The 113,329-nt window shown below is 67.4% G+C and carries 108 protein-coding genes and 1 riboswitch (2 of these 109 cut by a window edge); of the genes, 63 read left to right on the plus strand and 45 right to left on the minus strand.

The window, feature by feature from the left end; genetic code table 11:
* The 3 genes in view from OG326_RS07135 to OG326_RS07145 are tightly spaced (at most 33 nt apart) and all read left to right on the plus strand, a layout consistent with a single transcriptional unit that may run on beyond the window.
* Window positions 1–174, plus strand: partial view of a DUF6802 family protein gene (locus OG326_RS07135; RefSeq protein WP_327143811.1) — the 3' portion only. Its footprint begins 135 nt before the window's first position; the window shows 174 of its 309 coding nt (coding positions 136–309); its start codon lies beyond the left edge, outside the window; its stop codon occupies window positions 172–174.
* A gap of 33 nt (window positions 175–207) precedes the next feature.
* Window positions 208–528 (plus strand): hypothetical protein, encoded by a 321-nt coding sequence (locus OG326_RS07140; protein ID WP_327143812.1) that lies wholly within the window; start codon window positions 208–210, stop codon window positions 526–528.
* Window positions 525–2,537: a hypothetical protein gene (locus OG326_RS07145; RefSeq protein WP_327143813.1), complete on the plus strand. Its 2,013-nt coding sequence runs from the start codon at window positions 525–527 to the stop codon at window positions 2,535–2,537. Before OG326_RS07140 ends, OG326_RS07145 begins: the two co-directional genes overlap by 4 nt.
* Window positions 2,538–2,640: 103 nt before the next feature.
* Here the strand turns inward: OG326_RS07145 and OG326_RS07150 are convergent, their stop codons facing one another.
* The gene (locus tag OG326_RS07150; RefSeq protein ID WP_327143814.1) at window positions 2,641–3,504 is read right to left on the minus strand and encodes a dienelactone hydrolase family protein; all 864 of its coding nucleotides are present in this window, start codon (window positions 3,502–3,504) and stop codon (window positions 2,641–2,643) included.
* A gap of 101 nt (window positions 3,505–3,605) precedes the next feature.
* On the opposite strand from OG326_RS07150, the gene glmS reads away from it, so the two are divergent.
* Complete coding sequence (gene glmS, locus OG326_RS07155; RefSeq protein ID WP_327143815.1) at window positions 3,606–5,474, plus strand: glutamine--fructose-6-phosphate transaminase (isomerizing); 1,869 nt, start codon at window positions 3,606–3,608, stop codon at window positions 5,472–5,474.
* A gap of 11 nt (window positions 5,475–5,485) precedes the next feature.
* Here glmS and OG326_RS07160 read toward each other — a convergent pair whose 3' ends face one another.
* On the minus strand, window positions 5,486–5,911 hold the full coding sequence (locus OG326_RS07160; protein WP_327143816.1) for a cupredoxin domain-containing protein: 426 nt from the start codon (window positions 5,909–5,911) through the stop codon (window positions 5,486–5,488).
* A 166-nt stretch (window positions 5,912–6,077) separates the two neighbouring features.
* Here OG326_RS07160 and OG326_RS07165 point away from each other — a divergent pair, with 166 nt between their 5' ends.
* Window positions 6,078–7,526, plus strand: a complete 1,449-nt coding sequence (locus OG326_RS07165; RefSeq protein WP_327143817.1) for an NAD(P)H-hydrate dehydratase — start codon at window positions 6,078–6,080, stop codon at window positions 7,524–7,526.
* A gap of 201 nt (window positions 7,527–7,727) precedes the next feature.
* Here the strand turns inward: OG326_RS07165 and OG326_RS07170 are convergent, their stop codons facing one another.
* Entirely contained in the window at window positions 7,728–8,600 is an 873-nt protein-coding gene (locus OG326_RS07170; protein WP_327143818.1) for a LysR substrate-binding domain-containing protein, read from the minus strand.
* A gap of 70 nt (window positions 8,601–8,670) precedes the next feature.
* On the opposite strand from OG326_RS07170, the gene dapA reads away from it, so the two are divergent.
* The 6 genes from dapA to tsaD all read left to right on the plus strand — a co-directional run bounded on the left by dapA (window position 8,671) and on the right by tsaD (window position 13,817).
* A complete protein-coding gene (gene dapA, locus OG326_RS07175) occupies window positions 8,671–9,561 on the plus strand; it encodes a 4-hydroxy-tetrahydrodipicolinate synthase (RefSeq protein WP_327143819.1) in 891 nt (296 codons plus the stop codon).
* Between the two features lie 326 nt (window positions 9,562–9,887).
* Window positions 9,888–11,018, plus strand: a complete 1,131-nt coding sequence (alr, locus tag OG326_RS07180; protein WP_327143820.1) for an alanine racemase — start codon at window positions 9,888–9,890, stop codon at window positions 11,016–11,018.
* Window positions 11,018–11,470: a tRNA (adenosine(37)-N6)-threonylcarbamoyltransferase complex ATPase subunit type 1 TsaE gene (gene tsaE, locus OG326_RS07185; protein WP_327143821.1), complete on the plus strand. Its 453-nt coding sequence runs from the start codon at window positions 11,018–11,020 to the stop codon at window positions 11,468–11,470. Before alr ends, tsaE begins: the two co-directional genes overlap by 1 nt.
* A gap of 102 nt (window positions 11,471–11,572) precedes the next feature.
* Window positions 11,573–12,265 (plus strand): tRNA (adenosine(37)-N6)-threonylcarbamoyltransferase complex dimerization subunit type 1 TsaB, encoded by a 693-nt coding sequence (tsaB, locus tag OG326_RS07190; protein ID WP_327143822.1) that lies wholly within the window; start codon window positions 11,573–11,575, stop codon window positions 12,263–12,265.
* Window positions 12,262–12,789, plus strand: a complete 528-nt coding sequence (rimI, locus tag OG326_RS07195) for a ribosomal protein S18-alanine N-acetyltransferase (protein ID WP_327143823.1) — start codon at window positions 12,262–12,264, stop codon at window positions 12,787–12,789. The genes tsaB and rimI overlap by 4 nt, the downstream gene beginning before the upstream one ends.
* On the plus strand, window positions 12,786–13,817 hold the full coding sequence (gene tsaD, locus OG326_RS07200; RefSeq protein WP_327143824.1) for a tRNA (adenosine(37)-N6)-threonylcarbamoyltransferase complex transferase subunit TsaD: 1,032 nt from the start codon (window positions 12,786–12,788) through the stop codon (window positions 13,815–13,817). Before rimI ends, tsaD begins: the two co-directional genes overlap by 4 nt.
* Window positions 13,818–13,904: 87 nt before the next feature.
* On the opposite strand, the gene OG326_RS07205 is transcribed toward tsaD, so the two are convergent.
* Window positions 13,905–15,401 carry an Hsp70 family protein gene (locus tag OG326_RS07205; RefSeq protein ID WP_327143825.1) on the minus strand — a complete coding sequence of 499 codons (1,497 nt, stop codon included), beginning with the start codon at window positions 15,399–15,401 and terminating at the stop codon, window positions 13,905–13,907.
* 478 nt (window positions 15,402–15,879) lie between these two features.
* Here OG326_RS07205 and groES point away from each other — a divergent pair, with 478 nt between their 5' ends.
* Window positions 15,880–16,182: a co-chaperone GroES gene (gene groES / locus OG326_RS07210; protein ID WP_327143826.1), complete on the plus strand. Its 303-nt coding sequence runs from the start codon at window positions 15,880–15,882 to the stop codon at window positions 16,180–16,182.
* 143 nt (window positions 16,183–16,325) lie between these two features.
* On the plus strand, window positions 16,326–17,933 hold the full coding sequence (gene groL / locus OG326_RS07215; protein ID WP_327143827.1) for a chaperonin GroEL: 1,608 nt from the start codon (window positions 16,326–16,328) through the stop codon (window positions 17,931–17,933).
* Window positions 17,934–18,019: 86 nt separating this feature from the next.
* Here groL and OG326_RS07220 read toward each other — a convergent pair whose 3' ends face one another.
* The 4 genes from OG326_RS07220 to OG326_RS07235 form a co-directional block, all read right to left on the minus strand.
* Entirely contained in the window at window positions 18,020–18,997 is a 978-nt protein-coding gene (locus OG326_RS07220) for a hypothetical protein (protein WP_327143828.1), read from the minus strand.
* Window positions 18,998–19,280: 283 nt separating this feature from the next.
* Window positions 19,281–19,592: an RskA family anti-sigma factor gene (locus OG326_RS07225; RefSeq protein ID WP_327143829.1), complete on the minus strand. Its 312-nt coding sequence runs from the start codon at window positions 19,590–19,592 to the stop codon at window positions 19,281–19,283.
* A 1-nt stretch (window position 19,593) separates the two neighbouring features.
* Window positions 19,594–20,157 (minus strand): sigma-70 family RNA polymerase sigma factor, encoded by a 564-nt coding sequence (locus OG326_RS07230; protein ID WP_327146400.1) that lies wholly within the window; start codon window positions 20,155–20,157, stop codon window positions 19,594–19,596.
* 428 nt (window positions 20,158–20,585) lie between these two features.
* The gene (locus OG326_RS07235) at window positions 20,586–20,879 is read right to left on the minus strand and encodes a WhiB family transcriptional regulator (protein ID WP_153805677.1); all 294 of its coding nucleotides are present in this window, start codon (window positions 20,877–20,879) and stop codon (window positions 20,586–20,588) included.
* A 612-nt stretch (window positions 20,880–21,491) separates the two neighbouring features.
* Between OG326_RS07235 and OG326_RS07240 the strand changes: the two genes are divergently transcribed.
* From OG326_RS07240 to OG326_RS07250, 3 genes are all read left to right on the plus strand, one after another.
* Entirely contained in the window at window positions 21,492–22,460 is a 969-nt protein-coding gene (locus tag OG326_RS07240; RefSeq protein WP_327143830.1) for a hypothetical protein, read from the plus strand.
* A gap of 158 nt (window positions 22,461–22,618) precedes the next feature.
* Window positions 22,619–23,200, plus strand: coding sequence for a sigma-70 family RNA polymerase sigma factor (locus OG326_RS07245; protein ID WP_327143831.1), 582 nt, complete (start codon window positions 22,619–22,621; stop codon window positions 23,198–23,200).
* Window positions 23,193–24,335 (plus strand): anti-sigma-D factor RsdA, encoded by a 1,143-nt coding sequence (locus OG326_RS07250; protein ID WP_327143832.1) that lies wholly within the window; start codon window positions 23,193–23,195, stop codon window positions 24,333–24,335. Before OG326_RS07245 ends, OG326_RS07250 begins: the two co-directional genes overlap by 8 nt.
* A 100-nt stretch (window positions 24,336–24,435) precedes the next feature.
* Here OG326_RS07250 and OG326_RS07255 read toward each other — a convergent pair whose 3' ends face one another.
* On the minus strand, window positions 24,436–24,849 hold the full coding sequence (locus tag OG326_RS07255; RefSeq protein WP_029923780.1) for a DUF5319 domain-containing protein: 414 nt from the start codon (window positions 24,847–24,849) through the stop codon (window positions 24,436–24,438).
* A gap of 390 nt (window positions 24,850–25,239) precedes the next feature.
* On the opposite strand from OG326_RS07255, the gene guaB reads away from it, so the two are divergent.
* Window positions 25,240–26,784 (plus strand): IMP dehydrogenase, encoded by a 1,545-nt coding sequence (guaB, locus tag OG326_RS07260; protein WP_327143833.1) that lies wholly within the window; start codon window positions 25,240–25,242, stop codon window positions 26,782–26,784.
* 98 nt (window positions 26,785–26,882) lie between these two features.
* Window positions 26,883–28,016 carry a GuaB3 family IMP dehydrogenase-related protein gene (locus OG326_RS07265; RefSeq protein WP_327143834.1) on the plus strand — a complete coding sequence of 378 codons (1,134 nt, stop codon included), beginning with the start codon at window positions 26,883–26,885 and terminating at the stop codon, window positions 28,014–28,016.
* A 203-nt stretch (window positions 28,017–28,219) separates the two neighbouring features.
* On the opposite strand, the gene OG326_RS07270 is transcribed toward OG326_RS07265, so the two are convergent.
* On the minus strand, window positions 28,220–29,095 hold the full coding sequence (locus tag OG326_RS07270) for an alpha/beta fold hydrolase (RefSeq protein ID WP_327143835.1): 876 nt from the start codon (window positions 29,093–29,095) through the stop codon (window positions 28,220–28,222).
* 300 nt (window positions 29,096–29,395) lie between these two features.
* Here OG326_RS07270 and guaA point away from each other — a divergent pair, with 300 nt between their 5' ends.
* Window positions 29,396–30,955: a glutamine-hydrolyzing GMP synthase gene (gene guaA / locus OG326_RS07275; RefSeq protein ID WP_327143836.1), complete on the plus strand. Its 1,560-nt coding sequence runs from the start codon at window positions 29,396–29,398 to the stop codon at window positions 30,953–30,955.
* Between the two features lie 122 nt (window positions 30,956–31,077).
* On the opposite strand, the gene OG326_RS07280 is transcribed toward guaA, so the two are convergent.
* The gene (locus OG326_RS07280; protein WP_297622160.1) at window positions 31,078–31,278 is read right to left on the minus strand and encodes a hypothetical protein; all 201 of its coding nucleotides are present in this window, start codon (window positions 31,276–31,278) and stop codon (window positions 31,078–31,080) included.
* Entirely contained in the window at window positions 31,271–33,040 is a 1,770-nt protein-coding gene (locus tag OG326_RS07285; protein ID WP_327143837.1) for a PspC domain-containing protein, read from the minus strand. The genes OG326_RS07280 and OG326_RS07285 overlap by 8 nt, the downstream gene beginning before the upstream one ends.
* Window positions 33,041–33,300: 260 nt before the next feature.
* Here OG326_RS07285 and OG326_RS07290 point away from each other — a divergent pair, with 260 nt between their 5' ends.
* Together OG326_RS07290 and OG326_RS07295 are read left to right on the plus strand one after the other, a co-directional pair.
* Window positions 33,301–34,515 (plus strand): ATP-binding protein, encoded by a 1,215-nt coding sequence (locus OG326_RS07290; protein WP_327146401.1) that lies wholly within the window; start codon window positions 33,301–33,303, stop codon window positions 34,513–34,515.
* Window positions 34,516–34,537: 22 nt separating this feature from the next.
* Window positions 34,538–35,167, plus strand: coding sequence for a response regulator transcription factor (locus OG326_RS07295; RefSeq protein ID WP_327146402.1), 630 nt, complete (start codon window positions 34,538–34,540; stop codon window positions 35,165–35,167).
* A gap of 1 nt (window position 35,168) precedes the next feature.
* Here OG326_RS07295 and OG326_RS07300 read toward each other — a convergent pair whose 3' ends face one another.
* On the minus strand, window positions 35,169–36,323 hold the full coding sequence (locus OG326_RS07300; protein WP_327143838.1) for a serine/threonine-protein kinase: 1,155 nt from the start codon (window positions 36,321–36,323) through the stop codon (window positions 35,169–35,171).
* Window positions 36,324–36,560: 237 nt separating this feature from the next.
* Between OG326_RS07300 and OG326_RS07305 the strand changes: the two genes are divergently transcribed.
* The 5 genes from OG326_RS07305 to OG326_RS07325 all read left to right on the plus strand — a co-directional run bounded on the left by OG326_RS07305 (window position 36,561) and on the right by OG326_RS07325 (window position 41,993).
* A complete protein-coding gene (locus tag OG326_RS07305; protein ID WP_327143839.1) occupies window positions 36,561–37,397 on the plus strand; it encodes a hypothetical protein in 837 nt (278 codons plus the stop codon).
* Window positions 37,398–37,463: 66 nt separating this feature from the next.
* Window positions 37,464–39,413, plus strand: a complete 1,950-nt coding sequence (locus OG326_RS07310; RefSeq protein ID WP_442791013.1) for a DNA polymerase Y family protein — start codon at window positions 37,464–37,466, stop codon at window positions 39,411–39,413.
* 194 nt (window positions 39,414–39,607) lie between these two features.
* On the plus strand, window positions 39,608–40,366 hold the full coding sequence (locus OG326_RS07315; RefSeq protein ID WP_442790926.1) for an alpha/beta fold hydrolase: 759 nt from the start codon (window positions 39,608–39,610) through the stop codon (window positions 40,364–40,366).
* Between the two features lie 83 nt (window positions 40,367–40,449).
* Entirely contained in the window at window positions 40,450–41,010 is a 561-nt protein-coding gene (locus OG326_RS07320; protein ID WP_327143841.1) for a YdeI/OmpD-associated family protein, read from the plus strand.
* Window positions 41,007–41,993, plus strand: coding sequence for a sucrase ferredoxin (locus tag OG326_RS07325; protein WP_327143842.1), 987 nt, complete (start codon window positions 41,007–41,009; stop codon window positions 41,991–41,993). The genes OG326_RS07320 and OG326_RS07325 overlap by 4 nt, the downstream gene beginning before the upstream one ends.
* Before the next feature lie 255 nt (window positions 41,994–42,248).
* Here OG326_RS07325 and OG326_RS07330 read toward each other — a convergent pair whose 3' ends face one another.
* Window positions 42,249–42,914 (minus strand): TetR/AcrR family transcriptional regulator, encoded by a 666-nt coding sequence (locus OG326_RS07330; protein WP_327143843.1) that lies wholly within the window; start codon window positions 42,912–42,914, stop codon window positions 42,249–42,251.
* Between the two features lie 153 nt (window positions 42,915–43,067).
* Here OG326_RS07330 and OG326_RS07335 point away from each other — a divergent pair, with 153 nt between their 5' ends.
* Together OG326_RS07335 and OG326_RS07340 are read left to right on the plus strand one after the other, a co-directional pair.
* Window positions 43,068–45,107: a CocE/NonD family hydrolase gene (locus tag OG326_RS07335; protein WP_327143845.1), complete on the plus strand. Its 2,040-nt coding sequence runs from the start codon at window positions 43,068–43,070 to the stop codon at window positions 45,105–45,107.
* 149 nt (window positions 45,108–45,256) lie between these two features.
* Window positions 45,257–45,574, plus strand: coding sequence for a hypothetical protein (locus OG326_RS07340; RefSeq protein WP_327143846.1), 318 nt, complete (start codon window positions 45,257–45,259; stop codon window positions 45,572–45,574).
* Between the two features lie 82 nt (window positions 45,575–45,656).
* Here the strand turns inward: OG326_RS07340 and OG326_RS07345 are convergent, their stop codons facing one another.
* Window positions 45,657–46,643, minus strand: coding sequence for an SDR family NAD(P)-dependent oxidoreductase (locus tag OG326_RS07345; RefSeq protein WP_327143847.1), 987 nt, complete (start codon window positions 46,641–46,643; stop codon window positions 45,657–45,659).
* A gap of 216 nt (window positions 46,644–46,859) precedes the next feature.
* On the opposite strand from OG326_RS07345, the gene OG326_RS07350 reads away from it, so the two are divergent.
* Window positions 46,860–50,303: an error-prone DNA polymerase gene (locus OG326_RS07350; RefSeq protein WP_327143848.1), complete on the plus strand. Its 3,444-nt coding sequence runs from the start codon at window positions 46,860–46,862 to the stop codon at window positions 50,301–50,303.
* A 40-nt stretch (window positions 50,304–50,343) separates the two neighbouring features.
* Here OG326_RS07350 and OG326_RS07355 read toward each other — a convergent pair whose 3' ends face one another.
* Window positions 50,344–51,363: a hypothetical protein gene (locus OG326_RS07355; protein WP_327143849.1), complete on the minus strand. Its 1,020-nt coding sequence runs from the start codon at window positions 51,361–51,363 to the stop codon at window positions 50,344–50,346.
* Window positions 51,364–51,438: 75 nt separating this feature from the next.
* Here OG326_RS07355 and OG326_RS07360 point away from each other — a divergent pair, with 75 nt between their 5' ends.
* Window positions 51,439–51,669 (plus strand): DUF167 domain-containing protein, encoded by a 231-nt coding sequence (locus OG326_RS07360; RefSeq protein WP_327143850.1) that lies wholly within the window; start codon window positions 51,439–51,441, stop codon window positions 51,667–51,669.
* Window positions 51,670–51,703: 34 nt separating this feature from the next.
* On the opposite strand, the gene OG326_RS07365 is transcribed toward OG326_RS07360, so the two are convergent.
* Both OG326_RS07365 and OG326_RS07370 read right to left on the minus strand, forming a co-directional pair.
* The gene (locus OG326_RS07365) at window positions 51,704–52,375 is read right to left on the minus strand and encodes a Uma2 family endonuclease (RefSeq protein ID WP_327143851.1); all 672 of its coding nucleotides are present in this window, start codon (window positions 52,373–52,375) and stop codon (window positions 51,704–51,706) included.
* Window positions 52,376–52,471: 96 nt separating this feature from the next.
* Window positions 52,472–52,936: a tRNA (cytidine(34)-2'-O)-methyltransferase gene (locus OG326_RS07370; protein WP_327143852.1), complete on the minus strand. Its 465-nt coding sequence runs from the start codon at window positions 52,934–52,936 to the stop codon at window positions 52,472–52,474.
* 24 nt (window positions 52,937–52,960) lie between these two features.
* Here OG326_RS07370 and OG326_RS07375 point away from each other — a divergent pair, with 24 nt between their 5' ends.
* Window positions 52,961–53,278: a DUF3017 domain-containing protein gene (locus tag OG326_RS07375; protein ID WP_327143853.1), complete on the plus strand. Its 318-nt coding sequence runs from the start codon at window positions 52,961–52,963 to the stop codon at window positions 53,276–53,278.
* 124 nt (window positions 53,279–53,402) lie between these two features.
* Here OG326_RS07375 and OG326_RS07380 read toward each other — a convergent pair whose 3' ends face one another.
* The 4 genes from OG326_RS07380 to OG326_RS07395 form a co-directional block, all read right to left on the minus strand.
* A complete protein-coding gene (locus tag OG326_RS07380) occupies window positions 53,403–53,564 on the minus strand; it encodes a hypothetical protein (RefSeq protein ID WP_297622201.1) in 162 nt (53 codons plus the stop codon).
* A gap of 185 nt (window positions 53,565–53,749) precedes the next feature.
* On the minus strand, window positions 53,750–54,904 hold the full coding sequence (gene metX / locus OG326_RS07385) for a homoserine O-acetyltransferase MetX (protein WP_327143854.1): 1,155 nt from the start codon (window positions 54,902–54,904) through the stop codon (window positions 53,750–53,752).
* Window positions 54,901–56,250, minus strand: coding sequence for a bifunctional o-acetylhomoserine/o-acetylserine sulfhydrylase (locus tag OG326_RS07390; RefSeq protein WP_327143855.1), 1,350 nt, complete (start codon window positions 56,248–56,250; stop codon window positions 54,901–54,903). Before OG326_RS07390 ends, metX begins: the two co-directional genes overlap by 4 nt.
* Before the next feature lie 92 nt (window positions 56,251–56,342).
* A riboswitch (SAM riboswitch) is annotated at window positions 56,343–56,453 on the minus strand.
* Window positions 56,454–56,465: 12 nt separating this feature from the next.
* A complete protein-coding gene (locus OG326_RS07395) occupies window positions 56,466–57,197 on the minus strand; it encodes a TetR/AcrR family transcriptional regulator (protein ID WP_327143856.1) in 732 nt (243 codons plus the stop codon).
* Window positions 57,198–57,334: 137 nt separating this feature from the next.
* Between OG326_RS07395 and OG326_RS07400 the strand changes: the two genes are divergently transcribed.
* The 5 genes from OG326_RS07400 (at window position 57,335) to OG326_RS07420 (ending at window position 62,929) form a co-directional block, all read left to right on the plus strand.
* Window positions 57,335–58,828 carry an MFS transporter gene (locus OG326_RS07400; RefSeq protein WP_327143857.1) on the plus strand — a complete coding sequence of 498 codons (1,494 nt, stop codon included), beginning with the start codon at window positions 57,335–57,337 and terminating at the stop codon, window positions 58,826–58,828.
* Between the two features lie 344 nt (window positions 58,829–59,172).
* A complete protein-coding gene (locus tag OG326_RS07405) occupies window positions 59,173–60,390 on the plus strand; it encodes an NADP-dependent isocitrate dehydrogenase (RefSeq protein ID WP_327143858.1) in 1,218 nt (405 codons plus the stop codon).
* Window positions 60,391–60,621: 231 nt separating this feature from the next.
* On the plus strand, window positions 60,622–61,833 hold the full coding sequence (locus OG326_RS07410) for an MFS transporter (protein WP_327143859.1): 1,212 nt from the start codon (window positions 60,622–60,624) through the stop codon (window positions 61,831–61,833).
* Window positions 61,834–61,965: 132 nt separating this feature from the next.
* Complete coding sequence (locus OG326_RS07415) at window positions 61,966–62,193, plus strand: hypothetical protein (protein ID WP_327143860.1); 228 nt, start codon at window positions 61,966–61,968, stop codon at window positions 62,191–62,193.
* A gap of 91 nt (window positions 62,194–62,284) precedes the next feature.
* Window positions 62,285–62,929 (plus strand): TetR/AcrR family transcriptional regulator, encoded by a 645-nt coding sequence (locus tag OG326_RS07420; protein WP_327143861.1) that lies wholly within the window; start codon window positions 62,285–62,287, stop codon window positions 62,927–62,929.
* Here the strand turns inward: OG326_RS07420 and OG326_RS07425 are convergent, their stop codons facing one another.
* Complete coding sequence (locus OG326_RS07425) at window positions 62,930–64,582, minus strand: purine-cytosine permease family protein (protein WP_327143862.1); 1,653 nt, start codon at window positions 64,580–64,582, stop codon at window positions 62,930–62,932.
* Between the two features lie 363 nt (window positions 64,583–64,945).
* On the opposite strand from OG326_RS07425, the gene OG326_RS07430 reads away from it, so the two are divergent.
* The 5 genes from OG326_RS07430 to OG326_RS07450 are packed head-to-tail and all read left to right on the plus strand — an operon-like array spanning window position 64,946 to window position 69,722.
* On the plus strand, window positions 64,946–66,151 hold the full coding sequence (locus OG326_RS07430) for a lipid-transfer protein (RefSeq protein ID WP_327143863.1): 1,206 nt from the start codon (window positions 64,946–64,948) through the stop codon (window positions 66,149–66,151).
* A gap of 54 nt (window positions 66,152–66,205) precedes the next feature.
* Window positions 66,206–66,643, plus strand: a complete 438-nt coding sequence (locus OG326_RS07435) for a type II toxin-antitoxin system Rv0910 family toxin (RefSeq protein ID WP_327143864.1) — start codon at window positions 66,206–66,208, stop codon at window positions 66,641–66,643.
* Window position 66,644: 1 nt separating this feature from the next.
* On the plus strand, window positions 66,645–67,508 hold the full coding sequence (locus tag OG326_RS07440) for a MaoC/PaaZ C-terminal domain-containing protein (protein ID WP_327143865.1): 864 nt from the start codon (window positions 66,645–66,647) through the stop codon (window positions 67,506–67,508).
* Between the two features lie 31 nt (window positions 67,509–67,539).
* A complete protein-coding gene (locus OG326_RS07445; RefSeq protein WP_327143866.1) occupies window positions 67,540–68,418 on the plus strand; it encodes an SDR family oxidoreductase in 879 nt (292 codons plus the stop codon).
* Window positions 68,419–68,456: 38 nt separating this feature from the next.
* On the plus strand, window positions 68,457–69,722 hold the full coding sequence (locus OG326_RS07450; RefSeq protein ID WP_327143867.1) for an acyl-CoA dehydrogenase family protein: 1,266 nt from the start codon (window positions 68,457–68,459) through the stop codon (window positions 69,720–69,722).
* A gap of 24 nt (window positions 69,723–69,746) precedes the next feature.
* Here OG326_RS07450 and OG326_RS07455 read toward each other — a convergent pair whose 3' ends face one another.
* Window positions 69,747–70,580, minus strand: coding sequence for an SAM-dependent methyltransferase (locus OG326_RS07455; protein ID WP_327143868.1), 834 nt, complete (start codon window positions 70,578–70,580; stop codon window positions 69,747–69,749).
* 23 nt (window positions 70,581–70,603) lie between these two features.
* Window positions 70,604–71,464, minus strand: coding sequence for an alpha/beta fold hydrolase (locus OG326_RS07460; protein WP_327143869.1), 861 nt, complete (start codon window positions 71,462–71,464; stop codon window positions 70,604–70,606).
* A gap of 63 nt (window positions 71,465–71,527) precedes the next feature.
* Here OG326_RS07460 and OG326_RS07465 point away from each other — a divergent pair, with 63 nt between their 5' ends.
* Together OG326_RS07465 and OG326_RS07470 are read left to right on the plus strand one after the other, a co-directional pair.
* Window positions 71,528–72,334 carry an exodeoxyribonuclease III gene (locus OG326_RS07465; protein WP_327143870.1) on the plus strand — a complete coding sequence of 269 codons (807 nt, stop codon included), beginning with the start codon at window positions 71,528–71,530 and terminating at the stop codon, window positions 72,332–72,334.
* A complete protein-coding gene (locus OG326_RS07470; protein WP_327143871.1) occupies window positions 72,331–72,828 on the plus strand; it encodes a ribonuclease domain-containing protein in 498 nt (165 codons plus the stop codon). Before OG326_RS07465 ends, OG326_RS07470 begins: the two co-directional genes overlap by 4 nt.
* 20 nt (window positions 72,829–72,848) lie before the next feature.
* Here OG326_RS07470 and OG326_RS07475 read toward each other — a convergent pair whose 3' ends face one another.
* Entirely contained in the window at window positions 72,849–74,093 is a 1,245-nt protein-coding gene (locus tag OG326_RS07475) for an RNA-guided endonuclease InsQ/TnpB family protein (RefSeq protein WP_327143872.1), read from the minus strand.
* Window positions 74,094–74,188: 95 nt separating this feature from the next.
* Here OG326_RS07475 and OG326_RS07480 point away from each other — a divergent pair, with 95 nt between their 5' ends.
* Together OG326_RS07480 and OG326_RS07485 are read left to right on the plus strand one after the other, a co-directional pair.
* Window positions 74,189–74,704 (plus strand): barstar family protein, encoded by a 516-nt coding sequence (locus OG326_RS07480; protein ID WP_327143873.1) that lies wholly within the window; start codon window positions 74,189–74,191, stop codon window positions 74,702–74,704.
* Between the two features lie 156 nt (window positions 74,705–74,860).
* Window positions 74,861–76,471: a phospholipase C gene (locus tag OG326_RS07485; protein WP_327143874.1), complete on the plus strand. Its 1,611-nt coding sequence runs from the start codon at window positions 74,861–74,863 to the stop codon at window positions 76,469–76,471.
* 69 nt (window positions 76,472–76,540) lie between these two features.
* Here the strand turns inward: OG326_RS07485 and OG326_RS07490 are convergent, their stop codons facing one another.
* Window positions 76,541–77,179 (minus strand): TetR/AcrR family transcriptional regulator, encoded by a 639-nt coding sequence (locus OG326_RS07490; RefSeq protein WP_327143875.1) that lies wholly within the window; start codon window positions 77,177–77,179, stop codon window positions 76,541–76,543.
* A 117-nt stretch (window positions 77,180–77,296) separates the two neighbouring features.
* Between OG326_RS07490 and OG326_RS07495 the strand changes: the two genes are divergently transcribed.
* From OG326_RS07495 to yhjD, 3 genes are all read left to right on the plus strand, one after another.
* A complete protein-coding gene (locus tag OG326_RS07495) occupies window positions 77,297–78,232 on the plus strand; it encodes an oxygenase MpaB family protein (protein ID WP_327143876.1) in 936 nt (311 codons plus the stop codon).
* 21 nt (window positions 78,233–78,253) lie between these two features.
* A complete protein-coding gene (trpS, locus tag OG326_RS07500) occupies window positions 78,254–79,279 on the plus strand; it encodes a tryptophan--tRNA ligase (RefSeq protein ID WP_327143877.1) in 1,026 nt (341 codons plus the stop codon).
* A gap of 131 nt (window positions 79,280–79,410) precedes the next feature.
* Window positions 79,411–80,424 carry an inner membrane protein YhjD gene (gene yhjD / locus OG326_RS07505; protein WP_327143878.1) on the plus strand — a complete coding sequence of 338 codons (1,014 nt, stop codon included), beginning with the start codon at window positions 79,411–79,413 and terminating at the stop codon, window positions 80,422–80,424.
* A 7-nt stretch (window positions 80,425–80,431) separates the two neighbouring features.
* On the opposite strand, the gene OG326_RS07510 is transcribed toward yhjD, so the two are convergent.
* Window positions 80,432–81,769, minus strand: a complete 1,338-nt coding sequence (locus OG326_RS07510) for a D-alanyl-D-alanine carboxypeptidase family protein (protein WP_327143879.1) — start codon at window positions 81,767–81,769, stop codon at window positions 80,432–80,434.
* A gap of 99 nt (window positions 81,770–81,868) precedes the next feature.
* Window positions 81,869–82,513 (minus strand): ester cyclase, encoded by a 645-nt coding sequence (locus OG326_RS07515; RefSeq protein WP_327143880.1) that lies wholly within the window; start codon window positions 82,511–82,513, stop codon window positions 81,869–81,871.
* A gap of 234 nt (window positions 82,514–82,747) precedes the next feature.
* Here OG326_RS07515 and OG326_RS07520 point away from each other — a divergent pair, with 234 nt between their 5' ends.
* The gene (locus tag OG326_RS07520) at window positions 82,748–84,262 is read left to right on the plus strand and encodes an MFS transporter (protein ID WP_327143881.1); all 1,515 of its coding nucleotides are present in this window, start codon (window positions 82,748–82,750) and stop codon (window positions 84,260–84,262) included.
* Window positions 84,252–84,881 (plus strand): acyl-CoA-like ligand-binding transcription factor, encoded by a 630-nt coding sequence (locus OG326_RS07525; protein ID WP_327143882.1) that lies wholly within the window; start codon window positions 84,252–84,254, stop codon window positions 84,879–84,881. Before OG326_RS07520 ends, OG326_RS07525 begins: the two co-directional genes overlap by 11 nt.
* Here the strand turns inward: OG326_RS07525 and OG326_RS07530 are convergent.
* A complete protein-coding gene (locus tag OG326_RS07530; protein ID WP_327143883.1) occupies window positions 84,878–85,765 on the minus strand; it encodes a phenylalanine 4-monooxygenase in 888 nt (295 codons plus the stop codon). The genes OG326_RS07525 and OG326_RS07530 overlap by 4 nt on opposite strands.
* Before the next feature lie 274 nt (window positions 85,766–86,039).
* Window positions 86,040–86,495: a hypothetical protein gene (locus OG326_RS07535; RefSeq protein WP_327143884.1), complete on the minus strand. Its 456-nt coding sequence runs from the start codon at window positions 86,493–86,495 to the stop codon at window positions 86,040–86,042.
* Between the two features lie 126 nt (window positions 86,496–86,621).
* Between OG326_RS07535 and OG326_RS07540 the strand changes: the two genes are divergently transcribed.
* Complete coding sequence (locus tag OG326_RS07540; RefSeq protein WP_327143885.1) at window positions 86,622–87,239, plus strand: PadR family transcriptional regulator; 618 nt, start codon at window positions 86,622–86,624, stop codon at window positions 87,237–87,239.
* A 145-nt stretch (window positions 87,240–87,384) separates the two neighbouring features.
* Here OG326_RS07540 and OG326_RS07545 read toward each other — a convergent pair whose 3' ends face one another.
* The 4 genes from OG326_RS07545 to sdhC are packed head-to-tail and all read right to left on the minus strand — an operon-like array spanning window position 87,385 to window position 90,764.
* On the minus strand, window positions 87,385–88,158 hold the full coding sequence (locus OG326_RS07545; RefSeq protein ID WP_327143886.1) for a succinate dehydrogenase iron-sulfur subunit: 774 nt from the start codon (window positions 88,156–88,158) through the stop codon (window positions 87,385–87,387).
* Window positions 88,158–89,915 (minus strand): succinate dehydrogenase flavoprotein subunit, encoded by a 1,758-nt coding sequence (sdhA, locus tag OG326_RS07550; RefSeq protein ID WP_327143887.1) that lies wholly within the window; start codon window positions 89,913–89,915, stop codon window positions 88,158–88,160. The genes OG326_RS07545 and sdhA overlap by 1 nt, the downstream gene beginning before the upstream one ends.
* Window positions 89,916–89,931: 16 nt before the next feature.
* Window positions 89,932–90,363: a succinate dehydrogenase hydrophobic membrane anchor subunit gene (locus OG326_RS07555; protein WP_297614633.1), complete on the minus strand. Its 432-nt coding sequence runs from the start codon at window positions 90,361–90,363 to the stop codon at window positions 89,932–89,934.
* A gap of 8 nt (window positions 90,364–90,371) precedes the next feature.
* Window positions 90,372–90,764 carry a succinate dehydrogenase, cytochrome b556 subunit gene (gene sdhC, locus OG326_RS07560; RefSeq protein WP_327143888.1) on the minus strand — a complete coding sequence of 131 codons (393 nt, stop codon included), beginning with the start codon at window positions 90,762–90,764 and terminating at the stop codon, window positions 90,372–90,374.
* A 300-nt stretch (window positions 90,765–91,064) separates the two neighbouring features.
* Between sdhC and OG326_RS07565 the strand changes: the two genes are divergently transcribed.
* From OG326_RS07565 to OG326_RS07580, 4 genes are all read left to right on the plus strand, one after another.
* Window positions 91,065–91,466 carry a cytidine deaminase gene (locus OG326_RS07565; protein ID WP_327146404.1) on the plus strand — a complete coding sequence of 134 codons (402 nt, stop codon included), beginning with the start codon at window positions 91,065–91,067 and terminating at the stop codon, window positions 91,464–91,466.
* Between the two features lie 43 nt (window positions 91,467–91,509).
* Window positions 91,510–92,787: a thymidine phosphorylase gene (locus tag OG326_RS07570; protein ID WP_327146405.1), complete on the plus strand. Its 1,278-nt coding sequence runs from the start codon at window positions 91,510–91,512 to the stop codon at window positions 92,785–92,787.
* 91 nt (window positions 92,788–92,878) lie between these two features.
* Complete coding sequence (locus OG326_RS07575; protein ID WP_327143889.1) at window positions 92,879–93,142, plus strand: excalibur calcium-binding domain-containing protein; 264 nt, start codon at window positions 92,879–92,881, stop codon at window positions 93,140–93,142.
* A gap of 141 nt (window positions 93,143–93,283) precedes the next feature.
* Entirely contained in the window at window positions 93,284–94,375 is a 1,092-nt protein-coding gene (locus OG326_RS07580) for an adenosine deaminase (RefSeq protein ID WP_327143890.1), read from the plus strand.
* 97 nt (window positions 94,376–94,472) lie between these two features.
* On the opposite strand, the gene OG326_RS07585 is transcribed toward OG326_RS07580, so the two are convergent.
* The 5 genes from OG326_RS07585 to OG326_RS07605 form a co-directional block, all read right to left on the minus strand.
* On the minus strand, window positions 94,473–95,720 hold the full coding sequence (locus tag OG326_RS07585) for a primosomal protein (RefSeq protein WP_327143891.1): 1,248 nt from the start codon (window positions 95,718–95,720) through the stop codon (window positions 94,473–94,475).
* 26 nt (window positions 95,721–95,746) lie between these two features.
* Window positions 95,747–96,076, minus strand: a complete 330-nt coding sequence (locus OG326_RS07590; protein WP_327143892.1) for a YbaB/EbfC family nucleoid-associated protein — start codon at window positions 96,074–96,076, stop codon at window positions 95,747–95,749.
* The gene (locus OG326_RS07595) at window positions 96,073–96,432 is read right to left on the minus strand and encodes a hypothetical protein (protein WP_327143893.1); all 360 of its coding nucleotides are present in this window, start codon (window positions 96,430–96,432) and stop codon (window positions 96,073–96,075) included. The genes OG326_RS07590 and OG326_RS07595 overlap by 4 nt, the downstream gene beginning before the upstream one ends.
* Window positions 96,433–96,459: 27 nt before the next feature.
* Complete coding sequence (locus tag OG326_RS07600; protein WP_327143894.1) at window positions 96,460–97,635, minus strand: C40 family peptidase; 1,176 nt, start codon at window positions 97,633–97,635, stop codon at window positions 96,460–96,462.
* Between the two features lie 190 nt (window positions 97,636–97,825).
* On the minus strand, window positions 97,826–98,134 hold the full coding sequence (locus OG326_RS07605) for a type VII secretion target (protein ID WP_327143895.1): 309 nt from the start codon (window positions 98,132–98,134) through the stop codon (window positions 97,826–97,828).
* Between the two features lie 139 nt (window positions 98,135–98,273).
* On the opposite strand from OG326_RS07605, the gene upp reads away from it, so the two are divergent.
* Complete coding sequence (gene upp, locus OG326_RS07610; RefSeq protein ID WP_327143896.1) at window positions 98,274–98,897, plus strand: uracil phosphoribosyltransferase; 624 nt, start codon at window positions 98,274–98,276, stop codon at window positions 98,895–98,897.
* Window positions 98,898–98,925: 28 nt separating this feature from the next.
* Here upp and OG326_RS07615 read toward each other — a convergent pair whose 3' ends face one another.
* The 3 genes from OG326_RS07615 to OG326_RS07625 all read right to left on the minus strand — a co-directional run bounded on the left by OG326_RS07615 (window position 98,926) and on the right by OG326_RS07625 (window position 101,911).
* Complete coding sequence (locus OG326_RS07615; protein ID WP_327143897.1) at window positions 98,926–99,285, minus strand: hypothetical protein; 360 nt, start codon at window positions 99,283–99,285, stop codon at window positions 98,926–98,928.
* A gap of 19 nt (window positions 99,286–99,304) precedes the next feature.
* Entirely contained in the window at window positions 99,305–100,990 is a 1,686-nt protein-coding gene (locus OG326_RS07620; RefSeq protein WP_327143898.1) for a phospho-sugar mutase, read from the minus strand.
* A 138-nt stretch (window positions 100,991–101,128) separates the two neighbouring features.
* Window positions 101,129–101,911 carry a purine-nucleoside phosphorylase gene (locus OG326_RS07625; protein ID WP_327143899.1) on the minus strand — a complete coding sequence of 261 codons (783 nt, stop codon included), beginning with the start codon at window positions 101,909–101,911 and terminating at the stop codon, window positions 101,129–101,131.
* 147 nt (window positions 101,912–102,058) lie between these two features.
* On the opposite strand from OG326_RS07625, the gene OG326_RS07630 reads away from it, so the two are divergent.
* The 3 genes from OG326_RS07630 to OG326_RS07640 all read left to right on the plus strand — a co-directional run bounded on the left by OG326_RS07630 (window position 102,059) and on the right by OG326_RS07640 (window position 105,673).
* Window positions 102,059–102,766 carry an enoyl-CoA hydratase/isomerase family protein gene (locus tag OG326_RS07630; protein ID WP_327143900.1) on the plus strand — a complete coding sequence of 236 codons (708 nt, stop codon included), beginning with the start codon at window positions 102,059–102,061 and terminating at the stop codon, window positions 102,764–102,766.
* 295 nt (window positions 102,767–103,061) lie between these two features.
* Window positions 103,062–104,261, plus strand: a complete 1,200-nt coding sequence (locus OG326_RS07635; RefSeq protein WP_327143901.1) for a M20 family metallopeptidase — start codon at window positions 103,062–103,064, stop codon at window positions 104,259–104,261.
* 227 nt (window positions 104,262–104,488) lie between these two features.
* The gene (locus OG326_RS07640) at window positions 104,489–105,673 is read left to right on the plus strand and encodes a M20 family metallopeptidase (RefSeq protein WP_327143902.1); all 1,185 of its coding nucleotides are present in this window, start codon (window positions 104,489–104,491) and stop codon (window positions 105,671–105,673) included.
* Between the two features lie 78 nt (window positions 105,674–105,751).
* Here OG326_RS07640 and OG326_RS07645 read toward each other — a convergent pair whose 3' ends face one another.
* Window positions 105,752–106,231, minus strand: a complete 480-nt coding sequence (locus OG326_RS07645) for a gamma-glutamylcyclotransferase (protein WP_297614602.1) — start codon at window positions 106,229–106,231, stop codon at window positions 105,752–105,754.
* Between the two features lie 226 nt (window positions 106,232–106,457).
* On the opposite strand from OG326_RS07645, the gene OG326_RS07650 reads away from it, so the two are divergent.
* From OG326_RS07650 to OG326_RS07665, 4 genes are all read left to right on the plus strand, one after another.
* Entirely contained in the window at window positions 106,458–107,861 is a 1,404-nt protein-coding gene (locus OG326_RS07650; protein ID WP_327143903.1) for an NAD(P)H-quinone dehydrogenase, read from the plus strand.
* 197 nt (window positions 107,862–108,058) lie between these two features.
* Complete coding sequence (locus OG326_RS07655) at window positions 108,059–109,204, plus strand: hypothetical protein (protein WP_327143904.1); 1,146 nt, start codon at window positions 108,059–108,061, stop codon at window positions 109,202–109,204.
* Window positions 109,205–109,324: 120 nt separating this feature from the next.
* Window positions 109,325–110,617, plus strand: a complete 1,293-nt coding sequence (locus OG326_RS07660; protein WP_327143905.1) for a hypothetical protein — start codon at window positions 109,325–109,327, stop codon at window positions 110,615–110,617.
* A 144-nt stretch (window positions 110,618–110,761) separates the two neighbouring features.
* Complete coding sequence (locus OG326_RS07665) at window positions 110,762–111,955, plus strand: aminotransferase-like domain-containing protein (RefSeq protein ID WP_327143906.1); 1,194 nt, start codon at window positions 110,762–110,764, stop codon at window positions 111,953–111,955.
* 48 nt (window positions 111,956–112,003) lie between these two features.
* Here the strand turns inward: OG326_RS07665 and glpK are convergent, their stop codons facing one another.
* Window positions 112,004–113,329 carry the 3' portion of a glycerol kinase GlpK gene (gene glpK, locus OG326_RS07670; protein WP_327143907.1) on the minus strand. 171 nt of this gene lie beyond the right edge of the window, so only the last 1,326 of its 1,497 coding nucleotides appear in the window; the start codon falls outside the window, past its right edge; the stop codon is at window positions 112,004–112,006.

Genomic DNA, 113,329 nt, shown 5'->3' on the forward strand with positions numbered 1-113,329 from the left:
ACCACCAATAGTGACCACGCCATGCACGTGTGGACCGATATGGATCACGACGGGTACGCCGATCATGTGACCGTTGTGGATACCGGCGGTGACTACTCGGCCTGGGAGTTCCATCATCATCCGGATGGCTCGTCCGAATGGGTGCGCACAGACGAAGGGCGCCTGGGCAAGTAGCCGAACCGGGGGGATTCGAGCGAGGGGGGATCGATGGGTGGATTCGACGTGCTCGGCGTGGATCTCGATGGGCTGCGCGACACGATCACCACACTGCGGGGGTGCGCCGATACGCTGGAACAGCAGTCCCGCCGGGTGGGTGCGCATGTCTTCGGCATCAGCAATGAGGAAGCCGGGCGCAACTATTCAGCGTCGGGCGCGGCAGTGCAGCACGGATTCGAGCACATCGCGGCGTGTCTGCACCGCTGGTCTGCGGTCACTGCCGCTACTGCCGACGTATTCGACCGCGCCGCAGCGGAATACGCGCGCATCGACCACGAGCGCGCGGCCGCGGTATCGGGGGTGCATCCGTGACCTTCGATATGAGCGGCAAATCGGTCGACGACATTCTGGATTACGGCGCGCCGGGACTGGAGTACTGGGAGCGGTTCCTGCCGCTCTACGACAGGGCGTTCACGGCGCCGCACGATATCGAGCTCAGCGCCCTGCAAGCCGCATACGACGAGCAGCGCGGCGCCGATCTCGCGAAACTCGACAGTGCCCGAACGGAATTGGTGCAGGCGCTCGATCAGTCCGAAGCGCAGTGGGCTGCCCAGTGCGGGGTGGCGCAGAGCCTGCCGTCCTGCTGGACCAGCGGCGCCGGCGGTGCGGCGCTGGCGATGGTGGTCACCCAATTGCGCCGAGCCCGCGAGGATATCGACGCCGCGCGCTCCGCCGCCACGGCCATCGGCGCTGCCGTCGAGCCACTGCGGCAGGCCGTGCTCACCAAGGCGGAGAGCGTCCTCGGCCTGCTCGAGGAAACCCCCGGCGGCGTAGGGAAACTCGCGATCGCCGGCAAATCGCCGGACGATATCGAAGCCATGCTCGGCGATCACCCCGACCCCTGGCTCACCACCACATTCAAACCCGATGTGGAACACAAACTCGCCGCATTCCAGGCAGCCTGTACCGCCACCAACCGCTGCTTCGAATCCCACTACGACACCATCGTCGCGGCCATGAACCAGGTCTTGGACCTGCCCTACCCACAGCCCGCCCCGATCCCCGTCATCGCGCCCGCCCCGGAACCGTCTCCGGGCGCGCCCGGGGGTCGGCAGCCGGAACCGGCCCCGAGTGAACGGGGGCCACAGCCGCACGCCGTGCCGGAGTCGGCCGAACGGGGCTCACAGCCGCACGCTGCGCCGGAACAGGCCGAACGGGGGTCACAGCCGCAGGTCGCGCCGGAGACCGGATGGGCGCAGCGACCGGAACCGGTTCCGGTGCAACCGCATCAGAGCTACCCATCGGTCACCTCGGGCGGCCCCCAGGCCGCAGACTTCGCGCCGACCGCCCCGGCTTCAGTGGAATCGCCACCCGCCCAACCACACTCCCCGGCGGACCTGTCCCGACCCTCCCTGCCGGACTCATCTCCGGATTCCGGTTCCGCCGGATGCGCACAGCCCCAGTCGGTTCCGAACACCCCGCCTGCGGACGCGCAGTCGGTCCCCAACGCTCGGCCGAATGGTTCAGCCCAGTCCGCACCCTCCGCTCCACCCGACGGTGCCAACCGATCCCCGTCGGCCCCCGGCGCGCAATCAGAGGGATCCAATCACCCACAGTCCCAGCCCAATTCGGACTCCAACGGCCTCACCAGCCTGGCCGACCTCATTCGATCCCTGCTGTCGGTCCTGGACCCCGGCAAGCTCCCCTCTCTGACAGACCTCCTTCACCCCTCCGACCCTTCCGCCCACCCTGATCCCGCCCCGGACTCGCAGCACCCGGCGGAACATCCACCCCAACCCGATAAAGACGGCGGAGCCCCCGCGGGGCAGTGCCCGCAACCTGACACCAATCACCCTGGGCAGCAACACCATCCGGGGAGCGACTCGGGCACCACCGGCGAGTCGCCGAGCGTCGACGCGAGATCACCATCCGGGCACTGCCCACCTGGCCCGACCACCCCGGCCCCTACCTGCGATGCCCCACTCCCGTCCTGCGATATCCCGCCGCGATCAGCCGAATGTCCAGCGCCGCAGGAAGAAAGCAGAGCCATCCCTCAACCTGACGGACAATCCGCCGAGCACGCTCCGGCGTCCTGCATCATCAAAGGGCCGCCCGCGCCCGAAGGAACCCCACCGTCGCCGGACGATGCTCCGCTCCCCGACACCGGCCGAGTCTCACCCGACCAGGTGCAATTAGCCCCCGACCGTGATCCCGCACCAGTCACACCCCCCGACCGTGCGTCGCCACCGGACCCCTCCATGCCGCTCTCCGAAGTCCCTGCCCCCGAAGGAAATTCGCCCCACGCCAACGCCGATCCGACCGTAGAAATCCCAGAAGGCGGCGTCGAGATCCCCGAACTCTCGGACGCGACGCCGTTATGACTGCGAGATGTCGGCGTTAGCCCGGAATGTGTTTGGCCGGGATCCGCACCCGCTGTATTCCAGCTGGTTTCGGCGGATTCCGGCCATGGGGTGGCGGGTGGGTTTACTTGCGGAGGGCCTGGACGAGTTGGAGGAGGGGGAGTTTTTGGGGGTGTTCGGGCTCTTCTTCCACGGCTTCGGGGTCGACTATTTCGGTGTGGGGCAGGAGGGCTTCGGGGTCGGCGAAGAGTTTGTATTTCTTGTCGCCGAGGAGTTCGAAGTTGAGGAAGCCGACGAGGAGGGCTCGGGTGAGGCGTTCGGTTTTGGGCTCGTGCTTGCCGGCGCCGAGGGCCGACAGGGCGCGGCGGCCCTCGACCATGCCGTTGTGCGTGGCCTTTTCGACCGAACGCAGAATCGTCTTGCCGCCCCAGGCGGTGGCCAGGGGGATGGCATTGGAGCTGACCGAGCCGATATCGGAGGCGCCGGCCAGGATCAGTGCGGCGGTGTCGATTCCGGGGGCGAGGGCCTCGGCGGACGGGGAGGTGGGGGAGGGGAAGAGCGCGGCGACGGCCGCGACCTCACGCTGCGAGGCGGCGATGACGGCCGCGCCCGCACCCATGCCGTGCCCGGCCAGCGCCAGCCGGTCGGGATGCACGCTGATATCGCCGCCGCCCAGCCGCACCCCGGCGCAGATGTCCAGGGTGGTGAGCAGATCGGTCGCGAGGTTCAGATGCGAAGGGATCGGGCCGCGTTCGGTATCGGGCGCGGCGGCGACGTAACCCCAGGAGGCCAGATGCTCCAGCAGTCGCCGATAGTTCACAGCGCCCGTCAGCCAGCCGTGCCCGAAGGCCACCGCCGGCAGATTGAGCCCCTTCTCGGGTGTGTACACCACCCCTGGCTGTCCGGCAATGCCGAGGTTGCCGCGCAGCACCGAATGCGGGCCGCGGGCGGTCAAAGTGCTCAGGAGCGATTTCACAGACGCCGACACGACAGTGAACTTATCCGATCGCCGGGCCATTGGGGTGTTTCGGCCGGTCCCGTCCGCACTGGGATTCAGAAGCCGGTGCTACCCCAGTAGGCTGGTGGCCCATGTGCGGAATCGTGGGGTACGTGGGGTACCGGGACGCCCTCGGTGTGGTGGTGGACGCGTTGCGCCGCATGGAGTATCGCGGCTACGACTCCGCCGGAGTCGCCATTCTCGACGGCGCGGGCGGGCTCGCCGTCGAACGCAAGGCAGGCCGGCTGGCCAATCTGGAGGCCGAACTCGCCGAAACGGCAGCGGGTCGTTTCGCGGGCACCACCGGCATGGGCCACACCCGCTGGGCCACCCACGGCGCACCCACCGACCGCAATGCGCATCCGCATCGTGACGGCGGCGACCGGGTCGCGGTGGTGCACAACGGCATCATCGAGAACTTCGCGCCGCTGCGCCGCGAACTCGAAGACGCCGGAGTCGAACTCGGCAGCGATACCGATACCGAGGTCACCGTGCACCTGGTGGCTCGTGCGTATGCCACCGGTGCGACGGCGGGGGATTTCGTGGCCTCCGCGCTCGCCGTGGTGCGCCGCCTGGAGGGCGCGTTCACCCTGGTCTTCACGCATGCCGACCATCCCGGCACCATCATCGCCGCACGCCGCTCCACCCCGCTGGTGGTGGGTGTCGGCAAGGGTGAGATGTTCCTCGCCTCCGATGTCACCGCCTTCATCGAGCACACCCGGGAAGCGGTGGAGCTCGGCCAGGATCAGGCCGTTGTCATTACCGCGAACTCCTACGAGGTCACCGATTTCGACGGAAATCCCGACGCGGTCCGCACCCGCCCGTTCACCATCGACTGGGATCTGGCCGCCGCCGAGAAGGGCGGCCACGACTACTTCATGCTCAAGGAGATCGAGGAGCAGCCCGCCGGCGTCGCCGACACGCTGATCGGTCACTTCCAAGACGGCCGGATCGTGCTGGACGAGCAGCGGCTCACCGATCAGGAACTGCGCGAGTTCGACAAGGTCTTCGTGGTCGCCTGCGGCAGTTCGTATCACGCGGGGCTGCTGGCCAAATACGCCATCGAACACTGGACCCGGCTGCCCGTCGAGGTGGAGCTGGCCAGCGAATTCCGTTATCGCGACCCGGTTCTGGACCGCTCCACGCTGGTGGTCGCCATCTCGCAGTCCGGCGAGACGGCCGACACGCTGGAGGCGGTCCGGCACGCCAAGAGTCAGAAGGCGCGAGTCCTGGCCATCTGCAATACCAATGGCGCGCAGATTCCCCGCGAGTCCGACGCTGTGCTCTACACCCGCACCGGGCCGGAGATCGGCGTGGCGTCCACCAAGGCGTTTCTCGCGCAGATCACCGCGAACTATCTTGTCGGCCTCGCGCTCGCGCAGGCGCGCGGCACCAAGTACCCCGATGAGGTGGCCCGCGAATTCGCCGAGCTGGAGGCCATGCCGAAACTGGTCGCCCGCGTCCTGGAGTCGGGCGACCAGGTGCGCGCCCTCGCACGCGAGTTCGCCCACGTCTCCACGGTGCTGTTCCTCGGCCGGCATGTCGGTTATCCGGTGGCGCTCGAAGGTGCGCTGAAGCTCAAGGAACTGGCGTACATCCACGCCGAGGGCTTCGCCGCCGGTGAGCTCAAGCACGGCCCGATCGCGCTGATCGAGGAGGGTCTGCCGGTTTTCGTGGTGATGCCCTCGCTGAAGAGCCGCCCCATGCTGCACTCCAAGATGCTCAGCAATATTCGCGAGATCCAGGCGCGCGGGGCCCGCACCATCGTCATTGCCGAGGAAGGCGACGACACGGTCCGCCCGTTCGCCGATCACCTGATCGAAATACCCGCCGCCCCAACGCTTTTCCAGCCGCTGCTGGCCACCGTCCCGCTGCAGATCTTCGCCGCCGAGGTCGCACAGGCCCGCGGCTACGACGTCGACAAGCCCCGCAACCTCGCCAAATCAGTCACGGTCGAATAGGCGCTGCGGCGCTATTCGACGGTGACCGAGCCCTTCATGTCCGGGTGCAGGGGGCACAGGTAGCGGTAGGTGCCGGGGGTGGTGAAGGTGTAGCTCCACTCGCCCTTGTGGATGATCGGGCTGTTGATGCCCAGCGCGACATCGCCGATGCCCTGCACCGCGTGCGGGGCCTTGTCGGAGAACTTCCAGGTCACCATGTCGCCGGCCTTGACGGTGATAGAGGCCGGGGAGAACTTCATATCGTTCACCTCGACGGTCACCGCCGCGGGCTGCCGCGGGCCCGACGTGGCGGCGGCCGAGGTGGCGGCGGAGGCGGCGGTCGTCGCCGGTGCGGCCGACTTCGACGAATCCGAGCCGCAGCCGCTCACGGCCAGCACCCCCGCCACCACGGTCACGAGGAGCAGGGCGCGGGCGGGCGAGTAGCGGCGGATCGACATGTCCGTCAGCGTAACCGTCGCGATCAGCGGGCTATTCGCAGGCTTCGTCCCTGCGGAAACCGCCGGGTCGCTGCGTGGCGGTCGCCGCGGCGGGCGGGGGTAGTCTGCAAACGTCGCAGGCAGGCGGGGTGCGCCCCGCGGAATCCGCTCTCGCAGGAGGCGAACGATGACCGCAGCTGAGCTTCGCGGATATTTCACGGCCGATGAGGTTCGTGCGGCGGAGACGGAGCTGTTCACCCGGGTTCCCGCCGGAATGCCCATGCGGCGCGCGGCTTTCGGATTGGCCGAGGTGGTGCTGCGGGAGCTGCGGGAGCGGACCGGGGGAGTGGCCGGACGTTCGGTGACACTGCTGGTCGGCTCCGGCGACAATGGCGGCGACGCGCTGTGGGCGGGATCGTTCCTGCGGCGGCGGGGTGTGGCCGTGCGGGCGGTGCTGCTGTCGCCGGAGCGGGTGCATGCGGAGGGGCTGGCGGCATTGCGCCGGGCCGGTGGCCGGGTGGGCGCCGAGGTGGGCGCGCCGGATCTGGTCATCGACGGCATCGTCGGTATTTCGGGTCGCGGGCCGCTGCGCCCGCAGGCGGCGGAAATTGTTGCCGGGGTGCGTGTTCCGGTGATCTCCGTCGATCTGCCCAGCGGTGTGGACCCGGATACCGGAGTGGTGAGCGGACCAGTGGTTCGAGCGGCCGTGACCGTGGCCTTCGGTGCGTACAAGCCGGTGCATGCCCTGGCCGCGCCATACTGCGGCCGAATTGAACTGGTGCCCATAGGATTACGTCTACCTGCGCCGAATCTGGCTGCCCTGGAACCGCAATCGATCGGGGCGGGCTGGCCGGTGCCGCAATCGACCGATGACAAGTACACCCAGGGCGTCACCGGCGTCTGCGCGGGCAGCTCCACCTATCCGGGTGCGGCGATCCTGTGCACCGGCGGCGCGGTGGCCGCGACCTCCGGAATGGTCCGCTATGCCGGAACCGGCGCCGCTCAGGTTCTCGCACACTTTCCTGAAGTTGTTGCCGCACCGTCGATTTCGGAGACCGGCCGAGTGCAGTCCTGGGTCTTCGGCCCCGGCGCGGGCACCGACTCCGCCGCGCGCGACCGGCTCGCCGAGATCCTCGCCACCGATCTGCCCGTGGTGGTCGACGCCGACGGCCTGACCCTGCTCGCGGCCGATCCGGGCCTGCTGAACGGCCGCACCGCCCCTACCGTCCTCACTCCGCACGCCGGCGAATTCGCCCGCCTCACCGGGGAGGACCCGGCCCCCGACCGTGTGGCCGCCGTCCGCAAACTCGCCGACTCCTGGCAGGTGACAGTCCTTTTGAAGGGGCGCGCCACCGTGGTCGCCACCCCCGGCGACCCGGTCTTCGTCAACGAGGCAGGCGGCTCCTGGGCTGCCACCGCCGGCTCCGGCGACATCCTCTCCGGCGTCATAGCCGCCCTCCTCGCCGCCGGTCGCGACCCCGCCTGGTCCGCCGCGGCCGCCGCCCGAGTCCACGCCCTCTCCGCCAACCTCGCCGCTCACGCCACCACCGCCGCAGGCGCCCCCATCTCCGCCTCCCCCCTCCTCGCCAATCTCCGCAACGCCATCGGCACCCTCCGCGACCTCGCCGCCGCCTGATCACTGCGGTCCACCGGCGCCGCGAGTCCGCCAGGGCGACCTCCAGCCCGCGACAGCCCACGGCAGATGTGGGCCATCCCGATCGATCACCCGGATCTTCGCGTGACGGGGAACAGCCTGCCGTGCAATGTCACTCGCTGATGCTCGGCCCCGCTGCGTCTCCGACTCGGAGTTCGTCGCCGATGAGTGGCAGGTCGGCGGTCAGGCCGGAGGGGTTATCGCTGCGTGGAGGGCGGCGCGGGCGGCGGCGACTATGGGGTGGTGGGCGGCGCCGCGGCGGTAGGCGAGGTGGGTGCGGCGGCGGGTGGGGAGGGGGGTGAGGGTTACGCCGGGCGGGACCGATTGGGCGCCCAGGTCGGGGACCAGGGCTACGCCCTGGGCTGCGGCCACCAGGGCCAGGACGGCGCCGAAGTCGTCGGCGTGGTGGCGGATGCGGGGGGTGAATCCGGCTGCGCGGCAGGCTCGGACGGTCATGGCGTGGCAGAGGGTGCCGGGGGTGCCTGCGATCCAGGAGGAATCGCGGTGTGCGGCAAGGGGTTCCGCGATGAGAGCGGCGAGGTGGATGGTTTCCTCGAGCAGGGGTTCGGTATCGAGGCCCGGTTCCGGGTCCACGGGGACGTAGTCGTACTCCTGGACCAGCGCTATATCGAGGAGATCGGCGCGCAGGGCGGCGGGGGCGGCGGCCGGATCCAGTTCGGTGACAAGCAGTTCCAGGTGCGGATGATCGCGGCTGAGGGTGACCAGCGCGGGGGACAGGATGGTGCGGACCGCGGTGGGGAAGGCGCCGATGCGCAGGGTTCCGGTGAGTTCGGTTCTGGCGGTGGCGAGTTCGGCGGTGGCCTGCGCCAGGGTCGCGAGGATGGTTTCGGTGTGCTCGACCAGGCGCAGTGCGACGGGGGTGAGGGTGACGCTGCGGCCGGTGCGCTCCAGCAGCGGCACCCCGGCCTCGCGTTCCAGCGCGGTCAGCTGCTGGGAGACCGCGGAGGGCGTGTAGGTCAGCGCCTCCGCGACGGCGGTGATGGTGCCGCGGTGGGCGAGTTCCCGGAGCAGGCGTAATCGGCGCAGATCGAGCATAAGGAGATCTTATGCTCGGAGACGGAAACGTGAAATGGACGTGAAGGCGTGTGGCGGCCACGCTGGGGCCATGACATTCACAGGCCTGTTCGTGCCGCTGATCACGCCTTTCACCGCCACCGGCGAGATCGCCGCAGCAGCGCTCGAAGCCCTCGCGCACGAGGTGCTCGAGGCCGGGGCGACCGGAATCGTCGCGCTCGGCACCACCGCCGAACCCGCGACCCTCACCCCGGACGAGCGGCTGCGGGTGCTCGATATCTGCGCGGGGGTGTGCGCCGAGCACCGGGCACCCCTGATCGCCGCCGCCGGATCGAATGCGACCGCCGCCTCGGTGCAGGAACTCGCAGCCCTCGACCCGCGGGCCGCGGCCGCGCTCACCGTGGTCCCGTACTACACGCGCCCGTCCGAAGACGGTGTTGTCGAACACTTCCGGCACTTGGCCGCGGCCAGCCCGGTTCCCCTGGTGATCTACCACATTCCGTACCGCACGGGCCTTTCGCTCAGTGCCGAAACCCTGTGCCGCCTGGCCGAATTGCCGAATGTCGCCGGATTCAAATACACCACCGGCGGCATCGACGACACCACCATCGGCTTCCTGAGCGCCGCGGCAGGCGATACCGCCGTACTCGCGGGCGACGACCTCTTCGCCGCGCCCCTGCTCGCCCTCGGCGCCTCCGGCGCCATCCTGGCCTGCGCGAATGTCGCACCCGCCGAATACGTCGAACTGATCGCGGCCTGGCGGAACGGCCCGATCGACCAGGCCCGCCGCATCGGCAACCGCCTCGCCGCCCTCGCCGCCACCCTGTTCACCGAACCCAATCCGACTGTCCTGAAGGGTGTTCTGGCCGCACAGGGCCGCATCCCCACCGCCGCGGTCCGACTTCCGCTGCTCCCCGCGAGCGAAGCCTCCGTCGCGGCGGCGCTGTCCGCACTGCAGGGCGTCCACGCGGGCAGTTCCTGACCGTTCGGCGAAACGGCCGCCACGCGAGCGCCGTCACTCTGTTCTCGACTTCAGGCACTGAATGCGTCCAGGCAGGCCGCTCCGACCGGCGTCCGGTGCGCTGCCGTATTCAGGGCAACGCGTCGACTCGGGAAGTGCCGGGCGAAAGCATGATCGGTGGGCTGATCAGGTGAGGTAGCCAGGTTCGTCCCCGTGGCGCTCTGTGCGGGCATGCGTCGCGGGCAGGCGCCGATCATGCGATTGCGGCGTGTCGCTGGGCGGGTCGAGGCGTTGCCGCGGCCGGGTGTGACGGGTGCCGCGCGGGCGGAGATGGCAGGATCGGTGCTGTGAACAAGCCCGATCCGCAGGTGGAGACCCTCGTCGATCTGAATGCCATTGCCCACAATGTGCGGATCCTGGCCGAGCACGCCGGTGCCGCCGCGATCATGGTGGTGGTCAAGGCGGACGGGTACAACCACGGGGCCGTCGAGGTCGGGCGGGCCGCGATCGCCGCCGGGGCCCGCGAGCTCGGGGTGACCACCCTCGAAGAGGCGGTCGCACTGCGGGCGGCGGGCATTACCGCGCCGATTCTGTGCTGGCTCAACACCTCCGATGCCGACTTCGCGAGCGGTATTGCGGCGGATATCGAGATCGCGGTGTCCTCGGTCGCACATCTGGAGGCGGTCGCGGCGGCCGCACGCAGTCTGGGGCGCATCGCGACGGTATCGCTCAAGGTGGATACCGGGCTCAACCGCAATGGCGTATCCGCGACCGAATACCCGCAGGTGCTGACGCTTTTGCGACAGCTGGTGGACGAGCGGGTGGTGCGGTTCCGGGCCGTCTTCTCCCATCTCGCCCATGCGGATTCACCGCACCACCCGACCATCGACCTCCAGCGCGACCGGTTCCTGGAATGCATCGCCACCGCGAAAGAGCACGGCCTGCAACCGGAATTGGTGCATCTGGCCAATTCTGCGGCCGCCCTGACCCGCCCGGATCTGGCGTTCGACATGGTGCGTCCCGGCATCGCCGTGTACGGCCTCTCGCCGATTCCGGAGATCTCCGACTTCGGCCTGCGCCCGGCCATGACCTTCCGCGCCCGCGTCGCCCTGGTGAAACGCGTCGCCGCAGGTGAGGGTGTGTCCTACGGCCACGAGTGGATTGCCGAGCACGACACCACCGTCGCGCTCATCCCCGCCGGATACGCCGACGGCGTGCCGCGCACCCTCGGCGGCCGTTTCGATGTGTGGCTGGGCGGCGAGCGCCGGCCCAATATCGGCCGGGTCTGCATGGACCAGCTGGTGGTGAACCTCGGCGAGAACGAATCCGGTGTCCGCGAGGGCGATACCGCCGTCCTGTTCGGCGGCGAGGGTCTGCCGCACGCCCAGGAATGGGCGGACACGCTCGGCACCATCCACTACGAAATCGTCTGCGCCCCGCGCGGTCGCGTTGTCCGCACCCACATCGGCGGCCGGTGATGAACACCCGCGGCAATCGCACCCTCCCGACAGTCGAGGACACCGAGGCTCTCGGCCGCGAACTGGCGGAGGAACTGCAACCCGGCGATCTGGTCATTCTCGACGGTCCGCTGGGTGCCGGGAAAACCGCGCTCACCCGTGGCATCGCCGCCGGGCTCGGCGTCATAGGCCGGGTCAGCTCACCGACTTTCATCATTGCCCGCCAGCACCGCGCGAGCGCCGACCCGGGCTCGATCGCCCTGGTGCACGTGGACGCCTACCGGCTCGGCGGTGATTTGGACGAGCTCGACGCCCTCGACCTGGACACCGATCTGCACGATGCGGTGGTCGTCGTCGAATGGGGTCTGGGCGTGGCCGAACACCTCGCCGACCGTCACCTGCGCGTCCAACTCCGCCGCGAACCGGACTCCGATATCCGCACGGCGGAATGGGAATGGCTCTCGGCCACCTGACCACCCTCTAATGCGAGAAGCATCACGCTGACCGCACCACCAGCGGTCGCGACCCTGCCGGAGCGAAGCGAAGGCAATCAGACCAGTATTGTTGGGGCAATCATGCTTGTACTGGCTGTCGACACCTCGACCCCTGCCGTGACGGCGGGACTGGTGGAACTGGAACCGGCGGACGAGGGATCAACCGCACCTCGCATCACCACGATCACCTCCAAGGTGACCGTGGATTCCCGTGCGCACAATGAGGTCCTGACGCCGCAGATTCTGGCGTGCCTCGCCGAATCCGGTCGCACCCGTGCGGAGATCGCCGCGGTTGTCGCGGGGATCGGGCCGGGGCCCTTCACCGGACTGCGGGTCGGGATGGCCACCGCGGCCGCCTTCGCCGATGCGCTGGGCGTGCCCGTGCACGGGGTGTGCAGTCTCGATGCCATCGCCGCCGATACCGAAAGCTATCTGCGCACCCCGGCCGAGCCGGTGGAGCTGCTCGTGGTCACCGATGCGCGGCGCCGCGAGGTGTACTGGGCTCGCTACCGCGCCGAGGGCCGTATCGAAGGTCCGGAGGTGAGCAAGCCCGCCGATCTGGATCCGGGCACCGCCACCGTGATCGCCGGATCCGCCTCACATGTCGACTACTTCGATCTGCCCGTGCTGCCGGTGGAGACCCCGTCCCCGTACGGTCTGGTGCGCTGCGCCGCTCGCGATCTGCTGGCGGGCGTGACTCCCGAACCCCTGGTCCCGTTGTATCTGCGCCGTCCCGATGCGGTCGAGCGGAGCTATGCGCAGGTGGGCCGATGACCATCCGCATCCAACCGATGCGGCCGGCCGATGCCGTGCGCTGCGCCGAGTTCGAACAGGTCTTGTTCCCGGAGGACGATCCGTGGCACGAGGTTTCGTTCCTGTCGGAGCTGGCCGCCTCGCACAATCGCTACATCATCGCGCGCGATCAGGACGATCGCATGATCGGATACGCCGGTATCGCCCTGCTGGGTGACGCCGAACATCCCGAGGCCGAAATACACACCATCGGTGTGGATCCGGAGCTGCACCGCGGCGGCGTCGGCACCCTGCTGCTGCAAGCGCTGCTGGCCGAAGCCGGGCAGCGCGGCGGACCGGTATTCCTCGAGGTGCGCACCGACAATGCCGCCGCCATCGCGCTGTACGAGAAGCACGGCTTCCACATCATCGGTTTGCGGAAGAACTACTACCAGCCGAGCGGGGCCGACGCGTACACCATGCGCAAGCCCGCCATGGCCGGGTTCGCGCCGGCGGAGTTCCCGCAGGGCGCCGGGTTCGCCGAAGACACAGAGGTCTCGTCATGATCGTCATGGGTATCGAAAGCTCCTGCGACGAAACCGGAGTCGGCATCGTCCGATACCTGCCCGACGGCACCTGCGAGCTGCTGGCCGATGAGGTCGCCTCCAGTGTCGATCAGCATGCCCGCTTCGGTGGCGTGGTGCCGGAGATCGCCTCGCGCGCACATCTCGAGGCCATCGTCCCGGCCATGCGCCGCGCCCTGGCCGCCGCCGACATCGATCGGCCGGATGCCCTCGCCGTCACCATCGGACCCGGTCTGGCCGGTGCGCTGCTGGTCGGGGTCGCCGCCGCGAAAGCCTATGCGGCGGCGTGGGATATCCCCTTCTACGCGATCAACCATCTCGGCGGGCACGTCGCCGTCGACACCCTCGAGCACGGTCCGCTGCCGCCGGCGGTGGCGCTGCTCGTCTCCGGCGGGCATACGCATCTGCTGCACATCACCGATCTGGCGAAACCGATCATCGAACTCGGCAGCACCGTCGACGATGCGGCGGGTGAGGCCTTCGACAAGGTGGCGCGCCTGCTCGGCCTCGGCTACCCGGGCGGACCGGTGCTGGATGCCATTGCCGCCGAAGGCGATCCGCACGCCATCGCCTTCCCGCGCGGTATGACCGGACCGCGCGACGCCCGCTACGACTTCTCCTTCTCCGGGTTGAAGACGTCGGTGGCGCGGTATGTCGAGGCGGCCGAGCGGGACGGTCGGGAGCTGCCCATCCCCGATATCGCGGCCTCGTTCCAGGAGGCGGTCGCGGACGTCCTCACTATGAAGGCCGTGCGCGCCGCCCAGGATGTCGGCGTCGACACGATCGTGCTCGGCGGCGGCGCGACCGCGAACTCCCGTATTCGCTCCATGGCCGAAGAGCGCTGCGCCGCAGCGGGTCTCACCCTGCGCGTCCCCAAGCCCCGGCTCTGCACCGATAACGGCGTCATGATCGCCACCTTCGGCGCGCACGTAATCGCCGGTGGCGCAAAGCCGTCCGCGCTCACCGTGGCGACGGACCCGGGCCTGCCGGTCTCCACCAGCCAGCTGTAGTCCCCGCTCACCGATCGTGCCGCTCGTAATGCATTCCGCGACCGAGGAATCCTCGGTCGCGGTGGTGTCTTCGGGAGTCGGGCCGGCCTAGTCGGTCGGGCTGGCCATGGTGGTGGTGCCCGCGGAGCCGGAGTTGCTGCGGGGCAGGCCCGAGGTGGTCGGGCCGACGATGTGGGGTTCGGCTGTCTCGCTGCGGGGTTCGGTGGTCACCGGGGGCGGGAGGGTGGTGCCGAGCAGCGGGCCCAGGATGCGGGGAAGGTCTGCCGGGAACGGGATCTGGGGTAGGCCCGGATCGGGTCGCAGCGGCGGTTGGGCGATCGTGGTCAGCGGGGTGGTGAGAGTGCTGCTGGGGGCGCCCTGCGGGGCCGTGGTCGGCACGACCGGGGGTGCGGTGGGATGCGACGGATCGTGATTCGGGCTGTTGGTCGTGGTGCCGGCGCCGGTCGCGCCGCCGGGCGGCGTGGCGGGGACGACCACCGGCTGCTGCGTACCGGAGATGGGCGGTGAGTAATTGGCGCCGTGCGGTTCCGGCACCAGCTCCTTCACGCCGTAGCCGATGATCAGGCCGACCACCACGATGGCGCCGGCCAGCGTGCCCGCCAGCTTGGTGAAGGTGCCGATCGGAGCATCGGAACCGCGGCTGATCACCGGGAAGGTCGTCGGCGTTGCGGAATCGGCCACCAGTGCAGCGCCTTTGGCGATGACGGCCTCGGGCTCGCGGACCGTCAGCACCGGCACATCGAGCTGGCGTTCCAGACTCGACACCACGGCGAGGGTATTGGCGCCGCCGCCGATGACCGCGACCGCCTCCGGGAACTTCGGCGCCCGCGCGAAAACCCCGCGGGCGAAGAGGGCCAGCTCGCGTAGCAGGTCGGAAACCAGCTCATCGAAATCGACGCGGGTGAGCTTGAGCGGCTGCCCGGCCACATGATCGATGGTGACCGCGGGCGCGATGGACAGATGCTCCTTGGCCGCGCGACTGCGATTGAGCAGCATGCCCCGATTCGGGCGGGTGCCGCGGCGGGCCAGATGGCAGTCCAGCAGATGCTGCAGTATCAGTTCGTCGATGGCATTGCCGCTGATGGTGGCGGTGCGCTCGGAGCGGAGCACGGTGTCGTCGGCGTGATCGGCCACGGTGACGGTGGTGCCGGTCGCGCCGATATCGAGTACGGCGACCGTGTGGTAGCGGTCCAGCAGGCCGGTGTGGCGCAGGAAGGCAAGGGCCGCTGTGCTTTCCGGAATGAGCCGCACATCGCGACGTTGCCGACCGATAGCTGAGCGGATGATCTGGGCCTGTTCCCGGTCCCGGTAGGCGACTGCGATATCCCCGGGCGGCCCCGGCGCGTGATCGTTGTGCGCGGCCGCGAGGGCGGCGGGGTGGGTGCCGAAGGCGTGCACGTTCTCGCGGGGAATCTGAGTGGTCATCAACTCGATGGAGGAGGCCACGAGATCGCCGAGGTCGGAGTGGGCCGTATCCGCGGTGACGACCCGGTAGTCGAAGTACTGGGCGCCGTTGGGCGCTGTGGCAACCGTCGCCGAGCACACCACCTCACTCCCGGCGGAGATGCCGAGGGATGTTCGCATGTTCACCTCCCTTCGAGCGGATGGTCCCGCGTGTAGACGACCATCTCGAACGGACCTGGGTGCAGCAACAACTATGGAAATGAAGCAACTGGGTGACACTCGGCGAAGCAGTGACGGGCTTGATGCGGCCTTGCCGCGCGGCCGTCGTCAATGTTGTCACAATCCGTTATCCGAACGTTACAGATTTTCGTATTTCTATGGAAGCCCTCAGATTCCCCGGCCGTTCCCGTCGGCGAGTCGCGTTGCCTGGTGGGGCGGCATCATGAATGACGAAGCCCGACCTTGAGCGCTGGCACTCCCGTGTATAGAGTGCTAGGTGGCACTGGTTGATTGCTTCAGATGCCAGCTCTGACTACTGGGCAGTGGTCCCGGCTCCCGCGACGACGGGGCTTGTGCGCAGGGTCAGACCATGACCGAACACCGTGAGCCCGGGGAACCGCCCCGGGCGCGAAGACCCCTGAAAAGTGGAGGGCTCAACGTGGCGAGCGTGAACATCAAGCCGCTCGAGGACAAGATCCTCGTCCAGGCCAACGAGGCCGAGACGACGACCGCCTCCGGCCTGGTCATCCCCGACACGGCGAAGGAGAAGCCCCAGGAGGGCACCGTCATCGCCGTCGGCCCCGGCCGCTGGGATGAGAACGGCGCCAAGCGGATTCCGCTGGACGTCAACGAGGGCGATGTCGTCATCTACAGCAAGTACGGCGGCACCGAGATCAAGTACAACGGTGGCGAGTACCTGATTCTGTCGGCGCGCGATCTGCTGGCCGTCGTCACCAAGTAGGGACGCACCAACTCTCCGGGGCCTTTCAAGGGGCTTCGCTCCCGAAACCCCGGACTCTCCGCCTCGGCGTCGCCGCTTAACAGCCTCGACCCGGGGCGGAGTGCGTTCGCCCTCCCCAAACTCACTTCAGGAGTAGGTAATACATGCCAAAGCAGATCGAGTTCGACGAGAAGGCTCGTCGCGCACTGGAGCGTGGCGTCGACAAGCTCGCCGACGCCGTCAAGGTCACCCTGGGCCCGCGCGGCCGGCACGTGGTGCTGGCCAAGTCGTTCGGCGGCCCGACCGTCACCAATGACGGTGTGACCATCGCCCGCGAGATCGATCTCGAGGACCCGTTCGAGAACCTCGGCGCACAGCTCGTCAAGAGCGTCGCCACCAAGACCAACGATGTCGCTGGTGACGGCACCACCACCGCCACCGTGCTCGCCCAGGCCCTCATCAAGGGCGGCCTGAAGAACATCGCGGCCGGCGCGAACCCGATGACCCTCGGCAAGGGCATGAACAAGGCCGCCGACGCGATCACCGTGGCCCTCAAGGCCGCCGCCACCCCGGTCGACGGCGAGAAGGCCATCGCTCAGGTCGCCACCGTCTCCTCGCGCGACGAGGAGATCGGCGCGCTGGTCGGCAAGGCGCTCACCACCGTCGGCAAGGACGGCGTGGTGACCATCGAAGAGTCCTCCAGCACCCAGACCGAACTGGTCATCACCGAGGGCGTGCAGTTCGACAAGGGCTACCAGTCTCCGTATTTCGTCACCGATCCGGAGACGCAGCAGGCCGTCCTCGAGGACGCCTGGATCCTGCTGAACCGCGAGAAGGTCAGCTCGCTGCCCGATCTGCTCCCGCTGCTGGAGAAGATCGCGGAGTCCGGCAAGCCGGTCCTGATCATCGCCGAGGACGTCGAGGGCGAGGCGCTGTCGACCCTGGTCGTCAACGCGATTCGCAAGACGCTCAAGGCCGTTGCGGTCAAGGCGCCGTTCTTCGGTGACCGTCGCAAGGCGTTCCTGGACGATCTGGCCATCGTCACCGGCGGCACCGTGGTGAACCCGGACCTGGGCATCACCCTGCGTGAGGCCGGCCTCGAGGTGCTGGGCAAGGCCCGTCGCGTCGTGGTCACCAAGGACGAGACCACCATCGTCGAGGGCGCCGGCACCGCCGATGCCATCCAGGCGCGGGTTTCGCAGCTGCGCAAGGAGATCGAGAACACCGACTCCGACTGGGACCGCGAGAAGCTGGAAGAGCGCCTGGCCAAGCTGGCCGGCGGCGTCGCCGTCATCAAGGTCGGCGCGGCCACCGAGACCGAGCTCAAGGAGCGCAAGTACCGCGTCGAGGATGCGGTCTCCTCCGCCAAGGCCGCGGTCGCCGAGGGCATCGTCCCCGGCGGCGGCACCGCCCTGGTGCAGGCCGCCGCCACCCTTGTCGCCCTCAAGGATTCGCTCACGGGCGATGAGGCGGCCGGTGTCGAGGTCGTGCGGCAGGCGCTGCTGGCCCCGCTGTTCTGGATCGCCGCCAATGCGGGCGTCGACGGCGCGGTCGTGGTCTCCAAGGTCACCGACGGCAAGGACGGCTTCAACGCGGCCACCCTGACCTACGGCGATCTGGTTGCCGACGGCGTCATCGACCCGGTGAAGGTGACCCGCTCCGCGGTCGAGAACGCGATCTCGGTGGCGCGCATGGTGCTCACCACCGAGAGCGCCATCGTGGAGAAGCCGGCCGAGGAGCCGGCCGCAGCCCACCACGGCCACTCGCACTGAGATCGACCACGGCTCGGCACTGTTGAGCAGGTGAACAAGGCCCCGGACGGGAAACCGTCCGGGGCCTCGTGCGTTTCGGGGTGGGGTCAGGCGGGGTCGCAGCGGGCCAGCAGGGTGTCCGCCTCGTCCTGGTCGAGCTCGCGGATCAGTTCGCAGGAGGCGCGGAGTGCCTCGTGCACAACGGGATACATATTGGACGGGTTCCAGCTGAATTGGATGCTGCGCGGTTCCACGAGCAGGAACGGGGTGCCGCCGAGGGTGGGCAGTTCGGCGACCGCGGCGGATCCGGGCATGAACAGGCCGCCGGGGTAGTTGAAGTTGAAGCGCGCGTGATCGCTGAGGTGCTGCGCATTGCGCTCCTCGAGGTCGAGACCGTCGTTGCGCGCGTAGCGGACATTGAATCCGTCGAGCGGTTCGGCGTCCAGATAGCCACGGCCGCAATGCCGCAGCAGGGCGTCCTGCAGTAGCGCGTAGCAGTGGTAGAGGCGGTCGCGCAGGCCGATCAGGCGGAACCGGTAGGCGCGGCGATTGCGCTGATCGAGAACCAGCAGGTCCAGATCGTCGTGCAGCGTGAAGACCTCGCGCAGGAAGAACGGCACCAGGCCCGCGTCCTCCAGCTCGTCCAGGCGGGCCATCATCTCCGGGCGCAGTCGCCAGCGCTTACGGGTCTCCTTGGACCGGCACAGCATGGTCATGGCCGCGGGGAAGGTCAGGTGGGTGGCGGCGCGCGTCGCCTCGTCGGGGTGTTCGGCGAGGGCGTCCAGCTGCCGCACCAGCAATTCCAGCGTGGTGTCGATGGCGGCCCCGGGATCGGCGCCGTTCTCGACCAGCGTGCCGCACAGCAGGCCGAGCACCGCCGTGTGGAACAGGTCCCCGCCCGGCATGAGGTTGCGCAGTTCGATGACGGCCGAGTTCATATCGGCGGGTGTCGGCGCGGACAGCAGTTCCGAGACCTCACCGCCGACCTCGGGCGGCAGCCAGAGCCCGCGCCCGGAGGTGATGGATTCGATCTCTTCGGCGGCGGCCTGCCCCCGGATGAGCTCGCGCAGAGCCTGCAGCGCCATGAATCCCCTTCCCCCCGAGACGGATACGACAATCGCCACGGTAGCAGTCCGGCCGGTCGGCCGGTGGGAGTGGAGCGCACGTGCGAGCGTGCGGCAATACGCCAATTAATAAACGGGCAATACGGACATTAATTGCCCGGCAATATGACAAGGCCCCCGGACACTATTGCTGTCCGGGGGCCTTGTCAGTGAAGCGTCGAAAGCTATTGCACCAGGGCTGATCCCGCCCGTGCGTCGAACGGACTGGGCGGGTGCCCAAGATTGCGGAGCTGGGTGTACCCGCTCAGTCGTGGACTGCGCGGCTGTGCCCGTTGCTGGGATAGAACGCGGTGCGGCTGTGCTGTATCGCGGTTGCTGGCGCCTGGTCTGCTGCTACGGCGGCGAGTACGCGGTCGCGAAGTGCGAGCGGCGGCGGGGTGGCCGCCGCGGTCGCGAACTGGGCGAGAGCATCTCGGGTGTGCTGCACTTCCTGGGTGAAGTCCGCGCGCAGCACCGGGTCGCCGGTATCCAGTAGTTCCTGCACTGCGCGCTGATCCTCGTCGCCGATCGATCCCAGCGCGACAGTGTGCGCGAGATCGATCTGGCTTTCGTTCATCTCACGTCACTCCCAAACTTTTCTTGAGTCGTGTCAGTCCATCCCGAATACGGGACTTAACGGTAGGTAACCCTACGCCGAGATAGGTTGCGACCTCGGCATATGTCCGTCCGCCGAAGTAGGCGAGCGAGATGGCTTCCCGCTGCGTCTCCGTGAGGGTCGCGAGACCCTGGCGGACCGCCTGCTGTTCCAGCCGTCGTCCCACTTCTTCGGTGACTTCATCGAATTCGTTACCGAGTGTGCTCGTGCCGTAAGCGACTTCGCGCTGTGCGTGGGCTTGCTCGGCGCGCACGCGATCGACCGCGCGGCGATGGGCAAGTGTCATGAGCCAGGTAACGGCGGAGCCCTTGGCCGGATCGAAATTGGCTGCGGTGCGCCAGATCTGGAGGTAGACCTCCTGAGTGGTCTCCTCCGCGTACCCCGGATCGTGTAGCACCCGTAGCACCAGCCCGAACACCCGTGCGCAGGTGCGGTCGTACAGCTCGGCGAATGCCCGCTCGTCCGACTCCCCGCAACGAGAGAGAAGTGCGGCTAGCTCGAGGCTTTCGGCTGCGCGCGCCGTCATCGCAGAGGAGTCGCCCTCTGCGGCCGGCGGCCGCGCTGTCACAACGCTCCGTTCTGTGTCATCGGCCACGAGGGTAGCCTGCCGCTATAACCTCCTCTCGGGTGGGGGTATCGGCAAAACGACTGTCGCGCAGCGGTTTTCCGTTTTGTACCGACTTGCCCAAAGCTGTCCTGAAGTCGGACACGCCGTGACACGCCGGAGCTTTCGGGAAACGCCGAAGCCTCGCCAGTTCTGGAACCGATTCCCGCCGGAGCAGTGGCCGGTTGTTTGCTAGGCATTCGGCGCGCCGTGCCGCGCGGATGGGAAATTTCCTGAACTCGCACCACCCGTGGTCAGCGGCAACGTCCTGGTGGCCCGAGAAAAAGGCACCGTGCGCCTCGCCCGTACCGCTGGTCAACAGCAGTCACAGGGGTACGGGAGAAAAACGACTATGCGACCGCCCGGCGGCGGTTACGGCGGGCGTGCATCTCACGCTCGGTCTCGGACATTCCACCCCAGATTCCGTACGGCTCACTCACCTTGAGGGCGTGTGAGCGGCACTGCAGCAGGACGGGGCAGGCCCGGCAGACTTCCTTGGCGCGCATCTCGCGCTGGGCCCGAGCCCGGCCGCGTTCGCCGTCCGGATGGAAGAACACCGAAGAGTCCTGTCCCCGGCAGGACCCGCGCATCTGCCAGTCCCAGACATCGGCATTCGGACCAGGGAGGTGGGTCGGCATAGGCATGGTGAACTCCTCTTGGTGCGAGCTCGTCGGCATTGTCGAGCGGTGCTTGTGGCAACAGTTGGGCGGCATCACCGGTGCCCCGGCGATCGCTATCCGTCGGCGGCCGTAATTTCACACGGCGCCGATGGCGGCGATGTCGTACGTTAGGTCCGACAATGAATTCGAGTCAATAGTGCGTACCGCTGAGATTCAAATACTGGCGCATTAGAGAATTAACATCTTTGCTGTTTACAAAGTGGGTCGACTGTGGTGATACTGATTGGTTGCCCAGGAGTCGTCGTGGTGTGCGATAGCTCAGGTGAGTCGATGAAATGCCTGGTGAGGGCCGCTTTTCGGCAGCGAATGCGAGCTACTCCGGCTATGCGGGAGTAGCGATCAGCGTGATCTCAGCCATTGCGCCCGATCTCGCGGCGACGGTGGAGATGGCCGATTCGAGGCCGCCAGGTTAATAGCGCGAAACGCCATACGAATTCCTTACGGGCGTGCTGGCCGATAGCGAGCACAGATTTACGGAGTGGAAACATAAACGCAGTCGTGAATGCTGCGATGTTGCTGCGCTTCTGTGATATGGCGACTGCGGCCGGCTCCGGTGGCACTGGTTACAGTGCGATAGTGCCTGTGCTCGAAGTGAACTCGCTACTCGCCGATACCGCTTTCGGCGCCACCCCCGGCCGCGCTGCTGCCGGATTGCCCACACCGGGTGATTCTGCCGACAGTTGGCTGCGCGCGGTCGCGCTCGGCGGTGCCGGGCACTATGCCGCCGCCCGGACCGAACTCCGCCGCGCCCGCGCCGGGACCACCGATCCGGTCCTGCGCTCACTCACCCACAGTCTCGAAGGCTCCCTGCTGCGCCAGCTCGGCTGGCACGCGCACGCCGCCGTGGCCGACGGCCGCGCCGCCGCCCTCGTACTGTCCGCGAACCCCGCGCCCGGGCTCGGCGCGAGCGGTTCGGCCGGCGCCGGGGTCATCCTCAGGTCGGATATTGCTCGCGCCGAAGCGGTTTGCGATGCATTGACGGGCCTGGCCGCGGACGCTCTCGGCACCGCTCGCCCGGCGCTTGCTGCCCGGCTGCTGCGGCGTTGCCATACGCAGTTCGACGCGGTCTCGGACGAGTCCCCGGCCCTGTGGCGCCAGCGCATCCGCCTGCACTGGGTGTCTGCTGAGACGGCGCTGTCGGCTCCCGGCGCCGGCTTGATCGCCGCGCCGGAACCCGATGGCCGGATTCCGCTCGTCGCGGCGGGCGGCGGCGGTACCCAGGATCCGGCCCTCGCGCATGCCGAAACGGCGCTGGCACTGGCTGAGAACTCGCCCTCGCAGCGCCATCGCGTGAAATCCCGGCTACTGGTCGCCGCGGCGGCCGCGGCCTCCGGGGACCTCGAGCGGTCCCGCCGCCTCGCCGCCGAAACCATCAGGGAATGCCGGGAATTCGAACTGCTGCCATTGCGCTGGGCATGCGCCATGCTGCGCTCGGGGGTGGACGCGGAGGCCGGCGGCGCTGCCGAGGCGGCCGAATGCGCACGTTTGCTGGAGGCTCGCGGAGGGCGATTGCGTTCGGCCACCGACCTTCTCGGCCGTCCCTGAGCAGTCCCCGAGATGTCCCTGAGTAGTCCCCGAGACTGACCCCCGTAACGACTGGCCCGAATGCGCCAGCCGCTATTGTTGGGACCGTTCCGCCCCTCCGCGGAAGCACCGGCCCGCCAGCCGTGGTGCCACTCGTAACGCCAGGAACAGCTCTGACGATGAACAACGCGGGTGAGGAGTTGGACCCAGCTGTCGTCGCTGCCGCAGCGCAGGGCGATCGGTCTGCTCTAGCCCAGGTACTGGAGAGCATCCGCCCACTGGTGGTGCGGTATTGCCGCGCGCGCATCGGGTCGGCCGAAAGAGGTCAGCTCTCCGCCGACGACGTCGCGCAGGAGGTTTGTCTGGCCGTCATGACAGCCCTGCCCCGTTATCAAGATCAGGGCCGACCGTTCATGGCTTTCGTGTACGGCATCGCCTCCCACAAAGTCGCCGACGCTCATCGCAATGCCGCCCGTAACAAAGCGGATGCCATGGCCGAAGTACCGGATGTCATATCCACCGACCAGGGGCCGGAACAGCGCGCTCTCGATTCGGAAACGAGTCGGCAGATGAACAGTCTGCTGGCCACGCTTCCGGAAAAGCACCGCGAGATCCTGATCCTCCGCCTGGTTATGGGTTTGTCAGCCGAAGAAACAGCAGTTGCCGTGGGCAGTACGGCAGGTGCTATACGAGTCGCCCAGCATCGGGCACTCGCGAAACTCAAGTCTCAAGTGGCGAGGGCAGGTGAAATGTATGGCTAGGGATGGCGAGCGCGGTCGGGGCGACTGGAAGCGGCTTGGATCGCAGAACAGCGGTCCCTACGCCGAGGCGTCCGGTGACACCGGACCGGTGGACATTGCGGCAGTGCGCCGTGACGACGCGCTGATCGATGCCATCTCCGGCGACGGGCCCGTGCAAACGGGAACGGGTGAGGAGTATCAGCTCGCGGCCCTACTCGCGAACTGGCGTGCGGAGATTCTGGAAGAGCCGATGCCGGCCGGACCGGATCTGGACACCATTGTCGCGGCGGTCAATCAGGAGATCGGCGCCCGGGACGCGCGGATCGGAGCCCAGTCGGGCGGGCGACTACGGCTCGTGCGTCCGCTGCTCGGTGCGGCTGCGGCCCTCGCTTTGATCATCGGCGGTCTGTCCGCCTTCTCCTACAACGCAAATCCCGGTGATCCGCTGTGGCGGGTCAAGGAGGTTGTGTTCAGTGAGCAGGCGCAGTCCACGGTGGTCGCGCGGGCCGATGATGCGCTGACCCAGGCGCAGCAGCTCATCAGCGACGGACATCCGGAGCAGGCGCAGGCCGCGATGGAGAGTGCCTCGGCAAATGCGAATCAGGTCAATGACGACACCAAGAAGACCGATCTGCAGAACCGCTGGCAGGTATTGCTGACGCAGCTGAAGTCGGCGGCGCCGAGTGTCTACAACTCGCTGGCTCCGACGACATCGCCGAGTTCCGCGATCACCACGCTCCCGCCGGTGACTGTCGTGCCGAACCCCGCCAACCCGAGTGTCACTGTCGCACCGACATTGCCGCCGGAAACCCATGGCGGCGGAACCGGACCGACCTACGATCCGCGCTTCGCCCCGCCCGTCGAACCGGAACCGTCCACGGCTCCGCACAGCGGCGGGGGCGTCACCCCACCGGTCACCGTGCCCACGGTGCCGCCTTCGGTGGACGTGACGGAGCCTCCGGTGACCGTTCCGCCGCAGACCTCCCCGGCCAGTGAGCCGGGCGGGCCTGCGGGCGGGGGTACCGCGCCGGCCGGTGGTCAGCAGCCGGTCACGCAGCCGCCGGTGGAGAAGCCGTCACCGGCTCCTCCGGTGGTGCCACCGGTGACTCTCGTTCCGACCGTGCCGTCGGCACCGCTGGGTGGATTGCCCAAGTGAGTCGCGCACAGGCGTAGAAAAACAGCCGACCGAGATGGTCGGCTTCTTCATACCGAAAACGGGCCTGCGTTCCAACTGGACGCAGGCCCGTTTTCAGTTTCTAGACGTCGAACCCGTCGAACCCGTCGCCGTGCAACGCCTCGTTCATCGAGGCGTCGGCATAACCACGGCAGTAATCCCAGGTGACGTACGCCTCGGGAGTCGGGTCGTAGGCAGGTTCATGGGGGCGTACCGTACCGTCCACCAATAGCTGGAGGAGGTTGGCGCGCAACATATCCCAGTCGTGGTAGTGGTCCTGTCGGCAGTCCTCGCAGCTGACCACGAGACCGCGGATTCCGCGGTGGGCCAGCAATGCCTCATATACCGCGAGGTCGGCGAGATCCTCTTCGACCGCTAGGCGCTCGTGAGGATCCAACGGTTCCCCCGGCTCGATGGCATCGAGCGCGGCCGACGGGTCGGAGGGATCTCCGGCGAATGGATCCGGCGGCAAGCCAGGTGGTAGATGGTCACGCACAGTCCCACGGTACGCAGAAAGAGGGTGTCTGCGCCAGCGCTGTTAGGTATTTGCCCTCTGTTATCTGCTGTGTTCAATTGCCCTCCGCTTCGCTCCGGGGGGTTCGTGGCCCTGTTACCCGGTTCTTCCCTCCCTGCGCTCGCCGCTGCGCGGCATTGCTCCGCTCAGTCCAGAACCGGGCGGGCCACGAACTTGGGGCGAAGGGCCTTTGCTGTGGATGTTCTGGTGGTGCAGCGCACACGGCTCAGGCGTGGCTGCTGTTCGGAATTGCGGGACAGATACCATGGTTGACCAAAGGCCGGGTAGCAAACGCCGGCTTTGTCATTCATCCAGTCGCTCGCCCGAATTCGGGCCGGGGGACTGTGCCGAGCTCCAGGAGGGGTCGATCCGATGAGCAGTCCCGTTACGGGCGAACGAAACGCCGGCCGCCCTCATACGGGTGGCGATGATCCGAACAAGGTCGCAATGCTCGGCCTCACCTTCGATGATGTGCTGCTGCTTCCGGCCGCGTCCGATCTGATCCCCAGTGCCGTCGATACCTCGAGTCTGCTGACCCGCGAGATCACCCTGCGCACGCCGCTGGTGAGCTCCGCCATGGATACCGTGACCGAGGCCCGGATGGCCATCGCGATGGCGCGGGCGGGCGGCATGGGCGTGCTGCACCGCAATCTGTCGGTGGCCGCGCAGGCCGCGCAGGCGGAGACGGTCAAGCGGTCCGAGGCGGGCATGGTGACCGATCCGGTGACCTGTCGCCCGACCGACACCCTCGCCGAGGTCGACGCCATGTGCGCCCGGTACCGGATCTCCGGTCTGCCCGTCGTGGACGAGCAGGGCCAGCTGGTCGGCATCATCACCAATCGCGATATGCGCTTCGAGGTCGATCAGAACCGGCCGGTCGCCGAGATCATGACCCATGCGCCGCTGATCACCGCGCAGGAGGGCGTCACCGCCCCCGCCGCGCTGGGTCTGCTGCGCCGCCACAAGATCGAGAAGCTGCCGATCGTGGACGGCAACGGCAAACTGCGCGGCCTGATCACGGTCAAGGACTTCGTCAAGACCGAGCAGTACCCGAACGCCACCAAGGACCGCGACGGCCGCCTGCTGGTCGGCGCCGCGGTCGGTGTCGGCGAGGACGCGTGGTCGCGGGCCATGACCCTGGCCGATGTCGGCGTCGATGTGCTGATCGTGGATACCGCGCACGGACATCAGGCGGGCGTGCTGCAGATGGTCGCCAAGGTCAAGGCCGAGGTCGGCGACCGGGTGCAGATCATCGGCGGCAATGTCGCGACTCGCGCCGGTGCGCTGGCGCTGGTCGAGGCGGGCGTGGACGCTGTCAAGGTCGGTGTCGGTCCCGGTTCCATCTGCACCACCCGCGTGGTCGCCGGCGTGGGCGCGCCGCAGATCACCGCCATTCTCGAGGCCACCGCGGCCTGCCGGCCGCACGGGGTTCCGGTCATCGCCGACGGCGGTGTGCAGTACTCCGGTGATATCGCCAAGGCCATTGCCGCCGGCGCGTCGACCGTCATGCTGGGTTCGCTGCTGGCGGGTACCGCAGAATCGCCGGGTGAGCTGATTCTGGTGGGCGGCAAGCAGTTCAAGAGCTACCGCGGCATGGGTTCGCTGGGCGCCATGCAGAGTCGCGGCGAGGCCAAGTCGTACTCCAAGGACCGCTACTTCCAGGACGATGTGCTGTCGGAGAAGAAGCTGGTGCCCGAGGGCATCGAGGGCCGGGTGCCGTTCCGCGGTCCGCTGGACCAGGTGATCCACCAGCTGGTGGGTGGCGTGCGTGCCGCGATGGGTTACACCGGCGCGCAGACCATTCCGGATCTGCAGGCGGCGCAGTTCGTTCAGATCACGGCGGCGGGTCTGAAGGAGTCGCACCCGCACGACATCACCATGACCGTCGAGGCTCCCAACTACACCACCCGAGCCTGATTGTTTCCGCTCGTTTCGCGCCCTGCCCCGGTCGAGTGCCGGGGCAGTTGTGCGGAGTAGCGGAGTGCGGCAATCAGATACAGAGAGGACTGACTCGCATGCGCGATATGGTCGAGATCGGCATGGGCCGGACTGCCCGGCGCACCTACGAGCTGGACGATATCGACATCGTGCCGTCCCGGCGGACTCGTTCGTCGAAGCAGGTGTCCGTGGGCTGGCAGCTCGATGCCTACCGGTTCGAGATTCCGTTCCTGGCGCATCCGACCGATGCGCTGGTGTCGCCGCGGTTCGCCATCGAGCTGGGCAAGGCCGGCGGGCTGGGTGTCATCAACGGTGAGGGTCTGTGGGCCCGGCACGCCGATGTCGAGGCCAAGATCCAGCAGCTGACCGAGGTCGCCGAGAAGGAGGGCACCGAGGCCGCTGTGGCACTGCTGCAGGAGCTGCACGCCGCGCCCATGCGGCCCGAGCTGCTGGCCGCCGCTGTCGCCGAGGTGCGTGCCGCCGGTGTGACCACCGCGGTGCGGGTCAGCCCGCAGAACGCGCGTGCGCTCACCCCGGGTCTGGTGCAGGCCGGGATCGATCTGCTGGTCGTGCACGGCACCATCATCTCCGCCGAGCATGTCGGTGATGGTGAGCCGCTGAACCTCAAGACCTTCATCGCCGAACTGGATGTGCCCGTGGTGGCCGGCGGCGTGAGCGATCACCGCACCGCGCTGCACCTCATGCGCACCGGTGCGGCCGGCGTGATCGTGGGTTACGGCTCGATGCAGGGCGCCACGACCACCAATGAGGTGCTCGGCATCCGCCTGCCCATGGCCACCGCCATCGCCGATGCCGCGGCCGCCCGCCGCGACTACCTGGACGAGACCGGTGGTCGCTACGTGCATGTGATCGCCGACGGCGAGACGCTGTCCTCCGGTCATATCGCCAAGGCCATCGCCTGCGGCGCCGACGCGGTCATGCTCGGCGTGCCGCTGTCGCTGGCACAGGAGGCGCCCGGTGCCGGCTGGTACTGGCCGTCCGCCGCCGCGCACCCGTCGGTCCCGCGCGGCGCGCTGCTGCCCTACGCCATCGAGGAGGAGCGCGTCCCGCTCGCGCAGGTGCTCGAGGGGCCGTCCAACGACCCGTTCGGTTCGCTGAATCTGGTTGGCGGCCTGCGTCGTGCGATGGCCAAGACCGGCTACTCGGACCTCAAGGAGTTCCAGAAGGTCGGCCTGAACATCAGGGTTTAAGTGTTGCCTCTACGAGACGAACAACGTGGTTGACAGCGGCCCAAGATCTTCGCCCCCTGTTCATCCGCCTTCGGGCGTGATGGGCAGGGGGCGAAATCTGTAGGGCCGATACCGCTCGTGATGTTCTCAAGGGCGACAACTGATCTCGTGAGGTCGGGGTAACTCCCCGGGTACCCCCGAAATAGTTTCCGCTCCCAACCGCACTACGCGTCGGTACCGTCGACGGCACCCAAGTTGCGCGCTGAAGGTTCGGAGAGGCGGGTCAGCATGCGGGGGTTGGTCGTCGAGTTGCGGGGGACGATGTGGTCGTGCAGGAATTCGCGGATGGCGGTGTTGACGGCTACCGGGTGGGTGATGCTGACGGTTTGGCGGCCGCCTTCGATTTCCAGGTAGCGGGCGTCGGGGAGGCGGTCGGCGAGTTCGCGGGCGTGGGCGCGGGGGACGCCGCTGTGGGTGGGGTGGATAACCAGTGCGGGGCAGCTGATCTGGTGTAGTCGGTCCAGGATCGAGTCGCGGGTGAGGAGGGCGCCGGCGGCCACCTCGATGGCATCCGGATCGCGGGCCAGCCAGCGTTCCACCCAGATGGTGCGGGACCACTCGTCGTCGCCGATGAGCCAGTGCGCCAGATGATCGGCCAGGGCCGGGCGCGGGCCGTCCTCATTCCATTTGTCCAGGAAATTGCGGGCATTGGCGAGTTCGGTGCGGGAGGGTTCGTGCGCCTCGGTGCTCATGAGCACGAGTGCCGTCACGCGTTCGGGCGCGAGCAGGGCCGCGCGCAGCGCGATGAACCCGCCCTGCGAGATCCCGCCCAGCACCGCCTGCTGCGCGCCGACTTGATCCAGCACGGTCAGCGCGTCGCGGGCGCAGGTCCAATACGTGAACGGCAGCCCCTCGTCACGAGTGCGACCGTGCCCGCGGGCATCCCAGGACACCAGCCGGAACTCCGGGGTCAATGCGGCCGTTTGCGAGGCGAACATTGTTCTGTCCATGAGGAATTCGTGCCCCAGCAGCAGTACCGGACCCTCGCCCCCGCTGTCTTCGTAGTGGATCTCTGCATCGATCGCACGGGCGAATGGCACGAGGTAGAGGATAGCCAGCAGCGGTGACAATCAGCGTGGCTTTCCCGGCCACCGGTCCGCCCCGGGCCCCTGGACCCCTCGCTTCGAGCCCGAGTGCCCTCCGCTGCCGGGCCACTGTGCTCTACCGCCGCGGCCCGCGCGCCGGTATCGTCCGCCCGGCGAATCGACCGCACAGCGCGCACCGGCATCGAACTGTGCTTGCAAGGGCTGTCCGACGTCGACAAAGGCTGTTCCGTCGCCGGTCCGGAGTTTCGGAGAGGCGGCACAGGTGTGCTCTGTGTCGCTCTTTAGACTCACAGAGTGGCAGATACCCAGCGACCAGTCCTTGTTGTCGACTTCGGCGCGCAGTACGCGCAGCTGATCGCGCGCCGGGTGCGCGAGGCCAGTGTGTACTCCGAGGTGGTTCCGCATACGGCCACCGTCGAGGAGATCGCGGAGAAGAACCCTCTCGCCGTGATTCTTTCGGGTGGTCCGTCCAGTGTGTATGCCGAGGGGGCGCCGCAGCTGGATCCGCGGCTGTTCGATCTCGATGTGCCGGTTTTCGGTATCTGCTACGGCTTCCAGGCCATGGCGCAGGCGCTCGGCGGCACCGTTTCGCATACCGGAACCCGTGAATACGGGCGTACCGAGTTGAGTGTGGACGGCGGCATTCTGCACGGCGGACTGCCGACCCGGCAGCCGGTGTGGATGAGCCACGGTGACGCGGTCACCGATGCGCCCGCCGGTTTCGAGGTGACCGGTACCTCCGCCGGTGCGCCGGTCGCGGCGTTCGAGAATTTGGAGCGGCGGCTCGCGGGTGTGCAGTACCACCCGGAGGTGCTGCATTCGCCGCACGGCCAGCAGGTGTTGAGCCGGTTCCTGCACGAGATCGCCGGGATTCCGGCGGCGTGGACGGCGTCGAATATCGCCGAGGCGCTGGTCGCTCAGGTGCGCGAGCAGGTCGGTGACGGTCACGCCATCTGCGGTCTGTCCGGCGGTGTGGATTCCGCGGTGGCGGCGGCGCTGGTGCAGCGGGCCATCGGCGACAAGCTGACCTGCGTGTTCGTCGATCACGGACTGCTGCGAGCGGGCGAGCGGGAGCAGGTGCAGCGCGATTTCGTCGCCGCCACCGGCGCCCGGCTGGTGACCGTCGACGCGGTGGACAAGTTCCTCGGTGAGCTGAAGGGCGTCACCGATCCGGAGGAGAAGCGCAAGATCATCGGCCGGGAGTTCATCCGGTCGTTCGAGGATGCGGTGTCCGAAGTGGTCGGTGAGCAGGGCGAGACCAAGGTGGAGTACCTGGTTCAGGGCACGCTCTACCCCGACGTGGTCGAGTCCGGCGGCGGTACCGGTACCGCGAATATCAAGAGCCACCACAATGTCGGCGGGCTGCCGGACGATCTCGAATTCGATCTGGTCGAACCGCTGCGCCTGCTCTTCAAGGACGAGGTCCGCGCGGTCGGCCGCGAACTCGGCCTGCCCGAGGAAATCGTTGCGCGCCAGCCGTTCCCGGGCCCGGGTCTGGCCATTCGCATTATCGGCGAGGTGAATCAGGACCGGCTGGACCTGCTGCGGCAGGCCGATGCCATCGCCCGCGAGGAGCTCACGGCCGCCGGTCTGGACAAGCAGATCTGGCAGTGCCCCGTGGTGCTGCTGGCCGATGTGCGCAGTGTCGGCGTGCAGGGCGACGGCCGCACCTACGGTCATCCGATCGTGCTGCGCCCGGTGTCCAGCGAGGACGCCATGACGGCCGACTGGACCCGCCTGCCGTACGAAGTGCTGGAACGCATTTCGACCCGCATCACCAATGAGGTGCCGGACGTCAACCGCGTGGTGCTCGATGTGACGAGCAAGCCGCCGGGCACCATCGAATGGGAGTGAGCTGACTCCCCGGACATGACGAAGGCCCCTTGCCATTGCTGGCGAGGGGCCTTCTGCCTTCTCGGAGGGCAGTCCTCGAAGGCGTCCGCGCTGCCCCGGCGAGGGTGGGGCAGCGCGGCGAGCTAGTCGCTGTTCTTACGCGGCGACAGAACCAATACGATACCGACAACGATTGCGGCGATCACCACGATCCACCCCAGTGACAGTCCACCTGATACCGGCCAGGAGTGCGGGCCGATGAAGGCCCACACGCTCACACCGAGTCCCAGCAGTCCTGCCAGTAGCAGTGAGAACGACGGACGACGATTCTTCTGCTCAGCCACGATTCACCTCCGCGTTTCCCATCTGCACATCGACGGTCAGATTCAGCACCGGACCCGTTGCGGGCCCTGACATTCCGCTCACGCAGTTCGAATCACCCAGGCGCACAGTGCACGTCGTATCGACGCGCAGATTCTGCGGCAGTACCACCCGGGCGTCGCCCATGCGCACCGAGACCTTGACGGCCCGATCCTCGGTGAGCTGCAGTTTGCTCAGATCGAGCGTCGCCGAGCCCATCGAGACGTGATACGCCGGCAGCAGTTCGGTCGCCGCCGCCGCGGTCCAGTGGTGGTCGCCCATCGAGCCCTTGTCGAATTCGATGGGGCCGATCAGCGAGGACAGAATGACGAAACCGGCAAGGGGCGCAAGCAGAACCATGAGTCCGTAGCCGCGCCGCAGGAAGGCGCCGACGATCAAACCGAGTGCGATCACGGCCAGGGCGGCGGCGCCGATGCGGCTGGGCGTCATCCACTCCACACCCGAGGCGGCGGCTGCTCCGGCGGCGGCCGCGGCCAGGATGGCCAGGCCGATCACCATGAGGGTCAGGCGGGAACGGGGTTTGCGCGGCGCGGCCTGCACCGGGAGCGTCTGCTGGACCGGGCCGGGGCCGGGTTCGGGCAGATCCCAGGCCAGCGGGGCGACGCCGAGTGGATCCCAGCCCGGCGGGGTGGGGCCGAAATCGGGGGAGATGGGGGCGGGGCCGTAGGCGGTGTAGGGGCGCTCGGATGCGGACGGAATCCGGTGCAGCACAGGCGGTGTGCCGTCGAACGGCTGATCCTGCGGTGCTTCGGGTCCGGAAGTGTCGCTCGCGTAATCCTGCGGTGCCTCGGGTCCGGATGCGTCTTTCTCGCCGGTTCCAGTGTTGCCGGCCCCGGATTCGTTCGGGGAGTCGGTGCGGTCCACGTCATCCTTGCGGAGTACGACCGTCGCCTGGTCATCGGCCGGTGCCGGGACATCCTGGCTCGCAGTAGCGTTCACCTCTGGCTTGCGGAGAACCACGGTCTCGGATTCCGCTACGGGAGTCGAAACATCCTGTGCCACAGTCGGACCGGACTTCAGTACCGTGGTGTCCTGAGCTGCAACCTCGGGTTCAGGCGAAAACCCCTGCTGGGCAAAGGCTTCCGTAGGCGCATCCGAAGACGGCGGCTGGTTCGGATCGGGCTGGTAGCTGTCGGGCAGCTTCGTGTACGGCCCGTAGGTGTCGAATGGCGCTGTGGTGCCCGGGTATCCGGTCCAGAACGGTGAATTCGCGAGGGGGAACTCACCGAGCGTCGCATCCGCGGCCGTCTGCTCCAGATAGTCCGGCGGCGGCGCCGGCTGCCGCTGGTGCAGCAGCCACCAGCCGGCCAGCATGAGCGCGAAGCTGATCACCCCCGACCCGCCCAGCCCGACGCCGACGGGACCCACGGTGGTGACGGCGATACCCAGCGCCACCAGCAGCACAATGGTCTTGGACGAGGTCTGCGAACTCTGCCCCCGCCCGAAAAGCGATTCCGCCGCGGAGGATTGGTCACCCGACTGGCTCAGCAGCAGCCAAGCCATCAGATAAAGCACGATCCCCGCCCCGCCGAACAGCGCCGACGTCACGAACGCAACCCGCACCAGCACCGGATCCACGTTGTACCGCCGCCCGAACCCGGCCGCCACCCCCGCGATCGGCCCATTGTTCGGCAGCCGAACCGGCCGGGTCTGCCACATATCGTGAAGCTGATCAGCGAACCCGGCACGCCCGGTGCCCCTGGACCAGTCGCTCGTTCTCGTCATGGGTTCCATAGTCGTTGCGGGCCCGGCCCAGGCGCATCGGGGAACACCCTGAAACACCACCTGAACTTGGATAGTTCCGCGCATTCTGTCCGGACCGGACAAACCTCCGGTCTCAGGGCCGGAATGGGGGTGTTTCCCGATGTTGCCTGTCACCGTGGCATGCCAGTATCGGAGGTATGTATCCGTCCGCGCCCCTGTTCGACCCTGCCCGTGGGGCGCTCGATCCCGCGCGCGCGGTGGCGGCGCAGCCGCAGCGGCTGATGCGGAGGTCCGGCGGCCGGGTGGTCGGCGGGGTGGCGGGCGGTCTGGCCGACCATCTCGGCATCGATGTCTTCAAGGTGCGCATAGCGTTCGTGCTGCTGTCCGGGTTGCTCGGGGCCGGGGTGGTGGCCTACGGGATGCTGTGGATCTTCACGCCGGGCGGTGGGGACGCGGTGAAGCCGTCGGCGTCGGAGCGGCGGCAGGCCATCGGGCTGGTGCTGCTCGGGCTGGCGCTGTCGGTCGGCATGTCGTGGTTGTTCAATGGGACGGCCGCGCAGGTGGTGGGGCCGATCATCGTGGTCGCCATCGGTGCGGCGCTGGTGTGGCGCGAATTCGATGCGGACGGGCCGAGATCCGCCATCGGCCTGCCGTCGCGTCCGTCGGTGGTCACCTGGGCGCGCATTGTCGCGGGCGCGACGCTGATCGTGGTCGGGCTGGGTGTGGTGGTGCTGGCGCGCATCAATCTGAGTTCGCTGGGTTCGGCCCTGCTGGCGGTGGCGGTCACCCTGGTCGGGGCCGGGCTGCTCACGGTGCCGCTGTGGCTGCGCATGGTGCGGGCGCTCAATGATGAACGCGCGGCGCGTATTCGCAATGACGAGCGCGAGGAGATCGCCTCGCATCTGCACGATTCGGTGCTGCAGACGCTCGCGCTGATCCAGCGGCAGGCCGGGGATCAGCACGAGGTGGTGCGGCTGGCGCGCAGTCAGGAGCGCGAGCTACGCAAATGGCTGTTCGACGACACCGGTCCGGCGCAGTCGAGTCTGGTTGCGGCGCTGCGCACCATCGCCGGTGAGGTGGAGGATCAGCACGGGGTGAAGGTCACGCCGGTGACGGTGGGCGATGTGACCATGGATGTCGACGACAGCGGTATCGGCCTGCCCAAGGAGCATTTCACCGCACTGCTCGGCGCCAGCCGCGAAGCCCTGGTGAATGCCGCCAAACATGCCGAGGTGCCCTCGATCGACCTGTTCGCGGAGGCCGAACCGCATCAGGTGAGCGTCTTCGTGCGGGACCGGGGCAAGGGTTTCGATGTGAACGCGGTCGAATCCGACCGGCAGGGTCTGACCAGATCCATTCGCGCCCGGATCGAACGGCGCGGCGGGCATGTGGAGATCACCTCGACGCCCGGGCGTGGCACCGAGGTGCGAATCACCATGCCCCGCAAGGATGGTGCCGACGAACGTATTGTGGTGCAGCACGACTCTGCCGAATGAGGAGCTTGTGGTGAGTGTCCGGGTGTTTCTGGTCGACGATCATGCCGTGTTCAGGTCCGGGGTGCGGGCCGAGCTGAGTCGTGAATCCGATATGGAGGTGGTCGGCGAGGCCGGCGGGGTGGCCGAGGCCATTGCCGGAATCAAGGCGACCACACCGGATGTGGTGCTGCTCGATGTGCACATGCCCGACGGTGGTGGAGTAGCCGTGCTGCAGGGCGTCGAGGCGGGCCCGGTGTGCCTGGCGCTCAGCGTCTCCGACGCGGCCGAGGATGTGATCGCGGTGATTCGCGCGGGGGCGCGCGGCTATGTCACCAAGACGATCTCGGGTCCCGAACTGGCGGACGGCATTCGGCGGGTGGCGGGCGGCGATGCCGTATTCAGCCCGCGCCTGGCCGGTTTCGTACTGGACTCGTTCACCGGCCGGTCCCAGGTGCCCGAACCGCCGCTCGATCCCGAACTGGATTCGCTCACACCGCGTGAGCTGGAGGTGCTGCGCCTGCTGGCGCGCGGCTACACCTACCGGGAGATCGCCGAGAACCTGTTCATCTCGGTGAAGACAGTGGAAACGCACGCCTCCAATGTGCTGCGAAAGACCCAGCAGTCCAACCGCAATGCCCTCACCCGCTGGGCACACCGCCGCCGCATCGACTGAGCTACAGCACCACCAGGATCACGATGATGATCAGCAGGCCGATGAGCAGGCCGATCGCTACCGCCAGGGGTCCGGCGTTCGGGCCGAGCTTGGAGAGGTCGAAGCCCTTCGACTTCTGCTGCGGGGCAGCGGGCGCCGCGGTGGCGCTGGTGCGCTGCGGGCGGGGGAGCGGGCTGGAGTGCGGGCTGCGCAGTCCGGCAGCGGAATTGCGTGCCGCCCAGGCCGGAATGGTGCCGTCGTCGGTGCGCACCGGTGCGCCGAGAATGTAGGGCGCGGTACCGGGACCGAAAGCCGCGGTGAGGATTTCATTGCGCGCCTCGGCCATGGTGGGGCGCCGCTGCGGCGCCGGTTCCATCATGTGCAGCAGGACCGAGGTGAGCGGTCCGCTGCGCTGCGGCGGAATCACCTGCGCCATGGCGGCGCGTTCCACGATCACCCCGCTGTCGTCGTGGAAGCCGTACGGCGGCTGGCCCTCCATGGCGGTGTACAGCGTTGCGCCGAGCGAGAATACATCGCTGGCGGTGGTCGGCTGGGCGCCGCGCGCGACCTCCGGCGGCAGGTAGGCGGGGGTGCCGGTGATGACATCGCCGACATCGTCGGCATCGCCCGCGGCGCTGGAGATGCCGAAGTCGCTGAGTTTGACCATGCCGACCTCGTCGCCGCGGTCGGCTACCAGAATATTGCCGGGCTTGATGTCACGGTGCACGATGCCCGCGGCGTGCGCGGTGGCCAGTGCGTCGGCGACCTGTGCGCCGATCTGCGCGACCTCGATGGGGGAGAGCGCGTTCGTCAGCGAGATCGCCTTGGCAACACTGCGCGAGGGCAGGTACTCCATCACCAGCCAGGGCTCGCCGTTCTCGAGCTCGACGTCGTACACGGCGATGGCGTGCTCGTGCGACAGCTTCGCCGCCACCCGGCCCTCGTGCATGATGCGTCGCCGCACCTCCTGGGCCTCGTGCTCATTGAGCCCGGCGGTGGTGAGCACCTGCTTGATGGCGACATCGCGGTTGAGTAGGCGGTCCTTCGCCAGCCACACCGCACCCATGCCGCCGCCACCGAGCTTCGATTGCAGACGGTAGCGGCCGGCCACCAGGTAATCGGGGCCGACGATGGGACGGGCGCGTTCGGTCACGGGTGCAGGGTAGCGGAAAACCATCCTGACTGGCCTGGTTCGAAACTCGAGGTTTGCGCCACTGCCTCTTGACGCGCGTCGGGGCTCGAGTTCTACTGTGCTTGAATCGAACATATATTCGACTATCGTGAGTAGCTGAGTCGGTGCTGGCTGATCCGTCCCGGACCTGTAGGGGGTTCGGGAGGTGGCTTCGGCGCAGTGCGGTGGAGTCGTGCGCTCCTGGGAATTGGGTCCCCATCGATTGGGAGAGGTGGTCGAGAGATGGGTTCGGCGGAGGAAGCCAAGCAGGTGCAGCTGGCCGAATTGCGGCGGCGTATGGCGGCGATTCCGGCGCGCGGCGCCGAGGTGTCGGTGCGCCTGCCGGGCGGGCGATCGGGCGCGGCGACGCGGCAGGTGCCGCCGGTGGCGGCGGGTTCGCGACCGGAGACGGGTGCGCCGCCGGCGACCGCGGGTACCCGGGCGCCGGGCGCGGGGTTGCGGCGGGAATCGCTGCCGGTGCCGCCGGCGCTCGAAAACCTTTTGCCCGAAGGCGGTTTAGCGAAGGGGTCGGTGGTCCTGTACTCCGGTGCCAATTCCCTGCTCTCCGGTTTGCTGGCCGCGGTCACCGGTTCCGGTGGTCATGCCGCGGTGGTCGGCGTACCGCGTTTCGGCTTGCTGGCAGCAGCGGAAATGGGTGCGCGACTGGACCGTTTGGCGGTTGTCGTCAATCCCGGTCCGGATCCGCTCGAAGTCGCCTCGGTGTTGCTGGATGGCCTGGATCTGGTGATTCTGGGCTTGAACGGTGCTTCGGTGCCCATGTCCCGCACCCGAGTGCTCACCGCGCGCGCCCGGAGCAAGGGCTCCACGCTGGTGGTCACCGGTGGTTTCTGGGCCGGTCCGGTGCTGCGCATCGACAGTCGGGTGACGGGGTACAGCGGCCTGGGCCGTGGTTGCGGCCGATTGCGCACCGTCCGGCTGGATGTCTCCGTGCACGGCCGTTCCGCCCAGCCCCGCCTCGGCCATCTCGCCCTGAGCCCGAGCAATGGCCGGGTCGAATGGGTGGATGCGAATCACGCTGTCTCCGAACCACTGAGCCCCGCCCGCCATGCCGTCTCCTGACCGCCGGGCTGGTGGTGCACGGCGTGCCGCCGATCTGTGGGCGGCGGAGACCGGGGTCGTGGTGTGGTGGGCGTGAAAGCGCGGCGGGTGCTGGCGGTGTGGTGCCTGGATTGGCCCGCGGTGGCGGCGGCCGCCGAGGCGGGGGCGCCGGCCACCCGGGCGGTGGCGGTGCTTTCGGCGAATCGGGTGACGGCGTGTTCGGCGGCGGCGCGGGCGGAGGGGATTCGGCGCGGGCTGCGGAAGCGGGAGGCGCAGGGGCGGTGCCCGGATCTGCTGGTGGCACAGGATGATCCGGATCGGGACGCGCGACTGTTCGAGCCGGTGGTGGCGGCCGTGGATGCGACCGTACCGGGGGTGGAGGTGCTGCGACCCGGGCTGCTGGTGTTGTCGGCGCGCGGCGCGGCCCGGTTCTTCGGGTCGGAAGAGGCTGCGGCGGAACAGCTTGTGGACGCGGTGGCGGCGGCCGGGGTGGAATGCCAGATCGGCATTGCCGACGAGCTGTCCACGGCGGTGCTCGCCGCACGCCGCGCCACCATTGTCCCCGCCGGTCGGGGCGCGCGATTCCTTGCGCCGCTGCCCATCTCCGAGTTGTCCGTGGAACCGGCCCTGGCCGCACCGGAACGCGCCGATCTGGTGGATCTGCTGCACCGCTTGGGATTACGGCGCATCGGTGATTTCGCCGCGCTCACTCCCGCCGAGGTGGCGTCCCGCTTCGGCACGGATGCCATTGCCGCGCACCGCTGTGCCCGTGCCGAACCGGAGCGCCCGCCCTCCGCGCAGCTCCCCGCCCCCGACCTGACGGTGGAGTACCGCTGCGATCCTCCGATCGACCGCATCGACGCCGCCGCCTTCGCCGGCCGCCTGCTCGCCACCCGCCTGCACGAGGGTCTCGCCGCCGCCTCGGTAGCCTGCACCCGCCTGGTCATCCACGCGGAAACCGAAGCGGGCGAAGAGTTCTCCCGCACCTGGCGCTGCGCCGAACCCCTCACCCCCGACAGCACCGCCGACCGCATCCGCTGGCAACTCGACGGCTGGCTCACCCGCCGCTCCCTGGACCGCGCCCGCGCCGCCAGATACGGAACGACAGGTCGCGGCGCAGTGCCGCGGCCGGAGGGAAACGGCACGACGGCGTACCCGCCCGGCCGCCGCCCTGATTCGGTCGGATTCGAAGCGGACTCGACCGGGCGCGTTGCTGATTCGAGTAAGCGTGGCACGAGTTCTCCCGGGCGCGGTACGGGTTCGAGTGGGCGCGACGCCAGTTCGGGTGGGCGCGACGCCAGTTCGGGCGGACGTGGCATCGGTTCGGGCGGACGTGGCATCGGTTCGGGCGGACATGGCATCGGTTCGAGTGGGCGCGGCGTGGTTTCGCGTGGGCGTGGCTCGGAATCCGCTGGAGTGGAAGAGAACTCGGATGGGTGGGCGGAGGAGGACGAGGTACCGGGCTCTCCTATTACTCTGTTGCGGCTGGAGCCGGTGGAGGTGGTTTCGGCGGGGGCGTTGCAGCTCGGGTTGTGGGGTGGGGTCGGGGAGGACGAGGAGCGGGCGCGGCGGGCGCTGATTCGGGTGCAGGGGCTGCTGGGCGGGGATGCGGTGCGGTTGGGGGTGCTCAGTGGCGGGCGCGGGCCCGCGGAGCGGATCACCATGGTGACGCTGGGGGAGGAGCCGGTGCCGGCGGCGGATCCGGCGCAGCCGTGGCCGGGGCGGTTGCCGGAGCCCGCGCCCACCGTCGTGTGGGTGAGCCGGCCGCGGGTGCGGTTGGAGGCGGCGGACGGGTCTCCGGTGTGGGTGACCGACCGCGGCCTGTTCACCGCCGATCCGGCGCAGCTGCACTGGGGCCGCAGGTCCTGGCTGCTGATCGGCTGGGCGGGCCCGTGGCCGCTGGACGACCGCTGGTGGACACACCGGTTCGAGCACGGTTTCGCGGCCCGCGCCCAGGTCCTGCTGGACAAGGACAAGCGCGCCCTGCTGCTGCTCGGCTACAACCACACCTGGCATGTGGAGGGCCTCTACGAGTGAGATCGGACCGTGCTTCCGCACCGAACAGCCCCTGTCTGAATCGCGCAGCCTTTACCGGGCGTGCGCGGCTCGGACACGGGCTGTGTCGTCGATGGGACGGCCGGGCGAACGGTAGCGGCGGGCTGGTCACCCGGGTTATGGCGGTGCGCACAACCTGCGGCGGGGTGGAAGGCCGGTCCGTAGGCTGGTTGATCGTGGAGACGGTCAGCAAGGTCGCGTTCGATGATGTGTCGATCGCCTATCGGGATTCCGATGCGGCGGGGCACGGGTCGAACGATGCGCCGGTGGTGCTGGTGCACGGGATGGGCGGGGACGGGCACACCTGGGATCGGTTCGCGGCGGAGCTGGTGCGGCAGGGGCGGCGGGTGATCATTCCGGATCTGCGGGGGCACGGCCGGAGCGGGCATGCCGATTCGTATCGTTTCCCGGAGTTCGGCGCGGATGTGCTGCGGCTGTGCGAGCGTCTCGATCTGGCGCGGGTCGATCTGGTCGGGCATTCGCTGGGTGGTTACGCGGTGTCGTGGGTCGCCATGGAGCGTCCGGAATTGGTGCGGCGATTGGTTATTGAAGAGCAACCGCTGCCCCTGCGTTCCGGGGACGAGCAGATGACCCTGACCCGCCGCCTGCCGTCGCTGCCGGAGCTGTGGCACGCCACCAGCAGTCTGGTCCGGCATCCGCGCGCGGTGCTGGCTTTCGATCGCGCCATGACCGGCACCGCACTGGAGCAGTTCCGCAAGCCGCTGCCGGAATGGTGGGAGGGCCTGCCCGGGATCACCGCGCCGATGCTTTTCCTGCGCGGCGGCCCGGGCGGCATGGTCGACCCGGCGAAATTGGAATTGCTGCGCACCGCCGTTCCCGAGTGCACGGTGCGGGTCTTCAGCTCCGGGCACAGCATTCACCGCGATCGCTATCAGGAATTCGCGAGTACCGTGCTGCCCTTCCTGGGGCACTGAGCTGGTGCGTTCCCGAAGTGCCGGACAATTGCGTTTTACGGGGACCGAACACCGGAGGCCCCGGCGGAATCTACAGTTAGACGGTGTCCGCACTCGAGCGTCCTACCCTGTTCTTCGCCGATGAGCAGTCGTTTCGGGAATGGCTGGCAGCCAATCACGCTGCCGTCGACGGTATTTGGATGAAATTCGCCAAAAAGGGGACCGGCTGGGTCTCGCTGGATCATGCCCGCGCACTCCGGCAGGCCCTGTGTTTCGGCTGGATCGACGGGCAGGCGCGGCCCCTGGACGAGGAGTTCTATCTTGTCGGATTCACCCCGCGCCGCCGCCGCAGTCCGTGGTCACAGCGCAATGTGGGGCTGGTCGCGGAGTTGATCGAACAGGGTCTCATGCATCCGGCGGGGCAGGCGGAGATCGACCGCGCCAAGGAGGACGGCCGCTGGGACAATGCCGCCGGCCGCGATCTGCCGGAGGATTTTCTCGCCGCCCTCGCGCGCAATCCGGAGGCGGCGGCCTTCTTCGAGACGCTGCCCGCCCAATCGCGGATCGTCGTCGGTTATCACCTGGGCAGCGCGGTGCGGCCGGAAACGCGTGCGCGTCGTCTCGAGCAGTTGATTCGCAAACTGGCCGACGGGCAATCGCTGTGACCGCGTTCGAGGGGCTGGCCTGTTCGGCTGCCGCGCGGGAGATTCCGCTACCCGGCAGCGCCACCCGCATCACCGGCTGGCTGTGTATAGAACAGCCCGGCGCGTGGGGCCGCGATGTGATCGGCGATGAGGTGCTCGGCCCCGAGATCACCGCCGAACTGGCGGCGCGCACCAAGGCCGCCCAGGTGCGTCCCATGGTGATCCGCCGCCCCGGACGTTATGAATTCAACGGTGTGCGCACGGTTCTCATCGCGAGCTCCCGGCCCGAGGGCTCCTGGTGTGAGCGCTTCGAGATCACCGATCTCAAACAATTGCTGGATCTGGACCTGCACCTGCTCAACGGCCCGCCGCCGGGAATCGGTGCGCTGGTGGAGGAACCGGTGGTGCTGGTCTGCGCGCACGGTAAGCGCGATCAGTGCTGCGCCCTGCTCGGCCGCCCGATCGCGGCCGGTCTGTCCGATCTGTATCCGGACCGGGTCTGGGAGTGCTCGCACACCGGCGGTCACCGCTTCGCCCCGGCCGTGGTTCTCCTGCCGACCGGCCTGACTTACGGTCGTATGGACGGGGATTCGGCGATCGCCATGGTCGATGCGGCCGACCGCGGCGAGGTATCGCTGACCGGTTTCCGCGGCCGGAGCTGCTACCCGCCGGTCGAGCAGGTCGCGGAAGTGACTGTCCGCCAGGAGATCAGCGACGAGACCTATACCCGCCGCGCCGCGGACGGCAATGCGCGGCCCACCGCCGGTGACGGCGACCCGGGTGCAGGCGTCGACGACCTCACCGTGGAACTCACCGAAATCGACAGTGCCACAATCGAAGACCACGCCACCTTCGCGGGCGCGGCCACGGTCACCCATCGTGACGGCCGCCGCTGGCTGGTCACCACCCGCACCATCGCCTACGCCCCGCGCCAAGCCAGTTGCGGCGCCTCGCCGAAACCCGCCACCGCGGTGGTTGCCGACCAGATCCACCCACTGCACTGAGATCCCCGCGCTATCCCGCGAGCGCCTCCGTAATCCCGCCCACCGTCATCCCGGCATGAATCTCGCCCCCGTCATCCCGGTGTGAATCTCGCCCCCGTCATCCCGGCATGAATCCCGCCCCCTTCATTCCGGTGTGAATCTCGCCCTCGTCATCCCGGCATGCTTTTGGCCGGGATCCACTGGAACCGCGTAGATTCCGGCCACAGCGCGCCGGAATGACGAGGGACGCCTTCGGTAGAGGTTGACGCCGACTAATCAGTGTGGTCTGGGCTCCGGAACTTCGAAGAGCGCCAGGGTGATTCGGTAGAGCAGGGGAGTGAGGTCCGGCAGGTCGGCGGCCCGGGAGAAGAGCAGGCAGTCGCGGACGCGGTCGTCGATGGCGCCGATGAGCACGTCGAAGACCTCGGTTTCGATGTCCGCCGGGATATCGCCCGCGGCGCGGCCGATATCGAAGGCGGCGCGCATACGGGCGGCGAAGATCTTCTTCAGGTCGACGCGCTGGCGGGCCACCCGCGGTCCGGCGGCGTAGGCCTCGGTGTGCAGGGCGTGCGCGAATTCGCTGTGCTCGGCGAGAAATCGCAGGTATTCGCCGAGCGTGGTGCGGACCAGGCTGCGCCAGTCGGTGCGCGGCGCGGCGGCGATGGCCGCGTCCATGGCGGCGACCACCTGTGCGACCGCCTCGGAATAGGCCGCCGCGAAGCAGTCTTCGCGATCGGTGAAGAACTGGTAGAAGGTGCGCCGGGAGATATTGGCTCCGGCCACGATATCGGCCACCGTGGTGGCGGCGTACCCGCGCTCGGACACCGATTCGAGCACGCTCCACATCATGCGGAAGCGCTGTGAATTCTCCACCGTCAGACGGTCGAGGCCATGGCTGCCACGGGGCAGCCGGGCGCGGCCGACAGCGGGATCGAGACTCATCAGTCGAGGATAACGAGTTGTTTCCGCCGCGCGGGTTACTGCCTGTGACAGGCGCCGCAGCAATGTGGCGGGCAGCATCATTGCACTCGCACGTGTCGCCCGTTACAGTCACGACCCGTTGGGTACGCGAATGTTTCTTTGTCGAGGGGTCGGATGAAACTCGGGAATTCTTGGGGCCGTGCCGTCGGTGCACTAGCCCTGATCACGGCGGCGGTGACGGTCGGCGCGCTGGCGACGCCGGTCGCGGCCAGCACGCCGGACGCCGGTTCGCTCGGCGCGCAGTGGACCGCGGCCCAGGATGATCCGCCGCAGTATCCGGGCGTGCACATCGACTGGGACGTGCCGATCACCATGAGTGACGGAACGGTGTTGAAGGCCAATGTCTATCGGCCGATGAACGCCCAGGGCCAGATCGTGGATACCCCGCTCCCGACCATCGTGAATATGACCCCGTACACCAAACTTGTGTCGATGATCGCCGATTCGGCGCTGTCGGTACCGGTGCTGCCGGACATTCTGAGCAATTTCCTGCAGGGCTTCGACCTGTCCGGCGTCGGCCTGGGCGGGCTCACCGACCTCACCAAGGCGCTGCCGGGCGGTGCGGCCCGGCTGTTCACCGCCGACCGCAAACTGATTCAGAGCGGGTACACGCAGGTGGTCGCCGATGTGCGCGGCACCGGTTTCTCCGAAGGCGTGTGGCAGGTCTTCCAGCAGCGTGAACAGCTCGACAGTGCCGAGGTGATCGACTGGGCGAGTAAGCAGTCCTGGTCGGACGGCAAGGTCGGCATGAGCGGAATCTCGTACTCGGCCATCAATCAGCTGCATGCCGCCGAACAGCAGCCGCCCGCGCTGAAGGCCATCTTCCCGGTGGAGCCGGGCAGTGATCTGGTGCGCGATGTGCTCGCCACCGGCGGTGCGCTCGGATTCGGTTTCATCCCACCGTGGTTGCTCGGTGTCGACAGTCTCAAGCTCATTCCGGATCTGTCCGCCCTGTTCTCCGGCAATTTCGACTGGAAGTGGCTGGCGGACCGGCTGCAGAGCCCGATGACGTTCTTCGACTACATCATTCAGGCGCTCACCATCCAGAGCGTGCCGGAGATTCCGGACAATCTGAAGAGTCTGCTGGAGACCGACAGTCCGCTGCGCCAGGGCTGGCTCGGCCATCCGGACCGGGTGCGCGTGCCGACCATGGTCTACGGCGGCTGGCACGATATCTTCACCTACTCCGAACCGCGCATCTACAACGCGATTCCGCTGCCGCCCGGACAGAAGCAGCTGATCATGGGCGATACCTACCATGCGGATCCGGGCAGCGGCTTCGGTGCGCCGGGAGCGCCGCCGCGCATGGATGTGCTGCAGCGCGCGTGGTTCGACCACTGGCTCAAGGGAATTGACAACGGCATAGACGGGTACGGCCCGGTGACGTTGTTCCAGCAGGGCGGATCCTGGACCACCGCGGGCGAATTCCCGCGCAGCGAAGCCGATTACCGCCGCATGTACCTGTCCGGAGCGCCCAGCGGCACCGCCGGCGGCAGCCTGTACGACGGCAGTCTGGCCACCGAACCCGGTGGGCCGCAGCGGCTTACCGTCGGCGCCGGTGTCATGAGCCTGTGCTCACGGGACTCCGCGCAGATCACCGCGGGCATCACCGCCGTTCTCGACGCCTGCGCCAAGGACGCCCGGCCGATGGAACTCAACGGTCTGACCTTCACCAGCCCGCCCGTCGCTCAGGCGACCACCATTTCCGGTCCGGTGAACCTGCACCTCAATACGGTGCTGGACGCGACCGACGGTTACTGGTCGGCAACCATCAATGATGTTGCCCCCGACGGCCGTTCCACGGTCCTCACCTCCGGCCAGCTGACCGCTTCGCTGCGAAAGGTCGACGATGCCAAGGCATCCCGCTCGGCCAATGGCGATTACACCGATCCCTACCCGTACCTGACCCTGGATACCCGCGAGCCGCTGGTTCCGGGCCGGCCCACTCAGCTCGATCTGGGCCTGACCGCCACCGACGCCGTTCTCCAGCCGGGCCACCGCCTCCGCGTGGACGTCTTCGCCTTCAATTTCCCGCGCGGCCTCCCGCTGCGGCCGCTGCTCAACGAAAGCCAACTCCTCCCACAGCACATCGATATCGACCCCAGCGCTCCCAGCTGGATCAACGTACCTATCGGCGGCAACCCGGGCTGGTAGGAAAACTCCGTACAAAACCCCTCTGCCCCAGGACAGTCACTGGGTCGGAGGGGTTTTCTTTACAGTTCCCGGCACTGGTAGCAAACTGTTGGTAACTGATGTTCGTATCAGCCCGATACTCCGAGCAACATCTATTCGGGAGGTTCGGAATGCGATCTGTGATGCGACTTGCCGCCGGGGGCGTTATTACCACCGCAGTTGCGGCCGCCACGCTCGTGGGTGGTGGGGTGGCTCAGGCTGACGTCCCGGTCGGGGACGCGAATTGTCACCTCTACAACATCTTCAACACCGGTGGAATGTCGAATTGTGAACTGCCGACCTGGCATCAGGTGAAGCTCACCTGTGTGGCGTGGCCGGTTCCGTTCACCTACTGGAAGTACGGGCCGGTGCAGTACGGGCAGAACCAATCGTGGGCCAGTTGTGATTCGCTGAACGCGCTGGTGGGGCTCGAAGTCATCCAGGCATGAACGGCAACGGCAACGCTTTCCGCTGCTGATGAGCGGAAAGCGTTGCCGTAGGGGTGATTCGGATCGGTGAGTTGCTAAGCGCTCACCAGTGTGTGCCCGGTACCAGCCGCGCGGCGCGGCGCAGTGCGGTGCCGGTGACGCGGATCGCGGGCGGTACGGTCCGCCGGTGGCGTTGCGGCACAACAACTTCCACATCGACGGTCTCCGGCTCTAGCACCGTCTCGCCCTTGGCGGCGGGGGAGTCGCCGATGGCGCGGTAGTAGCGGTGCAGCACCCGCTCCTTGATGGCCGGCGCGACCAGGTTGCCGTACTCGGCGAGCGTGCCCAGCGGTACATCGATGCGGCGCGGCCGCTCGGTGAGCGCGCGCACGATGGTCGCCGCCGCCCACTCCGGGGACTGGGTGGGGGTGCCCTGATCGCCACTGGGGGTGATCATCGGAGTGCGCACCAGCGGCATGTGGATGGTGGTGAAAGTGACGTTGTCGGAGAACATTTCGGCCGCGGTCACCTCGGCGAACTTGTCCAGGGCCGCCTTGCTGGCCAGATAGGCGGCGAAGCGCGGAGTGGCCACCTGTACGCCGGCGCTCGAAATATTCACGATGTGACCGAATTTGCGCTCCCGCATCTGCGGCAGCAGCGCGAGGGTCATGCGGACCGCGCCGAAATAGTTGACCGCCATGGTGCGCTCGAAGTCGTGCATGCGATCGGTGGAGCGGTGCACGGCTCGGCGGATGGACCGCCCGGCATTGTTGACCAGCATGTCGACATGCCCGTGCTCGGCGAGGATGAGCGTGATGGCGGCATCCACGGAATCGGCGTCGGTGACATCGCACTGATAGCCGTGCGCCTCGCCCCCGGCGGCCTTGATCTCGTCGACCGCGATGGCCAGTTCCTCACCGCGGCGGGCCATCAGCAGGACGACCGCGCCCTTCTCGGCGACGGCCAGCGCGGCGGAGCGCCCGATGCCGGAGGAGGCCCCGGTGATGAGAACGTGCTTGCCGGTCAGGTCGCGACGGGCGCGCCGACGGGCCAGGTAACCGTTGCCGTCGGCGGCTGAGCTATCGGTCATCACTGCTCCCTTGCAGATCGAAGTGCCTTGAACTTACTCCAAAGTAAGTTCCGGTGCCAGGAGGGGCGCGCGAAGTGGTTGTCGTGAGGTCCGGCCGGTCGCCGAACCTGCGGGCGAGTTTTACAGACCGTTCGGTTGGGTCTGGCGTAATGTCTCGAATCGTCGAATGTATGTTCGATGCCCGGAAGGGATCGATCGAGGCGGAGGAGGCGGGGCGTGGGCTGGCACAACGGTCCGCCGACCTGGGCGGAGCTGGAGCGCGTGCTCTCCGGCCGGCCCGGCCGCGCCCGGGAGATCGAGGGCGACGGCGGCGACAGCCCGGCCTGGTCCCGCAAGCGCGAAAAATACGAGGCCGGGCCGCTGGAACGCGCCGAGCGACCGGGGACGCCGTACGCGGAACTGCACACCCACTCCGCCTACAGCTTTCTCGACGGCGCCAGCCCGCCCGAGGAACTCGTGGAGGAGGCGGTGCGGCTCGGCCTCGAAGCACTCGCGCTCACCGATCACGACGGGTTCTACGGGGTGGTGCGCTTCGCCGAGGCCGCCCGCGAATGGGGGATGCCGACGGTCTTCGGCGCCGAACTGTCCCTGGGCACCGCAGCCCGCGCCGGAGCGCACCTCGCGCCGCGCGGCACCCGGCGCGGCCGGGGCGGGCGCGCGGATTCCGCGATCCCGGCCGAGGGCGTGCGGGCCGGCGCCGCTCGCGAGGGTCGGCGCGGCCGGGGACGATCCGGTGAGGGGGCCGAGACCGGCTGGGCCGATTCCGCACCGCGCACCGGTGCGCCCGATCCGGTCGGGCCGCATCTGCTGATCCTGGCGCGCGGGCAGGAGGGGTACCGCCGGTTGTCGCGGGAGATGGCGGCCGCGCATATGGCGGCGGGGGAGAAGGGGGTGCTGCGCTATGACCTGGATCGGCTCACCGAGGCGGCGGGCGGGCACTGGCATGTGCTTACCGGATGCCGCAAAGGGACTGTGCGGCAAGCGCTTCAGCAGAGTGATGCCGCCGGGGAAGCCGCGCTGCGTGATCTCGTGGAGCGGTTCGGCCGCGAACATGTGAGTGTGGAGCTCACCCACCACGGCGTTCCCGAGGACGATGAGCGCAATGCCCGGCTCATCGCCCTGGCCGATCGGCTGGGGCTACCCGTATTGGCCACCACCGGAGCACATTTCGCCGCACCGCCGCAGCGGCGCCGGGCCATGGCGCTGGCCGCCATTCGGGCGCGGTCGAGCCTGGACGAGATGGCGGGGTGGCTGGCCCCGACCGGCGGCGCGCACCTGCGCTCCGGTGCGGAGATGGCGCGGCTGTTCGCGGATTGCCCGGGCGCCGTCGCGAATGCTGCTGCGCTGGCCCGGGAATGCGCCTTCGATCTGCGCTTGATCGCACCGCAACTGCCGCCCTTCGATGTTCCGGCGGGACATGACGAGAACTCCTGGCTGCGGGAGCTCACCATGGCGGGCGCGGAGCGCCGCTACGGTCCGCGCGCGGGCAATCCGAAGGCGTACCGGCAGCTCGAACACGAACTGGCGGTGATCGCCGAGCTGAAGTTCCCGGGCTACTTCCTGGTGGTGCACGACATCGTGAGCTTCTGCCACAACAGCGACATCCTGTGCCAGGGCAGGGGTTCGGCGGCGAACTCGGCCGTCTGCTACGCCATCGGCATTACCAATGTGGATCCGGTCGCGAACAAGCTGCTGTTCGAGCGGTTCCTGTCGCCCGAGCGCGACGGGCCGCCCGATATCGACGTCGATATCGAATCGGATCGGCGCGAGGAGGCTATCCAGCACGTCTACGCCAAGTACGGGCGCGAATACGCCGCGCAGGTGGCCAATGTGATCACCTATCGCGGCCGCTCGGCGGTGCGCGATGCCGCACGCGCGCTGGGGTTTTCGCCCGGACAGCAGGATGCGTGGAGCAAACAGGTGAGCCGGTGGACGGGCGTCGCCGAGGAGGAGCACACCGATATTCCGGCGGACGTGCTCGGACTGGCCGGTGAATTGGAAGGATTGCCACGACATTTGGGCATCCACTCCGGTGGCATGGTGATCTGCGATCGGCCCATCGCCGATGTCTGCCCGACCGAATGGGCGCGCATGGCGGGGCGCAGCGTGCTGCAGTGGGACAAGGACGACTGTGCCGCAGCGGGTTTGGTGAAATTCGATCTGCTGGGCCTCGGCATGCTCTCGGCGCTGCACTACATGATCGACCTGGTCGCCGAGCACCGGGGCGAGACCGTCGAACTGCACCGGCTGGATCTCACCGAGGCCGCCGTGTACGACATGCTGTGCCGCGCGGACTCGGTGGGCGTGTTCCAGGTGGAGTCGCGGGCGCAGATGGCGACCCTGCCGCGATTGAAGCCGCGTAATTTCTACGATCTGGTGGTGGAGGTGGCGCTCATCCGGCCGGGGCCCATTCAGGGCGGATCGGTGCACCCCTATATCCGCCGCCGCAACGGGCGCGAGAAGGTCACCTACGACCATGCGGCGCTGGAGAATTCGCTGGAGCGCACGCTCGGCATCCCGCTGTTCCAGGAGCAGCTCATGCAGATGGCCGTGGATATCGCCGGATTCACCGCCACCGAAGCCGATCAGCTGCGCCGGGCCATGGGTTCCAAACGCTCGCCGGAGAAGATGGAGCGATTGCGCGAACGCTTCTATCAGGGCATGCGCGAACTGCACGGCATTACCGGGGAGGTCGCCGACCGCATCTACGAGAAGGTGTACGCCTTCGCGAATTTCGGTTTCCCGGAGAGTCATTCGCAGAGTTTCGCCTCCCTGGTCTTCTATTCGTCGTGGTTCAAGCTGCACCATCCGGCGGCCTTCTGCGCGGGTCTGCTGCGGGCGCAGCCGATGGGGTTCTACTCCCCGCAATCGCTGGTCGCCGATGCGCGGCGGCACGGGGTGGCGGTGCACGGGCCGGATATCAATCACAGTCTGGCCGAGGCCACGCTGGAGGCGAAGGGTACGCAGATCCGGCTCGGCTTGGCGGCGGTTCGAGGTATCGGCACGGAGTTGGCCGAACAGATTGTGGAGGCCCGCGCGTCCGGGCCCTACACCTCGTTCCCGGATCTCACCGGGCGGGTGGAATTGACTGTGCCGCAGGCGGAATCGCTGGCCACCGCAGGTGCGCTGGGCAGTCTCGGCAGTACTCGGCGGCAGGCGCTGTGGGCGGCCGGGGCCGCGGCGGGCGAACGTCCCGATCGGCTGCCCGGTATCGGGGCGGCCACCGAGGCGCCCGCGCTGCCCGGAATGAGTGCGCTGGAATTGGCCGCCGCCGACGTGTGGGCCACCGGGGTCTCGCCCGGCAGTTATCCGACCGAATTCCTGCGGCCCCGGCTCGATGCGCTGGGTGTGGTGCCCGCCGACCAGTTGCTCGGAATCCGGGACGGCACACGAGTTCTGGTCGGCGGCGCGGTCACCCACCGGCAGCGCCCCGCCACCGCGGGCGGTGTCACCTTCCTCAATCTCGAGGACGAGACCGGCATGGTGAATGTGGTCTGCTCGGTCGGTCTCTGGGCGCGTTACCGCCGGCTCGTGCAAACCGCGCCCGCCCTGCTCATTCGCGGGCAGGTGCAGAATGCCGAGGGTGCGGTCACCGTGGTCGCCGACCATGTGCAGCGCATGGATCTGCGCATAGAGGGACGCTCCCGCGACTTCCACTGACCTGCTACGACTTCCGCCGCGGGTCAGGGCTACGGCTCGATCAGAAGTCGCCGCCCCCGCCGGAATCGCCGCCGCCCGAGTCGCCGCCGCCGCCCGAGTCGCCGCCGCCGAAGTCGCCGCCGCCGCCCGAATCGCCGCCGCCGAAATCGCCACTGCCGCCGCCGAAGTCGGAGTCGCCTCCGCCGCCGCCCCAATCCTGCTGGGGCTGATTGTCGTAGCCGCCGCCCTGGTCGTAACCGCCCTGGTTGGAGTCGCGGTCGCGCTGCTCGTTCTCGCCCGACTCCCTGCCCAGTTCGTAGCCGAGGAGTCCGCCGCCGACCGCACCGGCCGCCGCACCGAGGCCGCCGGCCATACCGGGGCTCATACCGGAGCGCTGCGGGCCGTAGCCGCCGCCCGGATAACCGCCACCCTGCGGATACCCGCCGCCCTGGTAGCCGCCGCCACCGGGGAAACCGCCACCGCCGCCACCGAATTGGTTGCCGCCACCGCCGCCGCGGCGCTTACGGAGCAGCATGACGACCGCGCCCACCACGAGGGCGATGATCAGCACCGGGCACAGCAGTCCCAGCCAGCCGAAGCCATTGCTCTTCTTCGTCGCCACGGGCGCGGGCGCCTGATTGTGCGCGGTGGTCGCCGGTCCGGCCTGTTCGGTGTCCGACTTCAGCACGCTCAGCGCCGCGATGGTCGCACCCGTGTAATCACCGGATCCGAAGGAATTCGTGAATGCCGAAGTGGCGGAGGAGGTATCGCGAATATGCGAGTCGGTCCCGGTCCGGATGGCCAGATGCTTGGATTTGGTATTGATGGCGATGACCACGTCGGCCGGATTCACCACCTTGGTCTGCGCCTCCTTGTCGAACGCCGTCTTGTCGTCGGAGAACTTCTCGGTGGTGAAGATCTGCACCGGATTCGACAGCGTGTTCGCCGCGGCGGTCACCTTGGCGACGTCGAGCACATGGGAGTCGTCCTTCACGGTGACAGGCCCGGCCGTAGCCGTCCCCATCACCAGCAGCGCCGCCCCCAGGAGCGCTGCCAGCAGAAACACCAACCGTTTGATCATCTCCGACTTTCCTTTCGGACGATCCGTACCGTCACGACATACGCGACACTACTGTCACCCCGAAAGGAGCAGCCAGTGCCGACAGTGGTCCGGGCAACCATCAAGCCCAACAGCAGGAAGGGCCCACTCGTCGAAATCCTCGACGACGGCACCCTCCAGCTGTACGTCCGCGCCCCCGCAATGGAGGGCAAAGCCAACAAGGCAGCCTGCGAACTCCTGGCCGACCACTACGACGTACCCAAATCCGCCGTCCGTATCACCGCCGGCGCCACCTCCCGCTTCAAACGCTTCGAGATAGACGACTGAGCAGCAGCCCGCAGCCGCCGGGAACCTGCCGTCCTCAGAATTCGAGTTCGGCCCAGGGGATGTGGATCGGGAACGGGAAGTCGAACTCGATGCCATTGGTGTCGGCGGGCGTCCATTCGCCGGTGAGAAGGTAGTTGGCCGTTCGGAGTGGATGGACACCGTCCGGCAGTTGTCCGGGCTCGGCTTGCAGGCCGTAAGCGCGCACTATCGCGATGGCACTGGTTTCGCCTGCCAGGGAAACCTCCCAGTACCAGGGGATTCCAGCGCTCGCGTAACGGCCCTTCTTCGCCTCGACAATGGACTGGGTGTTGGCAGGAGACAGAACCTCGCCGACCAACAGGGCGTCGGTGGCTCGAACGTCCTGGTAGGCGGCCTCGAGACAACGATGGACCAGGAAGTCCGGAGTCAGGAAGTCGGATTTGCCGCTGCGCCCGACGAAGATGTTCGTCTCATCGGTTACCCGCCAGCAGTGCTCGGGGTGATGTGAAGTGTCTTCTCGTGCGCACTTGCGCAAACCGCTCCACATCAGGTTGGTGAAGGTCTGATGCTCCGAGGGGCCGCGTCGTAGCCAGACCACGCGGCCGTCCCATAGTTCGATCTGCGAGGCGATCTCTTCGGGGAGTCGCTCGAGCTCCTCCCACGTCATGTATTCGGGGAGCTCGGGTTGTGTATACGGAAGCGCCACGTCGTCAGGGTAGTTCGGCATATCCGCAGCCTCCCGGGGTTTACGAGGACAAGACGGGTTCGTCCATATTGTCGTGGGCCTCGGTTGCCAGTAGACCGCTATGGGCGCGGTCTGTCACTACACCGCGCCTGGGAAGCCCTGTTGGCGCCAGGCTTCGTAGACGGCGACGGCGGCGGCGTTGGCGAGGTTCATGGAGCGGCGGCCGGGGAGCATGGGGATGCGGAGGTGGGTGGTGATGCGGGGGTCGGTGAGGACCGAGTCGGGGAGGCCGGTGGGTTCGGGGCCGAAGAGGAGGACGTCGCCGTCTCGGTAGGTGATGTCGGTGTTGCGGGTGGTGGCGGCCGCGGTGAAGGCGAAGACGCGCTCGGGGTTGATGGAATCCCATGCGGCGGTGAGATTTTCGTGGACGGTGACGGAGGCCAGGTCGTGGTAGTCCAGGCCGGCGCGGCGCAGCTTCGGCTCCGAGAGGTCGAATCCGAGCGGCTCGATCAGATGCAGCGCACAGCCCGTGCCGGCGGCGAGCCGGATGGCATTGCCGGTGTTGGGCGGGATGCGCGGTTCGAAGAAGACCAGATGGAACACGGGGTCCAGGTTAAGCTCTGCGTCGTGAGTCCAGCCCATGCCGCCCCCGAAGAGCGCAGCAACCGGTTCGGTGCGTCGGTGCGCGACAACCTGCCCATCCTGCTGGTCGCCGCGGTGATGGTGGTGGCCGTGGTGTTCCTGGCCTGGGATCGCTGGCGGCGCGGGACGTTCTTCTTCGGCGGCGCGACGCTGCTGGCGGCGGCGCTGCGACTGCTGCTGCCGACCGATCGCGTGGGCCTGCTGGCGGTGCGGAGCAAGCCGTTCGACGTGGGCTGGACGGCGGTGCTCGGCAGCGTGATCATCGTGCTCGCCGCGACCATCAACAGCCTGGGCGTCACGTAAATCTGGGCGTCACCCAGCCGCGTGAAGCCGTCAGTCGTGCGAATCCGGCGCCGCGCGGATCTACGGCAAATTCCCCGGAAGCCGGGCCTCCGGGGAATTCTCTAGTGGGTGTTCTCGACTGTGCTCAGACGTTGGTGAGGCGGCGACCCAGCTCGCGGCGCAGGATTTCCTGATCCGGTAACCGGTGGAGCACACGCAGCACGGCGGGGCGAAGCTCGTGCTGCTCCTCATCGGAGAGCAACGCGACGAGATCGCGAAGATCCATGTCATCGAAGGCTGCTGTCATGTCACCACCATACGACCACCGCCGAGTTTCGGCACGGATTCCGGTCTCCGGTTACCTGGTGTCACGCGAACGAAACCGACAGTGCGTCAAGATAATTCGTACGAAACAGGCGCGACTCATGGCATTGTCTGCGGTCATTGCACCGCAGGCATTACATACCGGTCGGTCGCTGGCGATACTACCGATCAGCCACGCGCGGCGCGCGCCAGCTCCATCGTCTCGAGCATCAGCTTGCTGACCGCCTCGGTCTCGGTGAGGAAGCCGTCGTGGCCGTCGCGGGAGTGCACGATCTCCAGCCCCTTACAGCCCGGCAGCAGATCCGCCAGCTCCTGCTGATTCCGCAGCGGATACAGGCGATCGGAATCCACACCGCCGACCACACACGGTACCGGCGTGCCCGACAGCGCCGCCTCGATGCCACCGCGCCCACGGCCCACGTCGTACCGATTCAGCGCCTCGGTGAGCAGGACGTAGGTGGCCGGATCGAAACGCGAGATGAGCTTGTCGGCCTGGTACTCCAGATAGCTCTGCACCGCGTAACGCCCACCCTCCCAGGGGTTCTCGTCACCCTGGGCGAAATTCTCGAAACGGTGATCGAGCTCGGCCTCGGCGCGATAGGTGAGGTGCGCCATACGCCGCGCCAGGCCCATGCCCGTCATCGGCGCACGCCCGGTGCCGTAGTAGTCACCGCCCTGCCAGTCCGGATCGGCCTTGATGACGGCGATCTGGGTGGTCTGCTGGCCGAGCTGATCGGCGGTGGCCCGCGCACTGGCCGCGAGCACCAGTGCCGCGCCGACCCGTTCGGGATATCCGATCATCCACTCCAGCACCCGCATGCCGCCCATGGAACCGCCCACGACGGCGGCCAGGCGCTCGACCCCGAGCACATCGAAGAACTGCGCCTCCGCGGTCACCTGATCGCGCACGGTGATCTCGGGAAACCGTCCGCCCCAAGGCTTTCCGTCCGGCGCCAGCGACGCCGGACCGGTACTGCCCTTACAGCCGCCGAGCACATTGGTGGCGATGACACACCACTCGCGGGTGTCGATGGCCTTGCCGGGACCGATGGTCCCGTCCCACCAGCCGGGCTGATCGTGATGCACATCGGCCGGGCCGACCACATGCGAATCACCGGTCAGCGCATGCTCGATCAACACCAGATTGTCGGCATTCGCCGATAGTTCGCCCCAGCGTTGCACGGCCAGCGTCACGTCGGGAAGGACGGCGCCGCTCTCCAGCGCCACCTCCCCGATCGTAATGCTGCCGAGCGTGCCGTCCGGCGGCGGAAGCAGGACTTCCGCCGTCGAACGGGCAGTGCTCGATTCGATATTCGCGGTCAACTTGCGGCCGCCGTCAATCCGGCGCGCAGGTCCGCCAGGATGTCGTCGATGCCCTCGATACCCACGGCCAAACGGACCAGACCAGGGGTGACGCCGGAAGCGAGCTGCTCCTCGGGTGTCAGCTGGGAGTGGGTGGTGGAAGCCGGGTGGATGACGAGCGAGCGCACATCCCCGATGTTAGCGACATGGCTGTGCAGCACCAGGGTGTCCACGAACTTCTTGCCCGCATCCACGCCGCCGGCCAGTTCGAACGAGACGATGGCGCCGACACCCTTGGGAGCCAGTTGTTTGCCACGCTCGAACCACGGCGAACTCGGCAGCCCCGCGTAGTAGACCTTCTCGACGCCCGGCTGCTGCGTCAGGAACTCCGCCACGGCCTCCGCATTGGACACGTGCCGCTCCAGCCGCAGGCTCAGCGTCTCGATGCCCTGGCTGATCAGGAAGGCGTTGAACGGCGAAGCCGCGGCGCCCAGATCGCGCAGCAGCTGCACCCGTGCCTTGAGTGCGTACGCCGGCGCGCCGAGATCGGCGAAGACGGCGCCGTGGTAGCTGGGATCGGGGGTGGTGAAGCCCGGGAACCGCGGCTCACCGTCGGCATCGCGCACGGTCCAGTCGAAGGTGCCGCCGTCGACGATCACGCCCGCGACCGCGGCGCCGTGCCCGCCCAGGTACTTGGTGGCCGAGTGCACCACGATGTCCGCGCCGTGCTTCAGCGGCTGGAGCAGGTACGGCGTGGCGACGGTGTTGTCCACGATCAGCGGGATGCCCGCCGCGTGCGCGACACCGGCGATGCCCGGGATGTCGAAGATGGAGCTGCTCGGATTGGCGATCGTCTCGCCGTAGAACGCCTTGGTGTTCGGCCGCACGGCCGCTTCCCACTGCGCCAGATCATCGGGATCCTCGACGAAGCTGACCTCGATGCCCAGCTTGGGCAGCGAGTAGTGGAAGAGGTTGTAGGTGCCGCCGTACAGGTGCGGGCTGGACACGATGTGATCGCCCGCCGAGGCGAGGTTCAGGATCGCGTAGGTCTCCGCGGCCTGCCCGGAGGCCAGCAGCAGTGCGGCCACACCGCCCTCGAGCGCGGCGATGCGCTGCTCCACCACGTCCTGGGTGGGATTCATGATGCGGGTGTAGATATTGCCCGGCTCGGCGAGACCGAACAGCGCGGCGGCGTGATCGGTATCGCGGAAGGCGTACGAGGTGGTCTGGTAGATCGGCAGGGCGCGCGCGCCGGTGGTGGCGTCGGGGGCCTGTCCGGCGTGGATCTGCTTGGTCTCGAAGGACCAGTTGGCCGGGTCGATGTCGCTGGTTGCCGAAGAGGCAGCGGGCGCGGTCGAGTCACTCATGTCGTGCTCCAGAGAAAAGGTCGCCGAATGGCGGAGGTGGACGTTATCGGAAGGCGAATAAGCTTCGACAACAACACATCTCGGGTCCTCCTACAGTGCGCTTGCGCTCGGCCTTCGAGCGCCTGGTCCTCACCCGGAGCACCCCGCCGCTGCTGGAGGGTTGCCGATCAGCGAGCCGGGGCTTAACGCTGATGCTCTTGACCTGTTGCGAAATTCTAACGGGGACCGGTGGCGGCCGTCGCGACGGGGAGGGCGCAACTGCGCGTGTACTCCTCGTAGGCGGCGAGCACATTGTCGATGAGCTCGCGTGCCGTGCTCGCGCTGGAGCAATCGGGGAACTCGGAGGAGGCGTCGAATTCGCACTCCATGCCGATGCGCACGATGGCGTGCCAGGTGGCCGAGATCATCCGCACCGGCATGGCGTTCGGATCGGTCTGCAGGCGTTCGGCGAGCACCGTCGTCATGGACAGGGTCTTGGTATCGGCCGCGGACAGGCTTTCGGCGCGGACTGTCGCATTGCTCTGGGTGATGCGCTGCATCTGCTGAAACCAGTGGAACGGCAGCGGATTGTCGCCCTCGATGACCTGCTCGACCACGGCCATGAACGCGTCGAGCAGGGCCTGCAGCTCATTGCCGGTGATGGGCTGCGCGCGCAGCTGGTCGGCGAGCGCCCGGCCCATGTCCTCGATCGGGGCGATGACGATCGCCTCTTTGCTGTCGAAGTACCGGTTGATGGTGCGCGGTGAGACATCGGCCGCATCGGCGATCTGCTCGACGGTGGTGGCGTCGAAGCCCTGGGCATCGCACAGCTGCAGTGCCACATCGATGATGCGCGTCCGGGTCTGCTGCTTCTTGCGCTCGCGCAGACCCGGCCGATGGCGCTCCAGACTCGCCCGCTCGGGGCTGTGGAGTGTCAGTGAACCGGCATGCGTCGACGACTCGGACATGCCGTCATTGTATAGCCGTCCGGCGAGATTGTGACGAGAACCGCCAACTGTCTGATTGCGACACTTTTCTCTTGACGCCAATTGTCTGGAGGTGCCACGATGGACCAGGCTGTTCGAACCACTCCTGAGGAGACGGCATGACCACTGGGATGGCGACTCTCGCGCCCGATGAAAAATCAAGTCAGACAAGCGCTTCCAAGCGCTGGCTGGCGCTGGGCGTGATTGCCATGGCCCAGCTGATGGTGGTGCTCGACGCCACCATCGTCACTATTTCCCTGCCCTTCGCCCAGCAGGACCTCGGCATCAGCGACGGCAACCGGCAGTGGATCCTCACCGCCTACACGCTGATCTTCGGTGGCCTGCTGCTACTCGGCGGACGGCTCGCCGACTACCTCGGCCGCCGCCGCATCTTCCTGATCGGCCTGATCGGCTTCGCCGGAGCCTCGGCGCTGGCCGGACTCGCGCAGAACACCGCGGAACTGTTCGCCGGTCGCGGCCTGCAGGGTGCGTTCGGCGCACTGCTGGCGCCGGCGGCGCTGTCGCTGGTGTCGATCACCTTCACCGAGCCCAAGGAGCGGGCGCGCGCGTTCGGCGTCTTCGCCGGCGTCTCGGCGGGCGGCGCGGCCATCGGCCTGATCGTCGGCGGTCTGCTCACCGAGTACGCCAGCTGGCGCTGGTGCCTGCTGGTGAACACGCCCATCGCACTGCTGGCCTTCGCCGGCGCCATGGCGTTCGTCATCAAGGACATTCCCGCGCCGCGCACCGGCGGGTACGACCTGCCCGGCGCGGTCACCGCGACGCTCGGTCTGATCTCGGTCGTCTACGGCTTCAGCCGCGCGGCGTCGGACGGCTGGACCGCGAGCACCACCCTCGGCTTCCTCGTCGCGGGTGTGGCACTGCTCGTCGCCTTCGTGGTCATCGAACGTCGTACCGCGAATCCGCTGCTGCCACTGCGTATTCCGGGTGAGATCAACCGCGGCGGATCGTTCCTGGTCGCGCTCATCACCCCGATCGCCATGTTCGCCATGTTCCTGAACCTGAGCTTCTACCTGCAGCTCACCCTCGGGTACTCGGCGCTCAAGGCGGGTGTGTCGTTCCTGCCGTTCCCGGTGGGCATCGTCATCTCGGCCGGTATCGCCAGTGCGCTGCTGCCGAAGATCGGGCCGCGTCCGGTCATGCTGACCGGTGCGGTGCTCGGCACGGGCGGTCTGCTGTACCTGGCCCAGCTGTCCTTCGGTGACAGCTACTCCACCAGCGTGCTGCCCGCCATCCTGCTCATCGCGCTCGGCATGGGCGGATTGTTCGTGGCCATGCAGACCACCGCGCTGCATCAGGTGGACGAGAAGGATTCCGGTGTGGCCAGTGCGCTGCTGAACGCGGCGCAGCAGGTCGGCGGTTCCATCGGCACCGCGCTGCTGATGACGCTCTCGGTGCAGGCGGCCGAGCGGTATGCCAAGAATCACCCGACCATCGACAATGTGGTGGCCCGGGCGGCGATCCACAGTTATGACGTGGCGTTCTACGCGGGCGCCGGCTTCTTCCTGCTGACCATTCCGATCATCGCGTTCATGATCCGGGACAAGCCGGAGACGCTGCTGGAGGGCTCCGAGCACGTGCACGTCGGAGTCTGAGCTACCACCGCTTTCGCGGGCCGCGTCCTCTCCGGGGGCGCGGCCCGCGTCGTGCCGGGGGCAACCCGTGTCGTGCCGGGAAAGCCCCGTGGTGACGGTGCACACTACTCACCGGTAACTGAGGGCGGGGTCCCGCACAGCGGGGGCTGCCCGTGCGGTGCGGTTCATAGCAGCAGTACGCTCGTCTTGTTTGGCGCCACAAACTGTACGGACCTGGTACCAGAGGTCCCGCAGGAAACGTCGGGCATATACGTTGTTTGTTGAACAGCCGGGGTCCCCGCTCACAAGCGTGCTCACCCGGCCGTGCAATGGGAGCACCACCTTCCTAGGAGGACACGAAGTCCATGTCCAAGATCAAGGTTGAAGGGACTGTCGTCGAACTCGATGGCGACGAGATGACCCGGATCATCTGGCAGTTCATCAAGGACAAGCTGATAATTCCGTACCTCGATGTGAACCTCGAGTACTACGACCTCGGCATCGAGTACCGCGACAAGACCGATGATCAGGTCACCGTCGACGCCGCCAACGCCATCAAGAAGCACGGCGTCGGCGTGAAATGCGCGACGATCACCCCGGATGAAGCCCGCGTCGAGGAATTCGACCTCAAGAAGATGTGGCGGTCGCCGAACGGCACCATCCGCAATATTCTGGGCGGCACCATCTTCCGTGCGCCGATCATCATCTCGAATGTTCCGCGTCTGGTTCCGGGTTGGACCAAGCCGATCATCATCGGCCGTCACGCCTTCGGTGACCAGTACCGCGCCACCGATTTCAAGGTGCATCAGGCCGGCACCGTCACCCTGACCTTCACGCCGGAGGACGGCTCCGAGCCGATCCAGCACGAGGTCGTCCGCATGCCGGAAGACGGCGGCGTGATCATGGGTATGTACAACTTCCAGGACTCGATCCGGGATTTCGCGCGTGCCTCGCTGAATTACGGTCTGCAGCAGAACTACCCGGTGTACCTCTCCACGAAGAACACCATCCTGAAGGCCTACGACGGCATGTTCAAGGACACCTTCGAAGAGGTCTACCAGACCGAGTTCAAGAAGGAATTCGACGCCGCCGGCCTGACCTACGAGCACCGGCTCATCGACGATATGGTCGCCTCCGCGCTCAAGTGGGAGGGCGGCTACGTCTGGGCCTGCAAGAACTACGACGGCGATGTGCAGTCCGACACCGTCGCGCAGGGCTTCGGCTCGCTGGGCCTGATGACCTCGGTGCTGCTCACCCCGGACGGCCGCACCTGTGAGGCGGAGGCCGCGCACGGCACCGTCACCCGGCACTTCCGCCAGCACCAGCAGGGCAAGCCCACCTCCACGAACCCGATCGCCTCGATCTTCGCGTGGACCCGTGGCCTGGCTCATCGCGGCAAGCTGGACAACACCCCCGAGGTCATCGCCTTCGCGCAGACCCTCGAGGATGTCGTCATCAAGACCGTCGAGGACGGCCAGATGACCAAGGACCTGGCGCTGCTCGTCGGCGGCGATCAGGGCTACCTCACCACCGAGGAATTCCTCGGTGTGCTCGACGCCAACCTGGCGCGCACCCTGCGCTGAGGCGCAACGGCAGCTCGCCACCACATTCCGGGCACCTGTCCCGCCACTCGGCGGAGCGGGTGCCCGAACTGTTTTCCGCGCTCGGGCCGCTTTCGGCACTCGGGAAAGAGTGCCCCGGGTTCCCATCCGCCCTGTTCGTGAGTGAGATCACCGGTGCGGAGGGTATCGGGCGGGTTCGCTCGGATGTTGCGATTGGTCGTGGCCAATTCTGTCTCCGAATCTGTTGATTCCGTGTCCGAGAGCACGGCCACGTCCGGGTACGTCGAGCCGGCGGCCGGGCGCGGGTGGCATGTGCCCGCCATGCTGGCGCTGGCGATGGGCGGATTCGGCATCGGCACAACCGAATTCGTGACGATGGGATTGCTTCCGGAGATCGCGCGGGGGATGAATGTTTCCGAACCTGTTGCGGGGCACGCGGTTTCGGCGTACGCACTCGGCGTAGTGGTCGGCGCTCCGGTGATCGCGGCGCTCTGCGCGCGCATGTCGCGCAAGAAGCTGCTGATCGCGTTGATGATGGCCTTCACGCTCGGCAATGCGGCGTCGGTGTTCGCGCCCTCGTACACGACGCTGGTGATCGCGCGATTCGTGACGGGTCTGCCGCACGGCGCCTATTTCGGCGTGGCCTCGCTGGCCGCCGCCTCGCTGGCTCCGGTGGGGCAGCGTGCCAAGGCGGTTGCCGCGGTTATGCTGGGGTTGAGCGCCGCCAATGTTGTCGGCGTTCCCGCCGCCACCTGGCTGGGTCAGCACCTCGGCTGGCGGGACGCCTATGTGGTGGTCGCCGTTATCGGCGCGGCCACGGTCGCCGCGCTCTTCCGATTCGTGCCGGAGCTCACCGGTATCCGGCTCACCGATCCCCGTACCGAACTGGGCGCGCTGCGCCGTTCCCAGGTGCTGCTGACGCTGCTGGTCGGCGCGGTCGGCTTCGGCGGCATGTTCGCGGTCTACACCTACATCACCACGACGCTCACCGATGTGGCGGGCATGCCGGTCGGCCTGGTGCCGATTGTGCTGATGCTGTTCGGATTCGGAATGGTGGCGGGCAATATCATCGGCGGCGTACTGGCCGATCGCGGTGTGGATCGCGCGATATTCGCGGCATTGATATCGATGGTGGTGATCCTGGCCGTCTTTATCGCGGCGGCGCACAATCCGTATACCGCGGCGGCGGGCGCATTCTTCGTCGGAGCGTCCGGTGCGGCATTGGCACCCGGCCTGCAAACTCGGCTGATGGATGTGGCACACGATGCGCAAACTCTGGCTGCCGCGCTGAATCACGCGGCGCTCAATATCGCGAATGCCGCGGGCGCCTGGCTGGGTGGTCTGGTGATCGCCGCCGGGCTCGGTTACACGGCTCCGGCCGTGGTGGGCACGGGTCTCGCGGTGCTCGGCACGCTGTTGTTCGCTGGCACCGTGCTGATCGCCCGCGCCTCGCGTAAGGCGTAGCGGAAACGGCGTCCGGCGCGAGACTCACAGGTATCCTCGAGCTGAATTCACAGCGAACGCCGATATTCTCTCGAGTTGTCGGCCGAAGAGCGCTCTCGACTGGACAACTCCTGCTACGAAAGGAAATCCGTCATGCGTGCTGTTCGAGTCGCAGTCCTCACCGGTGGTTTGCTGGCCGGTCTGTTTCTTGTCGTTCCCGGTGTCGCTTCCGCCGATCCGGTGAGTTGCGGCCCCGATCTCAACAGTTGTGCGACCACGTGTCGTGAGACCATCGGAAACCAGAACATTCGGCTGAACGATTGCGTCATGACCGACGCCGGCTGGACCTGCGACGCCTGCCTGTACAACTCCGAGCAGTAACCCCCGGCGGGTTCGCTGGGCCGGATCGCTGGTCCGGCCCACAATCGGGCCGCATTACATACACACGTGTATGTAAGTGTACGATGCGTGAATGACCCGTACCGCGACGCCTAAGCCGCCCCGGCGCACCCAGGAGCAGCGTAGCAGCGAGATGCGGGTGCGATTGCTGGACGCGACCATCGAATGCCTGGTGGAGTACGGATACGCGGGCACGACCACGCCCCGGGTGGCCGAGCGCGCGGGGGTCACCCGGGGCGCCCAGGTGCACCATTTCGGCTCCAAGACCGATCTGGTGGTCGCGGCCATCAGCCATCTCGCGCAGCGCCGCGCGGAGGCCGCCATGCTGGAGATCGGGCGGATCAAAGCCGGGCGCGATCCCATCGCGACGGTGCTGGAATTCCTGTGGGAGGCGCATCAGGGCCCGATGTTCATCGCCGCCGTGGAGTTGTGGGTGGCCGGTCGCACGGATCCGACGCTGGCCGCCGAGATGGGCAAGGTCGAGCCGTTCGTGAACAATGCCGTGCTGCTCGCGCTGAGTCACTACGTCCCCGACGAGGTGCATCGCAAGGACGCCCGGGATTTCGTCTTCACCGCCATGGACGCCCTGCGCGGCATTCTCGTCTCGAGCTTCATCGATCCGGATCCCGAACGCGCACACCGCCGTTGGCTGCGCGCGTCGGTCCAGTTGCGTACGGCAGCGCAGGTCACGCTGCCGGGCATGCGGCTGCTCGACTGATCAGTTCTGGTGGGGCAGTAGGTGAATGCCGGTCTTGTCGGTCGAGAGCGCAAGTGAGCTGATGTACTGGATTTCGCCCTCCGGTCCCGGCACCGCCGAGGCGATCATGTCCGGCCGCTCGAATTCCATCCCGGTGACCGCGCAGGCCAGCAGTTCGCCGGACGGGTTGCCGTGCTCGTCGAACAGCGGCAGCTCGATGCCGTCGTCGGTGCGGCGCAGGTAGTACTTGCCTTTGGTGACGATGGCGGTGAGCGGCGTCGCGATGAAGGCCACGACGATCGCGACGATGGGGGAGTACGGCTTGAGCAGCTCACCGAACAGGCCGAAGAAGGTCATGATCGACAGCAGCGTCGCCGATCCGAAGCCGACCAGGCCGACCGGATTGAAGTCGTAGAGCATGCCGCGGCGGAACTCCGGCACCTTCGGCGAGAGCTTCAGCACGTACTTGTTGATCGCGATATCCGTGGCGACGGTGACGATCCAGGCGATGCCGCAGTTGGCGTAGAAGCCGAGAATATTGTTCAGGAAGTCGAACATATTGGCTTCCATCAGGATCAGCGCGATCACCAGGTTCACCACCAGGAAGACCAGCCGGCCCGGATAGGTCTTGGTGACCCGGGTGTAGGAGTTGGTCCAGGCCAGCGAGCCGGAGTAGGCATTGGTGACATTGATCTTGATCTGGCTGATGACCACCAGCACCACCGCCAGCGTCATGGCCAGCCAGCCCGGGACCATATTCTTGTAGATCTCCAGGAACTGGTGCACCGGCTGATTCGCAATGCCCTGTGCGGCAGGCAGAGTCGCGATCAGGTAGACCGCCAGGAACAGTCCGACCACCTGCTTGAGCGCGCCGAAGAGCACCCAGCCCGGACCCGCGAGCAGCATCCAGCCCCACCACTTGCGGGCATTCTCAGGGGTGCGCGGCGGCATGAAGCGCAGATAGTCGATCTGCTCGGCGATCTGCGCGATGAGCGACAGGCAGACGCCCGCGGCCAGCAGTGTGCCGGAAAGGCTGACGCCGGAACCGTTCTCACCGCCGTAGGCGAAGAACGCGGAGACCGAGTCGGGGTGGCGCACCAGCAGGAAGCCGAAGGGCAGCACCATCAGCAGCAGCCACAGCGGAGTGGTCCAGACCTGCAGTTTGGCCAGGGTGTTCATGCCGTAGATGACCAGCGGGAAGATGATCAGCGTGGAGGTCAGGTAGCCGATCCACACCGGTATGCCCAGGCCCAGCTCCAGGCCCTGGGCCATGATCGACCCCTCCAGCGCGAAGAAGATGAAGGTGAACGAGGCGAACACGATATTGGTGACGATCGACCCGTAGTAGCCGAAGCCGCTGCCGCGGGTGATGAGGTCGAGGTCGATGTTGTAGCGGGCCGCGTAGTAGGCGAGCGGGAAGCCGGTCAGCATCACCACGAGGGCGAAGATGCCGATGCCCAGCAGCGCGTTTCCGGTGCCGTTGGCAATGCCGATATTCGCGCCGATGGCGAAGTCGGCGAGGTAGGCGATGCCGCCGAGGGCCGAGATGCCGACCACCGCCGGGCTCCACTTTCGGTAACTGCGCGGGGCGAACCGCAGCGTGTAGTCCTCCAGGGTTTCCTTGGCGGCGGCTATTCCGTCTGCGTTCGCCGATCGGGCATCGACATCGACCACGAGGTTCTCCTGTCCCAGTGCACCGCGTTCACGGCGACGGTTCGAAACTCCTGCAGGGATGTGCCCGGGCAATTGCCGATCGATTACGTCGCCGTTACGGCACCCTCACCTGTGGCGGAAGTCACCTGAGGCAGCTACCGGCTGGCATGCGCTCCGGCGACCGCGGCGGAGATCGCATACAACTTTGGCTGTATGTACTAATGCAACCGGCTTCTCCTGGAACTTTGACGGAGTTCGCGCTGGTAGAAGCCTGACCCCTTGTTGTCTTACATACACCTCTGTATGTTTGTGCACAGTTCGACCCGTCGGGTCGACACCAGCCGCGCGTCCTGGCGTGGTGCGCGGCCTGATGTGAGGAGTTCGATGACGAACAAGGTCTACGTCGTCGGCGTCGGCATGACGAAGTTCGAGAAGCCGGGCCGCCGCAAGAACGAGGACGGCAGCGGCTGGGACTACCCGGATATGGCCCGCGAATCGGGCACCAAGGCCCTCGCTGACGCGGGGATCGATTACCGCGAGGTCGAGCAGGCCTACGTCGGCTACGTCTACGGCGAATCCACCTCCGGCCAGCGCGCGGTGTACGAGCTCGGCATGACCGGCATCCCGGTCGTCAATGTCAACAACAACTGCTCCACCGGCTCGACCGCGCTCTACCTTGCGGCACAGGCGATTCGGGGCGGACTGGCGGAATGCACGCTGGCCCTGGGCTTCGAGAAGATGCAGCCGGGCTCGCTGGGTTCGAGCTACGACGATCGCGAACAGCCGATGGCCAAGCATGTGATGGCGCTCGCGGAGATCTCCGAGGTGCTGTTCCCGGTGGCGCCGTGGATGTTCGGCGCGGCGGGCCGTGAGCACATGGTGAAGTACGGCACCACCATCGAGCACTTCGCCAAGATCGGCTACAAGAACCACAAGCATTCGGTGAACAACCCGTATGCGCAGTTCCAGGAAGAGTATTCGCTCGAGGACATCCTGGCCTCGCGGATGATCTACGACCCGCTCACCAAGCTGCAGTGCTCGCCGACCTCCGACGGTTCGGGCGCGGCCATTCTCGCCGGCGAGGCGTTCGTGGACCGGCACAATCTGGCGGCGCAGGCGGTGGAGATCGTCGGGCAGGCGATGACGACCGACTTCCAGTCCAGCTTCGACGGCACCGCCAAGAACCTCATCGGCTACGACATGAATGTGCAAGCGGCCGAGAAGGTGTACGCGCAGGCCGGGCTCGGCCCGGAGGACTTCCAGGTCATCGAGCTGCACGACTGCTTCTCCGCCAATGAGCTGCTGACCTACGAGGCGCTCGGCCTGTGCAAGGAGGGCGAGGCCGGCCGGCTCGTCGACGACGGGCTGACCACCTACGGCGGCAAGTGGGTGGTGAACCCGTCCGGCGGCCTCATCTCCAAGGGACATCCTTTGGGCGCAACGGGTTTGGCGCAGTGCAGTGAGCTCACCTGGCAGCTGCGCGGCACCGCCGACAAGCGGCAGGTCGACAATGTCACCGCCGCGCTGCAGCACAATATCGGGCTCGGCGGCGCGGCCGTCGTCACCGCTTATCAGCGCGCCGACCGCTGAACACCGGCGCGAAATCTCTTACATCACACTCACACTCGACGAGGAGCAGTAGTCATGGGACATATCGAAGCCAGTAAGGACCTCAGTGCAACCCCCGAGGCGCTGTGGGCTGTCGTCTCCGATCCGCAGACCTGGGACAAGTGGTTCTCCATCCACGAGCGCTGGCTGGAGGAGCCGCCGGCCGCGCTGGCGCCGGGTTCCAAGCTGGTCGCCAAGATCCTCATGCTGGGCATGGCCAATAAGATCGAGTGGGTCGTCGAGAGCGTCGACACCCCGAATCGCCTGGTGCTCAGTGGTACCGGCATGGCGGGCGTGAAGGTGCAGTTCGCCTTCGACATCCAGCCCGAGGGCGCCGGCAGCAAGTTCTCGGTCTCCGGCGACTTCGAGGGCGCGCTCATCAAGGGTGCGCTGGGCAAGGCTGTGGAGAAGGACGGCCTGAACCAGCTCGACAAGACGCTCACGGCTCTCGACGCGCTGGCGACGGCGGCCTGAGATGGCCGGTACCACAGTCGAATTCGACCCGAGCGGACTGAACGTCTGGTCCGATGAGGAGCCCTTCGAGGTCACCGGTGAGCGCATTGCCGAATACGCGGCCGCTACCAATGATCCCATCGAGGCGCACCTGAAAAGTGTTGTCGCACCGCCGATCTTCGGCATCGTCCCGGTCTTCGAGGCCATGATGATGCCGGTGCTCGAGGTGGTGCCGATGGATATCTTCGGCCGGGTGGTGCACGGGGAGCAGGACTTCCACTTCCACCGTCCGATCCGTCCCGGTGACAAGCTGTCCTCGCGGGCCAAGGCCATCGGTTACGAGGGCAAGGACAACGGCTCCACCATCACCATTCTCATCGAATGCCGGGCGCAGGACGGGGAACTCGTCAACGAGCAGTACCTGACGGCGTTCTTCCGCGGGGTGAACGCGGGCCCGAAGGTCGGTGACGGTGCGCCGTCGCACCGGTTCGATTCGGCGCTGGCCGGGCAGTCACCGGCGGCGGTGGTGCCCGCGCACGTGGATCTCGACCAGACCTTCCGCTATGCGCCCGCCTCCGGTGATCCGGTGCCGCTGCATCTGGACGAGCAGGTCGCCAAGGATGCCGGTCTGCCGGGCATCATCGCGCACGGCCTGTGCACCATGGCCATGTCCTCGTGGGCGGTGCTGGGCGAGGTGGCCGATTCGGATGTGGCGCGGCTGCGGCGATTTGCCGTGCGCTTCTCGAAGATGGTCTTCCCCGGTGACGATCTGCAGACGCGCATCTGGCGGACCTCGAGCGAGGGCGGCGAGACCACGTACGCCTTCGAGACCGCTCGCGGCACGGATCTGGTGCTGACCGACGGCCTGGCCGTCATCGCCGACTGAATACTTTCCGACTCTGTAGAGGGAGCAAACAATGGGTGCACTGGAGGGACGGGTCGCCGTCATCACCGGCGCGGGCCGCGGTATCGGGCGTGAGCACGCGCTGCTGTTCGCGCGCGAGGGCGCCGCGGTGGTCGTGAACGACCTGGGCGGCAGCAATGCCGGTGAGGGCGCCGACGACGGCCCCGCGCACGAGGTGGTGAACGAGATCATCGCCGCAGGGGGGCGGGCGATCGCGAACACCGACAGCGTCTCGGACTGGCAGGGCGCGAAAAACCTTGTCGATCAGGCTGTCTCGGAGTTCGGGCGGCTCGATGTGGTAGTCAACAATGCGGGCATCCTGCGCGATGCCTTCGTGGCCGGCATGGACGAGTCGCAGTGGGATTCGGTGATCGCCGTGCACCTCAAGGGGCATGCGGCGGTGCTGCACCATGCCGCCGCGTATTGGAAGGACCAGTCCAAGGCGGGCAATCAGCCCACCGCCGCGGTGATCAATACCGCGTCCGCCTCGGGCACCACGGTGCCCAATGCCGGGCAGGCCAATTACGGTGCGGCCAAGGCCGGTATCGCGGCGCTCACCCTGGTCGCGGCCGATGAACTGGCCCGCTACGGGGTGCGCGTCAATGCCATCGCGCCCATCGCCCGCACGCGTCTGACCCTGGCCACGCCGGGTATGGGCGCCATGATGGCGGCCGAGGCGGAGGCGGTGGAAGAGGGCGGTTTCGATGCCTTCAGTCCGGCCAATATCTCCCCGCTGGTGGCGTATCTTGCCACCGAGAAGTGTCCGATCAACGGCAAGGTTTTCGCGGTGCAGGGCGGCGCCATCTCCGAGCTCGCGGGCTGGCACGACGTGAAAACCATTGAGACCGAAGGCCCCTGGCTGATCGACGATATCGCCGACCAGCTGCCCTGATCCACGGCGCCTTTGTCACAACAGTCTGGAGAACAACGATGTTCGAGTGGTCCGAGACCGATGAGATGATTCGCGACGCGGTGCGCAGCTTCATCGACAAGGAGATCCGTCCGAATCTGGCGGCGCTGGACAGCGGCGAGATGCTGCCGTATCCGATTGTCCGGAACCTGTTCGCCCAGTTCGGAATCGACGCCCTGGGCGGGGAGGCCATCGGCAAGATGCTGGCCCGGCAGCGCAAGAAGGAAGCGGCGTTGGCGGCCGGGGAACCGTTGCCGGAGAAGAAGGAACGCGCCTCCGGCGACGGCGGCCCGTTCTCCGGGCAGGAATCGATGATGGCGGTGCTCATCAGTGAACTGTCCGGGGTGTGCATGGGCCTGGTCACCGCCATGGGCGTGAGCATCGGTCTCGGGGCCACCACCATCATGTCGCGCGGCACGCTCGCTCAGAAGGAGCGCTGGCTGCCCGATATCGTGACCATGAAAAAGGTTGCGGCGTGGGCGATTACGGAACCGGACTCGGGCTCGGACGCCTTCGGCGGTATGAAGACGTATGTGCGCCGCGACGGTGACGACTACCTGCTCAACGGGCAGAAGACGTTCATCACCAACGGTCCCTACGCCGATACCGTGGTCGTCTACGCCAAGCTGGACGAGGGCGACGGCGTCGGCAAGCGCGACCGCAAGGTGCTGACCTTCGTGCTGGACAAGGGCATGGAGGGCTTCACCCAGGGCAAGCCGTTCAAGAAGATGGGCTTGCACGCCTCGCCCACCGGGGAACTGTTCTTCGACAATGTGCGGCTGTCGCGGGACCGGCTGCTCGGGGAGACCGAACAGCATGAGGGCGGTGACGGAAGGGAAAGCGCCCGTTCGAGTTTCACCGCCGAACGCATCGGCGTCGCATTCATGGCGCTGGGCATCGTGAACGAATGCCATCGGGTCTGCCTGGACTACGCCAAGAATCGCAAGCTGTGGGGTCAGGAGATCGGCCGCTTCCAGCTGGTGCAGTTGAAGCTGGCCAAGATGGAGATCGCCCGGATGAATATCGAGAACATGGTGTTCAACGTCCTCGAGCGTGGCCGCGCCGGTAAGTCGCCGTCACTGGCCGAGGCGTCCGCCATGAAGCTCTACTGCTCGGAGACCGCCACCGATGTCGCCATGGAGGCGGTGCAGCTCTTCGGCGGAAACGGCTACATGTCCGAATACCACGTCGAACAGCTCGCCCGGGACGCCAAGTCACTGATGATCTACGCCGGCAGCAATGAGATTCAGGTGACCCACGTCGCCAAGGGCCTGCTCGCGCAGTAGAGCACGGCGGAACACGAAGTTCCGCTACGGCTTGCGGGCCATGGCGCAGGCGATGAGTTGCTCCCAGACCGATAGTCCCGGGGCGGGTGCGCCGATGCGTGGTACGTCTTCTGCCTCGGGAGGGGTTTCCGGGGCGGTGGGCCGCCACAGTGTGCACGGGACCAGTCGGGGTTCCAGGATGTCGAGATCGCCGAAGAGGTCCAGGATCTCGTCCTCGCTGCGCCAGCGGCCGCGGCCGAAGGTGCTCTGCAGCTTCTGCTCCGCGGTCTGGGTCTCCTCATTGTGCCCGGAGCGGAAATGCGAGATGTAGACCAGACTTCCGGGCTGTATGCGCTCGGACCAGTAGCGCACGACCTCGCCCGGCTTCTCGTCGTCGTTGAGGTGGTGCAGGGTCGCGCTGAAGATGATGCCCACCGGCTGGTCGAAATCGATGAGCCGGACGACCTCCGGATCGTTCCGAATGTCTTCCGTGTCACGCAGATCCGCCTGGATCACCGTGGTGGTCTCGTGATTGGCCAGCAGTGCCCGCCCGTGCGCCAGCACGATCGGATCATTGTCGACGTACACCACCCGGGCATCGGGAATCAGCTGCTGCGCGATCTGGTGCACATTGTCGGCCGTCGGCAGGCCGCTGCCCATATCCAGGAACTGCGTGATGCCGAGCTGCGTCATCTCGCCCACCGCGCGCACGAGCGCCTGCCGATTGGCGAAGGCGATCGCCACCGAACCGGGCAGGTCGTTCTTGAAGTAGTCGCCGACCTCCCGATCGACGGCGTAATTGTCCTGCCCGCCGAGCAGATAGTCGTACACCCGCGCGATGCTCGGTTTGGATTGGTCCACCGGCATGTGGTCGGTCATCTGTGGACATTCCCCCCAATGCTTCAGACAGCGCGCAGACGGGTGCGGCTGGCGTAGACGTGCTCCGCGATGAGCGTGGCAATGCGGTCGGGCGCCTCCAGCATGGGGACGTGACCCACATCGTGTACCAGAATACGGTCTGCGGAATCCGGGAGCTCCTGAAGGAAGCGCTTGGCGTACGCGCGGTAGGGAATGACCCGGTCGTTTTCGCACATGAGCAGGCGCACAGGTGTTTTCAGATCCGACAGATCCTCCAGATCGGGGGCGCGCAGCACGCCCGCGATGAGCGGCAGCATGGCCCGGCAGTGCAGCGACGAGGTGATGGCGGCCTCGATGGCGCGGCGCGGGGCGGCCGCGGTGTTCTTGCTCAGGATCATGGCCACCGCCTGCCGCACCGGCGCGCTGAAGGCCAGCAGATCGGGCAGATATCTGCCGACCTCCACCAGCGGCACCAGCGACAGGAACTTCAATCCCACCCGAACCTGCAGGGCGGAAGGGGTTTGCCAGCCGCCTGCCGGGGCGATCGCGGTGAGCGTGCGGGCCCGGCCGCGCCGCGCCAGCTCGAAGCCCACCCAGCCGCCGAGCGAATTTCCCGCGATATGACAGGTGCGCCAGCCCAATTCGTCCAACTGGTCTTCGACCCGGTCGGCAAGGGCACTGACATCCAGGTACCAGCCGTCGAGTTCGGGACCGCCCCAGTGTCCGGTGAAGGCCGGAGCGAACACCTCGCAATGGGACGACATCCGCTGTGCCACCTGCTCCCAGCAGTGTGGCGACATCATGAACCCGTGCAACAGGAGCAGGGGATCACCGGAGCCGGTGTGAATGGCACGCATGGGCGCGAGCGGGACGGTGGGCTTGTCGGTGCCTGACGTCATCGTCATCACCCCTTCCCGGACCTCGATGTCCGTGGAGAAGTAGGTATAGCGGCATTGTACGGTCGTGGGGTGCCCAAAATCCTCAGCACGGTAAACGTCAATGGAGTGCGCGCCGCGGCCCCCAAGGGACTGCTCGCCTGGCTAGCGGTCACCGAGGCCGACATCATCTGCCTGCAGGAGACGCGGGCGACCGATGAGCAAACGCGTAGCGCACTGGCGCCCGCGCTCGATGCCGGATGGTTCCTGACCCATGCCGAACCCGGTATCAAGGGCCGCGCCGGGGTGGCGATCCTGTCCCGCCGGGCGCCCGATGCCGTGCGCGTCGGCGTCGGTCTCTATCAGGACGGAACCTGGTGTGCCGTCGAAGAATTCGCCGCGCTGGGGCGCTACGTCGAAGCGGACTTCGACGAGCTCACTGTGGCCAGCGTGTACGTGCACACCGGTGAGGCCGACACCCCGATGCAGGACGAGAAGTACCGTTTCCTCGATGCCCTCGGCGCGCGCATGACCAGCATCGGCCGCGACTTCGTCATCAGCGGCGACTGGAATGTCGCGCACACCGAACTCGACATCAAGAACTGGAAGGGCAACGTCAAGAACTCCGGCTTCCTGCCGCAGGAGCGCGCCTGGGTGTCGTCCATGCTGGCCGCCGGATACGTGGACGTGGTCCGCCTGCTGCACCCGGATGTGCCCGGCCCCTACAGCTGGCACTCCTACCGCGGCCGCGCCTTCGACAATGACGCCGGCTGGCGCATCGACTATCAGCTGGCCTCCGGCGATATCGCCACCCGGGCCAAACAGGCGGTGGTGGAGAAGGCCGCCACCTACGCCGAGCGCTGGTCCGACCACGCTCCGGTCACGGTGCAGTACCGGTGAAGATCTCCTCGCGGACGCGCGCCTGGCTGCTGCTGGGCGGCGCGCTGATCATGGTGCTGGTCGCGGTGCTCGTCTCGCGCGGCGGCGATCACGCCGCGACGACGAGCAGCGCCAAGGTGACCACCACGGTCGCCGGAAAGACCACGACCGCAGCCAAACCGGGCCCGCGCGCCACCGCGCCCGGCGCGGTGGACGAGCCGACGCACGCGGCCGGTGTACCCGATCGCGCCTACCAGACCCTGATCGAGATCGACGCCGGTCGCTGGCCCGGCTCCGCCAATTCCCCTGGGACACATGGCGGAGACACCTGGATGAACCGCGGCGGCAGTCTCCCCGCACAGGATTCGAGCGGCAAGAAGATCTCCTATCAGGAATGGGACGTCAATCCGAAGAAGCCGGGCCAGGGCCGCGACGCCCAGCGCATCATCACCGGCAGTGACGGTTCCGCCTACTACACCGGCGACCACTACAACACCTTCACCAAAATGCGCTGAATGGCCAAATCGCGCGCGCTTCACGAGGATGCGCTGTTGACGTGCTCTCGGATGGGAGAGTCTCCAGCCCTCACGGGCCGTGCTTTCTGCTTCGCTGACGATTGCCCGCCCGGAAGGTTCCGTTGAGGTCTTACATCGTCTCCACAGACTGTCACCGCCCGTCCGGCGGCCAGAATGTTCATCGCAGCGTTCACGTCCCGGTCGTGGGATGCGTTGCAAGTACTGCATGTCCACACCCGCACGTCCAGCGGAAGGCGCTCCGCGAGCGCACCACACGCGGAGCATCGCTTCGACGAGGGAAACCATCGATCAATAGTGACCACTTCGCGCCCGTACCAGTTGGCCTTGTACTCCAACATGGTTCGGAATTCGCGCCACGATGCGTCGGAGATGGAGCGGGCGAGGTTTCGGTTTCGGACCATGTTGTGCACCGACAAGTCCTCGATCACGAGCGTTTGGTTCTCACGCACGAGCCGAGTCGTCACATTGTGGAGATAGTTTCGTCGTCGGTCGGCAACGCGGGCGTGGATGCGCGCCAGCCTGCGGCGGGCTTCGTTTCGATTCGCACCGTCGCCGGGTGCCTTGCGGGTGAGTCTTCGCTGCGCTCTGGCCAGTCGGGCGCGGTCGCGCAGTTCATGTTTCGGGTTCGGGACCTTCTCGCCCGTGGACAGTGTGAGCAGGCTGTGCAGGCCGGCATCGATGCCGACCGTCGAGTCTGTCGGTGGCAGGGGCCGCACCTCCTGGTCTTCGCACAGCAGAGACACGAACCATCGCCCTGCGCTGTCGCGAGACACCGTCACTGTCGACGGCGGCACACCTTCAGGAAGCGGTCGCGACCAGACGATATTCAATGGCGCAGTCATTTTGGCCAGAGTGAGCTGCCCGTCTCGGTAGCGAAATGCACTGCGGGTGTACTCCGCGCTCGCGCGGGACTTCTTGCAGGACTTGAATCTTGGATAGCTGGAGCGCTTGTTCCAAAATGCGATGAACGCCGTCTGGAGGTGCCGCAACGTCTGTTGCAGTGGTACTGCGGCAACGTCATTCAGAAACGCGAGCTCCTCGGTATGTTTCCACAGTGTCAACATCGCCGAGGTGTCGTTGAACGTGACTCTCTCTCCATGCCGGCTCCACGCCTCGTCCCGCGCCTCCAGTGCGAGGTTGTAGACCTTTCGTATGCAGCCGAACGTTTGCGACAGCTCAGTCGCCTGTTCTTCGGTTGGATAGAAGCGGAATTTGAACGCCCGCTTCACTGCAGCGGAACCCATGGGAAGCAAAATAGCACGTATGTTCGAGTATTTTCGAGGATTCGGTCGTCTGACACCGCCCAGCTGTTTGTGGGCATGACTCCAGAGGGGTTTTGATGAACGCGCAGGTTGCCATCCCGCTGACGCAATTCCTCGTAAATGAGACGGCGTCCGATGTCATATCCACCGGCTCGGCTCGATCGGCGGCAGAACCCCCGCAAGCGTTGGGCGTGCTGCCGGTGGGGGCGGCCGAATTCTCGGGTGTGCGTGGGCAAATGCCCGCGGGATATCTGTCGCGGGAGTTGCGGGGGCGGAAGATGCGCACGGTGGCAGAGGTTTTCGACGAGTTCGCGGCGGCGTTCCAGTTTCCGTACTACTTCGGGCAGAACAAGGATGCCTTCGATGAATGTCTGCGGGATCTGGACGAATTCGTCGGCCCCGCACAGGGGTACGTGGTGGTGGTGCGCAATGCCGCGCTGCTGCTCACCGAGCAGCCCGAGGAGCGGCGCTGGTTCGCCGAGGCGATGACCGACAGCGCTGGGCACTGGGCCGAGCGCGAGGTGGCATTCCGGGTGGTCCTGCAGGACGCCGCACCCGCCGGAATCGAGGCGGCGGCACTGCGTCTGGGATAGCGGGTCGGCAGGGTCCGGGGGAGACCGGCCGCAAAGGCGGATTCATCGGACCTTCCCGCTCCGTTCACCTTCCCGCGTATCTGTGTGTGGCAGGCGCTGCAATGGTCACGCTATTGCGATCGCAGCCTGACGCGATCGAATGATCCGGGAGGTCCCATGCATGCCCCGTCTCGCCGCCGCTTCGGCAGGCGAAGTCGCACCGCTGCCGCGTTCACCGCGCTGGTGGCGCTGAGCGCGACCGCGTGCTCCGGTTCCTCGGGGCAGTCGGCCGCCGAGACCGCGACGCCGATCAAGCACATCGTGGTGATCTTCCAGGAGAACGTGTCCTTCGATCACTACTTCGGCACCTACCCGAAGGCCGCGAACACCGACGGCACCCCGTTCACCGCGCTGCCGAACACACCGGCGGTGGACGGGCTCACCCCCGATCTGCTGACCAAGAACCCCAACAAGTTCCAGCCCCAGCGGCTCGGCGGCCCGAACCAGCAGATCACCTGCGATCAGGACCACGAGTACAAGGACGAGCAGGCCGCGTTCGACGGCGGCAAGATGGACAAGTTCGTCGAGCACACCGAAATGGCCGCGTGCAAGCCGCCGACCTTCGGCGCGCCCGGCATGGTGATGGACTATTACGACGGCAATTCCGTGACCGCGCTGTGGAATTACGCGCAGCACTACGCGATGAGCGACAACTCCTACGGCACCACCTTCGGACCCTCGGCGGTCGGCGCGGTGAACCTGGTCTCGGGCCAGACCCACGGCGTGACAAAGGAATTCATGCCCGGCGGCAAGCCGTTCCCCGCCATCGACGTGCTGGAGCAGGCGGGCAACGGCCAGGGCACCCTCACCGACGACCCGCAGCCCCTCGGCGACGATTGCTCGAGCCGCGACCAGGTCCAGATGACCGGCACCAATATCGGTGACCTGCTGAACAAGAAGAACATCAGCTGGGGCTTCTTCGAGGGCGGCTTCAAGCCCACCGCGACCACCGACGGCAAGGCCGTCTGCGGCGCCAACCACGTGGTCGGCCCGATGCTCGGCGGCACCGGCAAGACCGGCGACCGCGCGTTCGACACCAAGGACGACTACATCCCGCACCACGAGCCGTTCCAGTACTACGCGCAGACCGCGAACCCGCACCACCTGCCGCCCACCGCGGTGGACAAGATCGGCCAGAGCGATCAGGCCAACCACCAGTACGACCTGTCCGACTTCTGGTCGGCCGCCGATTCCGGCCACCTGCCCGCGGTCAGCTACCTGAAGGCCGCCGGCTACCAGGACGGCCACGCCGCCTACTCCGATCCGCTGGACGAGCAGCAGTTCCTGGTCGAATCCATCAACCACCTGCAGAAGCTGCCGGACTGGAAGGACACCGCGGTCGTCATCGCCTACGACGACTCCGACGGCTGGTACGACCACAAGTCTTCCCCCGCGGGCCTGTCCTCCAGCTCGCCCGACGACATCCTGAGCGGCCCGAGTGCCTGCGGTGACGTAGACGGCAAGCACGCCACCTACCAGGGCCGCTGCGGTTACGGCCCCCGCCTGCCGCTGCTGGTGATCTCCCCGTACGCCAAATCCAATTACATCGACCACTCGGTCACCGATCAGACCTCGGTGCTGCGCTTCATCGAGGACAACTGGAAAACCGGCCGCATCGGCGACGACTCCTACGACGCCCGCGCCGGAGCCCTGGACCCGATGTTCGATTTCTCGTCCCCGGCCCAGCCCACGTTGGTCCTGGACCCGAAGACCGGTACTAGGAACTGACCGAATCCCGTTGACCGCCCGGCCTTTTCATCCGAAGAGGCCGGGCGTTTTCGGTGTTCTACGGGCTGGTCAGGGGCGCAATCGCGCGGCCATATCTTCGCCGAGCAGAACGAAGATGTCGGTGGTGTGGTCGATGAGGTCGTCTCGGGTCATCGGGAGATCACCTTGCAGCCAGGCGGTGAGGGTTTGCACGAGGCCGCCGACCAGATACGTTGCGCGGAAGCTGATTACGGGGTCCGGCTCGGCGTCGGTCAGCCCGTAGAAGTCGATGCCTTCCGCGGCAACGAGATTGGCGAAGGCGCGGATGGTGTGCACGGTGCGGGTCCGCAGTTCGGGGGTCGCGGAGCTGACGACCAGGGCGACGCGGGCCTTGCGGGGGTCGTCGGTGAGGACGTGGATGCCCGCGGTGATCGCGGCGTGCGCTTTGCCCCGCGTGCTGCCGGGGGCGGTGTGCAGTGCGTGCAGCAGGGCGCCGGCCAGCTCCTCGGCAATGGTGTCGAACAAGGCCGACAGCACGGCGTCGCGGCTGTCGAAATTCTCGTAGTAGTAGCGCTCGTTGAGGCCCGCGCCGGTGCAGAGGGCGGCGACCGTCAGTTTGTCCACACCCTGCGCGCCGAGGATGTCGAGCGCGGCGTCGAGCAGGGCGGTGCGGCGCTGTGTGCGGCGTTCGGCCGCCGAGATGCCGCCGTAGGTCCGTTGCCCGGTCACGGGTCGATTCTGGCACGGCGGCAATTCTGGTAGTAGGTCTTGCCAGAAATCACTATCTGGGGGACCCTGTTTCCAGATGCGGTGTGCCGCGTCACACCCTTGCTTCAGGAGGCAACGATGCCTGCACAGACCGGTTACTTCTCCGACGATTCGATGATTCGGCGCGTGATGCGCAAGCGGGCGGTGGGACTCACCTACGGGCAGCGCGCCCTGGTCATCGGGGCCGTGCACCCGCTGCTCTACGTCGGGACCGCCGAGAACACCCAGCATCGCACCACGCCGTATACGCGACTCGCGCTCACCGGCAAGCTCTTCGAAGCCGTCTCCCTGGGCACCCGCGAAGAAGCCGACCGGGCCCGCTCTTTCACCCGCAAACGCCACAGCACGGTCGAGGGCGCACTGCCCGAGGACGCGGGACAGCGCAATCCGGCGGGCACCCGCTACTCCACGCACGATCCGCACCTCATGTTCATGACCATGGCCTTCACCCTCGACTCCGCCGAAGTCATGCACGATCTGCTGGTCCGCAAGCTCACCCCCGGCGAGCGCGAAGGTCTCTACCAGGACTACTGCCGCTGGGGTGAACTGTTCGGCATGCCGCGCGAGGCCGCGCCGGCCACCTACGCGCAGTTCCGGCGCGACTACGACGCCTACCTCGCCTCCGACGAGGTGTTCCTCACCGACGAGGCCAAACTCGTCGGCGCGTACCTCATGGGCCAGCGTGTCGCGTACCCCATGCCGATGCCTATTCAGCAGGCCCTGGGCGGATTCTCGCTCCTGGTGCAGGGCAGCCTTCCGCCGCGCATTCGCGAGATGTACGGCCTGAGCTGGGGCATGCGCGAGGAGATCGCCTGCCGCGGCCTGGCCCAGGCGGTCCGCACCGCGCACATTTCCCCGCCGCTCGCGCCCAAACTGCTGCGCGGCTCGCTGACCGGGCCGAGCTATCCGCTCTACCGCCTCGCGACACGCCGCGAGCAGCGCCTGATCAGCGCCGGTCGGCCCAGCATGCCGGGGGTCGATCCGCGCAACTGGGTGGCCAGACATTCGGCGTGAGCCGCATGCGAAGATCAGGGCATGTCGAGTCCTGAGCCCTCCGCCGAACGCAAGCAGCGGGTCCTGTCCGGTATCCAGCCGACCAGCGATTCGTTCCACTTCGGGAACTACCTTGGCGCCGTGCAGTATTGGGTGCGGCTGCAGGACGAATTCGACGCCTTCTACTTCATTCCCGACCTGCACGCCATCACCGTGCCGCAGGATCCGAAGGAACTGCGCAAGCGCACCAAGGTCTCCGCGGCGCAGCTGCTGGCCCTGGGCGTCGACCCCAAGAAGTCGACGCTGTTCGTACAGAGCCAGGTGCCCGAGCACGCCGAACTGACCTGGGTGCTGAACTGCCTCACCGGCTTCGGCGAGGCCAGCCGGATGACCCAGTTCAAGGACAAGTCGGTCAAGCAGGGTGCGGAGAACGCGACCGTCGGCCTGTTCACCTATCCGGTGCTCATGGCCGCCGATATCCTGCTCTACCGCCCGCAGCTGGTGCCGGTCGGCGAGGATCAGCGCCAGCACCTGGAGCTGACCCGAAATCTGGCCCAGCGCTTCAACACTCGGTACAAGAAGACCTTCGTGGTGCCGGAGGCGCATATCGTCACCGGCACCGCCAAGATCTACGACCTGCAGGATCCGACCGCCAAGATGAGCAAATCGGCCTCCTCGGACGCCGGTCTGCTCAATCTGCTCGACGATCCCAAGATCTCGGCCAAGAAGATCCGTTCCGCGGTCACCGATACCGGGCGCGAGATCCGCTACGACCCGGAGACCAAGGCGGGCGTGAGCAATCTGCTGGTCATTCTGAGCTCGCTCACCGAGACCCCGATCGTCACGCTGGAACAGGACTTCGAGGGCAAGGGCTACGGCGATCTCAAATCCGCCACCGCCGACGCCCTGGTCGAATTCGTCACCCCGCTGCGCGCGAAGGTCGACGAGTTCATGTCCGACCAGACCGAACTCGACCGCATCCTGCGCTCCGGCGCCGATCAGGCCCGCGAGGTCGCGAGCAAGACCCTGGCCCAGGTGTACGACCGCGTCGGGTTCCTCGCCCGCTGACCGCCCCGTAAACCCGGCTGTGGCGAAGGTCGCGATTCGGCCGACGCGCACCGGATTTGCGGTGCGCGTGCCGATGCGGATGCGAGAGTAGAGGTCTGATCAGGGCGTACCGAGCGTTGCGGAGGTAAGCGGTGTTCGGCAAGGTCAAATCCTGGATCGAGCGTGAGGTCCGGAAGCGGCACTGGCTCGATCATGTGGTGCGGGCCGCGGGGCGGTATCAGCGTCAGCGCGGCGACTACTACGCCGCGGGCATTACGTATTTCACTGTGCTGTCACTGTTTCCGCTGCTGATGGTGGGATTCGCGGTCGCCGGATTCGTGCTGTCCCGAAACCCGCACCTGCTCACCGAGATTCAGAACAAGATTGTCGAGAACATTCCCGGCTCGGCCGGCCAGCAGCTCAATGACCTCATCAAAGAGGCGGTCCGCTCGCGCGCCGGGGTCGGCGTCATCGGTCTGGCGACCGGCGCCTACGCGGGGCTCGGCTGGATCGCGAATCTGCGCGCGGCGCTCACCGAACAGTGGGAGCAGCCCAGCAAACCGGGGAACTGGGCGCTGACCAAGCTCTCGGACCTGGGGGCGCTGATCGGATTGTTCCTGGCCATCGGGATATCGATCGGCCTGTCGGTGCTCGCCTCCAGCGGGCTCATCTCGGCGCTGCTGCGGCGCTGGCACATTCACGAATCCACCGCCATCACCCTGCTGCTCACGCTGCTGTCGCTGCTGCTGGCCGTGCTCGCGAACTGGGCCGTCTTCGTCTGGATCATCGCCCGCATGCCCCGGCATCCGGTGACGCTGCGCAGTGCGGCCCGGGCGGCCCTGATCGCGGCGGTGATCTTCGAGGCCTTCAAACAACTCGCCTCGATCATTCTCAAATCGGTGGTGAACGGCCCGGCCGGCGTGGCCTTCGGCCCGATCCTCGGACTCATGGTCTTCAGCTACTTCACCGCCCGCATCATTCTCTTCGCCACCGCCTGGGCGGCCACGGCCACCGAAAACGATGTCCCGGCGGATATTCCGCCGCCCGCCCCGGCCGTCATCGAACCCCGCGGTGCGGGTCCGGGACTTCCGGCCGGAGCGGGTGCGGCGCTGTTCGGTGCGGGAGCGATTGCCGGAGCACTGCTTTCGGCGCGCCGCCGGCGCTGAACGGCGGTCAGCGCCGGGGGCGGCTCATCCGGCGCGCGCCCGCCAGCAGCACCAGCACCAGAATCACGCCGCCCACGATGAGCGTGATGCGCAGAGTGCTATTGCTCGAACCGGAATCGCCGGAATCCGCCGCGGGTTCCGCCACCGGCGGACGTGCCACCACCACAGTCGAATCCGGTGCCTTCGCTCCCGCGTCGGGCAGGCTGCCGACATTCGATCCGGCGGGCAGCGCGAACGCGTAGTCGAGCAGCTTGGCCGCCTGCTCGTACGGCCGGAACGGCAGCACATCGGCCTTCATCAGCGTGACTTCGAGCCGATGGCCGTTACGCTGCGCGCCCGCGACGAAGGTCTGCCGCGCATCGTCGGTGTACCCGGTCTTACCGCCGAGCGCACCGTCGTATTCGTAGAGCAGGTGGTTGTCGTTCGCGATGGGAAAACCCGGATGATCCTTGTCCTCAGGGTTTTTCGGATCCGCCGGGAATCCCGGGAAGTCGAACTGCTCGGTGTGGATGAGTTCGGCGAACAGCGGAATCGTCATGGCATCGCGGAAGATCGTGGCCAGATCGTAGGCGGAGGTGCTCATCCCCGGGCCGTCCAGACCGGACGGGGTCGCGGCGCGAGTATCCAAGGCGTGCAGGCGTTTCGCCATATCGTTCATCTTGCCCACGGTGGCCTCGTCCCCGCCGAGCTGCGTCGAGACGGCATGCGCCGCATCATTTCCCGACGCCATGATGAGCGCGTGGAACAGCTGTGCGTTGGTGTACTGCCCGCCCGGCCCGATACCCACCCGGGTGCCGTCCGCATTGGCATCGTCCTGGGTGCCGATCACCGTCTTGTTCAGATCCAGCACCCGCAGCGCCACATCCGCCAGCAGCACCTTGATGGTGGACGCGGGCCGATAGCGCCCGTGCGGATCCTTGGCCGCGAGCACCTTCCCGGTATCGAGATCCGAGACCACCCACCCCGTCGCGGAGATCCCCTCCGGCAATTGCGGCGCGCCCGAGGGCAGGATCACACCGCATCCGCCGAGCTGGTCGCCGCCCACCGGCGGGCTCGGAATCGGCAGCGGCTGCGGTGCGGAATCACCCGGCTCGGGCACCTCGGAGGCGTCGATGGGCGGCGGGGGAGCGGTCTTGTTCGGACAGCCGTCGGTATTCGGGGTGGTGAACGGCGTGGTGGTCGTACTGCTCGGCGGTGCTGCCGTCGCCGCGCCGGGTAGCGGCGCGTACACGACCCCGGCCACCGCGGTGAGTCCGGCCGCGAGAGCGGCAGCGGTGATCAGCGAGAGGCGATGCCGGCGGCCGGGGGGACTGGGGTCTTGGCGCGAAAGCCTGCGAATGCTCATCGCTCACGAGCTTAAAGGCGCAACCTGTGGGCAGCCGGGGAGGTCGAGGCGCGTCCCCGCAACGCGACTGCGGGGACGCTGAAAAGTACTGGCCGCCGGTTATTCCGCGGTCTTGGCGACCGGGCAGCCGTGGGCGAGCGGGCCGAGCAGCTTGTTGTTGTCGTAGAAGTGCTCCAGCTCGAGGATGCGCAGATCCTCGCTGACCTTGGCGATGGTGATGCCGGTCATCTCGATGAGCTCACCGGTCGGCTGGTGTCCCTGGTATTCACCGGTGTAGCGACCCCAGTGCCGCCATTTGAAGGTGACGGTCGGCGGGCCGGCCAGTACCTCGAGCACCTCCCAGAAGAAGCCGCCGGGGAAGGCGGTGTGGAAGATGTGGTGCGAGGACTCGAAGGTCTCGCCGCCCGGGTAGTACGGATTGTCGCCGATCAGGATGTTGTAGGAGCCGATCCGCGCGAACTCCTCGGAGTCCTGCCATGCGCCGCCGTTGACCCGGCCGCGGTAGTGCTCGGCCACCAGCGAGACCCAGGTGGCCGGATCCTTCTTGTGCGAGACCTCCATCTCGAAGACCTTCACCAGCTCTTCGACAATGAATTCCAGCGAATCCGGTGCGTGGTCGGTGGTGCGCTCGACCGGCATGACGGTGTGGCTGAGGTGGTAGTCGGGGGCTTCCTCGCGCCAGTCTTCCGGTGCGGCAGCAGCGATTACGGCTTCACGTCCTTGCAGATGCAAGGGAGTTGTCACGGATTCTGTTGCTTGATCGGTCATTTGGTGCCTTACATCTCCAGACCCCTTGCGGGATCTGTTAATTCGTAACTGACCGGATGAAGTTAGCAGCGTTCCGGGTGGCTGTCGCGACAAGAGCTGGACACCAGTCCAGCTGCGTGCGACAGGTTCATGACGCGACAAGTTTTGACAGAGTCTCGCAAATGAGAGACTCTTTCATTATCAAGTTGGAATCAACTGATTGGAACTGTCATGAATGAGCCAGGAGTGCGCCGCTGGCTGGCCCTGGGCGCTTTGGCGCTCGCCATGCTGACCATCGGGCTCGACGTCACCGTGCTGACCGTCGCGCTACCGACCCTCGCCGTCGACCTGCACGCCGATACCGGCGCGCTGCAGTGGTTCAGCAGCGCCTACACCCTCGCCCTCGCGGCGGTCATGCTCCCCGCGGGCGCCCTCGGCGACCGGTACGGGCGGAAGAAGATCCTGCTCGCGGCACTGCTGCTGTTCGGCGCGGCCTCCCTCGCCTGCGCCTTCGCGGTCTCCTCCGGGCAGCTCATCGCCGCCCGCGTCGTACTCGGCGTCGCGGCCGCGGCCATGATGCCGCTGTCCATGTCGGTCCTGCCGGGCCTGTTCCCCGATCCCGCGGAACGGCAACGCGCACTGACCATCTGGATCACCTCCACCGCCATCGGACTCCCGCTCGGCCCGATCGTGGGCGGCTGGCTGCTGCAGAACTTCTGGTGGGGTTCGGTATTCCTGCTGAACGTGCCGCTGGTTGTCATCGGGGCGACCGCGGTGGCGCTGCTGGTCCCGGAATCGCGCAGCGGCAGCGTCTTCCGCATCGATCTGGCGGGCATCGCGCTCTCGGCGACCGGAATGCTCGGCCTCACCTACGGTTTCATCCGGCTCGGCCAGGAGGGCTGGGGCAACGGGCTGGGCTGGGCGGTCGTCGCGGCGGGGGTGGCGCTGCTCGGCGGCTTCATCCTGTGGCAGCGGCGCGCCGAGCATCCGCTGGTGGATCTCGGACTCTTCACCGCACCCGGATTCCGCTGGGGCACCGTCTATATGGTCATCATCAACTTCGCCATGTTCGGCCTGTTCTTCACCATGCCGCAGTACTTCCAATCGGTGCTCGGCACCGACACCCTGGGCAGCGGACTGCGCCTGCTACCGCTCATCGGCGGACTGCTGGTGGGCACCCGGGTGGTGGACAAGCTGCTGCCGAAGGCCGGAATGCGGGTGGTGCTCACCGCCGGATTCGCCTTCCTCACCGCCGGACTCGGCATGGCCGCGCTCATCACCGTGGATCGGCCCTACGGCTTCGCGGCCGCGGCCCTGGTGCTGGTCGGCATCGGCATGGGCTTCGTCATGCCCGCCTCCATGGGCCTGGCCATGAGCGATCTCAGCCCCGACCGCGCGGGCTCCGGTTCGGCCCTGCTGCAGGCGCTGCGGCAGGCGGCCGGCACCATCGGCGTCGCCGTACTGGGCACCGTGCTGGCCACCCAATACCGTTCCAGCCTCGGCGATCTCAATCACGAACCGCTCTCCGACGGCGTCAATGCCGGAGTGGGCGCGGCACGCGCACTCGGTGATCCGGCCGTGCTCGCGCAGGTGCGATCCGCGTTCGTCGACGGGATGAGCGTCATGATGTGGGTCTGCGCGGGCGTGGCACTGGCGGCCACCGCACTGGCCCTGCTGCTCACCCGGAATCGGCCGGCCGCGCCGGAGCTCACGCCCGATGCTGCACAATCGGTTCATGTCGGCTGAGCCCAAGCACACCACCATCCCGGCCGGGGCCAAGAGCGCCCCGGCCGGGATCGGCCTGCGGGAACGCAAGAAGGAACGCACCCGGCGCACCATTCGCACCGAGGCGTTCCGGCTCTTCCGCGAGTACGGCTACAACGAGACCACGGTCGAGCAGATCGCCGAGGCGGCCGATATCTCGCCGAGCACCTTCTTCCGGTACTTCCCGTCCAAGGAACAGGTGGTGCTGGCCGACGACGTGGACCCCATCATGATCCGGGCCATCGAGCGGCAACCACTGGATATGCCGGTCCTGGCCGCCCTCCGCCAGGCGGTCATCGACTCCTTCGAGGAAATGGATCCGGAGCTGTTCGCCTTCGAACAGGAGCGGGTCGATATGGTCTATTCGATTCCGGAGCTGCGCGGTGCCATGGCCCGGGAGTTCGAGCGCAATATCGCCCTCATGGCCGGTGTGATCGCGCCTCGATTGGGCCGCAGCACCGACGATTTCGAGATCCGCGCGCTGGTCGGTGCGATGACCGGGGCCATGTTCGGAATTGTCGGTACGTCCGGGCGGGTGCCCTTCGACCGGGATCTGATCGTGCGGGTCATCGACTTCCTGGCGGCCGGAATGCCGCTCTAGACAGGCTGTTCCAGTAGTCCCGAGACGACCTCGTCGTCCACCGTGGCGAAGAAACCACCCACCACATCCTCGATTTCGGCAATGGAGTCGGCGCAGTACAGCACCGGCTGATAGTGCGTGATGTCGTAGACGGCGGTGCCCATCTCCTGAATGCGCAACGGCCGCAACCGCGCATCGCGGAACTCCTCGATCTCGCCGAACGAGGAGAGCAAACCGGCTCCGTAGCAACGGACTTCGCCGTGCTCGCGCACCACGCCGAACTCCATCGAGAACCAGAAGACATCGGCCAGGAATTTCAGGGCCCGCTCGGAGGTGAGGCGGCCGACGGCCGCACCCGCCATCTCGTACAGCGCGGCGAAGCGCGGGCTCGCCAATTGATTGGCGTGGCCGAGGATTTCGTGGACGGCATCCGGCTCCGGGGTGTACAGCGGGGCCGAATGATGGCGAATGTACTGGGTGGAGTGGAAGATCCGATCCGCGAAGGAACCGAAGAACTCGCGCAGCGGCACCAGGCCGGCGGCCGGGGCATAGCGGAAACCGGTGAGCGGGAGCAGATTCGCCGTCACCTCGTCCAGCTGCGGAATGTGATCGGTGGGTAGTGCGAGCCGCTGCGCCGCCTCGATCACCTCGGTGCAGGCGTAGCGCGCACGCTTACGCGCCAATTCGGCGGAGACGATCCGCCACACCCCCTGCTCCTCGGCGGTGTAGTCGATCTGCGGCACCGGCGCGCCCGGCCGGTAGTCCAGGGCCAGGGCGGCGATCGCATTGCGGCGGGTGCGGTACAGCCGATCGTGCACGCCCGGATGCTCATCGCTCAAATGCACCGTCACATCGCCGTCGGCCCCCTGGGTGACCGGCGAATACAGCTGCGCCTCGGTGAACATGCCTTGATGCAATCACCGCCGTGTGATTCAGACAACAAACACCCGCTCAGCTCAGCAGATTGCTTAGCTGAGCGGGTGACATATGACGAGCGACGGCCCGTTTTGCCAGTGCCACTGCGCATTCGATGCAGTAGGGCGGGGCGTACTCGAGAGGTCCGGTGCCGCGCGGACTCGGCGCTGCGCGGGGCCGGGCGATAGCTACGGCGAAGGCCGCCCGCATTGCAGTGCGGGCGGCCTTCGGAGTCGTGCTACCGGATTGCAGTCCGGGTTCCGATCAACGCGGGGCGTTGGCCGGATCGAGCAGTGTAGGAGTGCGGCCCTCGCGGTGCGCCTGGCGGGCGTCCTCGAGGAACTCGCGTGTGAACAGTGCCGACAGTACGGCGATACCGCCGCGGTGGATGCGGAATTCACTGCGCTCGGCGGCGCCGACCAGGCGGATGACACGGCCCGCGGCGTCCTTCGGGCAGGAGAAATCCTTGACCCGGCCGCGACCGGTCCACTCCAGATCGGACTGGATGATGACCGCGTCCTCGGGGACCAGCAGTTTGACCATGGCGTGGTCGAGGTCGGCGTGCACCACGATCTCGTCGTCGCCCTCGATCAGCGGGGAGCGCAGGTCGATGACGACGCTGCCGTAACGGGCCTTGACCTCGAAGTGGCTGGCGGCGGTCCAGTCGCCGAGGCGCTTGGTGGTGCCGTGGTCGGTGTGGATGCGGGTGGTGGTGTTCATCGCGGTGCCTTTCGGAGCGGGTGGAGCGGGTCGGGTTCGCCTGCTCCTCAATAGTCGCACATGTACTAGTTGCAGTGCAACTAGTTTGTGGGAATCTAGTGGTCCGGAACCCAGTAGGATGGGGGCATGACAGCATCGCCGCAGTTCAAACGGTCGCCGGTGGCGATGGCGCTGCTCGGCATCCTGCATATGGAGCCGATGCACCCCTACGCCATCCAGCGCCGCATCAAGGGATGGGGCAAGGACAAGGTCGTCAATGTGGGGCAGCGGGCCGGGCTGTACAAGACCATCGCGCGCCTGCAGGACGCCGGGCTGGTGGCGGTCCGCGAGACCGGCCGCGATCAGCAGTACCCCGAGCGCACGGTCTACGAGATCACCGACGCCGGCCGCGCCGCCTTCACCACCTGGCTGACCGAGATGATCGCGCAACCGCGCAATGAATTCCCCGAATTCCCCGCGGCGCTGTCGTTCCTGATGCTCCTCGGCCCGGACCAGGCGAAGGCGGAACTCGAGCGCCGCATTGTCGCGACGCGCGCCCGCATCGCCGAAATAGACTCCGACGCCGCACAATCCGCGCCGCTCGGCCTACCTCGGATCGTCACCCTGGAGGACGAATACCAGCGCGCCGTCGCCGAAGCCGAACTCCACTGGCTCGAAGCCGTCGTCGCGGACCTCGCAGCGGGCACCCTGACCTGGTCGTGGGAATCGCTTGTCCCGCATGCGGATCAGTCGATCCGCAGCTGAATCATCCTGTAGCACAACAAAAAAAGGCCGCCCGCATCGAAAGATGCGGGCGGCCTTCGGCTTACGGGGGCGAGTGCCGCTCCCGGGGTTTCAGGGGGTACCCTGAGAGTCCCGAGAGTTGTTCTGCGCCTGCCGAGTGCTGCGTCTAGCGTGTGAAGAGCAGTGCGCGCTTCACTTCCTGGATCGCCTTGGTGACCTCGATGCCGCGGGGGCATGCGTCGGTGCAGTTGAAGGTGGTGCGGCAGCGCCACACGCCCTCGACATCGTTGAGGATGTCCAGGCGCTCGCGGGCGCCCTCGTCACGGCTGTCGAAGATGAAGCGGTGCGCGTTCACGATCGCGGCCGGGCCGAAGTAGCTGCCGTCGCTCCAGTACACGGGGCAGGAGGTGGTGCAGCAGGCGCACAGGATGCACTTGGTGGTGTCATCGAAGCGGGCCCGGTCGTGCTGGGACTGGATGCGCTCCATGGTCGGCTGGTTGCCCGTGGTGATCAGGTACGGCTTCACCGCCTTGAAGGCGTCGAAGAACGGCTCCATATCGACCACGAGGTCCTTCTCCACGGGCAGGCCGCGGATGGGCTCGACGGTCATGGTGAGATCCTTGCCGTTCTTCGGCAGCAGATCCTTCATGAGCACCTTGCACGCCAGCCGGTTCACACCGTTGATGCGCATGGCGTCCGAACCGCAGACACCGTGGGCACACGAGCGCCGGAAGGTGAGCGTGCCGTCCAGGTAGGACTTGATGTAGAGCAGCACGTTCAGGAACCGGTCGGTCGGGAGCACGGGGACCTTGAACTCGTCCCAGTGGTTGCCCAGGTCGTTCTCGGGATTGAAGCGCGCGATCTTGACCGTGATCAGGACCGAGCCGGGCGGCACCGGCGCAGGCTTCTGCGGGGCCGCCTTGTCGAGTGTCGCAGTCATCAGTACTTACGCTCCATCGGCTCGTAGCGGGTCTGCACCACCGGCTTGTAGTCCAGGCGGATATCGGAGATCAACTCCGGACCCGTCTTGTAGGCCATGGTATGGCGCATGTAGTTGGTGTCGTCGCGGTTCGGGTAGTCCTCGCGAGCGTGTCCTCCGCGCGATTCCTTGCGGTTGAGCGCACCCACCACGGTGACCTCGGCCAGCTCCAGCAGGAAGCCCAGCTCGAGAGCCTCGAGCAGATCGCTGTTGTAGCGCTTGCCCTTGTCCTGCACGGTGATCCGGGTGTACCGGTCCTTGAACTCGTGGATGTCGTTGAGGACCTGCTTGAGGGTGTCCTCGGTGCGGAACACGCCCGCATTGGCATCCATGGTGGCCTGCAGCTCGCCGCGGATATCGGCCACGCGCTCGTTGCCGTGATCGGACAGGATCAGCGCCAGCCAGTCCTGCACCATCTGCGCCGGGTTCTCCGGCAGCTCGGTGAACTCGCTGCGCTGGGCGTACTCGGCGGCGGCAATGCCGGCGCGGCGGCCGAACACATTGATGTCCAGCAGTGAGTTGGTGCCCAGGCGGTTGGAGCCGTGCACCGAAACACACGCGCACTCGCCGGCGGCGTACAGGCCGGGGACCACATCGGTGTTGTTGGCCAGCACCTCACCGCGAATGCGGGTCGGGATGCCGCCCATGACGTAGTGGCAGGTCGGCATGACCGGCACCAGTTCGGTCACCGGGTCCACGCCCAGGTAGGTGCGGGCGAACTCGGTGATGTCGGGGAGCTTCTCCTCGAGCACGTCCGCCCCGAGGTGGGTTACGTCGATGTAGACGTAGTCCTTGTTCGGACCGGCGCCACGGCCCTCGGCCACCTCGAGCACCATCGAGCGGGCGACGATGTCACGCGGCGCGAGGTCCTTGATGGTGGGGGCGTAGCGCTCCATGAATCGTTCGCCCGACGCATTGCGCAGAATGCCGCCCTCGCCGCGGACCGCCTCGGAGATGAGGATGCCCAGACCCGCGAGGCCTGTCGGATGGAACTGGTGGAACTCCATGTCCTCCAGCGGAAGTCCCTTGCGGAACACGATCGCCATGCCGTCACCGGTGAGGGTGTGCGCATTGGAGGTGGTCTTGTACATCCGGCCCGAGCCGCCGGTCGCGAAGATGATCGACTTGGCGTGGAAGATGTGCAGATCGCCGGTGGCCAGCTCGTAGGCGACCACACCGGTCGCGACCGTACCGCTCATCACCAGGTCGAGCACGTAGAACTCGTTGTAGAACTCCACGTCGTGCTTGACGCAGTTCTGGTACAGCGTCTGCAGGATCATGTGGCCGGTGCGGTCGGCGGCGTAGCACGCGCGACGCACCGGGGCCTTGCCGTGATCACGGGTGTGCCCGCCGAAGCGCCGCTGATCGATCTTGCCCTCGGGCGTGCGGTTGAACGGCAGGCCCATCTTCTCCAGATCGAGCACGGCGTCGATGGCCTCCTTGGCCATGATCTCCGCGGCGTCCTGGTCGACCAGGTAGTCACCACCCTTGACGGTGTCGAAGGTGTGCCACTCCCAGTTGTCCTCTTCCACGTTCGCGAGCGCGGCGCACATGCCGCCCTGCGCCGCACCGGTGTGGCTGCGGGTCGGGTAGAGCTTGGTCAGGACAGCGGTGCGGACGCGGGGTCCGGACTCGATCGCCGCGCGCATGCCTGCGCCACCGGCGCCGACGATGACGACGTCGTACCGGTGCTCCTGAATCGGTCGGGATTCACTCATCGGAGTTGGCCTGTTCCTAACTGATGTTGGGGTCGAAGGTGAAGATCACGTAGGTGCCGGTGACCATGACAAGAATCATGGACACGACCAGCGCGGCCTTCAGCCAGAAGCGGGTGGAGTCCTTGCGCGCGTAATCGTCGATCACGGTGCGCAGGCCGTTGCCGCCGTGCAGCTGTGCGAGCCACAGCATGGTCAGATCCCAGATCTGCCAGAACGGCGAGGCCCAGCGGCCGGCGACGAACGCGAAGTTCAGCCGGTGCACGCCGCCGTCCAGCATCAGCATGATCGTCATATGGCCGATGACCAGGACGACGAGCAGCAGGCCGGAGGCACGCATGAACAGCCACGCGTACTTCTCGAAGTTATTGCCACCCTGACGCCGCGGGGCGCGGGGCGCGTCCAGGCTGGCGGGGCGGTCGTAGGACTTACCGAGAACAGGTGCGGTCATCTCGAGGCTCAATTCGTCAGCAGGTAGAAGAGCTGGCGGCCGATCCCGGCGCCCGCGACAAGGATCCAGATCGTGAGCACGATCCAGAGCATCTGGCGCTGGTAGCGGGGCCCCTTCGACCAGAAGTCGACCAGGATGACGCGGATGCCGTTGAACGCGTGGAACAGCACGCAGACAACGAGACCCATCTCCATGAGGGCGACAATCGGATTCTTGTACGTCTCGATCGCCTTGTCGTACGTGTCCGGGCTGACGCGCACGAGCGCGGTGTCCAGGACATGGACGAACAGGAAGAAGAAGATCGTCACACCGGTGATGCGGTGGAGCGCCCAGGACCACATACCGGGGTCGCCTCGGTACAGGGTCCGCTTCGGCTTGGCCGGAGCTTCTAGCGTGGTCATAGAGTGCGGTGCCTCCAACGTCGTTGATGGACCCGGTCAGATCCGGCGCGGAGCCATTGGACTGTCGATAACACCAGCTCACAGCCGGAATCGCCGTCCGGTGGCAGTGCTGCAGGCCCGCAGTCGGGAACCTGAACCGATCTGTCGTGAACTCTAATCCCAGCCCGGTATCGGAACTAATTCGGCGTGCCGCTCGTTGGCCGGAAATATCCTGAGTTAGGTTTGCCTTTCCTGATCTCGGGGGTGGTGTCCGAGGGCTTCCGCGTGGCTATTTGCATGGGCATGGAAGGATGGTCTGATATGTCTGATATCGACTGGAATGTCTTGCGAGGCAGCGCATTTGAAGTAATGCGAAATGCCTATGCGCCCTACTCCCGATTCCCCGTCGGAGCCGCCGCCCTCACCGCGGACGGGCGAATTGTGAGCGGCTGCAATGTGGAAAATATCTCATACGGTTTGGGCCTCTGCGCCGAATGTGTACTGGTCGGTAACTTGATTTCGTCCGGTGGCGGGCGTCTGCGCGCGGTCTCCGTCTGCGATTCCCGGGGCGAAATCCTGATGCCGTGCGGTCGCTGCCGGCAACTGCTCTTCGAACACGGGGGAGCGGACGCGCTGATCGACCATCGCGGCGAACCGGTCCCGCTCAGCGCCCTGCTCCCGGACGCCTTCGGACCCGACGACCTCGAGGCCGGACAGCAGTAGCCCGCGAACTCGCGGTCGCCGTGCCAGGGTTGGACCCATGAGTGTGCATTCGGCGGTCTCGGTGATCACTGCGAAGCGCGACGGCGGGGAGCTCAGCGACGCGCAGATCGATTGGGTGGTGGACGCGTTCACCCGGGGTGAGGTGGCGGACGAACAGATGTCGGCCCTGGCCATGGCGATTCTGTGGCGCGGCATGACACGCCGCGAGACCGCCCGCTGGACCGCCGCCATGATCGACTCCGGCAAGCGCCTGGACTTCGGCGATCTGGTGCGGCCCACCGTGGACAAGCACTCCACCGGCGGCGTCGGCGACAAGATCACGCTGCCGCTGTCGCCGCTGGTCGCGGCGTGCGGGGCGGCGGTGCCGCAGCTGTCCGGGCGCGGATTGGGCCATACCGGTGGCACATTGGACAAGCTCGAGTCGATTCCCGGCTGGCAGGCCGATATTTCGGTCGACCGCATGCGCGAGATCCTCGCCGATCCCGCCGTCGGTGCGGTGGTGTGCGCGGCCGGAGCCGACCTCGCCCCCGCCGATAAACGGCTCTACGCGCTGCGTGACGTGACCGGGACGGTCGAATCCATCCCCCTGATCGCAAGTTCCATCATGAGCAAGAAGATCGCCGAGGGGACCGGTGCGCTGGTCCTGGACGTGAAGGTCGGCCGGGGGGCATTCCTGAAGCAACTCGATCAGGCGCGCGAATTGGCCACGGCGATGGTCGAACTCGGCACCGATGCGGGCGTGCGGACCGTGGCGCTGCTCACCGCCATGGACACGCCGCTCGGCCTGACCGCGGGCAATGCCCTCGAGGTCGCCGAATCGCTGGAGGTGCTCGCCGGTGGGGGACCGGCCGACGTCGTCGAGCTCACCCTCACCCTGGCCCGGGAAATGCTGGCCCAGGCCGGAATCGACGCCGATCCGGCCGCGGCCCTGGCCGACGGCCGCGCCATGGACCACTGGCGCGCGATGATCAGCGCCCAGGGCGGCGACCCCGACGCACCGCTGCCCAGGGCGCGTCACACCGAAGTGGTGGCGGCCCCGTCCTCCGGGACCCTCGCTCGCCTCGACGCGCTCGATATCGGCCTTGCCGCGTGGCGCCTGGGCGCGGGCCGTGCGCGGCAGGGTGACAGCGTCCAATTCGGCGCGGGCATCGAAATGCATGCCAAGCCGGGCGATACCGTCACGGCGGGCAGCCCGCTGCTCACCCTGCACACCGATACGCCGGAGGCCTTCCCCGCGGCATTGGACGCGCTGCGCGACGCCTTCACCGTCGGCGCGCCGCCCGCGCCGACTCCCTTGATACTGGGCCGCATCACGGCGTGACTGATCCCGGGCCCGATTCACGGCCTGACCCTGCGTGCGGGCTGAGAATCGAGGAGGGCGGGCGCGCGGGGATCGGCCTAGCCTGGAAATCGTGAAGCACAGAAACTCTTTGCGATTACGAGCATCGGCCGCGGCCTGTCTGAGCGCCCTCGCCCTCGGGGGATTCCTCCCGGCCGTGGCCTCCGCGCACTACGACACCTCCCCGCCGCCGTCGACCAGCAAGGGCGCGCCGCACCCCTATTACGCGAATTGCGATCAGGTGCGGGCGGAGGGCAAGGCGCCGCTGCTGGCCGGACAGCCCGGGTACACGGGGCTGCTGGACCCGAAGGGAACCGGCGTGGCTTGCGGCTACTAGCTCGCCGTGCCCAACGGGTGCTGTGCCGATCAAGTGAAGATCGGGCGAAGTCCAGCAACGTGAGGGCAACGACACGCCTACCAGTAGGTGACACAGGTCAACTGTCATGCCGCAGAACGGGAATGCGGCTACCGTTTCTACATGACTGGACCGACGCCCCTCACTCTCGCTTCGATCCGCCAGGCGCCGAAGGCGGTCCTGCACGATCACCTCGACGGCGGGCTGCGACCGGCCACCGTGCTGGAGCTGGCTCGCGACTGCGGATACGACCAGTTACCGGCTGGTGACGCTGAATCCCTGGGGAATTGGTTCCGGGACGCGGCGGACAGCGGGTCGCTGGAACGCTATCTGGAAACCTTCGCGCATACCGTCGCCGTCATGCAGACGCCCGAGGGCCTGCTGCGGGTGGCGCGTGAATGCGCCGAAGACCTGGCCGCGGACGGAGTCGTCTACGCGGAGGTGCGGTTCGCCCCGGAGCAGCATCTGGAGAACGGCCTCACCCTGGACGAGGTTGTCGAATACACCCTCGCGGGATTCCGGGAGGGCGAGGTGATCGCCGCCGCGGCCGGTACGCCGATTCGGGTGGTCTGCCTGCTCACCGCCATGCGGCATGCGGCGCGCTCCCGTGAAATCGCCGAACTGACAGTGCGATTCCGGGATCTGGGCGTCGGCGGCTTCGATATCGCGGGCGCGGAGGCCGGATACCCTCCCACCCGGCACCTGGATGCGTTCGAGTACATGCGAGCCAATAACGCGCACTTCACGATTCACGCGGGCGAGGCGTTCGGGCTGCCGTCCATCCATGAGGCCCTTGCCTTCTGCGGCTGCGACCGGCTCGGCCACGGCGTGCGCATCACCGATGACATCACCGAGGGTCCGGACGGTCCGGTGCTCGGCCGGGTCGCGAATTACGTGCGGGACTTGCGAATTCCGCTGGAGCTGTGCCCGTCCTCGAATGTGCAGACCGGTGCGGTGCCCTCGCTGGACAAGCATCCCTTCGACCTGCTGGCGCGCCTGCGCTTCCGGGTGACCGTCAATACCGACAACCGGTTGATGAGCGATACCAGTATGAGCAATGAAATGCTCAAGCTGGCAGACACTTTCGGCTACGGCTGGAGCGATCTGGAGCGCTTCACCATCAACGCCATGAAGTCGGCGTTCATCCCGTTCCCCGAACGCCTGCGCATCATCGACGAAGTCATCAAGCCGGGTTACGCGGTCATGCTCGGCTGAAAGATCCTGCTGCTGCCTGGATTTACGCCGACAGCCCGCAACGGAGTCGTTGCGGGCTGCCGGTCGAGGGGTCCCGCCGTATCCGGCGGGGGGACCGTCACTCCTTGGTGAGGCGCGCCTCGAACGCATCCTCGAGGACCCGCCACGATGCCGCCTCCGCCGCGAACGGCGGGTTCGGGGCCATCCGGCCCGGGTCCGGGTTGAGCAGGTAGGAGACGTACCAGCCGAGCGGCGAGGAGACGGCGAGCGCCTTCTCGACGCTGTCCTCCTCGGCGTAATCGGCGGCGTCGGTGAACAATTCGACCGCGAGGTCGAGCTGATCGGTATCGACGGACTTCGGGCCCTGCGCGAGATCGTCGGCCAGGCCGGGCAGCACGTAGATGTTCTCCTCGTCCACCTCGACCTCCAGCGCACCGTCCACCGCGGAGGTCTGGATCTCGCTGTAGGTGCTCACCCGCACCAGATCGTGCTCGTGATCGTCGGCGAGGTAGCGGGCCAGGGCGCGCTCGGACGGGAACACCGAGATGGCGCCGTCCTTGCCGAGGAAGATCGGCTCGTCGTCCACGTAGCAGCGCAGCGTGAACCAGGTGCCCTCACCGGTGATGATCTTGACCGGGTCGATGCCGACCTCGTGCCAGAACGAGAGCTCCTCGTCCTCTTCGTCCTCGTCCTCCGCATCGAGGTCGACGGTCTCGATATCCTCATCGGTGTCCACCACATCCTCGGCGTCCACGATGTTCTCTTCCGCCGCAAGCAGTTCCGCCTCGGCGACGGCGACCGCATCGGCATCGACGTCCGGGATCTCCACCACCGAGTCGATGGCGTCGAGCACGCCGTCCCAGTCCTTGTTGATGGCCGCGCCGATCTGCTCCCACAGCTCCTGGCCCTCGCTGCCGGCGAAGGCGCTGACGCCGCCCGGCAGCGCGCCCAGCACCGGATGCGATCCGAAGAACTTGGTCACGGCGTCGAGCTCGCACACATCGCCGATATTGCGGACCATCTCGAGGGTCTCCTCGAGCTCGGAGATGATCTCCGGATCCGGTTCGTCGGCCGCGAGTTCCGGCACGCCGACGAGATCGAAGACGAACTGCTCCTCCGGCTCCAGTTCGGCCGCCGACAATCCGGCGATGATCTTCCACGCGGGATGATCCACCAGATCGTTTTCGGCATTGGTCCGGATGAACGCGGCCAGCTCCGCTACGGAGTCGAAACCGTAGAGGTCTTCCTCGTGGCCGAGGAATGCCTGCCACTCATCGTCGCCATCTCGCCAGCGCGGCGCCCACAGGGTGACGAGATCGCCTTTGGTCAGTCCGAGCGCGATCGGGACGATGTCTCCAGAAGCCATGACCGGAAGCCTATCTAGTGGTCGCGTCAGGCACTATCCGGGCCGCCCCCAACATTTCCCGGCGCCAGGGACTCGTGCAATCGGGCGAGTGCCCCGGCTCGTTGCGCGCTCGCCTGCGCGGCCGCTTGCTGGCATGCCCACAGCACCAGTTGCGCTACCTCCGCGGGCGGCCGGGCCGTCACCGATTCGGCCAGCCAGAGCCCTGTCAGAGCACCGTCGCCGTCCACTTCCGCGGTCACCGAACGGTCTTCGCTGGTGAATTGCCCGCGCACCCGGCCGAGCTCGTAGAGCGTGGCCTCCAGCGCTTCGAGCCGGTCGGCGACGGCACTCACCAGTGCGTTCATCTGCTCGCTCATGCCTTCCCCAGCCAGCTCGCCGGACCGGTGTCGGCATCGTCGAGCCGGTCGAGTTCGTCGACGGCCGCCTGCCGGGTCGGGAGGCCGAGCCGGTCGAGCAGCTCCTCGGGCATGCCGGTCTCGGCCAGCAGTTCGCGGCGGCGGGATTTGGCGACCAGGGCCGAGCGCTTGCTCAGTCGCAGGATTTCGTCGGCGAGAGCCTGTGCGCCGTAACGGTATTCACCGCGCTCGAAACGGATCTGCACCGGTATTCCCTGATCGGTGGCATGCACGGTGAGGGTGCCGGCGCGATTGCTGCTCGCCGCCACGGTGACCGGGGGGATCTCCGTGGCAGCAGGACTCTGTGGCTGGGTCATACCTGTCTCCTCCCGGGCGGTTCCGGCTCAGGCCGTGGGCCTGTAGAAGCCGAGGAACCGTTCTCCCATGTTCTCCGTCCGAATCGGACCCGTCTGGACGGGATCGCCCGCCTCCACCAATTGACCGTTGCCGATCACCATCGCCACATGCCCGTCCCATACCGCGAGATCGCCGGGCATCAAGTCCCCTGGACCGACCTGCGGATGCCCGTACCCCTGCTCCTGTGCCAAACGCGGCAGCGAAACCCCCGCCTGCGCGTACGCCCACTGCGTCAATCCGCTGCAATCGAGACCGACACCCGGTGTGGTGCCGCCCCAGACGTACGGCGTGCCGACCGCGCTGAGGGCATTGCGCACCGCATCGGCGGCCTGCTGGTTCGGGGCTTCCACGGTACTGCCGTCGGGCAGCGTGAGCTTCACCCCGGTCCCGGCGGGCCGGGTGCCCGGCGTGGTCCGGTGGGTTCTGGTGGTGGTGTGCGGCGACGAATCACCGACCGACGCCGCGATCGTGGACAGACCGCTGCCGGCCAGTGCGGCCCCGGACTCGAGCACCTTCCCGCCGGAGGCGGCATAGCCCGAACCGGCCTGCTGCGCCCCGCCCGATCCGGGATCGACGGCCGCCGCGACGACCGCGGGCGCCTCGCCGTGCGTGACGGGTCCGGCGGGCGGGGTCACCGCAGCCGCGGCGGGCGCCGGAACCGGTGGCGGCGCGGCCAATTCGCCCATGGTCGCGGTCTCGGATTCGAGCTCCGCCCGCACCCGCTCGACCACATGCAGCGCTCGCCCCAGATGATCCAGCGCCGATCTGACGATGAGCGCCGCGGCCGGCCCGGCTCCCGCCGCCCCCAGCCGCTCGGCCGAATCCAGAAACGACCGCAGCACCTTCGCCAGTTCCCGCTGTCCGGCCGCTATCGCACCGCCCGCCCGATCCAGCACCTCCGCCATCGACTGCCCGTGATCGGAGACCGTGGCCGCACTCGTCTGCACCCGCAGCGCCTTGTCCATGGCCGCATCCCCACCCCGCCCGCGCCACGAGTCGTACATCCCGTCGACCCCCGAACGCCCTGCGGAGTGCACCCCGTCCACAACCCCCGAAGTCTCCCGAAGCGCCTCGACCGCACCCCCGGCGTCCCCACTGCCAAAACTGGCCAGCAGCTCCACAATCGGCCGCGCCAGCTCCGCCACATCCACCTCGCCGCTCATGCGTCCACCACCGGACGCGCGGCACGGATCTGCCATGACGGTTTCCCGCCTGAGGTGCGCCGGCGGCGGGCCCGCGCATCGAATGCCGCGCGGTCGCGACTCCCTTCCGCCCGGATCGGCCCGCGCCGGGTGCGGCCTGCTGGCAAGCCATGGTGGTGCGGGATACCGCGCGCCACTTCGAATGCCGCCGTCATGCGCTGAGCTCCGGGGCGTTGGCGTACCGGGTATCGGTGCCGACGTAGGTGGTTGCGGCGGCGGTGGTTGCGGCGCCGAGGGTGGTCAGGACGGCCGCGAGGGAGCCCAGGGTGGTGAGGTGGCCGGTATGGGCGGCTCGGTAGGCGGTGAGGAAATCGCCGCCGATGAGACCGAAGGCGGGGGTGAGTAGGAGGGGGTCGGCGGCGGTGGCGCGCGCCGTGGCCGCGGTGAGGGCGGCGGCCATGGCGGCGGCCGTGCTCGCATAGGTGGTGAGGCCTTCGGGATCGATCGAGATCCGGTGCATGGATGCCCCCGTCGTGCCGGTCGCTGGCTGATTACGTCCTGCATGAGATTGGACGCACGCTGCGCGGCGGCGGTTCCGGGCCGAGGGGAATCTGCCGGGCTCGAACCGCGAATCAGCCGTACTGACCTATCGTTTTCCTATGCGCACTGACATCGTGGACCACCCGCTCGCTGCGGCATTGCTCACCACCATGCGCGATGCGCGCACCACCAACCCCACCTTCCGGGCCGCGCTGCGCGATCTGACCGGACTGCTGGTCTACGAGGCCATGCGCGACGCACCCGTCACCAGGTTCCCCATCGCCACCCCGGTCGCGGCCGCCGAGGGCACCTGCCTCGCCGCCCCGCCGCTGCTGGTCCCGGTCCTGCGCGCCGGCCTCGGCATGGTGGAGACCGCGGAGAACCTGATCCCCGATGCCCGCATCGGTTTTGTCGGTGTGGCCCGCGACGAGACCACCCACCAGCCGACCCCGTACATGGAGTCGCTGCCCGAGGATCTCGCGGACACCCCCGTCATCGTCCTGGACCCCATGCTCGCCACCGGCGGCTCGATGGTGTTCACCCTGGACCTGCTGGCCACCCGTAATGCCCGCGACATCACCGTCATCTGCGTGGTCGCCGCCCCCGAAGGCATTGCCGCCCTGGAGAAGTCGGGGCATCCGATACGCCTGGTCACCGCGTCCATCGACCGGGGGCTCAATTCCGACGCCTATATCGTCCCGGGTCTGGGCGATGCCGGGGACCGCCAATTCGGCCCCCGCTGAACGGAATTCGCCGCCGGACCCGAACGGGTCAGAAGCCGAACGAACCCGTGCCGGTCTGCGGGCCGGTGGCCGGGCCCCGGCCGCCGTCGATGGCCCAGGTGCCGCAGTGCGAGGTCGCGAAGGTGGTGTCCTGGGACGTGATTCGCACGGTCTGGTTGCCATTGCCGCCGTCACCGCGTTCGATGATGTCGCCGTCGGCGCCGAGCCGGACCCACTGGCAATCCGGGGCGGGATTGTGCGTGGTGTAGTAGCCCGCCGAAATATCGGTGTTCACCGTGTAGGGGCCGTCGTGATCCATGACGGAACCCGCTGCGGAAGCGGTTCCGGCAGTGCCCAGTACGGCCGCAGCGGCGACGCCGAATCCGGTGAGCCACAGGGAATTACGCATATGCGGACAATCCTTTCGTTCAGAGCTTTTCGCAGAAGGCCCGGATCTCGGAGAGCTGTTGCGCGGCGGCTGCTTTCGCGCGTGGCACATCGGCGTCCGTGGACACCGGGTGGACGACCTCCACGTAGCACTTGAGTTTCGGCTCGGTGCCGGACGGCCGGATCACCACGCGTAGTGAATCGCCCTCGAAAACCAGTGCGTCGGTGCGCATCTGCCCGCGCAGTTGCGACATATCGGTGCAGGTCACCGCTTCTCCGGCAATCTCGGCCGGTGGATTCTCGCGCAGTCGCTCCACCACGGCGGCCGCCTCCACCGCATCGGCGAGCCGCAGCGATACCTGATCGCCCGCGTGCACCCCGAATTCGAGGGCGTACTCGTCGAGTACCTCATCGACGGTGCGCCCGGCCGCCTTCAGCTGGGCGATGAGATCGGCGGCCAGCACGGCCGCGGAGATCCCGTCCTTGTCCCGCACGGCGACCGGATCCACACAGTGCCCGATGGCCTCCTCGTACGCGTACACGAGCCCGTCACCCGCGCGCGCCAGCCATTTGAAGCCGGTGAGGGTTTCGGCGTACCGCGCTCCCCGAGCCGCAGCCACCTTGCTCAACAGTCGCGACGACACGATCGTGGTGGCCACCAGCGACTCCGGCGCGGCCGTCCGCAGGACGAAATCGCCCAGCAGCACCCCGGTTTCATCACCGCGCAGCATGCGCCACCCCTTCGGCCCGCGCACCCCCACCGCACATCGATCCGCATCCGGATCCAGCGCGATGGCGATATCGGCCTCGAGCCGTTCGGCCAGCGACAGCAGCAGATCCGAAGCCCCCGGCTCCTCCGGATTCGGGAACGCCACCGTCGGAAAATCCGGATTCGGCGTGAACTGCTCCGCCACCACCAGCACCTCACCGAACCCCGCCGCCCGCAGCGCCGCAACCGCCGGTTCCCCACCCACCCCGTGCATGGCCGTCAGCACCACTCGAATATCAGCCCGCTGCACCGGAGCTCGCCCACCCGCCGCGACTTCGCCGGGTTGCGCCGCATCGCTCAGCGCAGTGGACGAGACCGGCGCTTCGCTCGGCCGGGAACTCGGCTCGGCGGCAGCGGACAGATGTGGTGCGTTGTCTGGCCGGGAGCTCGGCCCGCCGATGAGGTTCGGCAGGGTGGCGACGCGGGCCAGGTAGCGGCGGAGGATTTCCTCGCCCATGTCCTGGACGGTGGCGTCGGCGGGGAGGTCGAGGATTGCCGGATCCGGTGCGGTGGCGGTGGGATCGGAGCCGGGGATACGGCCCTGGACCGCGTCGATGCACTTCTCGATCTCGGCGTCGGCGGGCGGTACCAGCTGGGAGCCGCCGTCGAGGTAGAGCTTGTAGCCGTTATCGGTGGCCGGATTGTGTGAGGCGGTGATCTGCACACCCGCGACCGCGCCCAGGGCGCGCACCGCATAGGCGACGATGGGGGTCGGCAGCGGCCGGTGCAGTTCCAGCACCGAGAAGCCCGCCGCCGCAAACACTTCCGCGGTCGCACGCGCGAATTCGGCGGAGCCGTGCCGGGCGTCGCGGCCGACGATGACCAATCCGCCACCGAGACAGCGATTCCGGAGCCAGTCGGCAATGCCCGCACTGGCCCGCGTGACGGTGTCCACGTTCATGCCGTCCGGACCGTCCTGCAGCGGCCCGCGTAATCCGGCCGTCCCGAAGCGCAGCATGCCATCTCCTCAAAGCGTGTCGGCCACGACGATCCGGGCCCGGTACTCCGAGCCTCTCGTCGTCACCGCAGCGTAGGCCGTGCGGGGGATCGTTCAGAGTGGTTCGCGAACTCCGTTCGGGGCGTTCGCGAACTCCGTTCAGAGGCGTTCGAGAACTCCGCGCAGGAGTTTGCCCAATCGCGGTGCGGCGGCATGCCCTTCGGCCAGCACCTCGGCGTGCGAGAGGTGCCCGCCGGTGACGCCGGCGGCCAGATTGGTGACCAGTGAGATGCCCAGCACCCGCACTCCGGCGGCGCGGCAGGCGATGGCCTCCAGCACCGTGGACATACCCACCAGATCCGCGCCGATGGTGCGCAGCATGCGGATTTCGGCGGGGGTCTCGTACTGCGGTCCGGTCAGGCCCGCGTACACGCCCTCGGTCAGGCTGGGGTCGATATCGCGTGCCAGCGCCCGCAATTCGGGATCCCAGGCGTCGACCAGATCGACGAAGTTGGCACCCGTGACAGGGGTCTGCCCGGTGAGATTGATGTGGTCGCTGATCAGTACGGGCTCGCCGACGGAGAGCCCGTCCCGAATCCCGCCCGCGGCATTGGTGAGCAGCACGGTCTGCGCGCCCGCGGCAATGGCGGTGCGCACATTGTGCACAACCTGCGAGGGCGCATAACCCTCGTACAGGTGCTGGCGTCCCATGAGCAGCAGCACCGGCGCGTCATTGACGAGTACGGAGTGGATGGTGCCCTGGTGCCCCTGGGCGGTGGGCGATCCGAAGCCCGGAACCTCGCCCATGGGGACGGAGGTGGCGGGCTCACCGATTTCGGCGGCGGCTTCCTGCCATCCGGATCCGAGCACCACCGCGACCCGGTGACTCTGCACTCCCGTACGTTCGGCTATCGCCTCCGCGGCGGCCTGTTCGGCTAGCATGTCGCCCACCCTAGTCGCAGGCGATCATCGGTGCGATGGCACGGCGTGGACCTGCCGGTTTCGCACCTTTTCCAGGTTTCGCAAACCTCGCGAAACATTGGCTACCCGCGAGTAGGTGTGCGTCCGCGTCCCCGCTAATCTGCACTCATGCCGTATTTGAAGCGTGATGGGGATGTGTTCGTCCTGTACCTCGGTGCCGAGGGCCAGAACATCGACAGCGAGAACCGCTTCCATCCCGATCTGATCACCGAGCTCCACGCGCTGCTCGACGAGGTCGAGGCCTCCGAGGGCCCGGCCGCGCTGGTCGTCACGGCCAACGGCAAGTTCTTCAGCAACGGCCTCGATACCGATTGGCTGTTCGGCAATTTCGACAAGAACTGCTGGTACCTGGACCGCGTGCACTCGCTGTACACCCGCCTGCTCGCCTTCCCGATGCCGACCGTGGCCGCGGTGAACGGGCACGCCTTCGGCGCGGGCGCCATGCTGGCCACCTCCTGCGATTTCCGCATCATGCGCGCCGACCGCGGTTACTGGTGCCTGCCCGAGGTGCATCTGGGCATGCCGTTCACGGTCGCCATGAATGCGCTGGTCACCGGTCGCCTCACCAATCAGGTGGCGGTCGAGGCCATGACCACCGGTCGCCGCTACGGCGCCGACGACGCCCTCGCCGCCCACATCGTGGACGGTAAGGCCGACGCGGAGTCGCTGCTCGCCACCGCGGTCGCACAGGCCGACGCGCTCAAGGGCAACCGCAAGCCCAACCTCCCGGTCATCAAGCGCGCCCTGCACCAGCACATCCTGGCGGGCCTCGCGGTCGAGACCACCCCGGAGAACCTGGCTTTCAACCCAGCCTGAGGCCGGGCGAAATGCCGACGGGTTGCTCGGAACGTGACAACTGATCTCGTTCGGTCCGGTAACTCGTCGGGTACGTCCAAAATCGGTGCCGTCCCTGACCGCAGGCACGCGTGCACGGCGGCCAACGGCTCCAAAGCCGTGCGCCGAAGTTACGGGGAGGCGGGACAGTGTAAGACTGTGTCTTATGCCACCATCGCGCAGCGGCGATGACCGGAAAATTTGCACACCCAGTGAACGGCACTCAGCGTCTGTGCCGGCGTTGAATGCTGCCTCGTCCAATTCTGCTGTCGCGCCTGTGAATACGGCCGAAGCGAGCGCCTCCGATGCGGCCATCGCCGAGGCCCGCGCGGAATTGATCGCGCTCTCGCACTCGATTCACGCCGAGCCGGAACTCGCCTTCGAGGAATTCCGCAGCGTAGCCAAGACCATCGAGCCCCTGCGCGAACGCGGCTTCCGCATCGAAACCGGTGTGGCGGATCTGAAGACCGCGTTCTCCGCCGAATTCGGCACCGGCGATCTGGTGGTCGCGATCTGCGCCGAATACGACGCGTTGCCAGAAATCGGACATGCCTGCGGGCACAACATCATTGCCGCCTCCGCGGTCGGCACGGCGCTCGGGCTGGCCGCGGTCGCGGATGCCTGCGGTATCACCGTGAAGCTGCTCGGCACGCCCGCCGAGGAGAGCGGCGGCGGCAAGGTGCTCATGCTCGAGCGCGGCGTCTTCGACGATGTGGCCATGGCGCTCATGGTGCATCCGGGTCCGGAGGACATCGCCGGGGCGCATTCGCTGGCGCTGGCCGATCTGTCGGTGACCTATCGCGGCCGCGAATCGCATGCCAGCGCCGCGCCGCAGCACGGCCGGAATGCCGGGGACGCGGTCACTATCGCGCAGGTTGCCCTCGGTTTGCTCCGTCAACATCTCAGCCCCGGGCAGCAGCTGCACGGTATAGTCGCGTCCGGTGGCGTAGCCCCCAATATCGTGCCAGGCCATGCGGAACTGCTGTATTACCTACGGGCAGTCGACTCCGCGAGCCTCGATGATCTGATGCAACGCGCATCGGCCTGTTTCGAGGCGGGCGCCCTCGCGACCGGATGCACCCATGACATCCGGAAGCTCGCGCCGACATATACCGAGCTCACGCCCGACAGCGCACTACTGTGTGCCTATCGCGAGCAGATCCGCGATCTCGGACGCGAGCCCATTGCCCCGGAACTCGAGGCCGCGCGGCCGCTTGGTAGTACGGATATGGGCAATGTCACCAATGTGATTCCCGGCATTCACCCGGTCATCGGCATCGACGCCGGGGGAGCGGTGACCCACCAGCCGGCGTTCGCGGCAGCCGCGGTGAACGCCTCCGCTGATCGAGCTGTCATCGACGGGGCAACGGCTCTGGCCCGCACCGCGATACAGATCGCAGGGGACGAATTTCATAGGGACAGGTTGTCGGAACGAGTCATGCAACGGCAGTTTCTTCGACAGGAGGACATTCGGTGAGCACAACCGGCCGGTCCACGGTGCGAGCATCGGGCCCCGAGGCGGCAGCTTGCGTAACCACGCAGGTCCACGCGAGTACCGTGGTGGATTCGGCGCGAGCCACGCTGGACACCGCCAGGGCTACGGGACCGTTAGCGGCCTGTAAGCCGCAAGGGGTTGCGAGCGTCGTGACGGGCAGCGCGGTGGGGGTCGATATGGGCTTTGAAATGGGCACGGTGAGTGTTGAAATGGCTGAAATTCCCGAGGGTGAGATCAGTAGTCGCGATGTCGTGGACGCGTGGCTCGCCGAGCACGCGGACGACCTGATTTCCTGGCGCCGGCACATCCACGCCAACCCGGAGCTGTCCCGTGCCGAGTACGGCACCACCGAATTCATCGAATCCTGGCTGGTCAAGGCCGGTCTGGAGCCGCGCAAGCTACCGAACGGCACCGGCCTGATCTGCGATATCGGCCCGGACACCCCGCGTATCGGCCTGCGCGCCGATATGGACGCGCTGCCGCTGCAGGAGTACACCGGTCTGCCGTTCGCCTCGAATGTGCCGGGCGTCTCGCATGCCTGCGGCCACGATGCGCACACCACGATCCTGCTGGGTACCGCCCTGGCGCTGGCCGAGGTTCCGAACCTTCCGGTCGGTGTGCGGCTGGTGTTCCAGCCCGCCGAGGAGGTCATGCCCGGCGGCGCCATCGATATGGTCGCCGCGGGTGCGATGGAAGACGTCTCGCGCATGTTCGCGGTGCACTGCGATCCCCGGCTCGAGGTCGGCCGGGTCGGTATCCGGGTCGGCGCCATCACCTCGGCCGCGGACACGGTCGAACTGGTCCTGGATTCGCCCGGCGGCCACACCTCGCGCCCGCATCTCACCAGCGATCTGGTCTACGCCATCGGTACCGTCATCACCGGTCTGCCAGGTCTGCTGAGCCGTCGTATCGATCCGCGCACCAGCACCGTCATGGTGTGGGGTGCGGTGTCGGCGGGCAAGGCGCCCAACGCTATTCCGCAGACCGGCATGCTCACCGGCACCGTCCGCACCGGCGATCACGCCACCTGGTCGCTGCTCGAGCCCATGGTGCGCGAGATCGTCGAGGGCCTGCTCGCCCCGACCGGCGTGCGCTGGCAGCTCAACTACAAGCGCGGCGTGCCGCCGGTCGTGAACGACGAACTGGCCGTGCGCATGTTCGAGGACGCCATTCGCGAGGTCGGTCCCGATGCTCTCGCCGACACCCAGCAGTCCGGCGGCGGCGAGGACTTCTCCTGGTACCTGGAGGAGGTGCCGGGGGCCATGGCCCGCCTCGGCGTGTGGTCCGGTCAGGGCGAACAGCTCGACCTGCACCAGCCGACCTTCGATATCGACGAGCGCGCTCTGGCCGTGGGCGTGCGCGTCATGACGAATATCGTGCTGAACGCGTACTGAGTTCGCGCACAAGCGAAAAACTCCGGGCCGCACCTGTCAGGGTGCGGCCCGAAGTAGTTCGAAGAGGAGAAAGAGGAATTAGGGCCCGAAGGTGCCGGGGCCGACGTTCTTGCTGTTACGGGTGCGCAGGGCGTGCACGTATTCGCCGGGGGCACCGGCTTTTTCGGCGCCTTCGGCGATCACTCCGAGATAGCGGGCCGAGGGTAGGCCGCCCTCGTAGGCGTCCAGGACGTACAGCCAGGCGAGTACCGGCTGCGTGGCGTTGCCCTGACTGGGCGTGACGCGGAGCCGGATCTTCTTGTGGATGCCGAAGTCCGAGCCCTCCCAGCGGTCCAGGCTCGCCTCGTCCTCTCCCGGGACGTCGTAGAGGACGACGAAAACCCGCGATCCGGGCTCCTCGACCACAGTCGCGAGCGGTCCCTCCCAGCCGATGTCGTCCCCGGCGAAGGTCAGGCGCCAACCCTCCAGCCAGCCGGTTCCGGACACAGGGGAGTGCGGACAGCGCTTGAGCATCTGCTCGGGATCCATGTTGGACCCGTAGGCGGCGTAAATCGGCACTGTGAGAGCGTATCGAACAATCCCCGGCTACCTCCCCCGATCCCGATCCTCAGCGGTTCGCAAGTAACCCGGCCGGTCGCTCCGGACCAGCTCCAACCGCATTCCGGAGGGTCGCCAAGTGTGACGAAACTGTCTCCAGATGCGGTTCCAACTGCGCGGACCTGAGCCGATAACGTTGTGGTGCGGCATCGGAGATCCCGATTGCCCAGCCAGAAGCGAGGGAACAATGACCCGCATTGCGATCATCGGCGGCGGCCCCGCCGGTTACGAAGCGGCATTGGTCGCCGCGCAGCACGGGGCGCCGGTCACGCTGATCGACAGTGACGGCATCGGCGGAGCCTGTGTGCTCTGGGACTGTGTGCCTTCGAAGACCTTCATCGCCTCCACCGGCGTGCGCACCGATCTGCGCCGCGCCCGCGACCTCGGCATCACCGTGCATCCCTCGCAGGCGCAGGTGCGTCTGGCAGAGGTGAATTCGCGCGTGAAGGCGCTCGCGCAGGCGCAGTCCTCCGATATCAAGGTGAAGCTGCAGACCGCCGGCGTGACCGTGCTGGCCGGACACGGCGAGCTCATGGACCAGGCGCCCGGGCTGGCGACCCACCTGGTGAAGGCGACCCTCGACGATGGCCGCCAGCACCTGCTCGAGGCCGAGGTGGTGCTGATTGCCACCGGCGCCAGTCCGCGCGTCCTGGCGGGCGCTGAGCCGGACGGCGAGCGCATCCTGAACTGGCGCCAGCTCTACGACCTCAAGGAGCTGCCCGAAACGCTCGTGGTGGTCGGTTCCGGTGTCACCGGCGCCGAATTCGTCTCCGCCTATACCGAAATGGGCGTGAAGGTGAAGCTGGTCTCCAGCCGCGACCGCGTGCTGCCCGGCGAGGACGCCGATGCCGCCCTGGTGCTGGAGGACGCGCTCGCCGAACGCGGTGTGGAACTGGTCAAGCACGCGCGTGCCGATGCGGTCGAGCGCACCGCCGACGGCATTGTGGTGAAGCTGTCCGACGGCCGCACGGTGACCGGCTCGCATGCGCTCATGACGGTCGGCTCGGTGCCCAATACCCAGAATCTCGGCCTGGCTCGCCTGGGCATCGAACTGGACAAGGGCGGATACCTGCGCGTGGACCGGGTTTCGCGCACCACCGCCACCGGTGTGTACGCGGCCGGCGACTGCACCGGACTGCTGCCGCTGGCCTCTGTGGCCGCCATGCAGGGCCGAATCGCCATGTACCACGCACTCGGTGAGGGTGTGCAGCCCATTCGCCTGAAAACCGTTGCCTCCGCTGTGTTCACGCGTCCGGAGATCGCCACCGTCGGTGTGAGCCAGACCGCCATCGACAATGGCGAGGTTCCGGCGCGCACGGTCATGTTGCCGCTCAACACCAATCCGCGCGCCAAGATGTCGGGGCTGCGCCGGGGTTTCGTGAAGATCTTCTGCCGTCCGGCCACGGGTGTGGTCATCGGCGGAGTCGTGGTGGCGCCCATCGCTTCCGAGCTCATCCTGCCAATCGCCCTTGCGGTGCAGAACAATCTGACCGTCAACGATCTCGCGCAGACCTTCTCGGTCTATCCTTCGCTGACCGGTTCCGTCACCGAGGCCGCGCGTCAGCTCATGCGGCACGACGATCTCGACTGACGGATGAACTTCCGGTGCTGGGAGGGCTTCGTCTTGCCCCGCTTACGCCGGTGTGATTCACTTCGCGACGGGAAGCGATCGGCAGGGCGATCGCGAGAATGTCGGTGGGTCAACCCTTTCCGGGGCAGCCGGTGTACAGCTCGTACTCGCCCGCACGTCCGTTCGTGGTGATGAGGGACGAAGGAATAGGGCGAAAAGTGAAGCACCGCAAGCCGAATCGGATCAAGGCCAGCACCTCCCTGTCACTGGTCGGCGCGGCCGCAGTGGTCAGCCTCCTGGGCACCCCCGCGAATGCGGCCCCCGCCGACCCGGGCGCGGTCCCGGCGGCCCCCGGACAGCAGCCGGGCGGCACGGACGGTCAGCCGGGCGCGACCGATGGTGGTCAGTCGCCGACGACCGACGCGCCGATCCCCGCCGACCCCAAGATCGGTTCGGTGCCGGCGCCCAAGCCGGATACCACCAAACCGGATGTCACGCAGCCGCAGCAGAGTCAGCCGGGTGTCACCACCCCCGGTTCGCCCAAGCCGGACACCACCGCGCCCGCGGGCAATGCCCCGTCGGACGGCACCACGCCCAAGCCCGATACGCAGCCGGCCGGCGTCGCACCGCAGGACGGTCCGAAGTCGAAGCCGACCCAGCCGGGTGTGACCGTGCCGCGCGTCGCTCCGCTGCCGGTGCCGGGCCAGACGGTGCCCGCGATTCCGGTGCAGGTGCCGGATAAGCCGAACCAGCAGACGATTCCGGGTCAGGCGAACCCGAACCAGCCTGCCAAGCCGGGTAATACCCAGCCGGATACCGTCGCCCCGACCCAGCCCGACACCACCTCGGTGGACACGCTGACCGGTGAGCCGACCGTGCAGAAGCCGCAGTGGCAGTCCCCGGCCGTCGAGACCGCCCCGGCCGCGCCGGTGGTCGCGATGACCGGGCCGCACACCGAGATCGGCGCCAATGTCGACGGTGGCGTCGCGCTGCCCGGCTGGGCGGCCAATACCCACCACTTCAGCAATCTGGACGGTTACGTCGGCACCATCGGCTACACCACGCCGGGCGGCACCGGTGAGGCCGGTGTGTCGATGGACTACACCACCGTCAACCAGATCAAGGTGACGGCCTTCGCCAGCGCGGGCGCCGGCGATGACCGCAAGCTCGAATTCGTGCTCGACAGCACCGGCGCCAATGCCGCCAAGGCGGACGCCGAGAACTTCGTGCGCCTGCTCCCCGGCGGCGGCACCATCCTGGACGCGCTCGGCCAGATTGGTAAGCTCCCGGAGGGTGATATCCCCGGCCAGACCACCGACGTCGGCGGTGTGACCACGCAGTTGGGCGGTTCGGTCCAGTACTGAGAAATACCGGCCGAATTTATTGCCGGCGAAGAGTTGAAATTCGGTGCCGGCAGGAGTTGAGTCGTCGCGTGGGGCGGTCGTAAACGACCGCCCCACGCGTGTGTGGCGAAAGGACGGGTGATGGATTCCGGCAAGGACGAGTCGGCGGACCGCCCGGAGGCCACTCCCGGCGCGGAACCGGCGCAACCGGAAGCGCAGGAGGGGTTCTCGGAGTCGCCGTTCGGGCCGGGGCCCGGGAGTGCCGGGTCGGAGTTCGGTCCGCCGATGTCGGAGTTCGGCCCGTCGCTCAATGAATTCGGCCCGCCGGTCTCGGTATTCGGGCCGACGACCGATACCTACGGGGTGCTGGGCAGCGACTTCGGTTCGCCGCTCAATGATTTCGGCCCGCCGCCGGGCGACTTCGGTCCCCCCGCGGAGGCCGGTGCGCCCGGGTGGACGCCGCCGGTGGTGCCGCCCAGTCCGGAGCTGGCCTGGCGGCCGGCCGACGGCGAGTACGCGACCGGCGATGATGCGTTGTACGGCAATGGATTCGGTGATCAGGACGACGTCGAGGAGACCGTCCGTCACAATGTCGAACCGGCCCCGCCCGCTCCGAAACCGTCGGCGGGCTGGGCTCGCGGCGGCGGCATCAGCACCGCCGCCTATGCCGGGCGGGAATCGGCGTGGCTGCGTTCCGCCGAGGCCGGAATGCCGTCGGCCGAATCGGAATCGGCTGCGCCGCAGCAGGAATCGCTGTCGTGGGCGGACGATCCCATCGGCCGGATGCTGATGCCCAAGAAGACCGAGCCGAAGCCGGAGTCGCTGTCCTGGTCGGACGATGAGATCGCGAAGCGCTTGGCTCCGAAATCCGCTGCGCCGCAGGATAAACCGAAGATCTCACGCAAGCCGATCCTGATCGGCGCCGGGGTCGTGGTGGTACTGGCCGCGGTCGCCGGGGTGGTGGTCGCCCTCACCGGCGGCAGTGACAAATCCGATTCGGTGTCCGCCGCCTCCAGCTCCGACGGCCTGGTGACGACCGCCGCCCCCACCACGGTGGCCGCGCTGAGCTGCCCGTCCAAGCGGGACGGCCCGCTCACCATCGGCAATGGCGCGGGCGGCACCGAGACCGGCGCGGATGCCATCCTCGGCTTCCAGCACGCCTTCTACGCCGACCGCAATGGCGTGAAGGCCCGCTCGTTCGTCGCTCCCGATGCCGCGAACGTATCCCAGGCCGACACCATCCAGCAGGCGATCAACGATGTGATCCCGATCGGCACCAGCTACTGCCTGCGCATCACCGACGCGGGCCCCGACGCCTACGACGCCGACCTCACCGAACACCGCCCCGACGGCACCACCACCGTCTACCGCCAGCACATCCTCACCGTGAACAAGGACGGCAAACACCTGATCTTCGCCATCGACGAGCGCTGACCCGCCCGGTTTCAGTCCGGGCGTGGTGTTGTCGGTCTCATTGGGCCGAATTCGTCCCATGATCTGAGACCCGGGTTTCACCTCGTGGTTTGGCTGTGACACAGTGGAATTTCGCATACCCCGGCGTTCCCTCGGAGGTTTCTCATGTCCGCGATGACTCCACCGCTGTCCCGCAGGCTCGACGGCCTGCAGAGTTCGGCGATTCGCGACCTGCTCAAACTCACCGCGCGCGCCGATATCATCAGCCTGGCCGGTGGTCTGCCGGATGCCGAGCTCATGCCGCGCGATCGCATTGCCGCGGCGGCCGAGGCGGCGCTGGCCGATCGGTCGGTGCTGCAGTACACCGAATCGCCGGGCTGGGGACCCCTGCGTGAGGTGCTCGCGGCGCGGGAGTCGGCGCGGCTGGGCCGCCCGGTGCCGGTGGACGAGGTCTTCGTCACGCACGGTTCGCAGCAGGCGCTGTCGCTGCTGGCCGAGGTGCTGCTCGATCCGGGTGCGCTGGTCGTGGTGGAGGATCCGGCGTATGTCGGTGCGCTGCAGGTGTTCCGGGCCGCCGGTGCGCGCATCGTCGCGGTTCCGCTGGACGGCGAGGGTATGCGCGTGGACGTCCTGCGGGAACTGCTGGCCGCGGGGGAGCGCCCGGCCTTCGTGCACACCGTCAGCAACTTCCACAATCCGGGTGGCGTCACCATGAGCGCGCAGCGCCGCGTGGAACTGGCGGAACTCGCGACGGCACACGGCTTCTGGGTCATCGAGGACGATCCGTACGGCGAACTCTGGTTCGACCAGCCCGCTCCCGCACCGGTGGCGACATACTCGCCCAATGTGATTCGCCTGTCCAGCGCCTCCAAGATCCTCGCTCCCAGCCTGCGCGTGGGCTGGATGGTCGCCTCGACCCAGGTGTGCCGCGCGGTGGAACTCCTCAAGCAGGGCGCCGACCTCTGCGGCTCCGCCCTCACCCAGCAGATCGCCGCCGACCTGCTGTCGGACACCGATTGGCTTGCCGCCCATATCGATTCGGTCCGCCGGGTCTACGGCGAGCGCGCCCGCGCCCTGGTCGGCGCCGTCCGCACCCGCTTCGGCGACCGCATCGCCACCACCGACGCCACCGGCGGCATGTTCGTCTGGGCCGACTTCACCGACGGCACCGACACCCAAGCCCTGCTCCCGCACGCCCTCGACGCCGGCGTCGCCTACGTCCCCGGCTCCGCCTTCGCCGTCACCACCGACTACACCCACTCCATGCGCCTGTGCTTCACCACCTCGGACACCACCGTCCTGGAAGAAGCCGTAGCCCGCCTGGCCAAGGCCCACGCCGCCGCCCCAGCCCGGGTCTAACCGTTCTGCCGCGGCATCCCCCCGCCGCCCTCAGCTCCTCGTCGGTGCTCAGGCCCAGTTGTAGGTGCGCTCGACGGCTTTGTTCCACTCGTGGAGAAGGTGGTCGCGGTCTGTGTCGGACATGGTTGAGTTCCAGCGTTTGTCCTCGGCCCAGTTGTCGCGGATGTCGTCGGGGGAGGCCCAGTAGCCGACGGCCAGACCCGCGGCGTAGGCCGCGCCGAGGGCGGTGGTCTCGGTGACGACCGGGCGCACCACGGGGGCGTCGAGAATGTCGGACTGGAACTGCATGAGCAGTTCGTTGATCACCATGCCGCCGTCGACCTTGAGGGTCACCTTCTCGACGTCGAGGTGCTGTGCGGCCGCATCCGCGCGCATCGCGTCGATGACCTCGCGGGTCTGGAATGCGGTGGCCTCCAACACCGCTCGCGCGATATGCCCGCGATTCACGAAGCGGGTCAGACCCGCGAATACGCCGCGGGCGTCGGGCCGCCAGCGCGGGGCGAACAGGCCCGAGAAGGCCGGGACGATGTAGCAGCCGCCATTGTCCTCGACGGTGCGGGCGAGCGGCTCGATCTCCTCGGCGGAGCCGATCATTCCCAGGTTGTCGCGCAGCCACTGCACCAGCGATCCGGTGACCGCGATGGACCCTTCGAGCGCGTACACGGCCGGTTGCTCGCCGAGCCGATAACACACCGTGGTCAGCAGCCCGTGCTCGCTGAATACCGGTGTGGTGCCGGTGTTCATGAGCATGAAATTGCCGGTGCCGTAGGTGTTCTTGGTATCGCCGGGGGACAGGCAGGCCTGCCCGAAGGTGGCCGCCTGCTGATCGCCGAGAATGCCCGCGATCGGCACGCCGGCCAGCGCGGTGGTGGTGATATCGCCGTACACCTCCGATGAGCTGCGAATGGTCGGCAGCATGGCCACGGGCACGCCGAAATCGGCGCAGATCTGCGGATCCCATTGCAGTGAGCGCAGATCCATCAGCATGGTGCGCGAGGCATTGGTGACATCGGTGAGGTGCTGACCGGTGAGATTCCACAGCACCCAGCTGTCGATGGTGCCGAAGCACAGCTCGCCGTCCTCGGCGCGCTGCCGTGCGCCCGGGACGTGATCGAGGATCCAGCGCAGTTTGGGCCCGGCGAAGTAGGTGGACAGCGGCAGCCCGGTGCGGTCGGCGTAGCGGTTCGGCCCGTCGGATCCGGCCAGCTCGACGGTGAGATCGGCGGTGCGGGTGTCCTGCCAGACGATGGCATGGTGAATCGGCTTGCCGCTGGCGCGTTCCCACACCACGGTGGTCTCGCGCTGATTGGTGACGCCGACCGCGGCGATATCGCCCGCCCCGATGCCGAGCTTGTCCAGCACCTCGGCGATGAC

The sequence above is a fragment of the Nocardia sp. NBC_01327 genome (assembly GCF_035958815.1).
Classification (GTDB): domain Bacteria; phylum Actinomycetota; class Actinomycetes; order Mycobacteriales; family Mycobacteriaceae; genus Nocardia.

Excerpts from the sequence above, each read along its gene's own strand:
- OG326_RS07415 (WP_327143860.1), top strand. The coding sequence starts at position 61,966 with ATGCGTGCTGTTCGAGTCGCAGTCCTCACCGGTGGTTTGCTGGCCGGT.
- OG326_RS07480 (WP_327143873.1), top strand. The coding sequence starts at position 74,189 with ATGAACGCGCAGGTTGCCATCCCGCTGACGCAATTCCTCGTAAATGAG.
- OG326_RS07440 (WP_327143865.1), top strand. The coding sequence starts at position 66,645 with ATGGCCGGTACCACAGTCGAATTCGACCCGAGCGGACTGAACGTCTGG.
- OG326_RS07485 (WP_327143874.1), top strand. The coding sequence starts at position 74,861 with ATGCATGCCCCGTCTCGCCGCCGCTTCGGCAGGCGAAGTCGCACCGCT.
- tsaB (WP_327143822.1), top strand. The coding sequence starts at position 11,573 with ATGCTTGTACTGGCTGTCGACACCTCGACCCCTGCCGTGACGGCGGGA.
- OG326_RS07300 (WP_327143838.1), bottom strand. The coding sequence starts at position 36,323 with ATGGTTTTCCGCTACCCTGCACCCGTGACCGAACGCGCCCGTCCCATC.
- OG326_RS07630 (WP_327143900.1), top strand. The coding sequence starts at position 102,059 with ATGCCGTATTTGAAGCGTGATGGGGATGTGTTCGTCCTGTACCTCGGT.
- sdhC (WP_327143888.1), bottom strand. The coding sequence starts at position 90,764 with ATGACCACGCTAGAAGCTCCGGCCAAGCCGAAGCGGACCCTGTACCGA.
- OG326_RS07400 (WP_327143857.1), top strand. The coding sequence starts at position 57,335 with ATGACCACTGGGATGGCGACTCTCGCGCCCGATGAAAAATCAAGTCAG.
- OG326_RS07625 (WP_327143899.1), bottom strand. The coding sequence starts at position 101,911 with ATGCTAGCCGAACAGGCCGCCGCGGAGGCGATAGCCGAACGTACGGGA.
- OG326_RS07540 (WP_327143885.1), top strand. The coding sequence starts at position 86,622 with ATGACAGCATCGCCGCAGTTCAAACGGTCGCCGGTGGCGATGGCGCTG.
- OG326_RS07520 (WP_327143881.1), top strand. The coding sequence starts at position 82,748 with ATGAATGAGCCAGGAGTGCGCCGCTGGCTGGCCCTGGGCGCTTTGGCG.
- rimI (WP_327143823.1), top strand. The coding sequence starts at position 12,262 with ATGACCATCCGCATCCAACCGATGCGGCCGGCCGATGCCGTGCGCTGC.
- OG326_RS07395 (WP_327143856.1), bottom strand. The coding sequence starts at position 57,197 with ATGTCCGAGTCGTCGACGCATGCCGGTTCACTGACACTCCACAGCCCC.
- OG326_RS07365 (WP_327143851.1), bottom strand. The coding sequence starts at position 52,375 with ATGCCGAACTACCCTGACGACGTGGCGCTTCCGTATACACAACCCGAG.
- OG326_RS07220 (WP_327143828.1), bottom strand. The coding sequence starts at position 18,997 with ATGGCGCTGCAGGCTCTGCGCGAGCTCATCCGGGGGCAGGCCGCCGCC.
- OG326_RS07460 (WP_327143869.1), bottom strand. The coding sequence starts at position 71,464 with ATGACGATGACGTCAGGCACCGACAAGCCCACCGTCCCGCTCGCGCCC.
- OG326_RS07565 (WP_327146404.1), top strand. The coding sequence starts at position 91,065 with ATGTCTGATATCGACTGGAATGTCTTGCGAGGCAGCGCATTTGAAGTA.
- OG326_RS07600 (WP_327143894.1), bottom strand. The coding sequence starts at position 97,635 with ATGAGCGGCGAGGTGGATGTGGCGGAGCTGGCGCGGCCGATTGTGGAG.
- OG326_RS07620 (WP_327143898.1), bottom strand. The coding sequence starts at position 100,990 with ATGCTGCGCTTCGGGACGGCCGGATTACGCGGGCCGCTGCAGGACGGT.
- OG326_RS07495 (WP_327143876.1), top strand. The coding sequence starts at position 77,297 with ATGCCTGCACAGACCGGTTACTTCTCCGACGATTCGATGATTCGGCGC.
- tsaE (WP_327143821.1), top strand. The coding sequence starts at position 11,018 with ATGAACACCCGCGGCAATCGCACCCTCCCGACAGTCGAGGACACCGAG.
- OG326_RS07430 (WP_327143863.1), top strand. The coding sequence starts at position 64,946 with ATGACGAACAAGGTCTACGTCGTCGGCGTCGGCATGACGAAGTTCGAG.
- OG326_RS07335 (WP_327143845.1), top strand. The coding sequence starts at position 43,068 with ATGAAACTCGGGAATTCTTGGGGCCGTGCCGTCGGTGCACTAGCCCTG.
- OG326_RS07230 (WP_327146400.1), bottom strand. The coding sequence starts at position 20,157 with ATGACGGCGCGCGCAGCCGAAAGCCTCGAGCTAGCCGCACTTCTCTCT.
- OG326_RS07605 (WP_327143895.1), bottom strand. The coding sequence starts at position 98,134 with ATGCACCGGATCTCGATCGATCCCGAAGGCCTCACCACCTATGCGAGC.
- OG326_RS07555 (WP_297614633.1), bottom strand. The coding sequence starts at position 90,363 with ATGACCGCACCTGTTCTCGGTAAGTCCTACGACCGCCCCGCCAGCCTG.
- OG326_RS07640 (WP_327143902.1), top strand. The coding sequence starts at position 104,489 with ATGGCTGAAATTCCCGAGGGTGAGATCAGTAGTCGCGATGTCGTGGAC.
- OG326_RS07475 (WP_327143872.1), bottom strand. The coding sequence starts at position 74,093 with ATGGGTTCCGCTGCAGTGAAGCGGGCGTTCAAATTCCGCTTCTATCCA.
- OG326_RS07615 (WP_327143897.1), bottom strand. The coding sequence starts at position 99,285 with ATGCGTAATTCCCTGTGGCTCACCGGATTCGGCGTCGCCGCTGCGGCC.
- OG326_RS07160 (WP_327143816.1), bottom strand. The coding sequence starts at position 5,911 with ATGTCGATCCGCCGCTACTCGCCCGCCCGCGCCCTGCTCCTCGTGACC.
- OG326_RS07650 (WP_327143903.1), top strand. The coding sequence starts at position 106,458 with ATGACCCGCATTGCGATCATCGGCGGCGGCCCCGCCGGTTACGAAGCG.
- OG326_RS07510 (WP_327143879.1), bottom strand. The coding sequence starts at position 81,769 with ATGAGCATTCGCAGGCTTTCGCGCCAAGACCCCAGTCCCCCCGGCCGC.
- OG326_RS07305 (WP_327143839.1), top strand. The coding sequence starts at position 36,561 with ATGGGTTCGGCGGAGGAAGCCAAGCAGGTGCAGCTGGCCGAATTGCGG.
- OG326_RS07525 (WP_327143882.1), top strand. The coding sequence starts at position 84,252 with ATGTCGGCTGAGCCCAAGCACACCACCATCCCGGCCGGGGCCAAGAGC.
- OG326_RS07355 (WP_327143849.1), bottom strand. The coding sequence starts at position 51,363 with ATGATCAAACGGTTGGTGTTTCTGCTGGCAGCGCTCCTGGGGGCGGCG.
- OG326_RS07545 (WP_327143886.1), bottom strand. The coding sequence starts at position 88,158 with ATGACTGCGACACTCGACAAGGCGGCCCCGCAGAAGCCTGCGCCGGTG.
- OG326_RS07330 (WP_327143843.1), bottom strand. The coding sequence starts at position 42,914 with ATGAGTCTCGATCCCGCTGTCGGCCGCGCCCGGCTGCCCCGTGGCAGC.
- OG326_RS07595 (WP_327143893.1), bottom strand. The coding sequence starts at position 96,432 with ATGACCCAGCCACAGAGTCCTGCTGCCACGGAGATCCCCCCGGTCACC.
- OG326_RS07345 (WP_327143847.1), bottom strand. The coding sequence starts at position 46,643 with ATGACCGATAGCTCAGCCGCCGACGGCAACGGTTACCTGGCCCGTCGG.
- OG326_RS07535 (WP_327143884.1), bottom strand. The coding sequence starts at position 86,495 with ATGAACACCACCACCCGCATCCACACCGACCACGGCACCACCAAGCGC.
- groL (WP_327143827.1), top strand. The coding sequence starts at position 16,326 with ATGCCAAAGCAGATCGAGTTCGACGAGAAGGCTCGTCGCGCACTGGAG.
- OG326_RS07380 (WP_297622201.1), bottom strand. The coding sequence starts at position 53,564 with ATGACAGCAGCCTTCGATGACATGGATCTTCGCGATCTCGTCGCGTTG.
- OG326_RS07170 (WP_327143818.1), bottom strand. The coding sequence starts at position 8,600 with ATGCTCGATCTGCGCCGATTACGCCTGCTCCGGGAACTCGCCCACCGC.
- guaB (WP_327143833.1), top strand. The coding sequence starts at position 25,240 with ATGAGCAGTCCCGTTACGGGCGAACGAAACGCCGGCCGCCCTCATACG.
- OG326_RS07530 (WP_327143883.1), bottom strand. The coding sequence starts at position 85,765 with ATGTTCACCGAGGCGCAGCTGTATTCGCCGGTCACCCAGGGGGCCGAC.
- OG326_RS07585 (WP_327143891.1), bottom strand. The coding sequence starts at position 95,720 with ATGGCTTCTGGAGACATCGTCCCGATCGCGCTCGGACTGACCAAAGGC.
- OG326_RS07235 (WP_153805677.1), bottom strand. The coding sequence starts at position 20,879 with ATGCCTATGCCGACCCACCTCCCTGGTCCGAATGCCGATGTCTGGGAC.
- OG326_RS07245 (WP_327143831.1), top strand. The coding sequence starts at position 22,619 with ATGAACAACGCGGGTGAGGAGTTGGACCCAGCTGTCGTCGCTGCCGCA.
- OG326_RS07285 (WP_327143837.1), bottom strand. The coding sequence starts at position 33,040 with ATGACGAGAACGAGCGACTGGTCCAGGGGCACCGGGCGTGCCGGGTTC.
- OG326_RS07455 (WP_327143868.1), bottom strand. The coding sequence starts at position 70,580 with ATGACCGACCACATGCCGGTGGACCAATCCAAACCGAGCATCGCGCGG.
- OG326_RS07205 (WP_327143825.1), bottom strand. The coding sequence starts at position 15,401 with ATGCGAACATCCCTCGGCATCTCCGCCGGGAGTGAGGTGGTGTGCTCG.
- OG326_RS07420 (WP_327143861.1), top strand. The coding sequence starts at position 62,285 with ATGACCCGTACCGCGACGCCTAAGCCGCCCCGGCGCACCCAGGAGCAG.
- glmS (WP_327143815.1), top strand. The coding sequence starts at position 3,606 with ATGTGCGGAATCGTGGGGTACGTGGGGTACCGGGACGCCCTCGGTGTG.
- OG326_RS07435 (WP_327143864.1), top strand. The coding sequence starts at position 66,206 with ATGGGACATATCGAAGCCAGTAAGGACCTCAGTGCAACCCCCGAGGCG.
- OG326_RS07405 (WP_327143858.1), top strand. The coding sequence starts at position 59,173 with ATGTCCAAGATCAAGGTTGAAGGGACTGTCGTCGAACTCGATGGCGAC.
- OG326_RS07265 (WP_327143834.1), top strand. The coding sequence starts at position 26,883 with ATGCGCGATATGGTCGAGATCGGCATGGGCCGGACTGCCCGGCGCACC.
- OG326_RS07165 (WP_327143817.1), top strand. The coding sequence starts at position 6,078 with ATGACCGCAGCTGAGCTTCGCGGATATTTCACGGCCGATGAGGTTCGT.
- OG326_RS07225 (WP_327143829.1), bottom strand. The coding sequence starts at position 19,592 with ATGAACGAAAGCCAGATCGATCTCGCGCACACTGTCGCGCTGGGATCG.
- sdhA (WP_327143887.1), bottom strand. The coding sequence starts at position 89,915 with ATGAGTGAATCCCGACCGATTCAGGAGCACCGGTACGACGTCGTCATC.
- OG326_RS07445 (WP_327143866.1), top strand. The coding sequence starts at position 67,540 with ATGGGTGCACTGGAGGGACGGGTCGCCGTCATCACCGGCGCGGGCCGC.
- dapA (WP_327143819.1), top strand. The coding sequence starts at position 8,671 with ATGACATTCACAGGCCTGTTCGTGCCGCTGATCACGCCTTTCACCGCC.
- OG326_RS07590 (WP_327143892.1), bottom strand. The coding sequence starts at position 96,076 with ATGAGCGAGCAGATGAACGCACTGGTGAGTGCCGTCGCCGACCGGCTC.
- OG326_RS07340 (WP_327143846.1), top strand. The coding sequence starts at position 45,257 with ATGCGATCTGTGATGCGACTTGCCGCCGGGGGCGTTATTACCACCGCA.
- tsaD (WP_327143824.1), top strand. The coding sequence starts at position 12,786 with ATGATCGTCATGGGTATCGAAAGCTCCTGCGACGAAACCGGAGTCGGC.
- OG326_RS07660 (WP_327143905.1), top strand. The coding sequence starts at position 109,325 with ATGGATTCCGGCAAGGACGAGTCGGCGGACCGCCCGGAGGCCACTCCC.
- upp (WP_327143896.1), top strand. The coding sequence starts at position 98,274 with ATGCGCACTGACATCGTGGACCACCCGCTCGCTGCGGCATTGCTCACC.
- OG326_RS07390 (WP_327143855.1), bottom strand. The coding sequence starts at position 56,250 with ATGAGTGACTCGACCGCGCCCGCTGCCTCTTCGGCAACCAGCGACATC.
- OG326_RS07665 (WP_327143906.1), top strand. The coding sequence starts at position 110,762 with ATGTCCGCGATGACTCCACCGCTGTCCCGCAGGCTCGACGGCCTGCAG.
- OG326_RS07450 (WP_327143867.1), top strand. The coding sequence starts at position 68,457 with ATGTTCGAGTGGTCCGAGACCGATGAGATGATTCGCGACGCGGTGCGC.
- OG326_RS07580 (WP_327143890.1), top strand. The coding sequence starts at position 93,284 with ATGACTGGACCGACGCCCCTCACTCTCGCTTCGATCCGCCAGGCGCCG.
- OG326_RS07140 (WP_327143812.1), top strand. The coding sequence starts at position 208 with ATGGGTGGATTCGACGTGCTCGGCGTGGATCTCGATGGGCTGCGCGAC.
- trpS (WP_327143877.1), top strand. The coding sequence starts at position 78,254 with ATGTCGAGTCCTGAGCCCTCCGCCGAACGCAAGCAGCGGGTCCTGTCC.
- OG326_RS07290 (WP_327146401.1), top strand. The coding sequence starts at position 33,301 with ATGCGGAGGTCCGGCGGCCGGGTGGTCGGCGGGGTGGCGGGCGGTCTG.
- OG326_RS07250 (WP_327143832.1), top strand. The coding sequence starts at position 23,193 with ATGGCTAGGGATGGCGAGCGCGGTCGGGGCGACTGGAAGCGGCTTGGA.